We start from the raw sequence: 114,298 nt of genomic DNA on the forward strand, positions 1-114,298 counted from the left end.
TAAAACTGGCGAAGCTGCCACCAACCTCGATACCACTGGGGTCGGGTAAGTCTTCGGCGGTCAGCAGTTTCTCTTCCTGGGTCTCGGTTTCTGGAAGGGGGTCGAGCGCGGTCTGAGTTTCCGGCTCTGCCTCTGCAACGGCTTCCGCTTGAGGAGGAATTTCTTGCAGCGGTTCATCGACAGGGGGTTCACCTTCCTGTACTTGCTGCTTGCGTAGCGCCCAGCGGCTCAGGAATCCACTCTTTTCGGCCATCAGTGCCTCCGAATGTTGTCTTCGGCCAATTCCTTGCGGCGGTTAACATGTTTGCGTCTGTGGGCGGTGATTTCCACTTCACCGTGACGGGTTATGAAGGCTTCAATCCAGCAGGCGATTGCCTCCGGCATCGGCATGTTCAGCACTGGGGTATCTCCTTCGAGACAGCCGGCTGCGACATTTTGGTCGGCGGAGATGGCGGCCGGGATCCAGTTGCCCTCTACATCTTCGTCACAGACGATGTAAAGCATGGGATTGTCCATATCCAGGTTAAGGCGGTAACTGGCACGCTCATCACGAAACAACTCCAGTAGGACCAGCTTGGCTCCGGGCGGCGCCTCATGGGTAGCGGGCACGATTTGGTCCAGCTCCCAGCTGATGGATGTCCAACGACCGACCTGTTTCTCCACTTTTTTCAGTGAAACGTACATGGGCCATACGCTTTCGGAATGTTGCATACTGACTCTCCCTCCCGATGGGATTATTTTCGGGCATAAGTAAGATCTCTAAGTCTTTGCAATTTTAGTGCCAGTTGCCATTTGAGAAATAAGTTTGAACTTGATCATCTATTTAAGGCTAAAAATAGGACATTTTGTCCAATATGCAATCTGGTTTGGGACATTCATGACCTGAGTGCCGCCGGCGCTTGCTGCGGATCACGCATTTTGCAGCCTGAATCCTGTGACGGTATAAATATTGCTATGCTGTGGCCCATGCTCTCTGTGAAGGTTCGATAATGACAAGTGCCAAACCCCAATTGATCAAGACCAATACCCAGGTACCTTTGACCATTGCCGTAACTGCGGTCGATGAGAATGGTCAGTTGCAGGAAAAGTTTGTTGCCTGTGAAAGGCCGCTGACGGTTTACCTCAACTGGCGACCAATAGTCACCCTGATGACCCTGGGCGCAAGAGCCGAGGCCCTGGCACTGGGTTACCTAAAGAATCAAGGCTTTATCAATGATGTATCGCAACTGGAATCTGTGATTGTTGACTGGGATGTGGCTTCCGCGGCCGTGATCACCCGGGAGCAGACTGAGGATCTGGATGCCAAACTGGCCGACAAGACAGTCACCACAGGCTGTGGCCAGGGCACTGTCTTCGGCGGCTTTATGGAAGGATTGGACGATATAGTCCTGCCGCAACCAAAACTGAAACAGAGCATGCTTTACTCACTGTTGAAAAACATCAGTGAATATAATCAGACATACAAGAATGCCGGTGCTGTTCACGGCTGTGGTCTGTGTGAAGCGGATAAGATAAAGTCCTTTGTCGAAGATGTTGGTCGCCATAACGCAGTCGATACTCTGGCCGGTGAGATGTGGCTGGAGCAAGACAGGGGCGACAACAAGATTTTCTACACTACGGGGCGACTTACTTCCGAAATGGTTATCAAGGTCGCCAAGATGGGGATCCCTGTGCTTTTGTCCCGCAGTGGTGTTACCCAGATGGGTCTGGAATTGGCGCAGAAGCTGGGAATCACTATGGTCGCCCGCGCTAAAGGGCGCCATTTCCTGGTGTACAATGGCGCCGATAATATTGAGTTTGATGCCAGCAATCCACGCTGATACCCAAGATACCAAGGAGAAGTGATGACGGAGCCCAGTGAACTTGTCTATATGAGCGCCAAGCAGGTGGCCGAGTATCTGGACCTCAATGAAAAGAAGGTCTATGCCATGGCTAACGAACGTATGCTGCCGGCGACCAAAATCACAGGTAAGTGGCTGTTTCCAAAGATACTAATCGACCGTTGGATCATGGATTCCTGCCACAGTGGTATGTTGACCGATCGTTTGCTGATCACCGGCAGTGATGACCCCTTGTTATCGATGCAGGTGGCCAGGCTGATGGCTCAGGTTGGCAGTCGAGAACTTATTAGCTACAGCGCTACAGGTTCCCGCCTGGGGCTGGAGCTCTTGTCCAAGGGCTACGCCGATGTCTGTACCTTGCATTGGGGCAGTTTGGAGGAGCGTAATATCCGCCATACGGCGCTGCTGAAGGGGTATCCCAACCACCAGCAATGGATCATGGTTCACGGCTATAACCGCCAGCAGGGGTTGATAGTGCGGCCGGATATGCACCACAGGTGTCAGGAAGAGAGCAAGGTGTTGCAACTCTCCTGGCGCTGGGTCACCCGCCAGGGCGGTGCCGGCAGCCAGCAACATCTGGAACATTGGCTGTTGAAACAGGGTGCCAAGCTTGAGCAGCTCAACTCAGTACTCACCGCCTTCAGTGAGCGGGAGTTAGCCGGTTATATCGCCCGGGGGGATGCCGATATAGGCTTCGGTTGTCAGGCTGTCGCCATGGAGAGTGGCCTGAGCTTTGTGCCCTTGGTGACTGAGTCTTTCGACTTTGTTATGCCGCAAGGGATCTACTTCCGCCGCCAGTTGCAGCAGCTGTTCAAGATGCTCGGCGGCAGCCACACCCGGCAGATGGCTGCTCTACTCGGTGGTTACGATCTCACCGATTGCGGCCGGTTACTGTGGAGTCCGGAGTAGCTCGATTTCTCAATCCAATTTGAGGCCTGCCGTTGGTGGGCCTCAAGCCTTGAACTTCCACCACTGACATCTGGCGGCAGCATCGAAGAAACTCCAGGCCAACACCCGGGTTTGTTTATTGCCCTGTTGCATCTCCAATATCTTGACCTCTTTGGCGCCAAGTTGCTTTAACGCCTGCTGGCAGGGGTTGAGGTTGTCACCCTTGGACACCAAAGAAGAATACCACAGCACTTGTCCACCATATTCACGGCTTTCGTGAATCATACGCAGCAAGAAGCCCAACTCGCCACCATCGCACCAAAGCTCGGCCTGACAACCGCCGAAGTTGAGTTTGGGCTCCTGACTCTGATGTTGCTCGCCGCGACTTGCCGCCAGATTGCGCTGTTTGCGTTCGCTGCCACTGCGGGCATCGGCGGCCGAAGCATGAAAAGGAGGGTTACAGAGGCTGAAATCAAAACACTCCCTGCTCTGCAAAAGACCATGAAATATCTGCTCTGGCTTGGGCTGCAACCGCAGTTCTATGGCGCTGGCCAGCTTGGGATTGTGCAGTAATACGCCGGCGACATTATCCAGCGCCACAGGGTTGATATCGGCGCCGACAAACTGCCAGCCGTAGACACTTGAGCCCAGCAAGGGGTAGATGCCATTGGCTCCTGTGCCTATATCCAGGCCGCGAATACGCCGGCCTTGGGGGATTTTACTGCCTTCTGCCAGCAGATCGGCGATATGGTGCAAATAGTCCACTCGCCCGGGAATGGGGGGGCACAGATAGCCCTCGGGCAATTGCCAACCCTGGATATGGTAATGGTGCTGCAATAAGGCGGCATTAAGGGCCAAAACAGCTTGAGGCTCGGCAAAGGGAATCGAAACCTGGCCATAATCTGTGGTGATAAGATGAGGCGCGAGCGCTGGGTAACTGGCTGCCAGGGCGGCAAAGTCATAGCCCTGGCGGTGCAGGTTGCGCGGGTGCAAGCCCTTGTCTTTGGCTTTCCCGCCCGTTTTAACCGAGGTTTTGCCGGCCGTCGTCTTTGGCGGCGTTTTATTAACCTTTTTCTTTACCTCGGTCCTGGCCTTGCCTTTCGAGGTGTTGAGCCGACGCTTTTTTACCTCAGTCATACAGGTATTTGGTAAACAGCAGATTCACTACCAGCGCCCGACCGGTTTCCTGTTCCAGCAAACGATTGACTGTGTCGTAACATTCGCGACGGATCTCTTCCCTGCCGGTAAGCGACTTGACCCTGTCCTCGGGTTGGTTACCGAGAATCTCCACTATCGCGGCCCGCAGCAGGGGATCATGGTGTTGCAAGGCTACCAAGTCCTGAGGGTCTTTCACCATCAGTTCAACACTGATGCGCACAAACCCCAGCTTCTTACGATTGGAGATATAGTTGGTCACTATTTCAGGTTCAAAGCCATAGTAGGCATAGGTGTCTTCGGCGGGCTTTTCATCGGCCGCCATCACAGGCTGCAACATGCCGGCCAGCATAAAAAACAACAGTGTCAAAACGCGTTTCATATTGAGTATCAAGCTCCCGTAACTTGTGCAGACGCCCCTTGCGATCTATCTGCTTGTGGGCAAGCGTGATAGACTCCCGAGTTGTAATATTGTACCGGGTATCCGATGAGTGTGACCAGTTTAAGCTTTCCTTATGGTGAATCAATTCAGTGGTTTTCGCCAGAGCAATCACAACAACTTCCCGCAGCGCCATTGCACGATTGGCTGCTGGCGACCGGTAGTCTCACCAAGAGACTCAAGAGCTGCTGCAACCACTTTGAAGTCAAACTGCTCGGTGAAGCCATGCTGTCCACCGCCGCTCAGGAATGGCAGGGTAAGGAGCACAAAGCCATCTGGATCAGAGAGGTGTTACTCTGCCTGGATGGCACTCCCTGGGTCTTTGGCCGCACCCTGATCCCGGCAAAGCTGCTGGAGCAACAGCAGCGACTGGGCAAATTGGGTACCCGCCCCCTGGGAGAGCTGTTATTCGGTGATATCGGCTTTGAACCCGGTGCCATAGAAGTCGCCAGTTTCGATAACCATTCACGGGTCGCTTCCCTCGCAGATTCACTGTCGCAATCCACCACAGAGGCAATATGGGGCAGAAGACGTTATTTTCACTTTCAGGAGCAGCAACTGATTGTTGGTGAAATCTTCCTGCCGGCGGCGGTTGCCGCCATCAATCAAGGCCAACTTACGCCTTGAGCAAGGGCTTGTAATCCCTCTATTGAACGACCAAAAACACAAGGGACGCTTGAGCGTCCCTTATTTCTGTCAGTGCCTGCGCCGCCAGGCGATCAGCGCCAGCCCCAATAGGCTCAGGCCGCCGAGGCTACCGCCACCGCCGCCGGAACTGCTTTCAGTTGTATTGGGCACGACCGGATTGGAGACCACCAGAGTGCGACTATTGCTGCTCTGATTATTCTGTGAGTCGGTCACAACCAGGCGCACACTGTAACTGCCTGCCGCACTGTAGGTATGTGAGGGAGAAGCGATAGTGCTGCTCTGGCCGTCACCGAAGTGCCACTGATAACTGAGTTCACCGTTGCCACCGCGACTGAGGTTATTGAACTGCACGGTTAAACCTGTACCACTGATATCGAACAGTGCCGACAGAGGAATGCTAACCGTCAGCTGCAAGCTGGTCACGGTTTGCCGATTATTGGCGTCTGTCACAGTCAGTGTGACTGTGTAGTTGCCGGACTCACTGTAACTGTATTGAGGCGTCGCTTGGGTACTGCTGGCGCCGCCGACCCCAAAATCCCACAGGTAGGTGTAAGGCGCAGTACCGCCACTGAGATTAGCGCTGAAACTGACATTGCCTCCCTCCTGCTGCGCTGAAATGCTGGCACTGAGTTCTGTGCCGCTGCTGTCGCTGCGTTTACTCACCAACAGTAGCGCCTGGCTGCTGTCTTGCTCCTGGGTCAAAAGCTGCACCATAAGACCCAGCTGGGGCAACACCAGACCGGCCTGAGGCTTAAGCGGCGCGCTGTAGTCGTCGCTGTCATCAAACAGGCTATTGTTGCCAAGATGGGGGTCACCGAAAAACGCCGACTGTGGATAAATACTGAAGCTGGCATCACGAACCTGCACATCGGTATCACGGTTGCCGATCAGGTTTTGATCCGCATCCACCACCCCAATGAGGCCGTATCCCGGATGTTCAGCCACCTTGTTGTCGCTGTAGGCTAAGTTTTCATACCACACCAAGAGTCCCGGTTCATAGCTATCTTGTTGCAGTCCGCTATCAACACCCTGATAGTTACGCAGTTGCAGCAGGTAACGCCGTGTCGCTCCCGGGCGGGTATCGTCGGTGCGGACAAAACCGGAAAGTACCACAGTCTTGAGAGCTGTTTCGGCATTATCGCTGTAGATAAGCTTGCCATCACTCTCGAGACGTAAGTCATCGACGGCAAAGCCATAGCCACCGACCGCTTCATCGGTACGATATACCAGGCTTATCTGCTTGCTCATTCCGGCGTATGCGCTAAGGTCGAAATTCAATTCTTGCCAGCCCTGTTCCCCTTCACCACCGGATAAGGCCGCCGAGTCACCACTGATAATATTGGCGGCATTGTTGATACTGTTACTGCTCTTGGTATGGCTTCCAGCCAATGGCACCCCATCCACCAGCAGTTGCACATAGTCATAGTCCTGCTCTATCTGCCAATGGGCCTTCATCTTCAGTGTTAGCTTGGTACTCATGGGCAGTTGCAGCTCGAACGACATGGCGTTGTTGAGCTGATCGCCCTGATTCGAATAGTACTGGTATTGCCCCTGATAGGCCTGAGTAAAGGCGATGGAGTCGGACGGCAGCTTGATGGCCAGCTGGTTTACGCCATTGCTATTGGCATGCTCAAGCGACACTTGAGTGCCGTTGCTATCCAGTGCTTGATAATCCAGGGTTTGTTCGTTGACCCAGCGGCCCTTGTACCTGTCCTGTAGAAATGAGCGGGCGTAGGGGCTGAAACCACTTGGCTGGGAGCCTCTTGGGGAACCTGCCCAGCTGCCGCCGGACATCAGAGACCAGAGACCTACAGGCGAGCCATCGCTGGCTTCGGCACTGGTGTCATACTCATCCGGTAAACCGAGATCGTGACCAAATTCATGGGTACAAACACCTGTTCCGGCATCCAGCGGCTGAATGGTGTAACCGAACAGACGCATATTACTGCCGGGAATAGCCTGACCATATTGACCGGGCGCCGAGGGCACAAAGAATCTGTGTGACCAGATGGCATCATCGCCGAGCATACCGCCACCGGCCTCTTCGCCTATGCTGGAATGGAAGATCATCACATGATCCAAAATCCCATCGGCTTCATCCAGGTTGCCGTCAGCGTCGATATCATAAGGATCTTCAATATCATACTGCGCCAACTCAGCGGCGCTCATGCTGGCTACTGCAGCCGCGACCGCTTCTTCCACCAATTCAGTGGCGGCAGTGTCGTCATTGTTGTTATTTGGGTCGTTGGCACCATAGTAGGCGGCATTTTGGCTGGCTCTAAACCAGCCTTTCACATCGCCGCTGAAGAAAAAGCTCTGGCCGGAAACCGCTTGATAATATTGATAGGCAGAGGGCAGAGTTTGCCCCTGAGGTCCTGGGAAACCTGCCTCGGAAAACAACAAACCACGGTAATGGGCTACCGAGTAGTTGGCGTAATACATTTCGGTATCGCCGGGACTCAGGCGATTGTTGTTATAGGGCAAATCGGGAAAATCCACCAGCACGGCCAACACCTTGACCCGCTTGGTCACATCGGTATCGGCTACCCGCGACTGTGCCCGCATTAACTTGCTTTGACGCAGGCTGTTGCTTCGCGCCTGTTGCAGCAGTTGTTGTTCTCTGGCCTTAAGCACTTGTGCGGCCTTGCTGCCCGCTCCGGTAGATTTGGCGATGTAGGCTGCCAGCGCTTGTTGCCGCTCCTCTTCTGAGGCCTCGGCATCGAGTTCACCGCGTTTCTCCAGCCAGTAGAGGATCTGCTCTTTGTTGATCACTCCGGGATCCGCCGGAGCCGTGGCGGCCAGAGCATTGGATATACCAAAGAGACAAGCAGCCCCCAGGGCCAATACCGACTTCAAACTCATGACTTTGGCTCCTTGATACAGTTTTCAAACTTCTGATTGCGCTGCTGAATATACTCAGAGACCTTAGCTTCGGCCTCTTGTTCACTCATTTGCTGAGTGATGATGTTGCGCTCGATTAGACTGGCTTTAATTTTAGCCCGATTTACCACAGGTGCCCCACTGCCACAGGGCAACAAAGGTTTAACCGCGCGGTTTTTATCCGCAATGGCATCGATTTCGCCATCGTTCCCTGCCTGACAGGCACCCAGAAACAAGCAGATCGCAAGAGTTGAGGGCAGTCGCACAGGCAACACCTTGTTGTTAACAGAGATGGTACAGAAGATTAACAGCGGCTGTTAAGATTGCACAGCAGAAAATCGCGGCCAATTCGCCTCATTCAGCGATTATTCAGCCTCAGACAACAAACCTTCGCTATAAAGCAACAATAAGACCGAGGCCGACCAGCTGAAGTTGGTGCCATGCAGTCCTTCACCGCTGAGTGGATGGTAGTTTTCCCGTATCGGCAGATCCCGGCTATCGGCGGCGATGGCCTCCAGCAAGCGCCGCGACATTGCACTTGCCTGCTGCCGGTAACCGTAATGCTGCAATCCCTTGATGGCAAAGAAGGCCTGATCCAGCCATACCGGCCCGCGCCAGTATCTGTCGGGAGCAAACTCCGGGCTGTCGCGGCTCACGCTCGGAAACGGCACCTGGGTACCGAAGACTTCTGGCCTAAGTTGTTGCTTTACCACCGCATCTGCCTGCTCAGGCGAAGCGACACTGGCCCACAACGGGATCCAACCTTCAGTGCCCTTATTGCCGCGGAGCAATCGCCGCTTGCCCTCGGCATCGAAACGTACATCGTAGAAGAAACCGCTGGCAGGGTCGTAAAAGGCCTGCCGAATCGCTTGTCCCAACCGCTGGGCCTGTTGCCGCAGTTGCATCGCCTCGGCTTCCCGTCCCAGCAGACTGGCCATTTGTGCCAGATATTGCTTATCGGCATAGAGAAATGCATTGAGATCGACACTCTCCTGATTGAGAGAGTAGCCGAGTAAACGCCCTTTGGTGTCGCGGTTTTCCAGTACCTGCAGGCTGTTATCGGCATCGAATCTGGGCGCATTGTCCATCCCGGACTCCCAGGCTGCCGCCTGAATGATGGCATCACGATTAAGTGCCCCGGGCTCACCGTGCAACGGATGCAGATTGGCGCCATATTCTGCCAAACCATTGCCGTCATGATCCCGGTTGCGATACCACCAGGCATGCAGGGCCATCAGTCTTGGGTAGAGCTCGGCGACAAATGCCTTATCACCGTCCTGAAGGTAGATCTCCCATACGGCCCAGGCTGCCAGTGGCGGTTTGCCATTCCGCTCATTCCAGTTGCCGCCGTCACCGCCGCGGGCTGCATCTTGGTTGTAAAACACCGCATCCGGCATGCTGCCGGCATCCTGAGGTCTGACGGGATCTTGCTCATCAAATTGATAGTCAAACATCGCCCGCACATTGGACTTGGCAAGCCAGGGCTCGACACGCGCCAAGGCTACCGCCTGTTTCCAGCTATCCCATGCCCAGATACCATTGAACCATTGATAGGTGACCGAAGGCGTTATCCCGTGGTGACGCAGGGCACCGGCTGGGCTGCGCCAGTTATGTGTCAGGGTGCTGATGGCCCGGGCCGCCATGCGCTTTTGCCCCAAGTCACCATCGGCCAACTTGGCCAGACGCCAACCCCAGCGACTTTGGTTGCGCTCGGCGCTCTGCAACAACTTCGGCCACTGCAGCGGCTTTGCCTCTGCTGCGGTGTGAAAATACTGCTGGGCACTGAGAAAACTGCGCCGCTCTGAGGGAGCCAGGTTCAGCACTTCAGAACTGGCTCGGTAGCCCCGAGTGCCACGCACTTCCAGAAAGGTGGGTTCACGGAAGCTTAAGCGGAATTTGGCATCATCGAGCAGCAGCGACCAGGTTTTTCTCAGTGGCCGAAACTGCCACTCCAGTTGATTGGTCGCAAATTGTCTGTCGGCAATCCAGGGCTTGCCTACCGCCTTGTCGAAGGGCTCTCCCTGCCACTGCAACTGCCACTGACCGGCTTGGGAGCCGATATTTTCCAGAACAGTCTCAATCAGTGAGCTGCGCTCATCGGCAAAATAGAGCCTGGTGCTGAGGCTGAGATCTTGCCAGCGGTATTCCTGATACAGGCCATCCGGGCGACTGAACAGGCGTTTCTCCGCTTCGGCAAAATTCTTCGCCTGCCCTGTGCTCAACTCCAATATGCTGAGGTGCTGCAAGCTTGGCGCCAGATGCAGGCTGTATTCCTGGGCGATGATCATGGGGCCGGTGAAGCTGCCATAAAATGCAGGATTATCCGGTAGGTGATATCCATGCCAGGCCCCCATATCCATGTACACAGCGGGGATCTTCAGATTCCCGGCGGCGTCCCGCTCCAGCGCTTGCTGCGGCGTGCCTTGATAGGGCAAGAGATTGTCATAATCTCCGGCGCTCAGACTCAAAGCACAGATCAGGGCACAACTAAGCACTTTTACCTCGACTCAACAAAAGGATTAACAACTCAGGGATTCAAATATCGGGAGACACCATCGAGGAACATCTGCACCGAGATCATCACCAGCACCATGCCCATCAGACGCTCGACCGCCGTGAGCCCCTTGTCGCCCAACACCCTGGTAAATAACTTATAAAACATCAAGATAACCACGCTGGCGCCCCAGGCCGCCACCAGAGCTATGGTCCAGTCGCCCATACGGCTGCTATCCGTATGGGCCAGCAGTATCAGTGCCGCCAAAATCGAAGGACCGGCCATCAGCGGAATCGCCATCGGCACAATGAAGGGCTCTTCACCGGCAGCCAGGCCCACCACCCCACCGGGTTGGGGGAAGATCATCCTGATGGCTATCAGGAACAGAATAATGCCGCCGGCAATGCTGACCGATTCTGACTTGAGGTTGAGGAAACTCAGGATGGCTTCACCGGCATATAGAAATAACAGCATGATCAACAAGGCAAAAATAAGCTCACGGATCAACACTCGACGGCGTTTCTTGGGCTCGATATGACGCAATATAGAGGCAAAGATAGGCAAGTTGCCCAAGGGATCCATAATAAGAAACAGCATTACGGCAGCCGACAGAGTATCCATAAATATCCATTCACCAATACAACAACATAGAGTCGACTATTGTATAACTTTTTAGTCACCGGCTGTGGACTTTTATCTGTGGTCTCGGGGGGAAAATCCTTCAAGGTAAATTCCAGGTAACGGCACTGCTCATTTGCCCGGCTACTGGTATACTATGGCGTTCTCTAAACTTCAGCCGTGAAATACATGCTCTATCTTGTCGCCAGTTTTATCGCCCTGCTCCTGGGCCCGCTGTTTTACCGCTATTTCTCTTCAGGCAGCGGTTTGCAGAAGGGCTTGGACGGCTTTATTTTTGTTTCTCTTGGCGGCCTGGTATTGATCCATATCCTACCGGAACTGCTGGAGCATGGCGGCATACTGGCGATCATCTTCGTGATCCTCGGCCTTTGGGGACCCAGTGCCAGTGAGAAGTTGTTTCATCGCTACTCAGAGATCACCCATAACCTGACCCTCACGCTGGGGATCGGCGGCTTGTTGTTGCACACCATCACAGATGGCGGCGCCATGGTGCTGGCACAACAGGAAGGCAACTCCAGCCTGCTGGCGCTTGGGGTGATCATGCACAGGCTACCCGTGGGCCTGGCGATTTGGTGGTTGCTCAAACCCCAGGTTGGTACCCGTTGGGCCAGTCTGGTGTTGCTGGCCATGATGGCGCTGACATCTGTGGGCTACTTCGCCGGCGAGCAGCTGCTCAGCCATCTGAGCCTGGATAATACCGTGTACCTGCAAGCCTTTGTCACAGGCTCTATTTTGCATGTGGTGCTGCATCAGCCCCACGGCCATGGGCAGCAGACCCCAAGCAGCAAATATGAATATCAGGCCGGCATAGGCAGCCTGCTGGGGATAGGCCTGTTGGCATTGCTGCTGATGATGGATTCCGGCGGCCACCAACACGCTCACCATGACCACAGCACAGATCAACTGCTGCACTGGTTGCTGTTACTGGCTCCGGTATTGCTGGCGGCCTACGCCTTGGCCAGCATACGTTTTGCCGCAGGTTTGTCTCCTACTCAAGCTTCGCTACCGGGACGCTGGGTTCAACGTCTCGCCGGCCCTGAAGCCTTGTTGCTGACCTTGGTGTTGCTGGGCTGGCAGTTTGCCCTGCTGCAGACCCTCGCACTCGCCGCACTGGGACTGTTTTTGAGTTATGCCCGCATTGAATTGACCGATCCCCACCCCAAGGTGCCGCAGTCCGCCTGGCATTTTGGCTTCACTCATCTGGTGGATAGAAGCGCGCCCTGGATCTTGCTCAGTTTGATTCTCGCCAATCTGATAGGTCATCCGTCAGTGCCACTGTCGCACCCGGTGGCACAAGTGCTGGTGCTGGCCTTGCTGTTTCTGCCGTTGCGTTTCTGTAATCTGGGCGCCGCCGTACTGGCGATGTCACTGGCCTACAGCGGCTGGAGCCCCTTGGCAGTAGCCTTGACCCTGATAGCCGCACCTGTGCTTAACCTGTCACAACTCAAGTTGATGAACTGGAGTCAACGGCTCGGTATGTTGTTGCTGTTATCCATTCTGCTTAGCGGCATTGCCTGGTGGCAACCACAGTGGCGTGAGCTGGGCGATCTACCGAAAGAGATAAGCTACCCGGCACTGACGTTGCTGTGTCTGCTTTACTCCAGTAGCATACTGCGTCAGGGGCCACGTAAGTTTTTACGGGGTATGTGGCTGGTCAAAGGCCATAGCCATGACCACGGCTCGGGGCAGCACAACGACTCAGGCCACAACCATGGTTCACACAACCATGGTTCACATAGTCATGGTTCACACGGCCATGCTCACCATAATGGCCACGAGCATCAAGACAAAGGCTCTCACTGATTTAACCCTGTCAATTGGCGCCTTTGTTGGCTAACTTGTGGGATAAGCCCGCATTTAGACCCGGCATAAGGACAGCCCATGTGCATTCTGTTTCTGGCGCTGGATCAGCATCCGGATTATCCGCTGATCCTCTGCGCCAACCGCGATGAGTTTCATCACAGGCCCACAGCCCCGGCACATTTTTGGCCGCCACAGCAGCAACTGCTGGCGGGTAAGGATCTGCAGGCAGGTGGGACCTGGCTTGGCTGTAATCGTTTGGGAATGGTGGCCGGCCTCACCAATATCCGTCAGTCAATCTCTCAGCCGGATGGTATGCGCAGCCGCGGGGAACTGGTGCTCAAGGCGCTCAATAGCCAAACCCCAATAGAGCCGCAATGGCTCAGTGACCACAGCGACAACTACAATCCTTTCAATCTGGTTTTCGGCCAGGGCAAGCGCCTTTGGTGTTATCACAGCCCGGATAAGTCATTGCGGTGCTTGAACAGGGGTTTTCACGCCATCAGCAATGGCGCCTTGGATGAAATCTGGCCCAAGATGGCCCGCGGCGAGCAGGCGTTGGAGCGGTTGATTAGCCAATCGGCCAAGCCGGATATAGATAGGCTGCTGGCAATAATGCGTGATGAGACTCCAGCGCCGGACATCAGCCTGCCAAACACAGGAGTCAGCCTGGAATGGGAGCGACGTCTGTCATCCATCTATATTCGCCACCCGGAATACGGCACCCGGGCCACCAGCCTGATATTCATCTCCCGCGAAGGGACACTGAACTTTTACGAAGCCAGGTATGATGGCAAGGGGCGACAACTGGGGTTGGAGCAGTTCAGTTTTGCGCTGACAAACGCGGAGCCACTATGCTGATGGCGCCGCGGATCTGCCCAAGCTGATAACCTCTGGCGCTGTCATCCGGGTAGTGCTCATCCAATGCGGTTTTGACCTCGGGCGCCAATTGGCTGCCGTGACAGGTGAGGCAAAGCGGCGCTACGCCCTGGGCCTTCATAAAACGCAGCTGTGACTCGGTCTGGGCAACATGGCTCAAGGTTTGCGGATCTTCACCGGCTGCGGCCCGCTGATCGAATGACAACAATACCTGTCGCTGCCAGGCTTCTGGCTCGGCTGCCGGATTACGGGGTTTCAAGCTGACACGTTTTACCTGCCAACCGCTCTCGGCAGAGAGTTGGCGGGCGATTTCCGGCGCCTTATGGGAACAAACTTCGATAGCCGCCACCGGGCCACCTTCGGCCAGGGCTTGCTGCAGTTGCGGCTTGAGTGTTTGGGCAAAACGCTTGGCCAGCGCGGCCGCTTCGGTGTTGAAGTCTGCCGCTGTTGGCTCTGCCACGGCTTGATTCACCAGCGCAAAGGCCAGCAAGGCGGTCAGTGTGGGTTTTAACATAGGGTGCTCCATTAGATTTTTTTAATGGATTGATATTAGATAAATCTAATTCCCTATGCAAGTCAGGATGAATGATCGTGAGTGATTACCCAATGGTCGTCTTTCTTTTCCAACAGCAGGGTAAAGACTCCGGATGGGCTGTCCTTTTGTCTGAGCAAGACCCAGCGACCGGCCACCAAGGCAGAATAGTTACTCAACATCTGCACATCCTTGAGCTCCAGCTTGAGCTGGCCCATAGTCGCGTGATTCGGATAGCTACGTTTATAGGCGGCCAGCATCTTGTCCCAGCCATATTTGAACTCGCCTTTGGAGACAAACCTCAGCTTGGGATCGTGCCAGTAACCCAGCATATAGGCATCAATATTTCCCTGATTCCAGGCTTGTTGCTGACGATTGATCAGCTCGGTAATTTCATCTGTCGGTACCGCTTTAGCCGGAGCGATTGCAAGTAGCAGTACTGACAGGAGTCCAAAGATTAACTTTTTCATATTCCCTCCTTGCACTCTCCCGGAACCAGGCCAGGAAACCGTGCCGACATAGGCGTTGAGCTTCTATACAGATACTAACCTATTTGGCCCTGGATAAGGAAAGAACTGGGTAAACATTGTCTTAGTAGATTGTAAGCAAATCCACCGCGCGTTTTGAACAAACTTACGTCACGGCGATTTATAGCCAATGACGAGTCCTTGGCAAGATGTAGAACCCAGGCTTGCACAAAAGAGATAATACTGAAATTATATTTTCCCTCAGGCCTCTGCTTGGGGAAGTGCTGCCTATGTTCAGACTCCTAAGCTAATCAAGGTTGGACTGGCGGCCCACCCTAAACACTTTTGAACTATACCTTTAATCAACTCAAGGTTTGGCAACTCTCTATGTTTAAAAAAATCTGCCAATGGCTGCTGGCTCAGTTCGGCTGGCAAATTCGCGGACAACTGCCCGACTCCCCGCAATACCTGGTGATAGTGGCGCCCCATACCAGTAACTGGGACTTCATTATCGGCGTACTCGCCCGTGGAGCTCTGGCGGTGAAGATCCACTTTCTCGGTAAGCATCAACTCTTTATTCCGCCTTGGGGCTGGTTTTTCAGGGCCATAGGTGGCAGGCCGGTAGACAGGCGCAAGAACAATAATCTGGTCGATGCGGTCAGCGACTTGTATCGCCTGGATCGCAACTTTAAGCTGGCGCTGGCGCCGGAGGGCACCCGCAGCCCGGTGAAACGCTGGAAGACAGGTTTCTACCATATCGCATCCAAGGCGGGGGTGCCGATTGTGGCAGTGGGGCTGGACTTTGGTCAGAAGGCGGTGGTGATCAATCAACCCTTGATACCGAGTGCTGACATGCAGCAAGACATGGATCAGCTTATCGCCTTCTATCGCGGCATTCGCGGCCGCTTCCCCAAGGCGATCCCGGACTATTCAGCGGAAAAGTGAATCTTGTTCGGCAGGCGTCTCAGGACTATAGTGACGCTTAACCGAAAACTTTGTATACAAAATTATGGATCACCAGACCTTCCTGTTGTACCTGTTTGCGATCTTATTGATAGCCATTTCTCCCGGCCCGATCGCCATGTTGTCTATTTCTCACGGGATCCATTTTGGTAAACGCCGCAGTCTGGCAACGGCCTTGGGGAGTGTCAGTGCGGCACTGCTGTTGATGTTGGCCTCCATCGCCGGGCTGAGCGCCTTGCTGCATGCCAGCGAATACGGCTTTACCCTGCTCAAATGGTGCGGTGCCGCCTACCTTATGTATCTGGGAATTAAGCTGCTGCTCACCAAGCCCCATGCGGCCGAGCAGAGTGTTGGCCCCAAGGGACATGGTCATCCTCTCAGTCTGTTCCGGCAGGCGTTTCTGGTGGGGATCAGCAACCCCAAGGATCTGCTGTTTTTCGCCGCTCTGTTTCCACAATTTATCGATGTGACTGCGCCGCAGGGGCCACAACTGGCAGTATTGGCTTCCACCTGGGCCTTGGTAGACTTCAGCTTTGTGATGATTTACGCCTCTATGGCCAGTGTGTTGGCTTCATGGCTGAAGCGCAGTCAACGGTTGCATTGGCTGGATCGTGTCAGTGGCGGGGTGTTTGTCACCCTCGCCACTGTATTGGCCGTTAAAGATTAGGGGAGCGCTTTAGGGGAGGTGCGAATAAGCCTATGTAGGCTTATTTGCGCCGGCTCCATTATCTTTTAAGCTGCGGATATCATTGCCGGTAGGGCCCTGGAAGGCACGCAGATCGAACTGCGGCAAGATGGCAAAGATATGATCGAAGATATCCGACTGAATATCTTCATAATATGTCCAGCGGGTATCATTGGTGAAGATATACAGTTCGATCGGCAGCCCTTCAGTCGTAGGCGCCAATTGCCGCACCATCAGGGTCATCTCCTTGTGTACCTTGTCGTGGTGCTTGAGATACTCCAGCAGGTAGGCTCTGAAGGTCCCCACATTGGTCAGCCTGCGACCATTGACCGGCATTTCGATATCCGACACTTTCGCATTACATTCAGTGATCTCATGGATTTTCTTCGGCAGGTATTCTTTCAACAGGTTGATCTTCTCCAGCTTCTTCCTGTCTTCTTCGGTCAGGAAACGTATGCTGTTGATATCTATGTTGACTGAACGTTTGATTCGGCGACCGCCTGACTCGGACATGCCACGCCAGTTGCGGAAGGCATCGGATACCAGCGCATAGGCCGGGATCATGGTGATGGTCTTGTCCCAGTTGCGAACCTTGACTGTTGTCAGCGATACCTCTTCCACCGCGCCATCGGCGCCGTATTTATCCATCTGGATCCAGTCGCCTGTGCTGACCATACGGTTAGCCGCCAGCTGAATACCGGCAACAAACCCCAGAATGGTGTCCTTGAACACCAACATCACCAAACCTGTGGCGACACCCAAGCCGCTGAGGAAGTAGACAGGAGACTGGTTGGCGAGCACAGAGATGGAAATAATGATGGCGACAAAGAACAGGAACAGCTTGATCAGCTGCACAAAGCTCTTCACCGGTAGACGACGGCTAATCAGCTTAACGTCTGCCACCTCGTTGACCGCATCCAATGCCGAATAGGCGGCGCGGATCAGCAAGACGACCAGCCAGACACTGAGCAGCCTGTCGACCAGTCCGGCCAACAGTTTATGATCTGTCAGTGCTATGGGGATCAGCAGGTTGAGCACCAGCGCCGGCACCAGCATCGCCAGCTTTTCCAGCACTCTGTGGCGCATAAAGATATCGTCCCAGGTGACTTTGGAACGTTGAATCACCAGGTTCATCGCCCGCACTACACCGCGACGCACAATAAAATAAGCCAAACCTGCCAGCAGCAGGCAGGCGAGCACCATGAGCGAAGTGGACAAACCATCGGCTGGTTGGCTGTTGATCCCCAGCTGTGACAACCAGTGTGACAGTTCGAATCTTAAGTCTTTGTCCAAGTTATCCAAAATTAACCTCTCAGAGAAAAATCACTCATCCCGGCCCACAACCCAGGCCAGGTTGCAGAGTAACATACAGGTGTTAACTTTGGCTGAACAGTCGATCCCATCCTCGTTGGAAAGTGTGCGCTTAATCACCTTTCAAGGTGAGTACTATTTTGGTTCCCAGCGGCTGTTGGAAGTGCTCCAGGTGATCTATGGGAAGCCCGGAAATTGATAATTGTCTGTGATTGTACCAGTCGAGTTTCAACTCATCGTGGCGACCGGATACCACCAGCAGACCGGGGAAGCGGCGTCCCGAGTCCAGATCGGTCAAGCTTAAGTGGCTCTGCCAGTGCTTACGTCCATGCAGACTGCAGTTGGAAAAGCTGACGTCGGCCTGCCAATCTTTATTCGGTGACCAGCTGCTGAGCAGTATTGACTCTTGGCAATGCTCGCTATGGTCAGGTAGTTTGCCTACCCAACCTGCCACATGGAACAGACTCCATGAGGCCAGCAACAGGTAAAAGCATCCTCCGCCAAATTGCAGAGCCTTCGACAACCAGGCCTTGGTATTCGACGGCATACCCTCTCCAAACTATCAGATAGACTAAGAGCGGGATCATATAGTGGGGTATGTTGTAAGTAAACGCTGACCAATGAGTTACAAACTCGGTGATTGTTTCATTGAATGGTTTAATTCGCCACACAGCCGGCTGGATGTGTCATAGGACTCTTCACCGCAGCCAAAGTATAAGAGATGATAATGCCCTTTATCTTCCGGTATACCCAGCGCCAAAGTTGCCTGCAAGACAATTCTGACCCCTTTTACAGTCAAGGCTGACATATTAGCGGGCAATAACTTCACTTTCTTGCCAAGGACTTGGTCATTTGCTGCGAACTATGTCTTACATTCCAGTCTGTAAGCCGACGCAGAGCACACATGGGGCTTGTTCGCACCTTTCCTGGACAAAGGCACTTGAACATACTTCCCGTGGATTGCCGTATGCCAGGAAAGCAAGTTTATGTTTTTCGTCATTGCCAGCCCAGGTAAGCCCGGTTATTGTTGACGCCAGGATCCAGCCAAGCGCAAGCGAATTTTTTCATGTCGAAACAGAACCTTTTCAAACCCGGCTTCGCCGTCAGTGCTCTGGCGTTGCTATTGAGCTCAAGTTTTGCCGTTGCCGAACCGGCCCAGGTGGCCGAAGTCACTCTGGAAAATGGCGCCAGAGTCATACTCAAAGATGATTTTACCTGGGAATATGTGCTTACAGAGGCGGTGATCAGCGCCGCCGAACCCGAAACTGTGACTGAAGATGTGGTGGCCGAGATATCGAATACCGCAGCCAATACCGGCACCCATACTGTCGCAGTGGCGCCCAAGTCCGAGGTAAACCCAGCCGCCACGGCTGAGCAACTGACCCAGAGCGCCATGACCACTCCCGGACTGCTTGGCAAGACTGCCAGGGAAGGGGTCAGCGTTTCTCTGCTGCAGACGCAGTGGCAAGGTGACAAACTGGGCCTGACCTTCGAACTCGGCAGTAACAGCAGTGAAGATATGGTTGGCGTACTGATCAGTGTCAGCTTTTATAACGATCAGGGGCGCAAGATGAAAGAAGAGGAGCTACAGGTTTGGCGTGCCATCAAGCGTATGCCGGAAACCTATCTGCGCAAGGGCCAGCAGCGGCAATCCTCGGTGATCTGGATTGAAGGGGTAGATAAAAACCAGTGGCAGAAGCAGCTGTTGAATCTAAAGATCACAGAACTGGATGCCTGGTAACATCTGTCTCTCGGCATTGATTTATTAAAATAAATAAAGAGCGCCAGTTGGCGCTCTTTGTATTTCATATACGGACTTTTGTCCCTAAGGTGCCCAAGGGCCCTCAGACCCTTCCAGCGATTCCCGGCTCAGAGGCTGCTTGGCAGCAACTCCTTTGGCAGATAGGCGTTATAGCGCCCACTCGCCAGCAGCTCAGTGGCCTTGGTGATATCCGGACCGAAGTATCTGTCCTTGTCATAGAAGGTAACCCGCTCGCGCAGTTCAGCCTTGGCCTTGGCTACTGCCTGGCTTGGCTGCAGCGGCGCCCGGAAATCCAACCCTTGGGCCGCAGCCAGCAGTTCCACTGCCAGCACGCCGCGGGTGTTTTCCGCCATATCCTTGAGCCTGCGGGCGGCAAAGGTTGCCATGGAAACATGATCTTCCTGGTTGGCCGAGGTCGGCAAGCTGTCGACAGAGGCCGGATGAGCAAAGGTCTTGTTTTCACTGGCCAGCGCCGCGGCTGTCACCTGGGCAATCATAAAGCCCGAGTTAACCCCACCGTTTTCCACCAAGAATGGCGGCAGCTTGGAAAGATTGGAGTCGATCAGCAGCGCAATGCGGCGCTCACTGATGGCCCCCAGCTCGGCAATCGCCAGTGCCAGATTATCCGCCGCCATGGCCACAGGTTCGGCATGGAAGTTACCGCCTGAGATGATCTCGCCGGTATCTTCAAACACCAGTGGGTTATCTGTCACGCCGTTGGCTTCAATTTCCAGCACTTCGGCCGCCTGACGGATCTGCGTCAGGCAAGCGCCCATAACCTGTGGCTGACAGCGCAGAGAGTAGGGATCCTGCACCTTTTCACAATTGGCGTGTGACTCGGCAATCTCGGAGCCGCTCCCCAGCAGATGACGGAATACTGCCGCCGAGTCTATCTGGCCCTTTTGACCGCGCACCGCATGAATTCTCGGGTCGAACGGGCTGCGACTGCCCATGGCCGCCTCGACACTCATGGCGCCGACCACAGAACCGGCGGCAAACAGGTCCTCGGCATGGAACAAGCCTTCCAGTGCCAACGCCGTCGATGCCTGGGTGCCGTTGAGCAGGGCCAGGCCCTCTTTGGCAGCCAATTCAATCGGTTTCAGCCCGGCGATACTCAAGCCCTCAATGGCGGGCATGATACGCCCCTGATAACGCACTTCGCCCTCGCCGATGATCGGCAGACACATGTGCGACAGCGGCGCCAAGTCGCCCGAGGCTCCCACTGAGCCCTTCTCGGGTACGCAAGGGTAGACACCGGCATTGACCAGGGCGATCAGGAAGTTGATCACCTCGAGACGGATCCCGGAAAAACCTCGGGACAGAGAGTTGATCTTCAACACCATCATCAGCCGCACGGTTTCATCGCGCATCAATTGGCCGGTACCGGCGGCGTGGGACAACACGATAGAGCGCTGCAACAGTTCCAGATCCGCCGGGGCAATCTTGGTGTTGGCCAACAGGCCAAAGCCGGTGTTGATGCCGTAAACCGTGCGGCCCTCATCCAATACTTTTTGCACCACGGCGGCGCTGCTGTTGATAGCTGCCAGCGATTCCGGGTGCAATTGCAGCTGGGTTGGCGCGCGGCTGATGCTGCGCAGTTCAGACAGGGTCAGGCTTCCCGGTGTCAGAGTGATTTGAGTGGTCATCATCAGTCCTCCAACATAGGCAGATCCAGGCCCTGCTCTTTGGCACAGCGCTTGGCAATCTCATAGCCGGCATCGGCGTGACGCATCACGCCCGTGGCCGGATCGTTCCACAATACCCGGGATACCCGCTTGGCGGCGGCGTCGCTGCCGTCACAGAGGATCACTACCCCGGAGTGCTGACTGAAGCCCATGCCGACACCCCCACCATGGTGCAGCGACACCCAGGTGGCGCCACCGGCAGTATTGAGCAGTGCATTGAGCAGCGGCCAGTCGGAGACGGCATCCGAGCCGTCGAGCATGGATTCGGTTTCCCGGTTGGGACTGGCCACAGAGCCGGAATCCAGATGATCCCTGCCTATGACCACAGGCGCCGACAGCTCGCCGTTTTTCACCATTTCGTTGAAGGCCAGCGCCAGACGGGCGCGGTCTTTGAGGCCAACCCAGCAGATACGGGCCGGCAGCCCCTGGAAGGCGATACGTTCACGGGCCATATCCAGCCAGTTGTGCAGGTGTGGGTCGTCCGGAATAAGCTCTTTCACCTTCTGATCTGTCTTGTAGATATCCTCAGGGTCACCACTGAGTGCCGCCCAGCGGAACGGGCCAATGCCTTCACAGAACAGCGGCCTGATATAGGCGGGAACAAAACCGGGGAAATCGAAGGCGTTGGCCACTCCTTCGTCAAACGCCATCTGGCGGATGTTATTGCCATAGTCCAGGGTCGCGGCGCCGCGGCTTTGCAGCGCCAACATGGCCTGAACCTGCACCGCCATGGAGGCCTTGGCGGCCTTGACTACAGAAGCCTCGTCTTTGAGGCGCATCTCCTTGGCCTGCTCCAGCGTCCAGCCCTGAGGCAGATAGCCATTCAGCGGATCGTGCGCCGAAGTTTGGTCTGTCACTACATCCGGAGTAATGCCGCGCTCAACCAGCTCACTGAAGATATCGGCGGCATTGCCCAGCAAACCCACGGAAACCGGCTTGCCCTCGGCCTTGGCGGCTTCCAGCATCGCCAGAGCTTCGTCCAGGCTGTGGGCCTTCTTGTCCAGATAACGGGTACGCAGACGAAAATCGATACGGGTCTCGTCCACTTCACAGGCCAGTACAGAGAAACCGGCCATGGTACCGGCCAGAGGCTGGGCACCGCCCATGCCGCCCAGGCCACCGGTCAGGATCCAGCGGCCCTTGGCTTCACCATCGAAATGCTGCTTGGCCACGGCCACAAAGGTTTCGTAGGTGCCCTGGACTATGCCTTGGGTGCCTATATAGATCCAGGAGCCGGCGGTCATCTGGCCGTACATAGCCAGTCCTTGCTTGTCCAGCTCGTTGAAGTGTTCCCAATTGGCCCAGTGGGGTACCAGGTTGGAGTTGGCGATCAGCACCCTGGGGGCATCGCTGTGGGTCTTGAATACTCCCACCGGCTTGCCGGATTGCACCAGCAAGGTTTCATCCTCTTCCAGACGCTTGAGCACCTCGACGATTTTGTCGAAGCACTGCCAATCGCGGGCGGCGCGGCCTATGCCGCCGTAAACCACCAGATCCTCGGGGCGCTCGGCCACATCCGGATGCAGGTTGTTCATCAGCATTCTGAGCGGCGCTTCGGTCTGCCAGCTCTTGCAGTTCAGAGTGGTGCCGGTCGGCGCAATGATTTTGCGCGCCGGATCATGTCTCTTATCCATAAACTTCCATTCCTCTGTTGCTTGTCTTGTGGTTTATTTTGTTGTTTTTATTTAGCTTTATGTTCGCCTCTGAAGGTCAAATGCCCTCCGAGACGGAAGCGGCTGCCGGGATGGATCAGCCGGGCAAAACTCACCACGCCCTGGCGTGACCAGGTGCGGCGCAGTATCTGTAAACAGGGCTCGCTGGCGGGGATCGTCAAGCGGGCGCGTATCTGTTCATTGGCGACTATCGCCTCTATGGTGTGGCGTGCTTCGGTCAAAGGCGCCACCTGCGACAGATATTCATGAGGGGTCTGCAAATTGAAATCCTGCTGCAGATAGTCGGGGATTAACTGAGGGTTTACGAAGCGCTCCTCGAGCTGTAGCGGCAGCCCCTCTTCACAATGCACCAGCACCGAGTAAAACACCCGGCTGCCGGTCTCCAGCCCCAGGGCGATGGCGATAGGCGCCAGGGCCTCTATGGCGGTCAGCTCCAACACCTGCACGCTGTAACCATGGCCGCGGGCCTTGATCTCATCGGCGATATTGCGGATAGACAACATGGATGACTGCGACTTGAACTCGGCCACAAAGGTACCCAGCCCCTGACTGCGCTCCAGCACGCCGTTGTCCACCAGCTCGGTCAATGCCCGTCTGGCCGTCATCCGGCTACACTCAAATAGCTCTGCCAGTTGGTTTTCGGAAGGCACCCTGGAGTGCTCCACCCATTCACCCGACTCAATGCGGTCTGAGATGTACTGTTTAATGCGGGCGAACTTGGCTGTGCTCATCGAATCGACTCTGTGTTGGTTTCAATCTGCTGAAAAACTCGGCTATAATCCTAACTTGTATATACAAGTAAATACAAGTTAGCTCACAAAATCACAACAATTGCCATCATTAAGGCAAGCGTAAGGCAAACAACAAGGAGCAAGCATGTCCTGGGATCAGGTTTGGATAGATATCAATATTGCCACTATGGACCCTTCTGTATCAGAGGCTTATGGCGCCATCACCGACGCGGCCCTGGCAGTAAAAGAAGGCAAAATAGCCTGGATTGGCAAGCGCAGCGAACTGCCTGCCTTCGACGTGCTGGCAACTCCGGTTTACAAGGGCAAAGGCGGCTGGCTGACGCCCGGGTTGATAGATGCCCATACCCATCTGGTGTTTGCCGGTAACCGCGCCAACGAGTTCGAGCTGCGTCTCAAGGGTGCCAGCTATGAAGAAATCGCCCGTGCCGGTGGCGGCATTATCAGCACGGTTAAGGCCTGCCGTGAGGCCAGCGAGGCCGAACTGTTCGACGAGGCTCGCCGCCGCCTCAACGCCCTGGCCAAGGAAGGGGTTACTACGGTGGAGATAAAGTCGGGCTACGGGCTGGAAACCGCCACCGAACTCAAGTTGCTCAGGGTCGCCCGCGAGCTGGGCAAACACCACCATGTGGATGTGGTCACCACCTTCCTGGGCGCCCACGCCTTCCCGGCCGAATATCAAGGCCGGGAGCAGGAATATGTGCAACTGGTAATCGAGGAGATGCTGCCTCAGGTATTGGCGGAAGATCTCGCCGATGCCGTGGATGTGTTTTGTGAAAATATCGCCTTCGACCTGCAACAGACAGAAGCCATTCTCAGCGCCGCCAAGGCCAAAGGGCTGGATATCAAGTTGCACGCCGAGCAGCTCTCCAACATGGGCGGCTCAATACTGGCCGCCCGTCTGGGGGCCAAGTCTGTGGATCATATCGAGTATCTGGATGAAGCCGGGGTCAAGGCCCTGGCCGAGAGCGGCACCTGCGCCACCTTGTTGCCCGGCGCCTTTTACTTCCTGCGGGAAACCCAACTGCCACCGATAGCCTTGCTGCGCCAATATCAGGTGCCCATGGTGCTGGCCAGCGACTTCAACCCGGGGACTTCCCCCATCTGCTCAACCCTGTTGATGCTCAACCTGGGCTGCACCCTGTTCCGCCTGACGCCGGAAGAGGCCTTGGCCGGTGTCACCCGCAATGCCGCCCGCGCTCTGGGCCGCGAACAGCGCATAGGCATGCTGCGTCAGGGAATGGATGCCGACTTCTGCCTGTGGCGGATCTCAACTCCAGCGGAACTCGCCTACAGCTACGGCGTGAATCCGTTGGTGGATGTCATCAAGGGGGGCAAACTTATTCATCAATAAGTTTGGCAAGTGATTGGATGGCAGGTCACCGACCTGCTGTCGCTTGTGCGCCGACATCCCAGCGCCAGGGAATAGCTGCACAGCTTAGACTCATCAGTTTTAACTGGATTAGTCAGAATCCAGTCTGTCAGTTTCGTTTCCTTGACGTGACAATAGCTGACAGATTGGCCTAACCTGGTTCTGCCCCAAAATGAGTTATGCACGATATATGTAGTAATTTTACTAATCCAAAGTACCTCGAAGAAGTTACTTTCGCACGATGAAACTAATGAATGACTTTCTTTCTATCACCTGGTCTTGACAAAAAATAAAAATGAGCGACAACTTATCTTTAAAGTAGTATCTTAATCGTTGATAAAAATGATTTGTAATCGGACAGATTGAGAGATGATGAGATATGCCAATAACTGCCTATTCAAACACTTATAAACGAGAATTAGATGCAACTCAATTGGAGTCACTTTTTAATGAAAGTCCTCATTCTCTAGATGTTTCGTTTCAAAACTTTGTGAAAAATGACATAGAGTGCCCTTCATGCAATGTTACTGGTGGTTATATAGTTAGTGAGGGCATTTGTACAAGAACGGGTAGAACGGTATCTCAAGCTCACTTTGCATTTAGAAACGCTCAAGGAGTAGATGCACACTTACCATTTTGTGACTTCTATGATGGTGAAGACAAACAGAAATTGGTATCAAATGAGGGTAGAGTTGACTTCAGAAGGTCTCAGTCTGCTATAACAAGACAAATTGGAGTCATAGTTAGTATTGGGATAGAAAATAATATTTTCAGCCAAGGTGACATGAGGGATATGAGGCAATGGTTTCTTGATTTGAGGAAAAGTGGCCAAGAACTTTTTGATATCTCTCCACACATTGTCAATCTAGCCAGAAGCTCATACGTTAGATCTAAAAGAAATTTTGAAAAATTTGTCCCAGACGTGAGTGAAGCTTCAAAGGAAGGGTTTGATATCGATAGGGAAGTTTATGAATCTCTAAGCCATCAATATCCTCATTACAAATTGATTGAGTATTATAAGGAAAATCCATTCTATTTAGAAATAGCACAGAAGGCTGTAGTTAAAAAGGCTATTAAAATAATAAGAAACGACTCAAATTTCTTAAGTTTTGACCGAAGCGTACTCTTAGATAAGTATCAATTGACTCGTAAACTTTCCGATAAAATTGTTCAAAACGATGGTTTTCTATCACAAAATCTATCTCCTAGTGCAATTTTTAAATCTAATCCGTTAATGGCACTTTCAGCTTTACTACTATTTGTATCGAATTGGGATATTGATGAAGCATGGGGAAAGGTTGAAATAATTTATAAAATTCGGACAGTTAAAGATCATGATGCTGGCAACTTTATTGGCCTTAATCCATTTGCAAATTATAGTGCTTGGGTGATCATTAAAAAATTGATGGTCATAAAAGACACCCTTGAAGATAATCTAGACTATGACTATTTATTTAATGAAGAAAAATCACGATTAATGAAGTTATACGGTCTTAAAGGTTGAAGGAAACATACAGGACATCCTATAGGAAACATACAGGACATCCTAAACACTTTACGAGCTGCAAGGAAGCTCGTTGCAGGGGTCAGTCTCTGATAAATAAGAGGGTGTTCAAAATTCTGTGTCACGTTAAAAATCACAGACCGATGTGAGCATCCAGTCGTCCTTCAAAATGGATGGACAGCTGAGATAGCGTTAAATTCCAGTTTTGAATCGGGTGTGACCACCGCTCCTGAGCCTTCAATATACCGGCGTAGAGCAGTTTGAGTAAACTGTTCTCGTTGGCAAAAAAAACATACAGGACATCCATACCAAACATACAGGACATCCAAAACACTTTCTGAGCCGCAAGGAAGCACCTTGCAGGGGTCAGTCTCTGATAAATAACGACGGATTTTTGGAAGTAGGCTCTCTGAGATGAGTAATCTGCGAGATTCATGCAAAAACTGCGGTTGCCAAGCATGCCAACGGCAGGCTTAAGCCTGTTTCTGCAAAATCACCAACGATCTAAGGTTAATGGGGATGTATTGCTTGGCTTTGTTGCTTACCCCGGCACCATTTACCACCATATTTGGCCTTCATGGCACACATTGCATCCCATCGGCCACTCATACCACTGTACTGACGGCGAAACTCTTTGGCGGAAGTTATCCAGGCATCGTCGCTGATACCAAGCTCAAGCAGTAGTTTGGGTCTGGAACAGGCAATAAAGCCACGCTTGTCTTCCCGCACCGCCCGGCCAGTCCAATCAATTAACTCCAGATAGTCGGCAAAGTGAAATGGGATGCCGCTTTGTTCGGCGGCAGTGGCTGCACCATCAAATTGCAGCAGTGGCTTAATTGAAGCATTGGTGGTTGCAGGCTCAGCAACTTCTCCTATGCGCTCCTGAATGGATGTGTAATCAGAAGTTTGCAGCGAATCTGCAATACCGGCGCGAATGGGATTTAAATCCACGTACATCATGCAGGCCAGCAGCGCCTGTTCATCGAGCAGTGCCTGCGACTTAAAACGTCCTTCCCAGAATACGCCCTTGCAACCATCTTCTCGATTGGCCTTGCGGGCGATATCTTCGTTTAAACAGCGCATAAACCAACTGATACTGCCAAGGCGTTCCTGCCAATCGCTAATCAGCGTATCCAGCAGTATTTGTTCACCTTCTGAGAGACTATCGCCCTTGAGGAACTTTGCCGCCACAGGATTGCCACTAAAGAGCCCTGTCCAACGCTCAATGACTTCAAATGGCGACAACGATTGTTGCGCAGCAAGGTCGATTTTGAGCACCAAATGGTAGTGATTACTCATGACCGCATAAGCGCAAACGTCGATGCAGAATATTGACGACAACTGCCTGATTTTATCCACTATCCAGCCACGTCTATGCTCGTAACTGCGCCCCGAAAGTGCGTCTTCACCACACAAAAATGCCCTTCTCACGCAACGGTTAATCACGTGATAAAAGGGCGTACTTTCAGCATCTATCAACTGACGACGGGCTGTGGTCATAACCAACCTCGACTGAGCTTTGATGGGTATTTCAAAGCCTAGTCAAAGCTGTGCGAAACATCAAAAAGATATGGCTGTCCTGTCTTTTGTCTACGGGCGATATCTTCGTTTAAACAGCGCATAAACCAACTGATACTGCCAAGGCGTTCCTGCCAATCGCTAATCAGCGTATCCAACAATATTCGCTCACCTTCTGAGAGACTATCGCCCTTGAGGAACTTTGCCGCCACAGGATTGCCACTAAAGAGCAATGTCCAACGCTCAATGACTTCAAATGGCGACAACGATTGTTGCGTAGCAAGGTCGATTTTGAGCACCAAATGGTAGTGATTACTCATAACCGCATAAGCGCAAACGTCGATGCAGAATATTGACGACAACTGCCTGATTTTATCCACTATCCAGCCACGCCTATGTTCGTAACTGCGCCCCGACAGTGCGTCTTCACCACACAAAAATGCCCTTCTAACGCAACGGTTAATCACGTGGTAAAAGGGCGTGCTTTCAGCATCTATCAACTGACGACGGGCTGTGGTCATAACCAACCTCGACTGAGCTTTGATGGGTATTTCAAAGCCTAGTCAAGCCTGGGCGAAACATCAAAAAGATATGGCTGTCCTGTCTTTTCGTTTCAAAGCCTAGTCAAGCCTGGGCGAAACATCAAAAAGATATGGCTGTCCTGTCTTTTCTTGTTTCAAAGCCTAGTCAAGGCTGTGTGAAACATCAAAAAGATATGGCTGTCCTGTCTTGTCCAAATTAATAAGCCAGCGGGGATTTCGGCTACGTTGGGGTGTCCTTGAGGATACAAGGGACTTTGAATAAGCAAAGTCCCTTTTGAGTTACTCCGCCGTCGTTGGGTCGATTGAACGTTTCACCTCATTGACGGCATTGATAGGAAAACCGCCCCTTTCCGCATGTTCACGCACCAGTGTCTCATTGGGGGCTATGTAAACGCAGTAGATCTTATCTGGGGTCACAAAGCTCTCTACCCACTGGACCTTCGGCCCCATATCTTCCAACACGGCACAGGACTTTTGTGAGATTTCACGAAACTCTGCCGTGGATAAACCTCCGGCTCCGGGTAAGTCTCTTTCAATGATGAATTTAGGCATAACAACCTCCTTACGGGATCTTGCTGAGTATAGTTCCTGAAGGGAAGCTCTTCCGCTTGGCTAGAGCTCTGGTCGCTGTGATTCTTTGGCATGCCGGTTTAAATGAAAACATCTTAGCTCAGTTGATATATCTGCTTTATTGGCCGAGGAAAACTCAATGTTAACCACAGATTTTGCAAATAGCGGCGGCTTATTGCACATTAGGGGTTCTTCAATGGCATCTGAGTTGGAAAGTGCATGCAGCTGTGGCAGATATTGGCGACATTCCTGTTGTTGGGCGCCCTGAGTGGCTGTTCCGGTCGTCCCGATCCTGTTTCCGCTCCGGCTACAGTGGCTAAGCCCCAAGTGGGCACAGAGTCCGAAGCCAAGCGATATGAGCAAGTGCCCCTGTCACAGCAGCGGCTGCTGACGATGCAGCGAGAATGGCATGGGGTTCCCTATCGTTTGGGAGGCATGAGCAAGCGAGGTGTCGACTGTTCGGGCTTTGTCAGCCTGACTTACCGGCGATTGAGCGACATCATGCTGCCGCGCACAGTGGAGGAACAGCGCAAGCTGGGGTTCGCGGTCAAGAAAAGCCAGCTCAAGGTGGGCGATCTTCTGTTCTTCAAGACTGGCTGGAGTAGCCGCCATGTGGGGATCTATATAGGCAACAATGAGTTTATGCACGCCTCTACCAGTCAGGGGGTGATGATCTCATCGTTAGATAACAGCTACTGGAAGCAAAAGTATTGGCAGGCCAGGCGCCTGCTCTAGTGTCGGGAGAAGGGAGATGGATAGCCTGTTACTCGCCAAAATAGCTACCGCCATCATAGCCGTGGTGGGCCTGTCGCTGGTGGCTGAGCGGGTCAGCCCCAGAGTGGCGGGTATTTTGTCCGGCTATCCGCTTGGTACGGCTATCGCACTGTTTTTTATCGGCATTGAATTGGGTGAACCCTTTGCTGCCGCCAGTGCTACCGCGGCCTTGTCCGGTTTTATCGCTTCGTTGCTGCTGATTTGTGGTTATGCCCTGGGTATTCGTCTCGGCGGTGGGCGGCCACTGCCGTTAGTGGCACTGCTGGGGTCAGGCCTGGGATTGCTGGCCTTTGGCCTCAGTGGCTATCTTCTGAGTCTGTTGAATCTTAATCTCCTCGGCGGAAGCCTGGCGCTGCTGCTGGCGATTGTGCTTGTGGGTTTGGTGCTTGCCAAAATACCGGACGCCACTGTGGCCAAGCCCGTTCGACTCAGCCCACTGGTATTGCTGCTTAGGGCTGCGGCAGCCGCCATGATAGTGCTGTTGGTCACGGCGGCGGCCAAACTGCTGACGCCGGCTCAGGCCGGTATTCTGGCCGCTTTCCCCATTACGCTTTATCCGTTTTTGTTGATCATTCATCTGGCCTATGGTGCGCCGCAGGCACAAACCATTATCAAGCATTATCCCAGAGGCCTGGGGTCGCTCATGTGTTATGTGATTGCGGTGAGCTGGCTCTATCCGCTGCTCGGCATTGTCTGGGGAACTGTGCTGGCGTTTGTGGTGGCAACCCTGTATTTGCTGGCGTTGAGCGCCTGGCACCGCTTGAGAACCAAGCCTCTTGAGACTCCCGACCCCGAGACGACAAAATGCTCCCGCTGATGGGGGCAGCAAAGCCTAATTGTGGTATGTTAGGCGCCACTGCAACACAAGTATTTTTGCCAAGGGGAACAGCATGGCCAAAGCCAAAATCGGGATAGTAACCGTTAGTGACCGTGCCAGCGCCGGAGTCTATGAAGACATTTCCGGCAAGGCGATCATAGAGACTCTCAATGCTTATCTCACCAGTGAGTGGGAAAGTGTTTATGAAGTGATCCCGGACGAGAGGGCGGTGATTGAAGCCACCCTCAAGCGGATGGCCGATGAAGACGGCTGTTGTCTGGTGGTGACCACAGGGGGCACAGGGCCGGCCAAGCGCGATGTTACGCCCGAGGCGACCGAAGCCGTGTGCGATCGTATGATGCCTGGCTTTGGCGAGCTGATGCGCGCCGAGTCACTCAAGTTTGTTCCGACAGCGATTTTGTCACGGCAAACCGCCGGGTTGAGAGACGACACCCTGATAGTCAACTTACCGGGTAAGCCCAAGTCGATTCGTGAGTGCCTGGATGCGGTATTCCCGGCGATTCCTTACTGTATCGATTTGATGGAAGGCCCCTTCCTCGAATGCGACGAGACAGTGATCAAGCCGTTTCGTCCCAAGGCGAAATAAGCCAACCCGGTTTTTACCCGGCCGATACCCTTGGGTTTCGGGGGACGGGTTTCGGGGGTTCGGCAATCGAAAGGCAAGCCAATATTGAATCTCGGCTTGCCTTTTCTTTTGCGGCTTGGGAGGGAATCAGAGGCCGAACACCACCTTTTCGCTCTTGAGTGAGCGTTCCAGTCCCAGCACCAGGGCGGCGGCGATGGCCAACGTCAGCAAGCTGGATACCAATAGCTGCAGCAGCGGCAACTCCTTACCCTTGATAAAAGCCATCAGTGCCTGTTGCTGCCCCGAGACCGGCAACCACTGCAAGGTGTCCGGCGCTATGTCGTAGCTGGCGGTCATTGCCAGGGCCAAGGGCACGAACAGTACTATGGTCAGATAGGACTGGGCTTCCTTGAAGGTCTTGGCCAGGAAGGACACAAACAGCTGCATGCTGGCGGCCAGCAGGGCGACCGGCAAGCCTATCAACAGCATCAGGGCAATAAACTCGGCGCTGATGCTGATGCTGAAGCCGAGCTCCTGCCAAGGCACCATGGGATAGGCAAACTTGGAGATCAGCAAAATCAGGATCAAGCCCAGCATGGCAAACACAGTTACCGCCAGCAGTTTGGAGATCACCAATTGCCTCGGGGTGACAGGGTGACTCAGCAGCAGCGCCAATGAGTTGCGTTCACGTTCGCCGGCACTGGTATCTATCGCCAGATTCATCCCGGAAATAAATACCGAGTAGATCATGGTGAAAATGGCGATCCCGAGGATCATTCCGCCCTTGGAGTCGGGCGTGGCCTGATCCTGCAGTTGCACCTTAATCGGCTGCATTATCCTGGGATCTATACCGCGGGCCAGTAGGCGCAGGCTGCCCATTTCGGAGGAATAACCCTGCAGCGCCCGCTCCAGACGGCGAATCGATTTCTGCAGCTTTTCATCCGAGTTGTCGGCTATCAGGATCACCTCGGCCCTTTCGCCTTTGGCCATCTGCGCCCGATATTGCTCGCTTATCTGCAGTATCAGAGCGCCTGCCTGCTCGCCGCTGTCCTGATTTATCCCCTTCTGGCCGAGATAGCGCACCAGATCCGGCGCCTGTTCGGCGTTGTCTATGCGAATTTGCAGATCATCCGGGCTGGAGAGCTGACCAATCAGCACCACAAACAGACCGCACATGATCAACGGCGTGCCTATGGCATAGTAGAGACCTGCCATTACAGAACGCTTGTCGCGGGCGGCATCCAGCAGTTCCTTGCGAACCAGTGTCAAGAGTCGACTCATCATGCGGCTATCCCCTCATCCGTGCCTATCAGTTGTATAAAGGCATCTTCCAATGACTCCTTACCGGTTTGACGGCATAGATCGGCCGGGCTGCCAACGGCCACCACGCGTCCCTGGGTCATGACTATCACCTTGTCACAGAGGGCGGCGACCTCCTGCATCACATGGCTGGAGAACAACACACAGTGGCCCTGGCGTTTGAGATCCAACAGCAGCTCCCGCAGAACCCGGGTGCTCATCACATCCAGCCCGCGGGTGGGTTCGTCGAGAATAATATTGGTAGGTTGATGCACTATGGCCTGAGCCAGTGCCGTCTTCATCCGCTGCCCCTGGGAAAAGCCCTTGCAGTGGCGGTCGGCAATATCGTCCATCTTGAGTTTGCCGAGCACATCGGCAGTCGCCTGCTTGGCGGCCTTGCTCGGCATGCCGCTGAGTTCGGCGAAGAAACGAATATATTCCCTCGGACTCAGGCGTTCATAGAGGCCGAAGGGATCCGGAAACAACCCCAGTTGCTGCTTGGCCGCCAGCGGATTGCGACCGACATCTATGCCGTCGACTTCGGCTATGCCTTCGTCCGGTTTCAACAGGCCAAACACAGTGCGCAGGCAGGTAGTCTTGCCTGCGCCATTGGGGCCGAGCAGGCCGGTAATCATGCCATCTTCGGCGCTGAAACTCAGGCCATCCAGGGCTTGAACCTTGCCAATGCGCTTACTCAGATTGGTCACCTTGATCATTTTGTTCCTCCTGGAATGGCTTCCACTGTGCTGGCGTTGAGATAGAAACTGCGACGCACATCTTTGTTAAGACACTCGCCGTCCAACTTGTCCGGCGCCGTGCCCTTGACCAGCTCGGCGATCAGCTCATTGGCGCAGGACTGGGCGGCGACACCATGGGTGGCATAGGGGGAAATCAAGTGTCTGGCGTTGCTCAACTGGGCCATGGCCAGCTCGCCCCAGGATGGCGGCGTGGCGGGGTCCTTGGCTCCGGAAAGCAGCAGGGTGGGGATATCGCTGGTTATCGGCTCGGCAAAGGTGGCCGCCGCGGCAGGGACATTCCAGATAGGGCAGCTTCTGTCCAGGCTGCTGAGCATCTCTTTGCCTATGACGCTGGCCTCGGCCTGTTGACGCTCGGCGGCGGTCAATCTGGGCCAATCTTCACCGCAAACCACGGCGGCGTGCATGCCCATGGCGATACCTGTGCTATCGACACTGAGAGCCATCAGCCCCAGCAGGGGTTGGTATTCCTCCATTGCCGCTCGGTGGATGGCGTAGGGCAGCAAGGCTCTGACCGAGGGGCTGTAGAGCGCCATTCTCAGGCTGCCGAGCAGCTTGCTACGGGTCAGGGTCAGCATGGCGATATCGCCGGTTACCGGATGAGGCACCTTCTTCATCACCGCATGTTGCCCCAGGCGCTCGGCCAGTTGGTTCAGTTCCTGACGCAACTGTGGGTAGGTTTGAGCGCACAAAGCGTCCTGTTCACAATCGCTCAGCAGCAGATCCTGGGCCCGGCCAATGGCGGCGCCTATGGCCAGCACACTCTGCTGCATAGGTACGACGCCATCCAGGGTCACTGTTTTGAGTACCTCTGGATAGTGGCGCATATAGAGCTGGGCCATACGGCTGCCGTAGGAGATGCCATAAAGGTGCAGTTTCTGATAACCCAGATGCCGGCGAACCGCTTCGAAGTCGTGCAATGCTTGCTCGCTGCCGTATTGGCTGATATCGGCATCCAACTTGCTCAGGCAGTTACGGGTTTCCTGTTCGACATCCAGTGCTTCGTCGTTATAGGCCAGGGTTTGTTCCAAATCCAACGCTGCACATTCAAGGGCGTTGGACTGGCCGGTGCCGCGCTGATCTATCAGCAATATGTCCCGGTTTTGACGCACTTTGCTTAAGATCAGGTTGAAGGTGGCGGCATTTTCGATGGCCGACTGTCCCGGCCCACCTGAAATGGCCAATACGGCTTCATCGGGGGCGGTATTCTTGATGGCCGGCAAGACGGCATAGTGGATTGCCAACTGGCGGCCATCGGGTTTTTGCGGATCCTCCGCGACTCGAATTGTGCCGCAACGCAGACGCTCAGATAGACCGTCGATATAACAGCCCGTGCTTTCGGAAGCTGTCTGTGCCTGACTCAGCGGCGTCCAACAGAGCCCCAGTGCCAACAACAGCATGCTGGTTACGGCAGGCCAGTATTGTTGGCCAAAGTTCCTTTGCTTCATGCTTGTGTCCCTTTTTGGCATTCCTGCCGGATTGTGTTAGTTTAACTACTGTATCAATGTATTAATACAGTGTTTCAAGGCTAATGTTAGAACTATTGAATGTCAACCCCAGCAGCGGCGACCCCATCTACCGCCAATTGAGCGAGCAGATTATTCATCTGATCGTCGGCGGTCAGCTGCCCGAGGAAACCGTATTGCCCTCGGTGCGGCAGATGGCTGAGCATCTGGCTGTAAACCCCATGACAGTTTCCAGGGCGGTGCAGCAGTTGGTGGAGCAGGGATGGCTGGAGCGGCGACGCGGCCAGGCAACCCGGGTAGCCCTGCGTCAGGCTCATCAGAGTCTATCGGCCGAGGCCATAATAACGCCGCAGCTTGAAGACTTGTTGGTGACGGCGCAACAGTTGGGGTTGTCGCAGCAGGGGCTGCAGCAGCTGGTAGTCAAATATTGGCCCCAAACCAAGGAATAACAGGGAAAAAGTATGGAACAGCCAGCCGGGTCATTATTGTGTTTCACTAAGGTCGACAAGAGCTTCGACGGCAAATCTGTGTTAACCGCGGTAGATCTGCAGTTGGAGCCAGGGATGGTGGTAGGGCTGCTTGGTGCCAATGGCGCCGGTAAATCGACCCTGATGCGTATTGCGCTTGGGATAATTCCCTGTGACAGTGGCCTGGTGACGACTCTGGGACAGGCGCCGCAGCAGCTGGATTCAGGCCATAAGCAGCGTTTGGGCTATGTGCCGCAGCAGCCCTTCGGCTATGAGGGGTTCAGTGTCGAGCGGGCGCTGGCCATGCACAGCAGTTTCTATCCTCAGTGGGACATGGAGTTGCAGCAACAATGGTTGCAGCGTTTCGGTCTGGATCTCAAAGCTCAGGTGCAACGGCTTTCAGGGGGACAACGTCAGTCTCTGGCGCTCATTATGGCAATGGCCTATCGACCTCAGTTGCTGGTGTTGGATGAGCCTGTGGCCAGTCTGGATCCCGTTGCCAGACGTCGTTTTATGGCTGATCTGTTCGAGCTGGCGTTGGAATCAGGTTCCGCCGTACTGTTTTCATCACATATCACTTCAGATCTGGAACGGGTCGCCAGTCATCTGGCGTTGCTGAAAGCAGGGGAATTACTGCTGTTTAAGGAGATAGATGCGCTCAGGGAGGAGGTGCGTTTGCTGAAGTTCGCTGCAGACAGTGACATCCAGTTGCCTGAATCCATGCGGCTGTTGGCGACAACCCGTGCCGGCTGTGTGGTGGATGGTTATCGGGGGCAGGCCTTGCCCGGCATGATAGATGCCCGCCGCCTGAATCTGGAGCAGCTGTTTATGGAGCTGCATCCATGAGGCTGGCTTTTTTCCCTGCCTTATGGCTTAAAGATATCGGCAGTGTCAGCTTCCTGATAACGGCCGGACTGGGCTTGTTTTTGGCCCTGGTGATACAGTTGAGTGGGGATAGCGACAAGACCGGGATGTTCCAGGCAATGGCAATTCTTTCTGGATGTGCCGCCTTTGCCTGGCAATCCAATCGTCTGGCCGCCTGTGAATGGCTGGTATTGGTGCCGGGTTTTAAAAAGGCGCTACTGCTGCAGGCCACAGTGCTGGCGATACTGGTTCAGCTTATTTGTTTGGCGATTTCACCTGCGAATTTGGCTATTCAAGGTGTTGCCTGGAGTCTGGGGCTGGCGTTTGTACTGGCATGTTTGCGCTATCCCAAGTGTTTTTACTGGTCGGTACTGCTGTTCTTGGTCTTGCCAATCAGCGAGTCCATTGCCCGTCTTTTACCCGCCTGGAGCTGGTGGTTGGCAACGACAGTGTTATTGGTCATGCTCGCCAGACAGTTACGCTTGCTTTGCTGGCACCCACAGGCGCGTAGCATCTATCTCAATGGGCTGGAGGCGGGTTGGGTTTTAGGCCCAAGGCTGGGGATATGGCCGCCGCTGCTGAGGTTGGAAGCCTGGCTGCATCCGGTCAATTTTTTCATCGGCCCCACCTTGAGCTGGTTGCTGATCCTGCTGCCGGGCAGCAGTCTGCTGTTGATACTTGTTAATTTAGGTTGGCATAAACAATTGCCGGTGATTTATATCGCTGGCCAGTTAGCCATGCTCATCTGCTCCCTGGTGCACTGGAGTCGGCTGCAACGCTGGCGAGGGGCTGAGTTATTGCTGTTGCTGCCCGGGCATACTGGACTTGCTGGGTTGACGGCCGCATTTGCCCGCGGTCAAACCCGATTGCTGGCGTTGTTGGGGCTGATGTTAACCTTGATCCTGATGTTGGATTGGTTCGTCGGCGAAACCCAAGGCTTAGCTGGAGTGCACCAATTGCTGGCGGCTCTCTGGGGCTCGGCGCTGCTCCTGGCGCTGGGAAGTATCAGCCACCAGAAAGGCTATCTGGCTGGCGTCATGCTGCTGTTTATTGTCAATTCTACTTGGAGTTCCGGCCTGGCACGGGGGTTACAACAAGGTTCGGGCAGCGTTGTTTGGCTGAGCCTTGACCTGATTATGCTGGTATTGGCGCTAGTAGTGTTTCATCGTTGTAGCCGCAGATTATGGCGTACAGGAGTCGTTGAACCTTGATACCACAACTGGTCTGATCTCTATGGGGGAAGCGTGATACTGTACGAAACTAGAGCAAAAGCTCTTATGTTTACTTGAGCCTTGGGGTAGAATCGCAAAAAGCGGAACAGCTGTAAGCTAAAAAGGTAAACCGAGTTATGTCTCTAGAGCAGTACAGAATCACCCATCTCTTGCGTCAGCAGCTTGAAGCGCGTGCAGAGGATATCGCCCTGGAAGGCTTCGAAATAGCTGCGCCTTGGGATAAGGTCAGCTGGAACGAATTTGACCGCATCAGTGCGGCTATTGCCGGAATCCTGATTGCCAATGGCTTTGAGGTTCAGGATCGCGCCGTGATCCTGTCCCATAACTGCCCGCAGTGGACTTGCGCCGATGTCGGCGTCGTTCGTGCCCGTGGCGTTGTGGTGCCGGTTTACCCTACCTCCACCCTGAAGCAAGCTGCCTATATCATCAATGATGCCGGCGCAAAAGTTTTATTTGTGGCCAATAAGGCACAGTATCGACTGGCTTGTCAGTTAGAAGCAATGTGTCCGACATTGGAACTTGTGGTGGTGTTTGACAAACATGTTACTTTGGAAAAACTGCATCATCATCATCTGGATGTATTACTGAACCAAGTTGTATCCGAAGAAGCACGCACTGAGTTGGCTGTCCGTGAACAGAATGCCACTCTGGATGACCTGCTGACTCTGATCTACACCTCAGGCACCACCGGCGATCCCAAGGGGGTGATGCTGGATCAACGTAACTTTGCTTCGGCTATGCGCCAACATTTCCAATTGATCCCCTTTGAAGCGGATCAGGTTTCCTTGGTATTCCTGCCTCTGAGCCATGTTTATGAGCGCGGTTGGACCTTCTATGTACTCAGTCGTGGTGGCAGAAATGTCTACCTGGCTGACACTCATAGGGTAAAGGAAGCCATTGCCGCCGTGCGTCCTCACACCTTGTGTGTGGTGCCCAGATTCCTGGAGAAGGTTTACAGCGCAGTACAGGATAAAGTGACCCGGGCCGGGAATGGCAATCGCAAGTTGTTTGCTTGGGCACTGGCTGTGGGCGAGCGCCAGTTTGAAGTGATGCAGGGCCGGGCTCAACCCAGTAAAAAATTGTCATTGCAGTGGTATTTGGCTGACAAGTTGGTTTATCGCCGGCTCAGAGCGGCTCTTGGCGGTCGTCTGCGGTTGATGCCCTGTGGTGGTGCCGCCTTGGATGCTAAAGTGAGTGCATTCTTTGCTGCCATTAACCTGCCGGTACTTTGTGGTTACGGTATGACAGAAACCACGGCAACCGTCACCTGTAATACATTGGACAATAGGGTGACAGGTTCCAATGGTCGCTGTATGCCCGAAGTGGAAATTCGTCTCGGGGCCGAGAATGAGATTTTGGTTCGCGGCGATACCGTGATGCGCGGTTATTTTAACCGTCCCGAAGACACCGCCGAAGCCTTCGAGGATGGTTGGCTCAAGACTGGGGATGCCGGTTACCTGGATGAACAGGGTAATCTGTTTATCACCGACAGGATCAAAGAGCTGATGAAGACCTCCAATGGCAAGTATATTGCGCCACAGCGGGTCGAAGGCAAAGTAGGTTGCTGCCCCTTCATCGAACAGGTGGCGGTAGTCGCCGATGCCCGTAACTATGTGACGGCACTAATCGTTCCTGCCTTTGAAGCTCTGGAGGTTTGGGCCAGACAGAAGGGGATCCGTTATGAGTCGCCGCTGGAGTTGATACGTCACAGCCATGTGGTGGAGCATTTTGAAGAACGGCTCAAACACCTGCAACAGGAACTGGCGGGTTTTGAGCAGATTAAAAAGTTTACCCTGTTGCCTGAGGCCTTCTCTATGGAGGCGGGTTTAATCACCCCGACCCTCAAGCTCAGACGTAAGATGATCTATCACAAGTATTCCCGTGAAATTAACGCCATGTATGGCGGTTAAGTCCGAAGAAGGCTGCCTGGGTAGCCTTTTTAATATCCTGATTCCTTCAGGTTCAATCTTGGCTGTTGTAGTATTGGCGCCCAAGATTGACCTTGTTGCCAAGGCCATTTCTCAAGGAAGCAGTATATGGAAGGACTATTCCAACAGGGCTGGCTCACAGGCTTGTTTCTCCTGATGTTCTCATCATTTTCACTCGCCTCTGAACTGGCTTACACCCCCCGTGGACACCTCAAGTGGATGACGGCGACCGGCAAGATGGTTGAGCCAGGTGCCATGAATGGTAAGCTGAAGGCTGGCAAAGACAAGTGCGAGTTTTAATCAACAATAATAACAATAGGATACCCTATGGAAGCGTTAAGCCTGGATATTCAACCCAGATTCAATGAAACCGATGGCCTGGGCCATATCAATAACACTGTGCTGCCCGTGTGGTTTGAAGCCGCCAGAGAGCCTGTGTTCGAAATCTTCAACCCAGGTCTGGATCTGACCAACTGGAACCTGATAGTGGCCGGATTCACCATCGCCTTTAAGGCGCCCACCTATTACGGTAAGACAGTCAGAGTATTGACCTCGGTCAGCCGCATAGGCAACAGCTCGTTCGAAGTATTGCAGCAGAGTTGGCAGGGAGAGCTGCTGACCGCCGAAGCCAAGACCACCCTGGTGCACTACGACTACAGCTGTGAGCAGAGTCGACCTATTCCTGATGAGATCCGTCAGCGTCTGCAGCCTTTGCTGCGGGAGTGAGTCGGCGTTTTCCAAGTACAGATTAAGCCAGCGTCTTCTACGTTGGCCTATTCTGGCTACGGTATTGGTGAGGTGTCTGGTCAAAGAGACCTTTGAAGGCACAGATAAAGGCAGAATCGGACTGATAGCCCGCCTGAAATGCCACCTGTTGCACTGTTTCACCTTGCTCCAACTGCGTCAGCGAACTCAACAAACGTAGGTGCTGGCGCCAGAGTGGATAGCTGCAACCCAGTTCCCGGGCAAACAGCCGGGAAAGAGTGCGCTCGGATGCGCCCACCCGCTCGGCCCATTGGGCCAGAGTCATTTCCAATGCCGGCCTGGCAACTTGTTCATCAAAAATCCGCAGCAGACGTTTGTCTTTTGGCAGCAGTAACCCCAAACGATAGGGCGCCGCCTGGATCACCTCATCCTTGAGAACCGCCAATAACCTCAACCTTGCGTCTGAGGCTTGCGGGCTGGGTGCTTGTGTCAGATGCAGCAGCAATTCCCTTAGAAAGGGAGATACTGCCAAGGGTTTGGCCTGAGTGGGAAAGCCCTGGCTATATGCGGGATCCAGGTAGAGACCTATGAACTGGGTATCCACCAGGACTCTGGACTCATGCTCCTGGGTTGCCGGAATAAACAGGGCGCCGTTATGGGGCAGTATAAAGCGGGTATCCCTGACCTGAGTCTGTAACAGGCCGCTTGCCGGAAACACCAACTGATGCCAGTTGTGGCTGTGCCAGCTATCGACATGCCCTCTGGGCATCCACAGCACTTTGCTGAGCACCCGGGCGTCGGGATAAGCCGCTATCAGCCCGTTGGCATCGAACCGTGCTTCTGAAGCTAGGGTATCTGTTGGGGAAATAGCTTGGCGGTTTGGCAATGTTATCTGTCTTTATGTCGATATCTATCGGTCTGCTGTCAAGGCTAACATGACGGCCAACTGAACAACAAACGCGGGAGCGACAGGTGAAGGTACATTTTATTCAACATGAGTCTTTCGAAGGGCCGGGGGTTTTGGCGAACTGGTGTCGCGCGCGCGGCTATGAAGCCAGCTATACCCGCCTCTGGCTTGGTGAATCCTTGCCGCAGAGCCTCCAAGGCGTAGGTTTATTGGTTGTGCTCGGAGGCCCACAGTCACCGGCAACCGGCATTGCCGAGTGCCACTATTTTGATGCCCGGGCGGAACAGGCCTTGATAGCCAGAGCCATTGCCGGGCAGGTGGCTGTGTTGGGTATCTGTTTGGGAGCACAGCTGATTGGCGAGGCGCTCGGTGCTTCTTTCGAACCCAGCCCAGAGGTTGAGATAGGCTTCTTTCCCGTGACCTTAACCGCGGCCGGCAGGGTGCATCCAGGCCTGGAAAGCTTCGGCGACAGTGTCACTCTGGGGCATTGGCACCATGATATGCCTGGGCTGACGGCCGATAGCAAGGTGTTGGCATTCAGTGAGGTATGTCCGAGGCAGATAGTGGAATATGGTGCCAGAGTGTACGGCTTTCAGTGCCATCTGGAATTTGACGCCGAGGCGATAGAGGCGCTTATCAGTCACAGTACCGCCGAGTTTAGTCAGCCCCATCCTTGGGTGCAGCCACCTGATGTACTGCGCCAGGCCGAGACTCAGGAGATGAATGTCTTGCTATGGCAATTTCTGGACTGGCTGGTGCGCTGAAGCGGGCAGCATAGACAGCCTAAAAGGCGTGCCCCTGCTGCTAGGCGTCTATGTGGTCCATAGCCTATGTAGCCCGCCAAACCCCTTGCCTTACCCAAATCGGCGGCGGTTAGGCAAGCTCTGCCATGGCATCTCTGACCCGACGGGAGTCATCGTTGGCTAGCGCCGAGAGCAACTCGGCCGCGTCGGGATAGTCGCCTTCCAGGCAATCGATCAGCTCGATTTTCTCATTGACAGTCAACTGAGTAATAAGGGGCTTCAGCGTGCCGTTTCTCAGTTGAGCGACTAGCCAGTCACAGGGAGCCTCATATTCCCCCTTGCCTAGGCAAAAACGCAGCAGTTTCATCGGCTCAAGCCGCAGCGGCTCCAAGGTTTGCAGCAGCCAGCTCAGCGCGGCTTCCTGCAGCTCATCGCTGTCCTGGTATCTCCTGTCTATGTATCGCGTTGCTGGCCAGTCGCCGCGGCGCACCTTGTCGGCCATAAAGGCCCGCAATAGTTGCTTATCGAACAGTTCAAACCCTAATTGGTAGCCAAGCAGGAGCTGCAGCAGTCGCTGCCGGGTTGGGGTGGGAAGCAGCCACAGGCACTGCTTGAGGTCATAACGCTCGAAGGATGAGTAGATACTCAGCTCATCAATGGCGAACAGGCGTTGCAGGCAGGCTTGCATGGCTGCCAGCGGCAGTTCACCACTCAGGTATGCTTGCAGTCGAGCATTGACCAAGGCGACCCTGACATCGACCGAGTATAGGCCCTTGAATGCAGCCAAGATCTCCTCGGCGCTGACACTCTCGTCAAACAGCAGCACCTCGCCCGCAACACCTTGGGGCATGCCCTCCGGCGGTATCGCTTGGGTCAGCAATAATGCCTGCAACTCTTCACCCTGACGTCGAATCAGGCTGACATTGAGCCAGTTATATCTGTCATCTTGGGCCTGCTCGCAAACCACAAGTTGCGGTGCGGCAACCACAGGCTGCGTTATGCCCCGCTCCAGCAACTGGCAGCGATCATCAAAGTCTTGAGCCAGTACCCGCTGCCAACTCTTGAGGTTGTCGCGAATAAAATACTCGAGGCAGAGTGACAACTCCCGCAGCAGCTCAGGGTGTTGGATAAAGCCTTGCCCTGGGAATTGCAGCTCGAGCAGTTCGAAGGCATTGAGCTTCTCTCTATCCGGCAGTCGTCTCAGTGCCTGCAGCAGTGGATCTGCCTGGCTCGATGAGGCCTGGGCCAATGGGCTCAGCTGCGCTAGCGCGCGCAGTGTGTTATCGCCATCGCCGCTGCTCAGCGACAGTTGGAAGTCAAACACTGTCAGTAAGGCTTCACTGACGCCGAGTGATTGCATGCTGCTGACAAAGCCCAGGCGCTCGGTATCAGAGTCAAACTCAGGGTCGAAATTATCGTCACTGTAAGGCATGGCGGCATAATGCAAGAGCTTGAGTGGCGCTAGTTCCAGCAGCCATTGCCACAGGCGCCGGGCCAGTATGAGAGCCGGGGCTTGCGGCTCATTTGGCTGAGCCGAGGAGTGAGTGAAAGCCTGCTGCGAGGCCAGCAGGAAATAGCACAGCATGGCACCGCGGCGAAAACCGTCTTGTTTGTCGAACAATAGGTATTTGGGCTGGAAGTCACTGATGGGTTCCAGGGTCAATTGGCGGCCAACATCATCACGCCCTCTTCGATAGAGCTGGTCTTGTGCCAGTTGCAGCGCCTCAAGCTCACAAAGAGAGGGCTCGGGCCGACAGATAAACGCCTTGAGCGGCTTGGCATCGTCTGCGGCCTGCTTGAGCACTTGCCCGGCAAGCAGTTCCCAAGGGCTATTAGCGTTTAATCTCTCGCTCAGCGCCCGGCTGGTGGCGTCATGGCACCCGGCCAGACAGTCCTGTTGCCAAAGGAAGGCCAGCAACACATAGTGGCCGAGCTCCATTTGGCTCAGTGGCCAGTTATCCGGGGTGGCAAGCTGGCGGTGTTGCCGGAACAAGGCCAGGGTCTTGTTCAACAAGGGGCGGTTGTAGACCTGGCGCTTGTCGTTCCATTGCTGCAGCAGTTTAGCCAGTTGCGCCTCGAGCAGCGCCTGCTCACTGGTGTCACTGAGGTTGCCGTAGCGCTGCAGATATTGGACATCATCGAGCAGTCCTTCATCGTCGACCAGGTTTTCGCGGATCTCTTCCAGCTCGGGTTTACCAAGCCAAGCGAACCAGATATCCAGCAGGCGTAAATACTGCTGTTGCCTTTGCGGTAGAGTCTTTGATGGCAAAATATCGGCAAAGGCTTCGACATCTTCTTCATCACCATAGAGCAGTTCATAACGGCTATCGCTGAGAATACTGCTCAGCTCTTCGGCAATATGTCGATTGGATTCTGCCGTAACGCAGTAGTCGACTATATAGTGATAGAGCCCCAGGGCTTTGGCCTTACAGGCGGGAATTAATGCTATTGGTTGCTGAGCCGCCAGCGCCTGGGGTTGGCTGCCATCATGCAGATATTGCCACAATGCCGCGCCTTGGGGTTGCGCCAGTACCAATGGCTTTAACAGACGCAGCAGCCTGCCCGGCCGCTGATCGTCCTCATCCTGATAGCTGCCTTCTTGTTCATCTGCGTCGGTTTCAACACTCTCGGTTATGCCGCATCTGTAACAGGCCAGCGCGCCACTGGCCTGGCTCTCTATGGCGGCGCGCAGGTCGCTTATCTCCTCTTCGAGGCTGGCGCAGATAAACTGGCTTTCAAGCAGGGTATCCAGCCCCTCGCTCTGTTCAACTTCAAACCAGGCAAACTCAATCGGGTACATGCTGACAAAGAAATGCAGCACGGCATCGACTCTGCCGAGTGGGCGGTCTTCGGCGGCGAGCAGTTTCGGGCTATTGAGTAAACGCTCGCTCAACAGCTGTTTGAACAGAGGATATTGCTGTGAATTTTGCTTGAGGAAGTCGGCCAGAGGCTGATGACTCTGAATGCCGGTTTCGCCACTGTAGAAGAAGCCCTGGCGCAGATGGTCACTGTCGCACCAGACAAAGGCCCGCAGCATATCCGGGCTCCAGCCATTGAGCTCGAGCAGCCGTGCCATATATTGCTCATAGCCATTGCTGTAGACATTGTCCCAGGCGGGGATCAGGAAGCGTGCCAATAGCCAGGCCAGTTCGGGTGTGCGCCGGGCCAGCAGAAACAGGGCCTCGACCCCGAAAATGCGGCTGTCGTCCAGCCACATGCGCTGCAGATCATTGTGCCTGCGGGCGAAGTCTATCATGGCCTCGGCGGTGGCCAGCAGTTCGGGGGTCAGGTGCGGGTGTTGCATGGCAATGGCGAACAGCAAAGGTTCAGAGAGGTAAAGGTCACACTCGTCACTGATGAGTGGCGGCAGCATGAATACTTCGCCATCCGGGCCCAGGCTCAGGGCTTCCTGCAGCAGGCTGCGCAGTCCTGAATCTTGCAGATCATCGATCTGCAGGCGGCGGTTGCCGCTGTCTGTCTCGGCGACAAATTCGATATCGAACATCCCTTTACGCAGAATAGTGCTTTGCTGCAGTTGTTGCCGGTATTGAGCCAGTGCTTGGCTGATGGAGAGCGGATCCCGGGGATCCAGCGGGATAAGAGTGTGCTTTTTAAATGACTGCATCTTCCTGACTCAGTAACGGCTAAGGCCAAAGGCCTTTAAAAGGTGGCGGGATGATAACAAATACCGACATGGGGGCGACCGCGCAAAAGTAAAAATCTGCGCGGGGTCACCGGCGGTTTTGAATATTAACGGGCAGAGAGCAATGATTGACGCTCTGTTTGCTTTTGTTGTTTATAGTCCAGAGCTTCTTGGGGAACCTGACTGATTTTGCCGGTTTCCAGCCACTTCTTTAAGCGGTTGGCATCGGCCAGATGGCTTAGCTTGCCGAAGGCGTCCAGCACCACAAAGGCGACTTCCCGCTTGGCCATTTGGGTCAGCATCACCAGACAGCGGCCGGCGTCATCGGTATAACCCGTCTTGGAAAGCGAAATTTGCCAGTTTGGTTTATTCACCAGCCGATTAGTGTTGTAAAACGCCAGGTTATATCTGGGTTTACGAAAGGTGACGCTGCGATTGGGGGCCGAGCTCAGCTCGCCTATCAAGGGATACTTTTTAGTCTCTTGCAGCAGTTTGACTAAGTCCCTGGCACTGGAGACATTTTGTTCCGACAGCCCCGTTGGTTCAACAAAGTGACTGTCTGTCATCCCCAACTCTTCCGCCTTGGCATTCATCGCCTGGATAAAGGCCGGATAGCCGCCGGGATAGTGATGCGCCAGGGTCGCGGCAGCTCGATTTTCCGAAGACATCAATGCCAGCGCCAGTGCTTCTTTGCGTTTTAGCTCACTGCCGATACGGATACGAGATACCACATTTTGCATGACTTGGGTTTGGCTGACATCCACGGCAATCCGCTCGTTGAGCGGTAACTTGGCATCCAGCGTCACCAGCGCCGTCATCAATTTGGTGATGGAGGCGATGGGTTGTACCTGCTGCGGGTTGTCCTCATAGAGGATTTCACCGGTTTTCATGTCCACCAAGATAGCGCTGGCCGAGGCCAGTTGCTGTTCAGGAGAAGAAGTGGCTCCGGGTGCAGATTTGACCTGGAAGCACATAAAGCAAGTCATGAAGAGCAGCAGAAAGAGTCTCATTGAGGGGCTTTTCTCTTATTATTGTGTTTATTAATAGGAAAAAAGTGTAATAGAGACTCGCTCGAACACCAACTTTATTCTTGGTATTCCTTGAGAACTGCCAGCAATTCCTGCGGTAATTTGGCCTTGGTGCCTTTCTTGAAATCGTACATGACGGCGACAGAGCTACCTGTAGTGGTAATGGCTCGCTGTGCCTTACTGTACGCCTCGTAATGCATGGTAAACCTGTCTTCACCTATATCGCTGATTTTGACCCCTATCAGCAGGGTATCCGGGTAGGTAACCGGGCGCTTGTACCTGGCCTGGTTTTCGCTTATTACCGGCCCCATTCCCTGTTTGTACATCTCACCCAAGGGAAAATGGCGGTTGAAGAAGTCGATTCTGGCGCTCTCAAAGTAGCGGAAATAGACCACATTGTTGACGTGTTGCAGGGCATCCATTTCGCCCCAGGCCACCGGGATTTGTGAGTGTTGTGGGTAACGCTGAGTAAAATCTTCCATATTTAAACGACCGTTTTATTTTGGTTGGCTCAGGATAACAACAGCGCCTCTCTGTCTCAAGAGGGGAACAACATTCCGTACAGGTGTTGATTTTCCGGGATAAGGAATAGGTGTTGTAAACAATAAGGGGAGCCATTGGCTCCCCTTGATTCATCAGTTAACTTAGGCGGTTATCAGTCAATTTTTAGCTCGGCGAAGCTCTTTACCTGCCGGAAATCACCTGTGCGTTGCCCGGCTTCACGTACCATCTGACAGGTGATCAGCCCGGCAGCGGCAGCGGCCTTGAGTTCGTCCAACATGTCCGAGACAAACAGTATCTGCTTCGGGCTCAGACTTATGGTGTTAATAATGTTGCAGTAGGCTTGCTTGTCGAGTTTGCCGCCGGTGCGGGTATCAAAATGACCGTTGAACAGTTCGGTCAGATCGCCGCCATCACTGTGGCTGAATAGTAGCTTCTGGGCTTCCACTGAGCCGGAAGAGAAGCTGTATACTCTGAGTCCCTGAGCCTTGTATTCCTTGATGGCTTCAATGAAGTCAGGATAGATGTGACCGGTGAACTCGTTCTTGGCATAGCCCTGTTTCCAGATCAGACCCTGCAGTGTCTTCAACGGAGTGGCTTTGCGATCTTCGGCAACCCATTGTTGGAGTATTTCTATTACTCGCGGCAGATCGGCATCAGGTTCCAATGCCATCTCTTTGGTGTCGCTGATACAGTTTTCTACCAGAATATTATCTTGATAACGTTCTAAAAACTCCGGCAATGCCTCGGCCGAATAGGGGAAAAGCACATCCTGAATAAAGTTAAGATCTGTCGTAGTGCCGGCGGTGTCGACGACTATGGCTCTGATACCCATAAGGTGAATTACTCCAAAAAGTGCTGTTTTCTGTGCAGATCCTAAGCTTTATTGGCGCGCTTGACCAGCTTCTTTAACCCTTTGTTGCCCACCAATTTTACATTTTGGGCGGAATGACAAGTCCTAAGGCCGGATGCGAACCTAACAGGTGTTAAGTCTTTGAAGCTCCATATAGAAGTGGTTTGCAACAGGCAACAAAAAGCCCGGCATATCAGCCGGGCTTTGAGGCGACAGGCGAATTATTTGGCCTGTTTTCGCAGTTTGCGCTCTTCACGCTCACGCTTACTGAACATGCGCTCTACCACCACGAAGAAGAGTGGGATAAAGAAGATACCCAGGAAGGTTGAGCTGATCATACCACCCAGTACCCCGGTACCTATGGCATTCTGACTGCCTGAACCCACACCTGTACTGACGGCCAGAGGTACAACCCCGAGACCGAATGCCAGCGAGGTCATCAGAATTGGCCGCAAACGTACCCGCACTGCGTGCAGGGTGGCATCGACAAGTTTGGAGCCCTGCTCATAGTATTCTTTGGCGAACTCCACGATCAGAATGGCGTTCTTGGTCGCCAGACCCACAGTGGTCAACAGACCCACCTGGAAGAACACGTCGTTTGGCAGGCCACGGCCATTCATGGCGATTAGGGCACCGATAATACCCAGAGGCACCACCAGAATTACCGCGAAAGGCACGGACCAGCTTTCATACAGAGCCGCCAATACCAGGAATACCACCAGGATAGACAGCGCGTAGAGTGCAGGCGCCTGGTTGCCTGACAGACGTTCCTCGTAGGAGAGGCCGTTCCATTCGATACCAAAGCCTGGTGGAAGCTGGTTAACCATGTCTTCCATGATGTTCATCGCTTCACCGGTACTGAAGCCCGGAACCGTTGCCCCCTGGATGTTCATTGCCGGTAGACCGTTAAAGCGTTCCAGACGCGGTGAACCATACTCCCAGCTGCCGGTGGCAAAGGCTGAGAAGGGCACCATGTCTCCCTGGGTGTTACGCACATACCAGGAGTCCAGATCTTCAGGTTGCATCCGGTATTTGGCATCGGCCTGAACATAAACCTTCTTCACCCTACCACGGTCGATGAAGTCGTTGACATAGGAGCCACCCCAAGCGGCAGAAAGCACGTTGTTGACATCACCTATGTTGACACTCAGTGCCCGCAGCTTGGCATGATCTATATGCAGCTGATACATGGGCGCATCTTCCTGACCATTGGGGCGTACACCCACCAGGTTGGGATTTTGAGCCGCCATGCCCAGCAGTTGGTTACGGGCCTGAACCAGTTTTTCGTGTCCTTGACCATTCTTGTCCTGCAGGAAGAGGTCAAAACCGTTGGCCGTACCCAGCTCAATTACTGCAGGTGGTACGAAGGCAAACACGAAGGCTTCTTTCATCTGGCTGAACACCGCCATGGCGCGGCCGGCAACCGCCTGAACATCACTGCCTGGAGCCGTACGTTCAGACCAGTCTTTCAGCCCGACGAAGGCGATACCCATGTTCTGCCCCTGACCGGCGAAACTGAAGCCCGCCACACTCAGAACCGATTTGACGTTTTCGTCTGCCAGGAATTGATCCGAGACCTTTTCCAGTACCTTCATGGTACTTTCTTGAGTGGCGTTGGTTGGCAGTATGGTCTGGGTAAACAGCATGCCCTGATCTTCGTCCGGCAAGAAGGCGGTTGGCATGCGGATAAAGATCCAGCCTACGGCCACAACCAGTGCCAGATAGACGGCGCTCATACGTACTGAACGTTTGATGATGCTAGCAACAGTACTTTCGTACTTGCCAGTCATGCGATCGAAGTTACGGTTAAACCAGCCGAAGAAGCCGGTTTCGGCATGGGTATGCCCCTTCTTCAGTGGCTTAAGCATAGTGGCACAAAGTGCCGGAGTCAGAATGATGGCCACCAATACCGACAAGGCCATCGCCGATACGATAGTGATGGAGAACTGACGGTAAATAACCCCGGTAGAGCCGGACATGAAGGCCATAGGTACAAACACTGCTGACAGTGTCAGACCGATACCTACCAGTGCACCGGTGATCTGGCCCATGGATTTCTTGGTTGCTTCCTTGGGGCTGAGCCCCTCTTCGGACATCACCCGCTCAACGTTTTCCACCACCACGATGGCATCATCCACCAAGAGGCCGATGGCCAGTACCATGGCGAACATGGTCAGGGTGTTAATCGAAAATCCGGTGAATGACAGGATGGCGAAGGTACCCAGCAATACTACCGGTACCGCAATCGTTGGGATCAAGGTGGCACGGAAGTTTTGCAGGAACAGATACATGATGACGAACACCAGTACCACGGCTTCCAGCAGAGTATGAACCACACCTTCGATGGAGTTCTTTACGAAGGGTGTCGTGTCATAGGGATACACCACCTGCATGCTGGCCGGGAAGAAGGGACGCATCTCTTCTACCTTGGCGCGCACGGCTTCGGCGGTATCCAGTGCGTTGGCACCAGTGGCCAGCTTGATCGCCAGACCTGTGGCAGGGCGTCCATTGTAGAGTGATTCGATGGAATAACTCTCAGAACCCAGTTCAACCTTGGCGACATCACTCAGATAGACATTGGCTCCCGAGGGGTTCGACTTGAGGATAATGTTGCGGAATTCCTCAGGCGTTTGCAGACGGCTCTGAGCCGAGATAGTCGCATTCAACTCCTGGCCTTGGACCGCAGGGGCACCACCCAACTGACCGGCAGAAACCTGAGCATTCTGTTCTTTAATCGCAGCGATTACATCCAGAGTGGTTAGGTTGTAGTTAGTCAGCTTCAGTGGGTCGACCCAGATACGCATTGAGTACTGGGCGCCGAACAGGGTGGTTTCACCCACACCGGGTACACGACTCATGGGATCCTGAACGTTGGAACCCACGTAGTCGGCGAGGTCGGCCTTGGTCATGGAGCCGTCATCTGAAATAAAGGCGACTACCATCAGGAAGCCGGAGCTGGATTTGTTAACCCTTACACCTTGAGCCGTTACTTCTTGAGGCAGCAAAGCCATGGCGGCCTGCAGCTTGTTCTGTACCTGAACCTGGGCGATGTCGGGATCCGCCTCGGCGTTAAAGGTCAGAGTGATTTCGGCGTTACCGAAGCTGTCACTGGTGGACTTGATATAGCGCAGATGGTCGAGACCTGTCATACGCTGTTCAATCACCTGGGTCACAGAATCTTCAACAGTTTTGGCCGACGCACCTGGATAGTTGGCAGCGACCACAATGGTTGGTGGCGCAATATCCGGGTACTGGGAAACCGGCAGGGCCTTAATGGCCAGGACACCCGCCAGCATGATAATAATCGCGATCACCCATGCGAAGATGGGGCGATCGATAAAGAAACGTGCCATAACTTCCGCCCTGTTATTGCTGGTTTGCTGTCATGGGTTTAGCCGTCACAGGCATGCCGGGACGGATTTTTTGCAGCCCTTCGACAATCAGTTTGTCACCTGGCTTGAGTCCTTCTGTTACCCGCCACTGGTGATTGATGACATCGGCAGTCTTGATCACCCGAGCTTCTACCTTGTTTTCGCCATTCACCAACATGGCTACAGCCTCACCCTTGGGACTACGGGTAATGGCTTTTTGCGGTACCAGAATCGCTTGAGGATCGACACCTGTGTTGAGGATGGCGCGCACATACATACCAGGCAGCAGCGTATGTTCCGGGTTAGGGAACTCGGCTCTCAGCGTCACAGAACCTGTGCTCTGATCGACACTGACTTCGGCAAATTGTAAGCGACCCTTGTGATCATAAGTAGAGCCATCTTCCAGTAGCAGAGTCACTTCGGCATCATCGGAAGCCTGCAGTTTACCGGCCTTCAACATGCTCTTGAGACGCAGCATCTGGGTACTGGACTGCACTATATCCACATTAATGGGATCCAGTTGTTGGATGGTCGCCAGTGGCTGAGGCTGGTTGGCGGTCACCAGAGCACCGGCCGTGACGCTGGATTTACCGATACGACCTGAGATAGGCGCCTGTACTTCGGTATAGTTGACGTTAATGGTCGCGGTATTGATGGCCGCCTTGGCCACTTCCACCGCTGCCAGTGCTTCTTTATAGGAAGCATCTGCCTTATCGTACTCTTCTTTACTTATGTATTTGGTTTTGACCAGTTCCTGATAACGGGCCTGAGTTGCCTTGGCCGATGCCAGAGACGCTTCGGCGCGGGCCAGATCCGCCTTGGCGCTCTGTAGAGATGCCTTATAGGTGGAAGGGTCAATTTGATACAGTGACTCACCCTGTTTCACATCGCCGCCTTCGGTAAAGCTGCGTTTCAGAATGATGCCGTTGACCTGAGGCCGAACTTCGGCTTCAAGGAAAGCTATGCTGCGCCCAGGCAGTTGCACTTGCAGTGCCTGCGGAGCCGACTTGACTTCCAGGACACTGACTTCCATAGCGGGGGCCGCCTGATTGCTTGTGGCTTTTTCAGCTTCCGACCCACAGGCCGTCACCCATAACGCCATACTTACAACTGAGGCAACTTTTAATACATGCCGCATGATAACTCCTAATCAGTATCTGCTTGCCGGGAAGGGAAAATGTCTCGTACGACAGGCTTCCTGGCGCAGTTCGCCAGCAAAATTTTCGAACCCATATTTATCGCACAAGCATCCTGTATCAACAAGCTACAGGATAAGCGAAAAGTGTAAATGAATGAAAATTTTTTAATCAATAAACGACACTATTGCCATTTATTTACATTTAGTTGTGAGATTTATGAATTCAACAACTTATGTATCCAAATCTCGTTTTTGCCTGTATGGGAGATATTCTGTTTTGTCTTGGAGGCAAAGACAGCTTTCCCAACTGCTGCAAGCGTTTTATGGTTGGGTGACCCAAGGCTAAACTGCAGAAATTTCTCTGCACCATGCTGGATCCTCCACCGCGAGGCGAGTATTCTACTACTGTCACGATAATTTGATTAGTCATATAGAAATAAACCCACTGTCCCACAGGTGCAACAATAAATGGATCTAAACAGGGTACAAATATTTGCTCAAGTTGTTGAACAAGGCAGCTTTACCGGCGCGGCCAAGGCGTTGGGGCTAACCAAGACTACCGTCAGTCGCAAAGTCGCAGAGTTGGAAAAGGCGACCGGTGTTCAGCTACTGTTCAGAACCACCAGGGCATTGAGGTTAACCGAGGCCGGCGCTGAGTATTACAACAAGATCACCAAGATTTTGGTGGATCTGGAAAATGCCGAGGCGCAGCTCAGTGCCAATCAACAGCGGGTCAAGGGCAATCTGAGAGTAGTCTGCCCGATTGAGATGGGGCAGTTATTCCTCGGCCCGGTATTTGCTCGTTTTCTTGAAGCATACCCGGATATTACCATAGAAGCTGAGCTGACTAATCGCAAGGTGGATATGGTTGAAGAAGGGATAGACATACTGTTTCACCTGTGCGGCATCGAAGACTCACGTCTGCAGCATTATCAACTGGTGAAGACCAGCACCACCTTGATGGCAAGCCCTGATTACCTTAAGCGTCATGGTACTCCTCAGTCCCCGGATGATCTTTGGCACCACAAGGGCATAGAGCAGGGCGGGATCCAGCTTATCAATGACGGTTGCTGGAAGATTTTTGATGGTAATGAATGGCAGGTGATCACCCCTGAGGTGCAGCTTAAGGTCAATAATATCACTTTAGCCCGGGAAGCGGCCATTGCCGGCTTGGGGATCACTTGTCTGCCGCCGATGATTGCCGATGAGGCCTTGCAAAAGGGAGAGTTGGTGGCTGTGCTGGAAGACTTTCCCATGGAACACAACACCTTGTTGCTGTCTTATCCAAAACGGGCCTACTTGCCTCGTAAATACATAATTTTTATAGATTTTATCTATCAGGCCTTGTTCGGTTACTGGGGTAACATGTTGCTGGAGATCCCCGAGTATGTGAAGCGTCCAGAAGGCTTCGAGTAAGTCGCCATGACTGCGGCTCCGTCGCAGTCATTCATAATTGTTCACATTTATTCCTTCACGGTTCATTAACCTAGATAACCCTGTTCATAACTTCTTCTTACTATCCGGGCTAACAATAATCATGCTCTGGTGGATAAAGATGAACCCAACTCATAAGCTGTTTTTATCAAGTTTGCTGCTGTGCAGCAGTTCAATGGTGCTGGCAGACGAAGCTCCCCGTTTCGCCGGTGGCAGTTTTGCCGGCAATCTGACCTTTGCCTCTGACTATGTGTTCCGTGGCGAATCGGAAACCCTGGATGGCGATGTGCCTGTAGTCCAGGGCACATTCAGCTGGAACCATGATGCCGGTTGGTACGCCGGGGTATTTGCCTCGAACATCAAGTTTGCCGACCCCAATCTTGAGATAGTCACTGCGCCTTTCATCGGCAAGAGTGGTGAGTTGGGTGATTCAGGTTTCACCTATGATGTCATGTTGTTCTCTTATCTCTATCCAGGCGCGTCCTACTCCAACTACACAGAGCTGTGGCTGAAACTCGGCAAGTCTTTCGGTCGGGCCCATCTGCAACTGGAAGTGACGCCGACTGTGGATGACTGGTTCGGTGTCGATGGTTGGCACGGAGTCAACTATGCGCTGCACCCAAGTTATAGTTTCGAGAATGGTATCAAGGTTTCCGGTTCTGTCGGTTATCAAGACCTGAGCGGCAATGGTGCCGAAGGATGGGGACATTGGAATCTGGGGGTCAGTAAGGAGTTCTATGGTTTCAACCTGGATCTGCGCTACCACGGCAGTACGGTTGAATCAGATCACAAGGTTTATGGTACCCAGACTGAGATCTTCGATGACAGGTTAGTGATAGGTATCAGCAAAGCGTTTTAAGAACTGCTTCCCTGCAGTCTTTGTGAGTACGCCATTTGGCGTGCTCTTTTTTTAGGTAAGGTGCGAACAAGCCCCATCTATGTTCTGCGTCGGCTAACAGGCTTGGAGGCAAGGCGTGGTTTGCAGCAAATGGCCCAAGTCCTTTGCAAGACTTCCTTAGAACATGCTCTTTTCAAGATAGAGACGGTTGTCGGCAATATGTCCAGGCTCGGCGCGGAAGTCCACCACCTGATACTTATGGCTGATCAGCATATTCAGCATAGAACGGAACTGATTGCGGGTCTTGACCTGGATCTGCTTGTAACCGGCTTGAGTGGCCCAACGCTCCTGCGCTTCCAGCATGCTGCGCGCCAGCCCCAGGCTGCGATAATCAGGTAATACTCCGCCTAACCAACTGTAAAAACACTGCTCGTCCAGAGCATAACCCAGCTTGAATCCCGCCAATTCACCTTCCACAAAGGCCAACAACAACAAACAGGCATTGCCTGTCAGCCGACGTTCGAACTCTTGCTGTTGGTAGCTGGAATCAAACTCGGGGATCTGAGCACTCAAGGCCATGATCTCGTCGATCTGTTGCTGGTCTATTTCAGTAATAGCTTTGATTTCAATGGAGTACATCATTATTCTCTCAACGGGCCGCAACGTGTCACAGATTGCGGGATAAAAACTGGCCAAAATTATAACAGGTCTGGCCAGTTGAATGCATCAGGAGAATTGCTGCTGGTTTTCTGTCTGCAAGATCTTGTCCTGTAGTACCCGCAGCAGCACACCATAAGCGGGCAGGAACAGCCCCAGACTAACCAACAGTTTAAAGCTGTAATCCACGGCGGCAATTTCCGGCCAGTTGGCGGCCATAAAGGGGTCGCTGGAGGCGAAGAAGGCGATACTGAAGAACACCAGAGTATCCACCAGGTTGCCTACCAGGGTTGAGGCTGCCGGAGCGACCCACCAGGCACACTGGCGGCGAATTCGGGCAAATACTGCGATATCCATCAGCTGGCCCACCAGATAGGCGGCGAAACTGGCAAAGGCGATACGGAATATAAAGGTATTGAAGTCCGACAGGGCACTTAGCCCCTGAAAGTTACCTTGATGAAACAATACGCCCATGGCATAGGAGATTAACAAGGCCGGCAGCATGGCCTTGAAGATGATCTGCCGGGCGGCAGCTTGGCCGAATATCCGTACCGTTAGATCGGTTGCCAGATAGACAAAAGGAAAGCTGAAGGCGCCCCAGGTTGTATGGAAGCCGAATAGCTGAAACGGAAGCTGTACCAGATAGTTACTGGCACTGATAATCAGGATGTGAAAACTGACCAAGAGGATCAGTGCGCGTTTGAGCTGCGCGCTGGTTAACATTAACATATTGTGACCTTTTTAGTTGGCTGGGCGGGGTGAGGGAACCCGCATCTTCGGTTCGACCGAAAGGGCGCACATTATAGAGCCCATAATCCGGCTGACAAGAGGGAAGTGTAAAAAATGTCCAACCTATCTAAGGAAGTTTCTGTATTTGGGCGTTTAAGTCTATGCAGGGCAGGCATGGGGCTTGCTCGCACCTTCCTTAAAGCTACTCTACACTGAAAGGGAAGACAGGAGAGTTAAATGAATCGAATCTGCTGCCTGCTGCTGGCCTTATTGACGTTTGTCTGGCCGGCCATTGCCGAACCGACCAAGATCCAGATAGCTACCGCCAGTTGGGGCGGTTATACCGAAACCAATGGTGAAGGCTATTATTTTGAACTGTTACGAAGGGTCTTTCCCAAGCCGGAATGGCAACTGGAAATCCAGTTTGTTCCCTTTCCCCGCTCCCTCTACATGCTGGAGCGTGAACAGGTGGACATGGTGTTGGGACTTTATTTGGGGGATATCTCCAAGGGGATTTTCAGTGCTCACAAAGTAGAAACCGAGGTGATAGATGCCGCAGTAACCCCTGAGTTGGCCAGTGTATGGCAGGGCATGGTGTCTTTGGCCCATAGAAAGGTTCAGGCTTTGATCGCCTATCGCTTTTTTACCCTGACCCAGGTACCCATGCTCTATCAGGAAAACAGCAGCCTGCTGGAGATGCTGCGTAAGGTGAATGAAGGCAAAATCGACGCCGTGCTCGATTATAAACCCGACATGCAGCCACTGTTGGCGCAGTTAGAACAGCCAAGAAGACTGGTTCTTATCGAAGATGTGCTGCGGGCAGATGTTTATTTTGCCTTCGCCAATAATCCTAAAGGGCTCGAGTTGAAGGCCTTGTTCGACCAAGGCTTTGAGCAGTTGGAACGTTCCGGGGAATTGGCGGAGATAAAACAGCAGAGCCTGGAGCAGCTGCAACTGAAGATACAGGAGCCGCCATCACCCTAAAAATCCAGCAAAATCGACATTATGGTGGCGAGTTTGTTTTCCAGCTCCTGCCACTCGGCTGCCGGATCAGAGCCGGCAACTATGCCGGCACCGGCAAACAGGTTGATACAGCCGGGTTCCAGTAGGGCGCAGCGGATGGCTACCGCAAATTCACTCTCATATTTATTCAGATAACCACAGGCTCCGGCATACCAACCGCGCATATAGCCTTCCCGCTGGCGCAGAAAACTGATGGCAGATTCCCGCGGTAAACCACCGACGGCCGGGGTTGGGTGCAAGGCCTGCAGCAGTTGAAAATCTTTTACTCCGTGACGCAGTTCGGCGCGAATCGATCTGTGCAGATGTTGAATATGGTTGAGTTTGAAGATGGTGGGTGTCTCATCGGCACCGACATAGCGGCTCAGCGGGGTCAACGCCTTGACAATATGCTCTCTGACCAGCTGATTTTCATGACTATTCTTGTTGTCATCCAATAGCTGCTGCGCCAGGCGTTCATCTTCTTCTGGGCTCAGGCCGCGAACTGTAGTGCCTGCCAGCGCTTCGGTATACAGCTCCTGTTGTTGACGGCGATAGAGGCGTTCGGGTGAGCAGGAGATAAAGCTGCGCTCGGGACTGAATTCGAAACCGAACTGAAAACTGTTGGGGTTACGTCCCTGCCAACTGGCCAATACTTGCCAGGGATCCGGCGTGTCTTTCACTTGCAGCTGAGTCAGGCGCGACAGCACTACTTTGGGCGTGTCCTGATTGAACCTGGGGGCGGTAACCTGTTCCACCAAGGCTTTCCAGCGCGGATAATCGGGCCTGTCATTGCGTGACAGCTGTTCGGTCTTGGTCGGCGGCGTCATGGGCCGGGCCGGCACAAGCGCATCCAGTGCGGCTTGTGCTTGAGCTATCTCTTGCTGCTGGTCTGCTTGACCCAGGTTCAGATTAACCAAGAGACGGAAATGATCTGAACTGCGTCTCAACTCAATTCGGGGTAGCAGGAATCTGGCGCGGCCAAACTCGGGCCAGGAGGCGATTTCGCGATCGAAGGCGACCCCGCCGTAGTAACGGATCTCCTGATTACTGGAGTAGGCCCGCTGTGTCTCATAGACTTCGGCCAGAGCCTCGTCTGTGACTTCATCTTCGAAGCGGAAATCCAGGCAACTGCCAATGGCGGCTACCTCCTCGAGTCGGTCCCTTCCTTGCCAATAAATTCTTGGGTAACTGGGCTGGGAAGCCAGCCAGGAGATCAGTGGGATCGCCTGTACCTCGGCGGCCAGTTGGACAATAGGTTCTGCTGGTGTCGGCTTGGTCAATTGACACAGCTTGTCTTGGAGTGACGAAATGGCCTGAGACAGGGTAAGTGCAGACAAGGGGAGCTCCGAACATCCGAACAAAGGGATCCGGAAGCAGAAAGCGTCCGGCTATCAGTATCTTTAACACAAACTAAAGTTCCACACCTCTAGTGTCAAGCCATCGAAGGGGCCGGTGTGACGTATAGCATGATCCCATTAATCAGCTTAGGTTAATGTGATGTAAGTGGACATTTTTGCTCGGCAAATTGTCTTGCTGGGACAATCTGTCCGTAGTCGACTCTGTTATCTACTCCCTTTGTATTAATTTGTCGATCTGTATTGGTTTTTACCGTCACTGAGCTTGTAGCTTTTTTGGGCGGCGCCAGAATAGCCCGGATAATCCCTATCAGAAACGACAGAAGAGCCTTATGTCCCATATTCCGGTAAAACTCTCTGCCCTCGCACTGGCGCTGGGCTGTGCCATGCAGGCCAATGCGACCTCTATTGAACGTGACCCTCTGGTCAATAACGCGATGGACGTGATTGTAGTGCACGGTGAGCGTGCCAACGCCACCGAAGTTGCCACCACCAACTGGAGCATTTCTGAAGAAGAAATCAAAGCTCTGGGGGCCCAGAGCCTGGATGAGGTGCTGAAGAATGTTCCCGGCGTTTACGTGCGTTACGGCGGTGATGGTACGCCTAGGGTGGATATCCGTGGTTTCAAGACCCGCCATGTCACTCTGTTGATCAATGGTGTACCGGCCAATAGTGCCGATGATGGTCAGTTTGATCCCAGCGTGATCCCAACCAGCCAGATTGCCAGAGTTGAAGTCTCCGTTGGTCCAACCTCGGTTCTCTATGGCCCAGGCGGCGCTGGCGGTGTTATCAACATCATCACTAAGCGTGGCGACAGCGCTCCGGCAGTATCCGGCAACCTGGAATTGGCCAAGGATGACACCTTCAAGGGCGATATCAGTGCCGCCGGTTCTGGCGATAACTGGCAGGGACTCATCAGTGCCAGTTATCAGCACACAGATGGTTTCCCTATGTCTTCTGACTATCAAACCACTGAGTATCAAGATAAATATCAGCGCAACAATGCAGACAAAGAACTGTCCAATCTGTATGCCCAAGGCAGCTATTGGCTCAGCGACAACACTCAACTCATTGCCAATATGGCGCTGCGTTCCGGTGAGTGGGGCAAGCCCCCAAGAGATGGCAGTGGCAGTGGCCGGGTGAAGTTTGAGCGGGTCGATGACTATGATTCACAGACTTTCCAGTTGGGTCTGGCACATAAGTTCAATGATACTTTCACTTTCCGTGGCTTTGGTTATCACAACCAGAGTGATACCTATGAAACCGTGTACGGCGATCACAGCTACGCCGAGCTGACTCAAGCTCAGGATGGCACTTCCAAAGTGCAGGGCGCAAATCTGCAGTTGATCTCCGACTTCGACACCGCGGGTATTCTGACCACCTCAGTGATTGCTGAAAAACAGAGCTGGGAAGCGGTAGCTGAAAGCTTTGGCTCCTCCAAGAAGTCCGGCAGCAGCAAGATTGCAGCAACCAAGGGCTCAGGCGGCGGCAGTGGAACTGGTGGTGGCAGTGGTTCCGGCGGTGGCAGTGGAACTGGTGGTGGCAGTGGTTCCGGCGGTGGCAGTGGAACTGGTGGTGGTAGTGGTTCCGGCGGCGGTACTGGCTCAGGTGGTGGCAGCGGTTCCGGTGGCGGTAATGGCTCAGGTGGTGGCAGCGGTGAGTCTTTCGATGATTCGGCCTGGGTTTATACCGCAGCGGCTGAGTATCAGTTCCAGTCCGACGGTGATTGGGGCTTTACTCTGGGTGGTGCATACCACGACATGGACAAGACCGAAGGCAACGAGAACGATTACTCGGCGCTGGCCTCAGGTTTCTGGCAAGCGGCCGATGAGACCCGTTTGAGCCTGAGTGCGGCTCGTAAGGTACGCTTCCCCTCAATGCGTAACCTGTACTCCCTGTCTTCAGGCAATCAGGAACTGGAAACGGAAATCTCCAAGCATGTTGAGTTGGGGTTGGAGCAGGGGCTGGGTATGAATACCGAGCTGCAGTTATACCTCTATCACACTGATGCTGATGATTATATTGCCAAAGATGCCAGTGGTATGTATCAGAACATAGGCAACTATCGCTTCCAGGGTTTGGATACCGTGCTGTCCAACAACAGCATAGAGAATCTGGATCTGAGCTTGAGCTACAGCTATCTGCACGCCGAAGACAGAGACAGCAGCACAGGTTTTGATGGTCTGGACTATCGTCCCAAGCATCAACTGCGCTTCCAGTTGGGCTACAAGCTGCCGACCGAGACTCGTATCCACCTGAACGTAGAACGCATTATGGATCAGAACTACTACGATCAGGAGAAGATCGGCGGTCAAAAGGTTTGGCAGGAGAAGTCCTTGGATGATTACACCCTGGTGGACATCAATCTGGTACAACCTTTGCTTAAAGATAATCTAGAGCTCTATTTACGAGCCACCAACCTGCTGGACGAGAACTACTATCAGAGTGATTCTCTGCCTCAGGCCGGTAGACAAGTCTTTGTTGGGATTAACTGGCAGATCTGATAATGCGCTTACTCGAACTTGAAGGGATCAATTTCAATCATGGTTGTTTGCAGCCTTTGATATTGAGGGATCTGGATCTGAAAATAGAATCCGGATCCTGCCACTGCATCAGTGGCCCCACGGGTTCGGGTAAATCCAGTTTGCTGGCTTTGCTTGCCGGGCTGCAACGGCGTCCCTGTGAAGGCGGTATTTTCCGTCGTCAGGGGTTGTTGGTGGGCCTGGTGATGCAAGATCCCCAAGTGCAAATATTGCGTCAAACAGTCGGTGCCGAGGTGGCCTTTGCCTTGGAAAACCTCGGTGTGCCCAGCGGCCAGATGATCTCCAGAGTGCAGCATGCATTGCGCCGGGTGGGCTTGTTTGTCTCGCTGGAAACCCAAGTCAGCAAGTTGTCTCTCGGACAGAAATATCGCTTGATGATTGCCGCCCAGTTGGTGAGTGAACCGGCGGTTCTGCTGTTGGATGAACCTTGGGCGCAACTGGATGATGCCGGTGTCGATGAATTGCTGGCAGTGATCCGTAATCTGCGGGCTGAAGGTATGGCCGTCGTGCTGGTGGAGCATAATCCCCTGGCTTTTGCTTCGGTTGTTGAGCACTTCTGGTACTTGCACCAAGGGCGGCTATTACCAGGTTGTTACCGGGCTGAATCCGGTAGTCATATGCAGCGACTGGAGCCGGACCGAAGCCGGGAGCTGGTCAGTGCCACTTCATTTGAATTTCGTTACCAGGGGCATTCGCCCCTGTTTGTGTGTCAGCAGGGCCTGTCTTTGGGCGCTGGAGAATTGGTCACACTGGTGGGGAATAATGGTTCGGGCAAGAGTAGCCTGCTGAAGGCGATAGCCGGAATTCAACCCGCGGTGGCGTCATTGCCGCTAAGGGTCTTTGGCCGTAAACCCAAGCCAGGGATCTACGGCCCCATGCTGGGCCTTCTGATGCAGCGTCCCAACCGTCAGTTATTTGAGGCCACAGTGATTGAGGAGATGCAGTTCAGCCTGCGTCGCTTCGACTTGCCGTTGTCCCGGGCGGAGAGTTTGCTTGAGCAACTCGATTTGTTGCATCTGGCCCACAGTTCTCCACACACACTTTCCTATGGTCAGCAGCACTTGATTGCCCTGGCTTCTATCGCTTGTTTGACTCCCAGCTTGATGCTGCTGGATGACCCCTTGGCAGGGTTGGATGGCAAACATTTGGGGCAGCTTTGGCAGATACTCAATTATCTGCGTGAACAGGGAGGCAGTATAGTGATAGCCAGCCACAGACCCTTGCAAAATTTACCTTGTAGTCAGTTGTGGCAGTTGCAGCAAGGTCAACTGGAAATAGCGTTTTCCCCAGAGGAGGTTGCCTGTGTGGGTTAAGGGGCAGCGCCACGGCCGTACTTCTCCGAAGGGGCTGGATTTAGGTTTGTGGGGCAGTGCCGCGGCTTTACTGCTGGTGCTGAGTCTGTCGTCGGCGGCCTTTATTTTGCCTCAGGCGCAGCTTCCCTGGTTGGCGGCTATCAATCTGATATTGGTGGCTCATGGCATGCTGCAGCGCGGCGCCATAGGTGGGGTGATACGCTTTGTCTTGTTGCAGCTCGGTTTTACTTTGGGGCTGTATGCATTGATGCACGGCGGCGAGCAGTTGGGACAAGGTACTTTGGCTGTGGCCCGCATTACTCTGGCTTTGCTGCCGGGATGGTGGCTGTCGGTGACAGTGCGCCCGGAGCGTATCGGTGAGGTGTTATGCTTGGTCATGCCGAGCAAATGGGCCTTTGTGGTGGCAGCTTCTATTGGGTTGTTGCCCTTTATGACCCAGGAGATCGCCGAGATCTATCAACTGCAGCGGCTGCGGGGGGCGCGCATTGCTCCCAAGCAACTGCTCAATCCGCGCAATTGGCCGGAACTGGCTTACTGTGTGCTGTTTCCCCTCTTGATCCAACTGCTTAAGTTGGCCAAACAGATGGCGCTTGCCGCCAAGAGCCGCCACTTTGGTCACACTTCCAAGCCGACCCATTGGCGGGACAACCGGAGCGAACATGGCAACAAATAACGTCAAAGGATTTCAACTGCAGGATGCGCTCTTTATCGGCTTTTGTGCCACCTTATTGGTGGCGGTCAAGAGCATGCTCAGATTGAAACTTGGCTTGTCGGGACATTCTATGCTGCTGATGAGCTTCTTCTATCTCACCTGTTACGGCATTGTCGGACGTATGGGGGCGATGACCGCTTGCGGCGCCTTGGCCGGAGTGGTCGCCATGACCTTGGGCGTTGGCAAAGGCGGCCCGCTTATTCTGCTCAAATTCCTGATCCCGGCGGTGTCCATGGATCTGGCGCTTCTACTGTTGGCCAATGCGTTTAATTTGCGCTGGCGTTTCATCGCCCTGGCATTGGTGGGTTGTATCGCCTGGGCCGCAAAAGGTCTGGTAGAGGATCTGCTGGTGGGCATGAGTGAGCAGGTGGCCTTGGTACGTTTTGGTCTCAAGTGTTTACAAGGTGGTGCCTTTGCCATAGTCGGGGCGCTGCTGGTGCCCCCTGTCTTGAGACGCCTCAAGGCCCACGATCTTCTCCACAAAGATATTCAGACAGATTGATTAAGGTTTATTGATGAAAGATTGGCTGATTTGTATAGATGATACCGATGATATTGGCACCAAAGGCACCGGCGAGATAGCTGCCGAGATAGCTGAATTGTTGACCCAGCAAGGCGGGCAAACCTCCCTGGTGACCCGGCATCAGCTCTATGTGCATCCGGATATTCCTTACACTTCCCACAATAGTGCCATGTGCTTTGGTTATCGCGGTGAGCTTACCTTAGAGGCGATCCGTGAGTTGGCTATAGCTCATTTGCTCAGGGAGTCTGCCAGCGCGGCCGACCCTGGGTTGGCGCTCTTGTCTCTGGCCGATTTCAGCGGTCAGGACGTGCTGATGGCTTTTGGCCGTGAGGCCAAGCAAGAGGTCAAGACCAAGGAACAAGCCTACGGCTTGGCTAAACACTTGGGTATCAGTCTCAGCGAGCACGGCGGCACAGGGCAGGGCGTTATCGGCGCTCTGGCGGGCCTTGGGCTCAGGCTTACAGGTAATGATGGCCGGGTGAAAGGCCAACTGAAATTGGGTCAGACAGATGAAGCCGCGCCTTTTGGCGTTGCCGACATACTAAAGCGCTCTGAGCTGGATGGCGTATTGACTACCACAGGTGAATGGTTGCAGGAAACCGACTCTGTCTGGCTTAGCGGCAAGGTTAAAGCCGTGTGGGCCGAACACAAGTTTGCCCTCCTGGTCAGCAAACGTGGCGCCGAGTGGCACAATGCCGGTAAACAGGAACTGAAGGAGTTCTGAATGCAGCAATGGTTTGAACTCAAGCAGGGTAAACGTTTGTTTCTCGGTGGCAACAGCAATCTGCAGGCTGCCCGCGAGGTAGCCATCCAATGTGCTTGTTTTGCCGAAGACGACGAAGACGAGCAGATAGACGATATAACCCGCTCCTGTTACAACTGTCAGTATCGCCGTTGGTTGAGTGAAGGTTTTCAGTGTCTTGGCCCTATACCTGAGTGAGATTGGCATCATAAAGGCAAACTTTACCCCCTTAGGTGCATAGGCATTTCCGGATTTGGCTTCTAGAATACGGCAAAGCCGAGTGACATTTGTTGGAGAGTCGTTAACCCCTGACAAACGTTGTTCGGATGAGGACAGAAGCATTTGCCGGAGTGAAAGAATGACTGATGCGGTTCCGACAGCAGCCCTGTTGAAGTTGCCCGTTACCCGATTGGGGATAGGCATGTATGTGTCGGCCATTGAGAACAATGGCCGGTTAGCTGTCGCCAATGCCGGCCAGATCAGGAGCCGTCAGGCGATCACTCAACTCAGCAACAGCGGCATCCGTTTTGTCTGGGTTGATGTTGAGCGTTCCAGCGACAACTGCGGCCTGAAAAAACAGCGCCCCGTTTGCGATAACCATACTCGTAAAACCTCGGTTAATCCTGAATTGGCAAGAGGTCAGGCCAAACAGCTACTGACAGAAGCCAAGGGCTTGGTGCGTAAAGTCCTCAGTGAAACCTTCGAAGGCAAGGCGATAGAAGTCGAGCCGTTTGCGGCATTGGCAGACAATATGATCGAGTCGGTGATGCTCGACTCTGATGCGATGAAGTGCATATCGGCGCTGAGATCCAAAGATGCCTACTTACTGGAACATTCGGTCAATGTTGCCTTCCTGCTGATCACCTTTGGTAAATATCTCAAGCTGGATCGCGAGATGCTCAGGCAGCTGGCGATCGGCGGTATTCTCCACGATATCGGCAAGATCAAGGTGGATAACAAGATACTGCACAAGCCGGGCAAGCTGACGCCGGAAGAGTTTGAGCACATGAAGCTGCACCAAGTCTACGCCATCGAGATCATGGAACAGGCCAAGGGCTTGTCTCAAGTGAGCAAGGATGTGTGCCTGATGCACCATGAAAAACTCGATGGTCGTGGTTACCCACGGGGCCTGACTGGAGATGCATTGCCGCTGCATGGGCGTATGAGCTGTATCGTGGATATCTATGATGCCCTTACCGCCACCCGCTGCTATAAAGAGGCGATGAGCCCGGCAGCTGCCTTTAAAATTCTGCTCAGTCTGACGCCCTTTCATCTGGATGAGAGCCTGGTGTATGAGTTTATTCGTTGTATCGGTGTCTACCCGGTCGGTTCATTGGTGCAACTGTCCGATGGCCGGGTGGGCATAGTCTGGGAATCCAAAGACAGGGATGTGTTGCACCCCATAGTCAAATGCTTCTATTCATTGAAGTTTAAGCGATATACCGATGTGACCATGGTGGATCTGCAAAAGTCGGATCTCAACATAGACAGAGGTGTATCGCCCAGCTCTTTGGATGTCGACCCCAAGCCCTTCTATTGATCTGGCGGTAAACTGGGTAAACTGATGGGCCCGCCGAGTGGTGGGCCTTTTTGTTGAGTTTGTGGAGTGACCCCGATGCGCCGAATTTTACCTATCATGACCCTATTATTGTCGCTGGCCTTGCTGATCCCCGGGGTGACTCAACCTATTTTGACTGTCAGCGGCACGGTAGAAAAGGCCGAGCTGACCGAAGCCGGGTTGGACATGATTGCCGAAGCCGTCAGTGATGGTTCCGGGCGCGACAGTGCCAGGGGAATGCTGGCGATGATTAGCGGTATGTTGGGGCTTAACAACCTTCAAGGTGAAATGGAGGTGTTCAACAAGACCCGCAGTATCTGGGGCACAGTGACCGAGCTGCATCAACACGGCAATACCCTGGTGGCGGCGCTGGTGATGCTGTTTTCCGTGATAGTGCCGGCCTGCAAGCTGGGGCTGATGCTGCTGGCTCAGGCGCCGCTGTCCAGTAAGGTGCGGCAGATCATCGACAGTATTACCGCTGCCATCGCCAAATGGTCCATGGCCGACGTATTTGTGGTGGCACTTATTATCACTTATATGGCCGGCAACGCCTCGGCCGGCATGGGCGATTTGGTTCACACCCACGCCAGCCTGGAGTCGGGCTTTTGGTTGTTCCTCGGTTATTGCCTGTTGGCTATTGCCGGCCAGTATTGGCTTAAATCCCGTCAGTCCTGACCCAGCACGCCGTCTGTCGCTATCGGTACTATCCAATAGCGGCAGGGGTTGTGGCGGCAGACCTCCGCCAGGGTTTGCAGCAGCGCCTGCTGTGACTCTTGCGGGTGCATCACCTCAAACTTGTAGAATTCCCGATAACCTTCCACCTGTTCCTTGAGATTGAAGTGGCTGTGCTCGCGGCTGAAGCCACAGATATTGATCAGGCTGAAGCCGGAGAGGTAGTCCAGCGACATCAGGGTGTCGACCACATCGTCTTTTAGATTGTGCTGCACTATCAGCACCAAGAGTTGTTTCATTGGCGTTTCTCCAGGGTTTGATACAGCAGCGGCAACAAATAGAGGGTGGTGATAGTGGAGGTGATCAGCCCGCCTATGACCACGATTGCCAGCGGCCTTTGAATTTCGGCGCCGGGCCCGGTGGCAAAGGCCAGCGGGATCAGGCCGAACATGGCGGTGGTGGCCGTCATCAGAATCGGCCGCAGTCGGCGGGCGGCACCTTGTTCGACCCGCTCACAGAGGCTGGCAAACAGATGCCGCGACTGTTCATAGTAACTGACCATCACCACGCCGTTGAGCACGGCTACCCCCAGCAGGGCGATAAAGCCCACTGAGGCCGGCACCGACAGGTATTCGCCCGAGATAAACAGGCTGAAGATACCGCCCATCATGGCAAAGGGGACGTTGGCCAGGATCAGCAAGGCTTTGGAGATATTGCCGAAGGTGGTGAACAGGATCAGGTTGATCAGCATCAGCGCCACGGGCACCACCAACAGCAGGTTACGGGTCGCCCGTTGCTGGTTCTCGAATTCGCCGCCGAAATTCAGGCTGTAACCGCTGGGCAGAGACAGCTCAGCGGCCAGCTTGCCCTGTAGTTCTTCAACAAAGCCGACGATATCGCGGCCGCTGACATTGGTGGTGACCACGGCAAAGCGGTTGCCTTGCTCGCGTTCAATCAGTATCGGCCCTTCGCGATAGCTTATTTGCGCCAGTTCACCAAGGGGCCTGAGGCTGGCATCCGGCATCACCAATAGCCTTTGCTCCAGTTGCGGCAGGCTGTTGATACCATCTGCTGCCTGGGCGATCAGCACGGGAGTTCGCTTCTTGCCCTGGATTATCTCGGTTATGGCCAGGCCTTCCAGTTGGCTCTTGAGATATCGACCAAATTCATCGGCACTCATGTTGTAACTGCGGGCCAAACCCTCCTTGAGACGGAGGTTGATAAAGGGGCTGCCTTCGGTCATGGCGGTTTTGACATCCTGGCTGCCGCGAGTGGCGCTGGTCAGGTGTGCTGTCTCGCTGGCCAATCTTGAAAGCGTCTCAAGATCTTCACCGAAAATTTTAATCGCCACATCGCCTATGCTGCCGGTAAGCATCTCGGAGACCCGCATCTGGATAGGTTGGGTGAAGTTGAAATTGATCCCCGGAAACTTGAGCACTTCGGTGCGTATGGCATCAATAAGCTCCTCCTTGCTGGCAAAGCGCCACTCCTCCACGGGTTTAAGTTCCATGAATACATCTGTTTCATTCAGCCCCATGGGATCCAGCCCCAGCTCATCGGCGCCGGTGCGGGCGACCAACTGGCGTATCTCGGGTACAGTGGTCAGCAGGTGCTGCTCTATCTGAGTATCCAGTGCCAGCGAGGCCTGCAGCGAAATCGACGGGGACTTCTCCAACTGCAGAATAATGTCACCCTCATCCAGGGTCGGCATAAAGGTTTTACCCACCTGAGTAAACAGCCCCAGGCTCAGTACCAGTGCCACCAGTGCCGTGGCGCAAAAAGCCTTACCGTGCAGTAACACCCACTGCAGACTGAGCAGGTAGCGCGCCTTGAGCCAGCCAATGGCCTTGGGTTCGTTGGCCGCTTTTTCATTGACCAGATAGGAGGCCAGCACGGGGATCACCGTCAGCGACAGTGCCAGTGCCGACAGCATGGCAAACACTATGGTGATAGCCACTGGGGTGAACAGCTTGCCTTCGAGGCCGCTGAGAGTCAGTAGCGGTGAGAAGACTATGATCACTATCAGGGTGCCGGACACCACAGGCACGGCCACATCTTTGGTGGCGCGGTAGATGAGGTGCAGCCTGGGCAGGCGTTTGCCGCCGGCAATTTGGTTGACCATGTTCTCCACCACCACCACGGAGGAGTCCACCAACATGCCGATGGCGATCACCAGGCCGCCGAGACTCATCAGGTTGGCCGACAGATTGAAGTAACGCATCAGCATAAAGGTGGCCAGCGCCGCCAGCGGCAGCGACAGTGATACCACCAATGCAGCGCGCAAATTGCCGAGAAATAGTGCCAGCAACAGAATAACCAATACCACGGCCTGAAACAGGGCATCTGAAATGGTGCCTATGGCTGTATCTATCAGGTTGGCCCTGTCGTAGAACACATTCAGCTGGCTGCCGGATGGCAGAGTTTTTTCTATCTGGGCCAGCTTTTCCCGTACCAGTTTGATGACCTGATCGGTATTGGCATCCTTGAGGCCGACGATCAAGGCCTCTGTGGTTTCTTCACCATTACGGGTCACGGCGCCGTAGCGGCTGAGATGACCTATTTCGACTTTTGCAAGGTCTTGCAGGCGATAGCTGCCACCCTGATTGGTGGCAATCACCAGTTGTTGCAGGGCCTCCAGCGAGTCGATGCGCCCTTCGGTGCGAACCGTCAGGTTATCTGTCCCGAGCGTGATGCGTCCGGCACCCGTGTTGCTGTTGTTGCTCTCAATACGGGCTATCAACTCTTCCTGGCTGATACCGGCCTGAGCCAGAGCGACGGGATCCGGGGTGATCTGCAGTGTCTTGGCAAAACCGCCGAGAATGTTGACATCGGCGACTCCGGGCACGGTACGCAGCAGCGGCCTGACTTCCCATTCCAGCAACTGACGGCGCTCCAGTAGCGACAGCGAGGGATTCTCCAGCGAGAACATAAAGATTTCACTGAGCGGGGTGCTCATGGGGGCAACGCCGCCTTCAAGATCGGCGGGCAACTTGTCCCATACCGCCGCCAAGCGTTCACTCACCTGTTGTCTGGCCCAGTAAATATCTGTGCCTTCGTTGAAGTCCAGGGTGATATCGGTAATTGCATACTTGCTGGTGGAACGCAGTATCGCCTGCTTGGGGATCCCCAGTAGCTCAGTCTCAACCGGTACTGTCACCTGGGCTTCTATCTCTTCGGCTGTCATGCCGGGAGCCTTGAGGATGATTTTCACCTGGGTCGGCGAGATATCCGGGAAGGCGTCCAGCGGCAGCCCCAACCAGGAATAGGCGCCGGCACCACAGAGTAGCAGCGCTGTTATCAGGGTAAACAGCCTTTGAGTCAGGGAGAAACGGATAATGGCACTGAGCATGCTATTCGCCCCCCAAACCCAGGAGTATGCCTTTGACGGCCGCCACTGAGTCGCTCAGCACCTCGGCACCGACCAGAGTTTCATTGGGTGCCAGGAAGTAGCTGTCGGCGCTGGCACCTATAACCTGCACGTCGGTTGGTCGCAGTTTATTTTGGCTGTGACTCAGCACCTGGCTGCCAGTGCCCCAGGAATAGAGACTCTGCTTGGGCACCACCAGGGCATTGATGGCCTGCAGCGGAATAACCTGCAACTGCTGCCCGGGTTGCAGGCCGCAGCTTGGGGGAACGGCCTGGCTCCAGGCATCGACAAAGCCCTGTTTGGCCAACTGGTCCTTGCGGCTTATCTGCAGTTGGCACTCTCCGGCCATCACGGCATTGACACTGTCTTTCTGGGCCAGGGGTAAACGCAGCTTAAGCCTGAGTTCGTCGGCGGGTAGTATCCCCAGCAGTGGGGCGCCGCTCATCAGCGGTTCACTGCTATCGCCATATTGCAGCAGTCCGGCCATGGGCGCGTGCAATATCAGAGTCTCGGGATTGTCCCCCGGCTTAAGCAATTCACTGAAATGCTGCAGGTGTTCATATTGCAGCAAAGCGTCGAAATACTGGCGGCTTATCTGCGACCAGGTTTCGGCACCTATGGCGCCGTTGGCCCGCAGCTTTTGGTTGCGATCATAGCGTTGCTTGGCGAGCTTGAATGCCGCTTCGGCGGCGGCAAATTGCAGTTGAAAGTGGGCAATTTCGGCGCCCTTAAGTTGCACCAGTGCTTGACCTTCATCGACCCATTCTCCTTCGGCCACCAACCAGCGTCGCTGTTGGATGGTTTCCGGTGCCGTGAGATAGAAGCTGCTGCCGGGCTGAGCCGCCAATATTGCCGGTACAGGGGCGGCCTCTATCTGTTGTACTTGGTTCACTGAGGTGAAGCTGAGTGTCAGCTTGCCGAGGTCAGCAACCGAAATTTCCTGTGCCCACAGCGGGGAGAAGAACAGGGTCGACACCAGTGTGCCAACCAGGGTTTTAGGGGTCATAGGGTAACTCCGAGCGCTTGCAGTTGTTGGGAATGCAGCTGGGCTTGTGCCAGCTGGTTGAGCGACAGCCTGGCTTGGGTATCCAGGGCCTCAAGGTGGCGCCGCAGCCAGGATTCATACTGGGCTGGGCCTTGTTCGGCCGTGGTCAGCAGGGTTTGGCTGAGCTGTTTGCTCAGCTGCACGGCTTGTTCCAGCCCTTGCTGCTGTTGTTGTAGTTGGGCTTGGCGCTGTTTGAGTTGTTGCAACTGCAGTTGGCTCTGCAGTAGCTGCTGTTGTTGCTGTTGCTCCAGTTGCAGTCTTTGTTGCTGCAACTCGCCAAGCTGTTGCTGGTTCAGGCCGTTGCCAACAGGCAAGGGGATCTCCAGTGCCAGACCCAGAGACTGTTCATCTTGTCCCAGAGTTGCAGTGTTTTTGGCCGTGACTGAAACCAACCAAGGAGTGTCATCTCCTTCGAGTTGGGTGTTTGTGGTGAGCTGTTGACGTTGCTGCTGCAGCGCCAGCAATTGCCACATGGGATGCCCGGCACCGGCATCATTCGGCAGTGGGGTGTCACTTTCATCCAGCGATGGCAGCTGTTGCAGCCCGGTCAGGCGCTTGAGTGCCTCATTGGCCTCTTGTCGCTGCTGCTCCAGTGGGAGCTTTGCGAGCGACAACTCCAGCAGTTCACGTTTTAATAGCAGTACCGCAGTTGCCGGCATTTCACCACTTCGGCTCAGGGCTTGTTGCCGCTGCAACAGTTGCTGCAGTACTTGTTGCTTGTGGCGCAGTTGCGCCAGTTCCTGCTCGGCTTGTGCCTGTTGCCACCAATACTGACGCAATAGTCCAGAGAGATAGAGGCGCTGCAATTGGCTCTGCAATTCCAGCATGCGTTCGTTAATGGGCTTGAGTTTGGCGTTCTGGCGCTGCATGGCCGGCGACTGAAAAGGCAGGTTGAGCGAGAGCTCCTGCTCATAGTTGTTGTGGCTTTCCAGGCTGCCAAGATGGCTCAAACTGATGCTTGGCAGCCCTGCCAGCCAGTCCGAGCTGTGATATATTGGAGCCAATTGTGCCGAAGAGGTGTGCAGCCTGTTTTGACTTAGGGACAAAAGGGCGTCTCTGTCTGTTTCCGGGGCCGCTCTCAGCTGAAACACCATTAACAGCAGGCTACAGCCCAGGTAGAGGGGGCGGATTTTCATGGGAGTTTCTCTTGGGGAAATATCTGCCGCCAGCCTGGCACTGATTTGGCTTGTCGTCTTCGGCAACATGTATCATATTTGGGCTTATGGGACATATGTACCATAATTTAACTGTATGTTTTTGAAGGTTATTAGTCGGGAGTTGTGCCAATGAAGGATCTGGTGATGATAGGGCTGCTCAGTGTGATCATGACGCTGAATTTGCTGGATGTGTTGTCAGATATGCAGCTCGGAGTGCCGACTTATCATATAGTGCAGGAGAGCATTCTGGTGGCTCTTTCTGCCTGTGGTGCCTTGTATATCAGTTTTGATCTGATCCGCCGTAGCCGCGAGATGCAGCTACTCAAGTCAAAGTTGGCCAATGCCGACGCCAGGATCTGCAACATCTCCAGCCGAATGCAAGCCGCCCGCCAGGAATACACTCAGGCGGTACAGCAACAATTTGAACTCTGGTCGCTGACCCGCAGTGAGCAGGAAGTGGCTTTATTACTGTTGAAAGGCTTGAGTTTCAAGGAGATTGCCAGTGTTCGCAGTACCAAGGAGAAGACGGTGCGACAGCAGGCCTCGGCAATTTACGCCAAGGCGGATGTCGATGGCCGCCATACCTTCTGTGCCTGGTTTATGGAAGATTTTATTCAGCCCGTTGCTAGCACCGATGCTTCACAGGCGGCCTAAGACACAATTGGCATCTGTCGTTTTGAAAGCGGTTTTATCCGCGTTTATTGAAGCCAATCCAGTGGCTGCTGAGCGAGTAGGATTAGGCATTTCCCCGGCAACTTTTCTTATTGCTACCAGACTATCGCTGTCACAGAGAGCAGGTCTTCTGCCATAAAAAGGTATAAAAAATTTTTTCTTAGTGCTTTGGGTTCTTTATTATCGAGAATCGATATTGGCACCCAGGCTCCACAGACACCAATAATAGCGGCATTATTTAACTGTGGAGGTGGCGGTGAAGCCTGGCTATATCTTGCTGTTTCTCTTACTGGTGGTACTGGCATCGACCCAGACCCAAGGCTTGTTGCGGGCCCTGATTGAACTCAGCGCCTTCGCAGGCTTTTGTTACCTGTTTTCAACCCTGCCAGAGAATATAACCAAGAGACGAACTGCCGATAAACAGCCAGAGGATCACGCCGAGAAGTAAGGGCTTACTACCACTTTGCTGTAGTTTCCTGAAGGTGATACCGCAGCCAATCAGGAACAAACACACCACCAGGGCACGCTTTGCCAGCGCAAATAGCTCCTGATAGATAAATTGGCCTTGCGGCAACAAACTGGTGATGGCGATAGCCAGGCAGTAAAACAGAATAAATCCGGGAATATTGAGTTTACCCTTGCCACCAAATAACAAGGCGCTGATAGCCGCCAGAGGCACTATCCACAAGGCACGTGCCAGTTTGATGGTGGTTGCTGTCTTAAGTGCTTCTTCACCATAGGCGGACGCGGCGCCCACCACGGAAGAGGTGTCATGAATGGCGATGGCGCTCCAAACCCCGAAGTCATGTTGACTTAATTGCAGCAGATGACCTATCACGGGAAAAACGAACAGCGCAACCGAGTTGAGTACAAAGACGCAGGCCAGTGCAATGGCGGTTTGTTCGTTGCGGGCATTGATAGCCGGTGCCACAGCTGCGATGGCGCTGCCACCACAGATGGCGGTGCCACTGGCAATCAAGTGACCGACTCGCCTATCCAACCCCAAAACCCGAGTCAACGCCGTGCCCGCCAGCAGGGTCAGCAATATTGATCCCAGGATTAACGGCAAATTGCCTACAGAGGCGTCGATCGCCTGTTGCAGCGGAATGCCAAAACCCAGGCCGACAATGGAGATGGCCAGCAGTTTTTTGGTCAGTTTCCCCAGATCCCAGTCCGATGGCAACCAGCCGAGATTAGCCAGCACAAATCCCACCAAGAGTGCCAGAGGTGAGGAGATGGCGGGGTGTAGGCAGGCGAGGGCAAGCAGGCAAAACAGCCACTTTTTCTGCAGTTGGCTCATGGATAAGAGATAGTAAAATTCCGGGAGCGTTAGTATAAGTGAGGCAAAATGCTAGGAAAACTAAAATTAACTTAATATCCAGCGTAAGTTTTGCTGAATCTCTGACTAAAACAACAGGACCAGGGAAGCCAGTTCCCCGATCCTGAGTCGATGTTATTTCTGGCACAAGTTTCGGGCCAAGTGCCTATGACGCTCTGTTGCGATTAGACCCGTGAAGACAACTGATATTCATGGCCATCTTTAGTGGTAAAGCGCTTGCAGCACTTATTGCTGCGTGGCTGACCGCCATCATTGTGCAACAGGCTAATCCACTCACGTTTGAGCCTGTTGTCCTGACAGCGGCCATCGATGAGACAGCGTTCCAGCTGAATGTCTTCAATGGCGGCGCAGTCGCGGCTGCCGACACAGCCTTGGCGGTCGAAACTTAGCTCCAGGTGACAGTCGCGATCATCCTTGAGCAATATGGCTTCTGGTTCGCTGCGGTGGCCGCTTAGGGCAACAAACTGTTGTGGCTGTTTGAGGCCACACTGGCTGCCATCGGCAAAGCAGGCCAAGAGATGCTGATAGTAGACCACATAGCAAACCACCTCGGCATGTGAGCCGTTTGCCAGTGGGAATAGCCGGTCAAGCAGTTGCTTGGCATTGGCCATCTTGTCGGCGATATGGCGTTCACCGAGTGCTTCCACGGCAAAGACGGCTTCGGCGATGAAAGGGTTGTGCTCTTGATTGATTTTTTGTTGCATAGTGGAGATGTTCATCGTCTCGCCCTCGTGTTTTGCTTTCCTTGACCAGATGGCACCTTTGCCTCATGGCCGGACAATTCCTGTGAATTGCTTAATTTGTAGGCTAGCGGTTTTTTGATTACAATTTCACAATAAAAATTTTACAGTGTGAATTTTACAAAATGCGCCAAGACCAAAGCCTGATCCGTAAGTCACATTTTCTGGGAACTAAAATAAGAAACCTCAGAAAACGCAATCACTTAACTATGGAAGACTTGTCGGCACGCTGTGTCAGGGTCGATCCTGAGTCGGCGCCGTCTGTGTCATACCTGTCGATGATCGAAAGGGGCAAGCGTGTTCCCAGTGCAGGTATGCTGGCGGTCATAGCTGCAGTTTTTCAAAAAGAGGTGAGTTGGTTTCTGGACGATGCGCCGGAGGAGCAAGCTATCACCCCGGACAAGGGGCGACGCGGTGGTGTCAGTGGTATGCCGCTGGAGCCCGGCTTCCTGTTTTCCAATGATATTCTGCAGATAGCCATTCCCGAGATGCTGTCACAGACGGGGATCAGCGGCCGCCAGTTTGCCCACTTATTGATCCGCGCCCATCAGGAACACCATCAAAACCATTTCCCCGATCTGGAACGGGCCGCCGAAGAGGTGGGTAAGAAGCGTCTGCCCTTGTCGGTAGAAGAGATGCTGGATCTCGCCGCGGCGCAGGGACTGAAGATCCAATGGTTCGCCCGGCCGGCAAAACAGCTGACGGATGCCCAGGGGATATGTACCGGAGAGTTGGTGACCTCTTACATGGAGCCGCCGGGAACGCTATTTCTCAACGAGATCCTCAAGTCTCAACCAACCAGGCTCAAGTACGATTTGGCGGTGCATATAGGTCACTGTGTGCTGCATAACCGCGATGGGCTGAGCAATGTGTTGACCGTGGGCCGCAGTGGTTTCAGTGAAACCGATCCCCAGATCCAGAGTTCGTCTCTTAATGCCCAGGATATACTCCAGGCCTGGCGTGGCTTTGAGGCCAGTTTCTTTGCCGGGGCCTTGCTCTGCCCCAAGGTGGCATTCAGACAACTGCTGGACAGATACGGCTACGAGATAGATGCTCACCGATTGGCGGGGGTTTCTCCCTCGGTAGCGATGCGGCGTATGACCGGGGTTTCACCTTATCCTCACTGGCACTACTTCGACGCCTATGCTCCGGGCAAGCTAAAAGCAGTGTATCGCGGCAATGGTATCCCGCTACCCTGGGGTAATATGCGGGCGGTGGCCGATCCTTGTCAGCACTGGGCGGTATTTCGGATGATCACCGAGCCCAAGGAAGGCAGTTCGGCGCAGATATCCATTCTGGATGTGGAGCAACAACCCAGGATCTATTGTTGTGAATCGGTCAAGGTCAAAGACTTGGCCGGCAATCATCATGTGCTTTGTGCCGGGATAGATCTCAATCCTGCCATTGAGGCCCAAGGGGAAGATGCCTTGTCACTGGCGCAAGATCTTAAACAGGCTTGTGTCGAGCAGGGCGGAGAAGGCGCCATTCCCAGAAAGATAAAACAGCAACTGCTGACGGTTGCGCGGATCCTCAATATCAATTGGGTCGAGCGTGGGATTACCGGCGATGCCAGATTGATCTGCTCCAGAGGTGCGGTTTGCCCAAGACGCCCAACCTGTTATGGCGAACAGTCTGAGGTGAGCTTTCCCTGGCCCAAACAATAACCTTGGAACACTAGCAGAACTTTGGGTTGATAAAACAGACCATAGATAACTTATATTCACCTATTGTCTGTTTTGAGTGACGCAGTTACTAACGGGTTTAGCTCACTCGAATATAGCCATTACAAAGCCAATAGTGAGTAAAATAGCCATAATAAGCCTAAGGATGCTCTGTTGTTTCTGATAACGAATAATCACAGGATCCTGGCTGTTGGCCAGAGTGCCAGACTCCAGCGATTGTTTGACTCTTATCGCTATATTTGATGAATTTTTTTCATCTGTTTGAGCCAGTTCAGGATACTGAACCCGTATATGTTTCAATAGCTGCTGCCAACGCCAAAGCTGCAAGACAAAGAAGAGTCCTGCCAGAATAAACATCAGCCAGGCGATATGTGACAGCGCCCATTCTATCTGTGGTTCCATGAATACTCTTTTATTAGCCGAAAGATAGTTGCGGCTATGTTATACCAATCAGCAGCAAGATTCAGGAGTTGCATGTGTACTCAAGGTTTTGCGGGAATGAGGTTCAGTATTCCCAACGGCAGTTGCAAGGCTGCCGTTGGGGAACCTGAGGCTAAACCTTGAAGCGGGCGACTAAGGTATCCAACCTGTAGGCCAGATTATTGAGCGCGTCACTGGCCGCGGCGGCAGCTTCGGCGGTCTGGGCTGTGCGCTGGGTTATGTCATTGATCTCACTGACGTTACGATTAATATCTTCCACTACAGTGGATTGCTCCTCTGTGGCTGCCGCCACTTGGATATTCATATCGCTTATCTGGGCAATTTGCCCCGAGATACCGCTGAGCGCCTGGCTGGCTTCATCCACGGCCTGAACGCCTTCATGGGATCGATTGCGACTCAGCTCCATGGCACTGACGGCTCTGGCGGCTTCGGCCTGCAGCTTATCTATCATTACCTGCACCTCATCGGTTGAGGCGGCAGTGCGGGAAGCCAGGTTTCGGACTTCATCGGCCACAACTGCAAAACCACGGCCGGCTTCGCCGGCCCGAGCCGCCTCAATGGCGGCATTCAGTGCCAGCAGGTTGGTTTGCTCTGAGATGGCACGGATCACATCCAGAATGCTGCCTATCGACTTGGTATGGGTTGCCAGTGATTCGATCACCTCGCCGACCTGAGCCACATCCTGCGACAACTGGTTAATGGTATTGCGGGCACGGGTCACCACCTGTTGGCCGGTGGCCGATTCGCCGTCGGCATCTTTGGCTGTTACCGCCGCCTGGGCCGCATTGGCGGCAATTTCGTTAACGGTTGCCCCCATTTCGTTGATGGCGGTTACCACCATCATGGTGCGGTCTTTCTGATCCTGGCTGTCGCTCATGGTCTGTTTGGCTTGCGCCGAGACGTCCTTGGCGGATAGCCCCAACTGTTCGCTGGTGGCGGCCACTTCGACCACAGAGTCCTGTATTTTGGAGATAAAGCTGTTGAAGCCCTTGGCCAGTTGGGCTATTTCATCCTCACCCTCTACCGGCAGACGTTGGCGCAAGTCGCCTTCGCCTTCGCCTATGTCGCGGAACATTTCTGCCACCTTGCTGATGGGACGGCTAACCGAGCCAGCCACTATCACCGCCAGGAAGATGAAGCCAGCGGCAATCAACACTGTCCATAATAAAATTTGATAGGCTGCCTCTTGCAACAGGGCAAAGATTTCCCCCTGAGGAACCTGAGCTACCAGATACCAATCCATTGATGGAATATAGCTACTGGCAACCAGCATGTCGGTACCATTAACTTTGGTTTCGAGCAGCTGGAAGTCGCTTTTATCAAGCAGCTTGCTAAGATTGCCTGGGTAGAGATCCTGCAGGCTGCGCTTGCCTGTCAGGCTCTTGTCCGGATGCAGTTGGATCTTGCCCTGATTGTCGGTGAGGAACACATAGCCGCTTTGCTCTATCTTGAAGGAGTTGAGCAGGCGCACCATATCGTCGAGTGACTTGGCCAGCCCCACCAGGCCGCGACCGTTGGGCTGTTGATAGTTAATGAAGAGTTTGACCTCGCCGTTGGCTTCGGTGAACACATTCAACATGCGTTCCTGGCGGCTGTCTCTGTAGTTGAAAAACCAGCTGTCCTGCTGTTGATTGAGGATCCGCAAAAAGCCGTCCTGGGTGTAATAGGCCGCTGTTTCCCGATCGGCATAGGAAGCTTGCGCCAAGTGATACTGGCGAGTCATGTCCTTGAGTTGTGAGATGACCAAAGGGAGTTCGGCTTCGGGGCGTCCCTGTTCCAACCAGTGCCTGAGCATTTGACTGTGGGCCAGTTGCTCGGCGCCATTCATCAGCGTGCTGATTTCCAGATCTAATTTATTGCGGATCTGTAGCATTAAGCTGGGCAGTTCGGAGTCGAGCATACGTTGTTCAACGACCTTACGGGCACTGCGTTGACTGAGAACACCGACTAAAATCGTCGACATCAGTACCGCCAGAGTCACTGTCAGTAGAATCTTTTGTTTGATGGTGAGTTTGAGTTTCATAGCGACCGCCTATCCATATCCTTATAGTGTGGACAACAGCATTAACTGATTTAACGTTAATTACACTTGAGCATAGTAATTAACGCATTGGCAGGGATTTCCCCGTAAGTCTTTGTAGAGTATAGGCAGGCCAGCTGTTTTATGGGGCTGGATCTTATTGTAGAACCGGGATTATGACCAAAAAGCCTTAATGTATCAATAGGTGCTAATATTGCTTTTGCGTAAATAAAAAACGCGTCTTAAAAGACGCGTTCTTATGGCTTACAGTCACTAATTACATATTGGGATAGTTAGGGCCACCACCCCCTTCGGGGGTCACCCAGGTGATGTTCTGGCTGGGGTCCTTGATGTCACAGGTCTTGCAGTGAATGCAGTTCTGGCTGTTGATCACAAACTTGGGTTGCCCCTCGTCTTCAACCACCTCATAGACACCCGCAGGGCAATAGCGCTGCGCCGGTTCATCGTATTTCACCAGGTTGACCGCAATAGGGACATTGGCATCTTTCAAGCGCAAATGGCAGGGTTGGTCTTCCTCGTGGAAGGTATTGGACAGATAAACTGAAGAGAGCTTGTCGAAGCTAAGCTTGCCGTCCGGCTTGGGGTAGTTAATCTTGCTGTAGGCACTGGCTTCAGCCATCTGGGCATAGTCGGGATGCTCGTCTCTCAGGGTCACAGGGAACTTGCCGCCAAACCAGTTTTGATCGATGTAGTTAAAGGCGCCCCCCAGGAAGGTGCCGAACTTGTGCATGGCCGGGCCGAAGTTACGGGAACGGTAAAGCTCATCAAAGAGCCAGCTCTGTTCCAGCCGCTCCTGGAAGCAGTCGAGATCTTTTCCGCCTTCAACTCCGGCGATAAGGCCTTCTGCCAGGGTCTCGGCCGCCAGCATACCGCTCTTGATGGCGGTGTGAGTGCCCTTGATCTTGGCGAAGTTGAGTGTCCCGGCATCACAACCTATTACCAGACCACCGGGGAAGCTCATCTTGGGCAGAGAGTTTAGTCCCCCTTTGGTGATGGCGCGGGCACCATAGCTCAAACGCTCGCCGCCGCTTAAGGTCTTGGCGATGACAGGGTGGGTCTTGTAACGCTGAAATTCATCAAAGGGGCTCAGATGCGGGTTCTTGTAGTTGAGGTCGATGATCAGCCCCACGGCAACCTGGTTGTCTTCCATATGGTAGAGGAAACCGCCGCCGCTGGCGCCTTCCTGTAGCGGCCAGCCGCCACTGTGAACCACTTTACCTTGTTGGTGTTGTTCGGCCGGGATCTTCCAAATCTCTTTGAAGCCTATGCCGTAATGTTGTGGTGTCTTGCCGTTATCCAGGTGGAATTTTTCTATCAGCTGCTTGCCCAGATGGCCACGGCAGCCTTCGGCAAACACAGTATATTTGGCGTGTAGCTCCATACCCGGCATATAGCTGTCTTTGGGCTGGCCATCGGCGCCTATGCCCATGTCGCCGATCAATATTCCCTTGACGCTGCCGTCTTCATTGAGCAGCAATTCGCTGGCAGCAAAACCGGGGAATATCTCCACTCCCAGGCCTTCGGCTTGCTCGGCCATCCAGCGGCAGAGATTACCGACGCTGATAATATAGTTGCCATGATTGTGCATGGTCTTGGGTACCAGGCTGTTGGGCAGATGTTTGCCATCTTCGGCCGACTTGAGCAGATAGATTTCATCTTCTGTAACCTGGGTATGCAGGGGGGCTCCCAGTTCTTTCCAGTCACCGAAGAGTTCTTCCAATACGCTGGGTTCAAAGACGGCACCGGAGAGAATATGCGCGCCGACTTCAGAGCCTTTTTCGACCACACAGACACTGATCTCTTTGCCGCTGTCTTTGGAGATCTGCATCAAACGGCAAGCCGTAGCCAGTCCGGCGGGGCCTGCACCAACGATAACAACATCGAATTCCATTGATTCGCGTTCCATCATGTCACCTCTATCCTTCAAAGTCCCCCGATGTAAACGGGTGTTTTATTTTTATCCAGCTCCAACCTTACCTGAAAATCTATTCAGGGCACAGTATTTGATCGGAAAGCAGCCGTTAGTTTTGATGAAATTTATGAGTGAAGCTTGTCACAAAAAGTCCACGCAGATTTGAACCAGATCGGGAAATCCATTTTTAGGGGTATGGTTCACCCCCCTTTTCGTCCTATAATTGGCGCAGACGGTTCTCCGAGCTTTTGGTCCTACGTCAGTGAAGATATGGTCCTTTAGCCGTGGCAATTTTGCCACCGGGGTGAGTAAAGAAATGCTCTCACCTCCCTGACTTGGAAAGGTGATCATGTCCCAATTACAAGACAATTTTGGTCGAAGATTTCACTATTTGCGGATGTCAGTTACTGACGTCTGTAACTTCAAATGCAGTTACTGCCTGCCGGATGGTTATCGCCCGGAGGGCAAGCCCTCTTTTCTGACGCTCAGCGAGATTGAGAATCTGGTTGCTGCCTTTGCCAAAGTAGGTACCCGCAAGGTACGGATCACAGGTGGCGAGCCTACGCTGCGCAAAGACTTTACCGATATCATTCGCGCAGTTGCCGACAACAGCGAAATTCACACTATCGCCACTACCACCAATGGTTATAGGCTCGAGAAGCACGCCAAAGAGTGGTACGACGCCGGACTGAGGCGGATCAACGTGTCTGTGGACAGCCTGGACCCCAGGATGTTTTATCAGATCACCGGCGAGAACAAGTTCGATGAGGTCATGCGCGGTATAGATACGGCGCTGGAAGCCGGCTTTGAGCGGGTCAAGATCAACGCTGTGCTGCTCAAGGATCTCAACGACAAGGACCTGCCACGTTTCCTGCATTGGATCAAACATACCCCCATAGATCTGCGTTTCATCGAGCTGATGGAAACCGGTTTGGGTCACGACTACTTCAAGGCGCATCACCTGGCTGGAGCCGATATCAAGGCCAGACTCGAGGCCGAAGGTTGGCAGTATGATCAGCCCGCGGCCGAAGATGGCCCGGCGCAAAACTTCAGCCACCCTGATTATCGTGGCCGTATTGGGCTGATCATGCCTTATGCCAAAAACTTCTGCGCCAGCTGTAACAGGTTGCGGGTTTCTGCCAAGGGTAAGCTGCACCTGTGTCTGTTCACCGAACATGGTGTCGATCTTCGGGATCTGCTTCAGAGTCCTGAACAGCAGGATGAGTTGATTGCCCGTTTGCATCAGCAGTTGCAACAGAAGAAAGAGACTCACTATCTGCACCAAGGCATTACCGGTGTAACCCAACATCTGGCCTCTATCGGCGGTTGAGGGTGGCGCTCGTTTGGGCGCCAGATACTTATCATCGCCATCTCGGTAGCATTCAGCAGCAGGAACTGACATGGGACATTGCATTCATACCCATTTTGAGCCCTTGAATATCGCCATTCTTACCCTTTCAGACAGCCGGGAGCTGCAAACAGATACCTCCGGGCGTTTTCTGGTACAGGCACTGCAGGAGGCTGGGCATAACTTGGTCGAGCGTAAGCTATGCCTGGATGATAAATACCAGATGCGCGCTATCGTCAGCCAATGGATAGCCGCGGCCAATGTCCAGGTGATCATCACCACCGGCGGCACCGGCTTTAGCGGCAGAGACAACACCCCAGAAGCGCTGCGGCCGTTGTTTGATGCTGAAATAGAAGGCTTTGGTGAACTCTTTCGCCACATCACTTACACTGAGCTGGGCACTTCTACTGTGCAGTCGCGGGCATTGGCCGGTATCGCCAATCAAACGGCGTTGTTTTGTTTGCCCGGTTCCACCGGCGCATGTCGTACGGCCTGGAACAAGATCCTCAAAGAGCAGCTGGATGCCCGGCACCGGCCCTGTAACTTCGTATCCCATTTGAAAAAGGTTGCTATAGATGACTAATGCCTTTACCCATATCAATGCCGACGGCAACGCCCATATGGTGGATGTGACCGAAAAGTCGATCACTGAACGCGAAGCCCGTGCCGAGGCTTATATTGAGATGTCAGCCGAGACGCTGCAGATGATCATGAGTGGCAGCCACCATAAGGGCGATGTGTTTGCCACTGCCAGAATCGCCGGCATTATGGCCGCGAAGAAAACCTCAGAGCTGATCCCTCTGTGCCATCCCTTGATGTTGACCAAGGTCGAGGTGGATCTGCAGGCCGAGCCGGAGCAAAACCGGGTCAGGATCACCAGCCTGTGTAAGCTGGCTGGCAAAACCGGGGTTGAAATGGAAGCCCTGACGGCGGCCTCGGTTGCGGCGCTGACTATCTACGATATGTGTAAAGCGGTGCAGAAAGATATGGTGATTACCCAGGTAAGACTGCTGGAGAAACGCGGCGGTAAATCCGGTCATTTTAAGGTGTAACGATATGATTAAAGTGCTGTTTTTTGCTCAAGTACGCGAATTATTGGGAACGGCTGCCATTGAAGTCGAGAGCCAGCCGGGTTTGACGGCCGAGGCGCTGCGTGCCCAACTGGCGGCCACAGACGACAAGTGGGCCAGAGTGATGGCGTCCGACAAGCTGTTGGTAGCCGTCAACCAAACTCTCAGCCCTTGGCATACAGAGATCAAAGCGGGTGATGAGGTGGCCTTCTTCCCACCGGTAACCGGAGGTTGAGATGCAAAGCGATCGTATTTTGGTACAAACCGCCGACTTTGATGTCCCGGCCGAATATGCCCGCATCGCCGCCGATAACAGCGATGGCGCCGTGGTGACCTTTGTCGGCAAGGTACGCGACTTCAACGATGGCAGTGCGGTTACCGACCTGACGCTGGAACACTATCCCGGGATGACAGAAGCCGTTTTGGGGCAAATCGCCACTCAAGCCCGTGAGCGCTGGCCGCTGAATCAGCTGACCATCATTCACCGGGTTGGCACTATGCATCTTGGCGAGCAGATAGTGTTTATCGGTGTCAGCAGTGCCCACCGCAAGGCGGCGTTTGCGGCTTGTGAGTTTCTCATCGATTTCCTCAAGACCAAGGCACCATTCTGGAAGCTGGAGGCCGGTGACAGTGGCCAACACTGGGTTGAGGCCCGCGATGCCGATGAGCAGGCCGCCAAGGCCTGGGAAAAGTAACCGGAGCGTTTGATGGTGCTATTGGAGCGATTGCTGAATTCGACGAACAAGGCCGTGCTGACCGCACTGGCGCTGCTCGGTCTGTGTCTGCCGGCTGCGGCGGCGCAAAGCGTTCATGTGGCTGCGGCGGCCAATATCAAGTTTGCCCTGGATGATATCGCCGAGCGCTATCAGCAACAGACAGGACGCCAACTCAAGATCTCCTACGGTTCTTCCGGTAACTTTGTAGCGCAGATAAAGCATGGTGCGCCGTTCGAGCTGTTTCTCTCGGCCGACGAGCGTTATGTCGAGGCGCTGGCTGACGCCGGCATCACCCGTGACAAGGGTGTGGTCTACGCTTACGGGCGCTTGGCACTGGTGGCTCCCAAGAATTCGCCACTGAAACTGGATCAAGAATTACTGGGGCTGCAACAAGCACTGGCCGCCGGGCAGATCAAGCGCTTTGCCATCGCCAACCCGGATCATGCTCCCTATGGCGAGCGCGCCCGTGCGTTGCTCAAGCAAAAGGGTTTGTGGCAGGAGTTGCAGGCCAACCTCATCTATGGCGAAAACGTTTCCCAGGCGGCGCAGTTTGCCTTGAGTGGCTCGACTCAAGGCGGCATAGTTGCCTTGTCGCTGGCGGTAGCACCGCAGTTTCAGGCGAGAGGTCGCTATCTGGCGTTGCCGGTAGATTCCCATGCCCCGCTGACCCAGCGGATGGTGCTGCTTGAGAAAGCCGGCGACGATGCCAAAGCCTTTTACGACTATCTGCAGGGGCCGGAAGCGCGACAAGTGTTCAGCGCCTATGGCTTTGCCCTGCCCGAGGGAAGCTGAATGGATTGGCAGTCGCTATGGCTCTCGGTCAAACTGGCTGCCATCAGTGTCTTGGTGCTCTTGCCGCTTGCCATCTTGTTGAGCCGCTTGCTGGCCTACCGTGAGTTTCGCGGTAAGTCCTGGATAGAAGCGCTGATCATGGTGCCCCTGGTGTTGCCACCTACGGTGATCGGTTATTACCTCTTGGTAGGGCTTGGCAGTGAAAGCTGGCTGGGCCTATGGCTACAGCAAACCTTGGGGGTGCAGCTGGTATTTCATTTCTCCGGCCTGGTGGTCGCCTCGGTACTGGTCAATATTCCCTTTGCGGTGCAGCCTATTCAAAGGGCTTTTGAAGCTATTCCACAGGATGTGCGTGATGCCTGCGCCTGTTGTGGCATGAGTCGCACCAAGCAGCTATTCAAGGTGGAGTTGCCCTTGGTATGGCCGGGGATCCTGACGGCCCTGGTGCTGTGTTTCTCCCATGTACTCGGCGAGTTTGGTGTCGTCCTGATGATGGGGGGCTCCATCGCGGGAGAGACCAAGACGATTTCCATCGCCATCTATGACAGTGTCCAGGCATTTGACTTCGCCTCGGCCGGTACTATGTCGCTGGTACTCTTGCTGTTTGCCATCACCACATTGGCATTGACCACAGGGTTGTCGCGGCGGCTCGGGAGATTGAAATGACCCCGACAGATCTGCATGTCAGCGTCCATCAAACCAAGGGGATCCCACTGCAGGCAGACTTTGTTTGCCGAGCCGGTGAAGTCCTGGCCGTGGTGGGGCCCTCCGGTGGCGGCAAGACCACGCTGCTGAGGATGATTGCCGGTCTCAATAAGCCGCAATCCGGCAGCATCCGCTATGGTGATAAACCCTGGTTTTCCGAGACGGTGAACCTGAGCCCACAGCAGCGCCATCTGGGGTTTGTGCCGCAACACTTTGGCCTGTTTCCCAATCTGAGTGCGGTCGACAATGTTATCGCCGGGCTTGACCATCTGCCCAAGGCCGAACGCCGGGCCAGGGCGCTGGATTGGCTGGAGCGGGTTAATCTGCAAGGTTTGCCGGATCGTTTGCCTGAGCAGTTGTCCGGTGGTCAGAGACAGAGAGTGGCACTGGCCAGAGCGCTGGCGCGTGAGCCTTCGGTATTGCTGCTGGATGAGCCTTTTTCCGCGGTCGATCGCGAAACCCGTGAGCGCCTGTATCTGGAGCTGGCACGACTTAAATCGCAGCTGCATATTCCGGTGATCATGGTGACCCATGATCTCAACGAAGCCTTGTTGCTGGCCGACCGCATGGTGCTTATCAGCCAAGGGCAGTTGCTGCAACAGGGTGTGCCCCATGAAGTGTTGGCTAAACCCCGTAACGAGGCGGTTGCCCGGCAGATGGGCCTGAGAAACTTGTTTGACTCAGAAGTGGTGGCCCTGGAACAGGAGCGGCAACTCACCTGGCTCAAGTTTGGCGAGCAACTGATTGCCTGTGACTATGATGCGCGCCTGAATCCGGGAGATAAGGTGCGTTGGGTAGTGCCTAATCAAGGCGTCAGATTCAACTCCATCAGCCGTGGCCGCCTGTGCCGCAGCTTCAATAAACTCAATGTCAGGCTCGAATCCCTACTGGTGATGGGCGAGTCTGTGCGCTTGCTGGCAGTAATCGAAGGCGTGGATCAGACTCTCAGCGCCGAAGTGCCGTTACATCTGGCACGTAAGCTGGAGTTGGTTGCCGGTATGCAGACTGAAGTAGCCCTCAAATCCGAACAAATTCATATTCTCGAACACTGATAAAGACGGTCTTTATGCCTGTTGTCGGTTAGATGATCAAAACTTAATTTAGCTTCAATCCTGAGTTCAAGCGCTGAAATCTATACTGCAGCCATTGAAACAACCTCAGGAGAGAAACAAGATGCAAAAGTTGGCATATTTACTGGTATTATCCTCACTCGGCAGTGGTGCTGCTCTTGCGGCCTATACCGGGCCGGGAGTCGAAAATCGGGTCATTACAGCGTCTCAGGTCGAGCAGGCCAAGGACGATACCCTGGTTGAGCTGACAGGTTACCTGGTGAAGAGTCTGGGCGACGAAACTTATCTGTTCCGTGATGATTCCGGCGAGGTTAAAGTCGAAATCGACCATAAGCTGTGGCGCAATATCAATGCCGATGTGAAAGAAAGCACTCTGGTGAAACTGACCGGCGAGGTTGACAAGGAGTGGAACGGCAATGAAGTTGAAATTGAAAGTATCACTTTGATTGGTGACACTGCGAAATGAATCTTGGCTTGTATGAGTAGCTGGCCTTCGGTGCCAGCGCTCGGATGGAGGCAAAATGAGACGTTTATTGGCGGGGCTGGTGCTGTTTTCTTCGGTGGCAGTCGCGGCTCCCTCGCTGCTGGAATTGTTGAATGATAATGACCGTATTCAACCTATAGAGCTGATGCAGCGTATTGAGTCCCAGTTTCCCGGGGTGATCGTCGAGTTTGAAACCGATGTGGATAATGGGGTCCTGGTCTATGAAATTGACTTAATAAACCCGGATGATCACACTACCACTGAGCTGGATATACTCGCCGGTAGCGGCGAGATCCTCAAACGCAAAGTCGATCGTCTGGAGGCTGACGATATGGCCGAGTTGGCCGCGGTCAAACTCTTGGTGCAGAAAAAGCTCAGTTTTTCCCAACTGGTGGCAATGGCGATGCAAAACAGTAAGGCTCATCTGCTGGAGGCTCAGTTGGACAAAGATCTGGGGATTGCTTACCTGGAGCTGAAAGTAATGGATGAACGAGGCAAGCATAAGCTGGCGTTTGATATTGAAAAACAGCGGCCATTGCCTCTACTGAAATGGGACTGACAATGAAGATATTACTGGTCGAAGATGACGTAACCACTCAGGATTATATCGTCAAGGGCTTTCTGGAGCAGGGACACAACATTGAAACTGCGGCCGATGGCCATCAGGGGTTGCTGCTGGCGACCAGTAGTCAATACGACTTGGTGATCCTTGATCGCATGTTACCCGGGCTCGATGGTCTCAAGGTTTTGGCGGCACTTCGGGCCACCGGTAATCAAACCCCGGTGTTGATCCTCTCGGCACTCAGTCACGTTGACGAGAGGGTCAAGGGACTGCGAGCCGGTGGTGACGACTATATGACCAAGCCGTTCGCCTTCTCCGAGCTGCTGGTACGGGCTGAGAAACTGATGTTGCGTGGCCAGTCACTGCCGGCTAAAACAGAGCTCAAGGTGGGTTTATTGGAGATGGAGTTACTGACCCGTAAAGTGACCCTGGACGGCACTGAACTAATGCTGCAGCCCAAGGAGTTCCAGCTGCTCAAGTACCTGATGGAACATGCCAATCAGGTGATCAGCCGCACCCTGCTGTTTGAAGCCGTATGGGACTACCACTTTGACCCCAGAACCAATGTTATTGATGTGCATATCGCCAAGCTGAGACGTAAGTTCGAAGAGTTGGGGCATGGCGAGCTGATTGAAACCATAAGAGGGGCTGGTTATCGTCTCCGCCAAAGCCATTAAGCCGTATCAGAGCAGCGTATGGCGTATCACCATCTTCTTCTCTGTGCTGGTGACTCTGATCATCGGCGCGTTACTGTTTGCCCTCTATCAACAGCTGGTAACCGAACAACAGTCTCAGGTTGAGAAGCATCTGGCATCGGAGGCGCAGCGTTACCAGCAACTGGCCTTGAGCGTAGATAAGCGCAGCTTTGCGGCGCAAATTCATGCCGCTGATCCGCAAACGGCACTGATTGCCTGGCAGGGTAGCCCGGATATGGTCGGGGCGTTGACCTTTATGCCGGATAATATGCCGCTGCTGCCGAAAACCCGCGATTTCCCCATCCTTACCGGTGGCCCGGATAAGCTGCATATTCTCACCGGCGGCGTGGTAATGACACGTTATGGCCCTGTGCTGATCGCCACCCGTACCGACCACTTGGCGACCTTGATCGAAAAGTTTCTCAGCGCGGCAGCCACCGCTGTGATGCTGACAGTGGTACTGACGCTGGCTATGGGGTATCTGTTTTCCAAGGCGCTGCTCAGGCGTCTGGTGCAATACAACCGCTTGAGTGAACGCATAGAGCGAGGTTACTACAACACCCGCTTGCCTGTGAGTCGCAACAGTGATGAATTCGATATGCTGGCGCGCCAATTCAACCGAGTGTTGGATACCCTGGAACGCAACCTTGCCGCCGTGCGCGGGGTGACAGACAATATCGCCCATGACCTGCGAACTCCTCTTTCGCACCTGAGGATAGGGTTGGAGCAGTTGCCGCAGTATCCGGCAGAGGAACTCCCTGAACGCAGCGCCATCTTGATCGAAAAGCTGGATCACTGCTTGGCGACCTTCAACGCCATGTTGTCGCTGACCCGTATTGAAGAAGGGCAACAACAACTGGAGCTGGAGCGCTTTAGCTTGCAGCAGATGTGTCACGATCTTCTGGATATGGCCGATGTATTGGCCGAGGCACAAGAGCAACAACTCAAGCTGGAAACCAGTGAGGATTGCCCTATCACAGGCGACAAACACCTCTTGTTCCAGGCGCTGTTCAATCTGGTCGACAACGCCATTCGCTATGCAGGCGAGGGAGCCTGTATCACCATTTCGCAGCAAGCCAATCAAGTCATCATCAGCGACAATGGCCCCGGGATCCCGGAAGCGGAGCGTGAGCGGGTCTTCGAGCGGCTGGTGCGGCTGGATCCGAGCCGTCATAAGCAAGGCACCGGCTTGGGGCTTTCTATGGTCAAGGCGATTCTTTCGCGGCACAACGCCAGTATTTCGCTGCAGGATAACCACCCCGGCCTTAGGGTCATAGTCACATTTCAGGTTTAACCCATGTATTCAGTGATAGCCACAGAGCCCGACTTTATCCTGCTGGACAAGCGGCCCGAGGTTCATTTTCACAGCCAGCACGGTGAGGCAGGTTTAGTGGCCAGTGCCGAGCGAGAATTGGGCTATAAGCTCTATCCCGTACATAGACTCGATACCTTGACCTCCGGCCTATTGCTGCTGGCCCGTTCATCCGAGGCGGCAGCTGAATTTACCCGCATGTTCAGTGAACACAAGGTGCAGAAATATTATTTGGCGTTGGCCAAGGGTAAACCGGGCAAAAAACAGGGTTGGATCATAGGTGATATGGCCAAGTCCCGCCGTAGCCAGTATAAACTGCTGCGTTCCACCGATAACCCGGCTGTTACCCAGTTCTTTTCCTGGTCGGTCGCCGAGGGGCTGCGCCTGTACCTGCTCAAGCCTCACAGCGGCAAGACCCATCAGCTGAGGGTAGCGCTTTCCAGTCTGGGGGTGCCGATTCTGGGGGATACTCTCTATGGCGGCAGCGCTGTTGATGCCGACCGTGGCTACCTGCACGCTTATGCGCTGGAGTTTGAATGGCACGGGCAAGTGCTCAGATACCTGAGTTTACCATCGCAGGGCGAGGCTTTTATGCAGTCGGGCGTTTTGAGTCAGTTGCAAAAGCTTAAGCAACCCTGGGATTTGCACTGGCCCAAGCGCAAATAAATACTGGTAGTTGACATTTAGGTTCACTCTCGGGGAAAGAGAAAAGGTTGCAAGCTGGGCATCATGCTGCCAAGTTAAACGGGTTGTCCCTTTAATTCCTCGCCAGGAGTCATACCATGGATACCAATAAACTCTTGCTCGTCATCATCGCCATTTTATTGCCGCCGGTGGCGGTATTTCTCAAAGCCGGTGCCGGTAAAGACCTGCTGATCAATATCATTCTCTGTCTGTTCTTCTGGTTCCCCGGATTGCTGCATGCACTCTGGGTGGTAACCAAGGACTGAGAACAAACGCTGAGACAGCGGCATTGGCTGGTCTTTGTTCGCGGCCAATCCGGGCTTTAGCTTCTTAAATGCAGTGGTTTGATTGCTAAATTTTTAGGGCCAGCTCCGTCAGTGAGGCGCTGGCCGCTTTGATGGAAGCCCGATGGCGCTCGTCGGCAAACTCCTGATATTCGCTGCGCACTTCATAAAACTGCTCCACCCCCAGATAGTGGCTCAGGGTCTTGATATGAGGACTCAGGTGATTCATTCCAGCGCGGATCCCCTCTTCGCCAAAGCCAAACTCGCCGCAGGAGTAAACCAAAACCAGTTTTTTGCCGCTGAGTATCGGCCGCAGCGGAAAATCGCCGCGCTTTAAGTCGAAGCTGAATGTGCGGTTGATGCGGATGACCTGATCAAACCAGGCCTTGAGTGCCGCCGGCATGCCATAGTTGTACATGGGGGTTGAGATCAGAATGATATCGGCCCGCTGCAGCTCGTCGATAAGGCAGTCCGACAGTGCCAGCAGCCGTTGCTGCTCTGTACTTTGGTGTTCCTCCGGAGTGAATACGGCGGCAATCCAATCTTGGGTGATGGCCGGCGGTACTTGGTCACCCAGATCACGATAGATGAATTCGGATAGATTATTTTGGGCTTGCCAGTGATCGCAAAATAGCTGCGCCAACGACTTGGAAATCGAATTATAGCTGGGCTTGTCATTGTCGGTTCTTCTCGCGCTGGCATCTATTCTTAAAAGGGTTTTCATCACTTTCTCCGTTTGTTTGCTCAGGGCATAACTATCTGGAATACCGCTCGAGTTGACAAAGGGTCATTTCTCACTTATAGATGAGTAAAATTCACTTATTTGATCGCAATGTTTGCCCATTTACCCACACTGAATAACTTGAGAGTGTTCGAAGCCGCCGCCAGGCATCTGAGCTTCAAGCTGGCTGCGGAGGAGTTGAGCCTGACTCCGACTGCCGTTTCCCATCAGATAAGAAATCTCGAGACTCAGCTGGACACCCGCTTGTTTATCCGCCAGACCCGGGCGGTATCACTGACACCGGCCGGAGCCGAGTTGGCAGAATCCTGTCGCCAGGCCTTGCTCGGCATAGCCCAGGGGATTGAACGTTTGGGCGTGACACCAAACCAGCTGAGAGTTTCCACTACCCATGGCTTTGCCGCCCTATGGCTGGCGCAGCGCTTGCCGGACTTTCAGCAGCGTTTCCCCGATATTCGGGTGTCGGTCAGCAGCAATGAGGGGCTGCAGCCTAGCGACCCTCTGGGTGAGACAGATCTCTGCATACGCTACGGCAAAGCGGCAGAAGGCGAAGAGGTGTTATTTAGCGAGACCTTCGGCATTTACGCCAGTCCCGGTTATCTCAAGAGCAAGCAACCTCAGGTGACGCTGTTGCAGACCCGTTGGCAGAATCCGGCTCTCGACGGGCTCGATTGGCTGCAATGGCAACAGACCTATCACGAGTTCAAGGGTGCCAGATTGCTGGAGTTTACCCAGGAGGATCACCTGGTGCAGGCCGCTCTGGCCGGTGAAGGCCTGGCGCTTGCCAGTTCTGTGCTGGTGGCCTCTTTGGTGGAGCGGGGTTGGTTGAAACCTTGCTTGCCGGGCAAGGTGTTGCCTGGACTCAGTTATCGGCTGCTGCCGGCTCCCGGCCGCGAGCAGAGCCACAGAGTCAGGGTGTTTCTCGAATGGCTCAGGCAGCAGGCACTCAGCGGGGAGCCAGATAGGTCACAGGATTGAGATAAAACGCCTTCTTGTATCCCTGGGGCGCGTCATCCATCAACCAAGGCATGGGCATCAGGCTGACTATGCTGTAGTGCAGATGGGGCGGCTTGCCTTTGGCATTGCCCGAGTCGCCGACTGTGCCCAGTTTGCTGCCCTGAGGTAGATATAGACCGTTCGGCTCCAAGCTGTCCAGATGGGCGAAATAATGCAACTTCCAGCCTGGCCCCAAGGCCAGCACCACCTTGCCGCCGAGACGCCACTCCCCTTGATAGAGGCGCAGCATGGGCGTCGGGGCCTGCACTTGAGTGCCGCGGGCGGCGAAGATGTCTATGCCCTTGTGTACCCCTGAGGTGCCCCAGGGATAATACCAGAAACTGTCTTTATGCCAGTCTTTGGCGCTGGCTTGGTGAACCGGCACCTGTGGGGTTTCCGGGATCAGGGCACCGGCAAAGATCAGCAGTAGCAGCAGGATAAAGCCATAACGTTTCTTCATTGCCGACACCTTCCTTAGCTTCAAAATTGAAAGCAGATCGTTATTCGCGCTATCGAGCTTTGGTTCATCACGAACCGAACAAGATAGCGCTTAGATGTAAAACCTATCCTGGTTCTGGAGCTTTACACTTGGCTTGCGTCCGGGAATTCTATCACCGTTCAGAGAGCAAAAAAGCCATAGACAGCAGCAACAGCAAGAGTAAACGCATGGGTTAATTTCTTCTTCCCAGAATGCTCAGGATCCGCAGGAACAGGTTGATGATATCCATATAAAGCGCGGCGGCGCTGTCGATGGCGTTGTCGACCGTCTTTTCCTTGGCGTTGGCTCGGCCCCAGTCATAGCCAATGTAGCCGCAGAAGATCAATACCACTATCCAGTCGGTAATGCCGTGATGGCTCTTGAAGATAAATAGTTCCACCAGTTCGACAATGATCACCAACAGCAGGGCTATGGCCAGGGCGCCGGCTATGCGGGCAAAAAAGGCGGGAAATAGGGTGCCCAATATCATCATTGCCAGAGTCACGATAGTCGTTATCCGCAGTGCCTCCAACACCAGAGTTGGGTCATAGCTGCTGACCACCAGGTTAATTATCAGGCCGAAGGGAACAACGACCAGGTTGTAGCCGAGAAAGCTGACGGCAGGCATCTTTGACGTTTCAAACAGATAGACGCCTGCCATACAGCAGACGAAGTAGCCGATAAAGAACAACCAGATTGGAATCGTGGCGATGATTTCGGGATCGATATTCAACACCATCAGGTAGTTGATCACAAAACCCCAGATCAGGGTCAGACCAACGACCAGGTTATATTTACCGGCACTGATCTGGCCCTTGTCGGTGCCATAGTTGCGTCGCAGGCTATTGTCCATAGCGGGAAATTTCCTAGTTGTAGATTTCAGGCAAAATGAAAGCGCCACACGATATAGAAAAATATCAGGCTCAACAAGCCGCTATCACCCAAAACTCTGTACGACATTTTCCAACCATCAAGCACTTGCTGCAATAGTGACTTATGTTGCCAATATGTTTGTTTTGGCGTTATTTTGTAACTTAATGATTTTGAAATAAAAGTATTTATTTTGCTTCATCTGTCCTTGTTTAAATTCAGACTTTCTTACTAGCCTTAACTGGAGAGATTTAATGCGTTACTCAATTGGAGCACTGGTTCTGGGCGCCGTGCTTGGCCTGACCGGGTGTAACTCAGACAGCGACAGTGGCACTCAAGCCGCAGCCGAGAGTTATACTCTGGTGGTCATGCCCGATACCCAGAAGTACTCCCGCTATAATCCCGAGCGCTACAATGCTCAAACTCAGTGGATTGCCGATAACTATAAGCAACAAAATATCGTTTTTACGGCGCATCTGGGGGATGTGGTTGACCTGCCTGACTCAGAGCAGGAATGGCTCAATGCCCGCGCGGCCATGAGCATTTTGGAGGCCAATCCAGCCACCCCATACAGCATATTGGCGGGTAACCATGATGTGCTGGCTTACCGTCAGTCCGGGGTTGATATCAACAGCAACCTCGACAGCGACAGAAGCCTGGCGGCAGAGCCTTTCCTCAAGCATTTCCCGGCGTCTTTGCAGCAAAATAACTTTGCCAGTTTCCAGGGGGCGGATGCCACCGGCTTCAACAGTTATCACCTCTTCAAGGGCGGTGAGCGCGAGTATCTGTTGCTGGCGCTCGATTGGCGTACCTCGGCGGCCAGTATCGCCTGGGCACAGTCGGTATTGGATGCTCACCCGGAAACACCAACCATACTCACTACCCATCAGTTATTAAATGTGGCCGATGATGGCAATAGCGCCATATTTACCGACAATGGCGCCATGCTGTGGGACAAGTTGATCAAAGACAATGACCAGATCTTCCTCACCTTTAACGGCCATCACCATGGTGAGGCCAAGATGGTGGCCAAGAACCGCTATGGCCGCGATGTGGTCATGATCTTGGTGGACTATCAATCGGGATTCTGGGGTGGCAACGGTATGCTGCAACTGGTGAGTTTCGATGAAGCCAACAAGCGGTTGCAGTTCCGTTCATTCTCACCTTGGGTAGCCGCCATTCCGGATGCAGAGAGGCAGCCGCAGGATGTGCTGCAACGCTGGGAGTTTGAACAGCCGCTGGACTTTGAAAAACGTTTTGCCAAGCTGAATCAGGAAGTGGAAACCGAAGGCCCGGGTAAGCTTGAAGGAACACTCGCTTACTGGATATTCGATGCTGAGCACAAGTTAACCAGCACAGATCCGACCAAGGTGCAGTTTATGGATCTATCCGGGCGCGGCAATACCTTGAGCCTCAAGGCCAAGGGGAGCAGCAGTGGCACTCAGGAGCAATTGTTTGAACTGCTCGATGAAGCTCCTGGCTTTGGCCACGCCACTGGGGCGGCTCGTTTCAAGGGCGGCAATACCCAGGGCGGCTATTATCTCTCCAGCCAGGCACCGACGCTGGTTTCTGCCGATGGTCAGGCGGGTGTTCTGCCGCAGTACACCATAGAGATGATAGTGCGCCTGGCACCAGAATGGCAGGCATCGGAAAATGCCTGGGGCGCAGTCTTTGCTCATAAACCCAGCCAGAGCCAGGTGTGTGAACACCATAAGCTGGATTGTGGCGGCGGCGATCCTTCGCTGGCGTTGACTGCTTCCAGTCTCAAGGAGTTTCAGTGGATCTCCACCTCCAGCAATGGCGTGGGGCCCAGCAATTGGTCATGGGAAGTGGACAGGGATTATTGGTATCACGTGGCTATAGTCAATGACGGCCAATACGCCACCATGTATGTGGATAACTCCAGGGTAATGCGTACCGCCGAAGCCGAGCAGCATGGGCTGGTGAGTATTCCCGGCGGTGAATGGATGGTGGGGGCCTCCAGTTGGGACGGTGAGGTGGCCGATCTGTTCCGCGGTGATATTGCCGAGATCCGGATTGTCGACAGGGTATTGCCTGAGTCTGACTGGCTTAACGCCAAGTAAAAATACTGAAAATTAAAGAGGCTGCCCAGGCAGCCTCTTGTTATATCTGTTCAACCGCAGACGGGACAGTTGGAGATCTGCGGCAGCTTCATCTCGCGAAACTCCATGGTCATGGCATCGAACATCAGCAAACGACCATAGAGTGGTTTGCCAATACCACTGATCACCTTGATGGCTTCTACTGCTTGCAGGCAGCCCATCATACCAACTACCGGCGCTAAAATGCCCGACTCGACACAGCTGAGCTGCTGCTCGCCGAACAGGCTGCTGAAACAGTGATAACAAGGCATTTGTTGCTGATAGCCGAAGACGGAGATCACCCCTTCCATACGGATGGCAGCGGCAGACACTAAGGGCACCTTATGCCGAAAACAGCTGCGATTGAGCTGTTCGCGCACCGCAACATTGTCGGTGCAGTCCAGCACCAGATGGTGCTCGACAACCAGTTGATCCAATTCGGGATCATCCAACACCCCATTGATGGCATTTATCTGCACATGGGGATTGAGCGCACTCAGGCTCTCTTTGGCCGATTCCACCTTGGGCTGGCCTATATTGCCATCCTGGTGCAGTACCTGGCGCTGCAGATTGGACAGTTCGACAGTATCGAAGTCCACCAGGGTCAACTTGCCGACCCCGGCTACAGTCAGATACTGACCGGCAGCGCAGCCTAGGCCACCGGCACCTATCATTAGCACCTTCGCCTGTTTGAGCTTCTCCTGCCCTTCAATGTCCATTGCCTTGATGGAGATCTGCCGGCTGTAGCGCAACATCTCGGCATCTGTGAGTATCTCGTCGCTCATATCGGCCTCAGCACAGCACGCTGTTAAAGGGTTCAACCGTGACTCTGGTACCAGCAGGTGTGTCGCCCTGCATCTGCTCCAGAATAATAAAACAGTTAGCCAGGCTCATGGAGGTCAGCATGCCTGAACCCTGTGAGCCGGTGACCGCCACTTCCAGTTCTCCATCCTGGTTGCGGCTCAGAATACCGCGCTGGTATTCCACCCGTCCTGGCTGTTTACGTATAGGGGCGGTCAATTTAGCATCCAGTAGTAGCGGGGTTGGTTGTGGCAGCCCCTGCAGTTTATGCAGTAAAGGCCACACCAGCTTGTAGAAAGTCACCATGGATGAAACCGGGTTGCCCGGCAGACCGCAGAACACTGCCTTGCCTATGTGGCCGAGGGCAAAGGGTTTGCCCGGCTTGATCGCCAGTTTCCAGAAGCTTATTTTGCCTTCCTCATCGAGGATCTGCTTGGTGAAGTCGGCCTCACCGACCGAGACACCACCTGAGGTGATCACCATATCGGCGCTGGCTGAGGCGTTGCGAAACGCCTGACGGATAGCCTCAGGATCATCCGCAATCACCCCAAGATCCTGCCACTCGACACCGGCGCGGCTGAGCAGGCCCTGAATCGAGTAGCGGTTGGAGTCGTAGATCTGCCCGGGCGCCAACTCTGAACCCACTGGGCGCAATTCATCACCTGTGGAGAAGAAAGCGATTTTAACCTTGCGGATCACTCTAAGGCTGCTGATCCCTATGGTGGCCATCACCCCCATTTCGGCGGCACCTATCAGAGTGCCAGCCCTGAGGACCTTGGTGCCGGCCAGCAGCTCTTCGCCGCGGCCACGCACATTGTCTCCGGCCTGCTTGCAAGGTTCTATGGTGATCTGCTCGCCATTGGCCTCGGTTTTTTCCTGCATCTGCACTGTATCAAAGCCAGCAGGCACTGGAGCGCCAGTCATGATGCGAACACAGCCGCCGGGTTGATACTGGCCTTCAAAAGGGTGGCCGGCAAAGGAGCTACCCAGTAATTTCAGGCTGGCCTTCTCGGGCAGGTCGGCATAACGATAGGCGTAGCCGTCCATCGCCGAGTTATCGAACGGGGGCAAGTCTATGCTGCTGGCCAAGTCTTCTGCCAGTACCCGTCCCAGAGAATCCGACAGTTGCACGGTTTCGGTATCTTCCAACGGGGTGACCTGCTCGAGTAGCAGGGGCAGAGCGAGATCCGGGTGCATCAGCCCTGGATGGGCACAGACGTCTTGCGGCTTGGACATAGAGCAACCTTATTTGAGCTATTACTGAACCTGGTTGGCTATTATGCCACGCTGAAAGTGGATGACTATGATCTGCATGCCAGTTTTCGTGCACTGGGCGTAGACTTTTCCTTTTACAGTCAGCGGATTGCGGCAAATAGCAAATGATAATTCAAGTTAAATGAAAAGTGTTTTCATTATAAATCATTGCGTTAGGTAAAGATTCTTGCATTTGTTGTGTCCCTTGATAACAATAGCGCCCATGAAACAGATACCCGAAATGAGAGGCAAGGATATGTTGGCACAAGCCATGATTGATAAGTTGAACGAGCAGATCAATATGGAGTTTTTTTCCTCCAACCTGTATCTGCAGATGAGCGCTTGGTGTGAAGACAAGGGCTTTGAAGGCGCGGCCAAGTTCCTGCGGGATCATGCTGATGAAGAGATGCAGCATATGCGTCGCCTGTTCACCTATGTCAGTGAAACCGGTGGCATGCCTCTGCTGGGAGCCATTGAAGCGCCCAAAGCCGACTTTGAATCCCTGCTGTCCCTGTTCGAGTACACTTACGAGCACGAACAGCTGATCACCAGCAAGATCAATGCATTGGCTCATACCGCCTTCACGACTCAAGACTATTCCACCTTCAATTTCCTGCAATGGTATGTGGCCGAGCAGCACGAAGAAGAGAAGCTGTTCAAGTCGATAGTCGATAAGATCCGTCTGGTGGGCGAGGATGGCAAGGCGCTGTTCCTGGTGGACAAGGATCTGATGCAATTGGCGAGCGAAGGTGGCGAGACAGTAATGAATGCACAGATGGCTTAAGGCTATCCAGCGATGACAAGAGCAGCCTCAAGGCTGCTTTTTTATGCCAGAAGTTGACGGATGAAAGTTTCACCCTGAGCTAGGATTGGCGTCAGGCTCTTGGCCGGCAGTGGTCTTGAAAGTAGATAGCCCTGGCCAAAATCACAGCCCATGGACTTGAGCAAGATCCATTGCGCGCGGGTCTCTATGCCCTCTGCCACCAGTTGCAAGTCCAGGCTCTTGCCCATCATGACTATTGCCCGCACCAGGCTGGCATCTGCCTCATTCACCAAGGCATTATCGACAAAACTCTTGTCGATTTTGATCACAGAGATAGGGAACTTGCGCAGATAGCTCAACGAGGAGAAGCCGGTTCCAAAATCATCCATATGAATCGTCACCCCGAGTTGGCGAATGCTGTTGAGCACTTCCAGACAATGGGGACTGTCATCCAGCAACATGGATTCGGTGATCTCTATATGCAGTCTCTCCGGCGCTATGGCGTGACGTTTGATGGCGTCAGTCAGCAAGGAGTCGAAGCGTACCCCACTGACATTGATACATTGGCGGCTGGAGACATTGATTGCCATATCCAGCTCAATTCCCTTGGCATGCCATTGGCTTAGGTCTTTCAGTGCTTGTTCCAGTACCCATTCGCCTATAGGTTCTATCAGGCCGCTGTTCTCTGCGATAGGAATGAATTTCTCCGGCGAAACCCAGCCATATTCGGGGTCATTCCAACGTATCAAAGCTTCGACAGAAGTGATTTGGCCGGTTTCCATTGAGACTATGGGCTGATAATGCAAGCAAAACGCTTGATGTAACACGGCGCTTCTGAGACGTTGCTCCAACTGCAAGCGCTCCAGCATGCTGGCGTTCATGCTGGGAGTGAAATACTGGTAGTTGTCGCGGCCGTTGTCTTTGGCGCTGTACATGGCGGTTTCTGTGTTGCGGGTCAGGGCATCTATATCATCGCCGTCCTCGGGATAGACACCTATACCAAAGCTGACCGAGATCAAGGTGTCCTGACCATCGATATCGAAGCTATTGCTGAATAGGGCTTTTACTCTGTCGGCTACGGCTGTCAGGGCGGCATCATTCTTATAGTGCGGCAGGATCACGGCAAATTCATCGCCCCCTAGGCGGGCGACAAATTTTTGTTCATCCGGGAGTGATTCCAATCTTCTTGCCACCTGTTGTAACAGTAGATCACCGCGTTTGTGGCCCAGTACATCATTGATATATTTGAATCTGTCGAGATCGATCAATAGAATCGCCAGCTTGTGACCATGGATACGGGCCTGTAACAGCTCGTGGTGTAGTCGCTCGTTGAACATCTTACGATTGGGCAGCTTGGTCAGAATATCGAAATGGGCCTGATACCAGATGTCTTGTTCATACTTTTTCCGATGGCTGATATCGACAAACAAACCTATGTGTTTGAGTATGTTATTGTTATCGTCTCGCACCAAGGTGATAGCCAGATACTCAGGATAAATTTCACCGTCTTTGCGCTTATTCCAGATCTCACCTTCCCATTTGTTATTGGTCAGCAGGCTGTCCCACATCTCCCTGAAGAAGGCATCATCGTGGCGACAGGAGTTGAGTATTGAAGGATTCTTGCCCTTGACCTCTTCCAGGCTGTAACCGGTAATACGGCTGAATGCCGGGTTGACCAATTCAATACGGTTATTGGCATCCGTGATGACAATCCCTTCGCCTGAGTAGTCGAATACCGCCGCGGCCTGTTTCAACTGTTGATAGGATTTTTGCCTTTCATTAAGCATTTGACCCAGTGCCTTGGCCATATCGGCCAATTCATCCTTGCCCTCGACCTTGATATCCAGATCCAGGTTGGGATCTTTACTCATCAAGCGCATGTTGTCGGCTATGGCGTAGATGCGCCTGAGTAGGTTGTGACTCAGGGCCCTGCCCAGGAGCAATAGCAGGCCGATAGTGATGGCGGCTGAAAGGAGATAGAGGGCGATAAGGCGCAGCGACTGGGCGCGCTGAGCGTTGGAAAGATTGAGAATATCATCGGAAACACTGTCGGCTATGGCATCCATTTGGCGGATCCTTTCACTGGCCAACTGCCACCAGACTTCGGGAGTCACAGGGGGCTTGGGTTGGGTCAGGGCCTTCAGAGCATTGAGCATTTGCTCGTCGGAAATCTGTACCAGGGAGTCTATCTCTTTCACCTTGGCCCCCCGGCTTTGCATGGATGCTATCAGCTGCATCTTGTGGCGATATTCGTTGAGTTTGTCCCTGATTTGGGCAATCGCCTGTTGTTGTGTACTAGAGAGCACCCAGTTTGAGCTTAGTTTATTGAGGATCTGTTCCAGGGACTCAAGTTTGATATAGAAGTCTTGTTGGTATCTGCTTTCTCCCCGAAGAAGAAAGTTTTTAAATTCATGCAATAGGCCGCCATAACCCAGCTGGGAGCTGAACTTGTGCGCCTGACGCGTTATGGCATCTTGTTGGCGCAGTTGTTCCCTGACGTTATTCAATGCCTGGCTCTTATTGTCCTGCAGCATAGCTTCCAGGCGTTGTTTGTGTTCCGCTATGGCACTGGCGCGGAACAGATCTATGCTCTGATCTTGCTCTGTTATTAATGCCAACAGCTGTTCATAACTGTCGGTATCAAACTGACGTTTCAGCAGCATGCCGTTGATTAGGCCGCGCTCACGCACCGCCAACTCCTGAATCCGCAACAGTGCAGCCAGATCGGCATAGGCTCTGGCCTGTTGCACATTGCTCGACAGGGATTGCAGATTGGCAATACCCAACAGGAGTTCGTAGTTGAAGTCGGAATAGAAATTCAGTGCGTCGCTTTCATTGCGACTTAAGAGTTCGCGCCGGTTATTTTCCAGCGCCTGCTTGCCGAGCCGCAGAGCTTCCAGCTTGGTTTGTAGTAGGTGCTGGGCTGCAGAAGACAGTTGTTCAGTAAGTTGCAATAAGTGGGGAGAGTTTTGCAGGGCGGTTATCTGTGCCGATACTCGCTGCTGCTGCATCTGGAGACTATCGGCAAAGCACTTACCATCGCAGGCGATATAAGCGGCGCTGAGACCCCGTTCCTGCTGCAATTCATAGATGAGATCGGCCAGACGACGTCCTACCTCGACGGCATGATAACTTTGGTTGGCCAAACGATAGTTATGCAGCAGTTCAAATAAACGTACACAACCCAGTAGGCTGAGAACCAAAACAGGCACTAAGGCAAACAAGAGTAATTTGCGCTTTAGGCTCAGTTGGCTTAACACCTATGGCTCTCCTCGAAATCCTAACTGATAAAGACCTGCCTGTAAGCTATTGGGATACAGGCAATAACTCTCGATAAGTAACACATTGCCTATCAGGGGGCGACCCGTTATTCAAGGATTTCTAATCTAGGTCACGAAAATAAACCTTAAAAAGAGGAGGGTTAATGTAAGCCTTGTTGTAACCTAGTTTGCCGGTTTGTTTAAAACAAAAGCGGCTATGTAGCCGCTTTTGATCAAATAGTTAGGGAGTGCTGGTTTATTAGCCTGCGTTGGCCAGCAGAGATTCGCGATAACTGACAATATCCTCGATGGAGAGAACCGGCAGGTTGTGTTGGGCGCCAAAAGCAATGATTTGTGGCAGTCTGGCCATGGTGCCATCCGGGTTGGTTACTTCGCACAGCACTCCGGCGGGTTTTAGGCCAGCCAGTTGCATCAAGTCCACAGTGCCCTCGGTGTGACCGCGGCGGGTCATCACACCACCGGGTTGAGCCCGCAGCGGATAGACGTGCCCAGGGCGGGCCAGGTCTTCCGGTTTGGCGTTGTCGGCAATGGCGGTCTTGATAGTGGTCACCCGGTCGGCAGCGGAAACCCCGGTCGTGACTCCGACTTTGGCCTCAATGCTTACGGTAAAGGCGGTGCCGAATTGGCTGGAGTTGTTTTCCACCATGGGCGGCAACTGCAGGGCCTTGATTTTCTCGTCGGTAAGGCAGAGACAGACAATGCCGCTGCATTCGCGGATCAGCATCGCCATCTGGGCGTTGGTCAAGCTCTCGGCGGCAAAGATTAGATCGCCTTCGTTTTCTCTGTCTTCATCGTCGACCACCAAAACACCGCGGCCTTGACGCAATGCTTCGAGGGCGGTTTCGACTCTTTTAATTGGGGTGCCAAAAGGCGCTAATAATGACTGATTCATGGTAAAAATCCTTAAATTACGGCTTGGGTTTTCCAGAATCAGGGCAAAGAAAGGAATAGCGGTGTCTCTGCCATTGGCAGAGACATATCACTAAGCGGATCGCCTGGCGGCAATCTGATTCTCTTTCATCCGGACTGAGCCATCTAAATGGCAACACCGTCGGCTCTGGATTAGTCACGCTAGGATGTGATGACACCAGATCTGCTGACCCCGCCAAAATCTGGCGGGCGCTCGCGGGCTTTCATGTCGCTGACACGATTTACCGCCGGTGGGGAATTTCACCCCGCCCTGAGAATTTACCCGTCATTTGTATATAACAGGCGGTAACAGCATGCGCTTGTAATATACAAATGACAAGCGGACAGGGTCACATTTTCTGCCGGCAACTTTGATATCAAGGCTTAGGTGACAGGGCTTGCCGTTGGCGCCGGTCGGCGTCACTATATGCAGGCGGCCTGTAGTCGAGGGAGTAGGCCGCAGATATTAACGCTTTAAGGAAGAGTGATGAGTCGAGCAGGATCCCTGATGTTGGTTTTAGGCACAGCCTTGTGGCTGTGCGGATGCAGTGGAATGAATTCAGAAAATAAGCTGGTGGCACCGGTTGCCGAAAAACGTCCCCACACCATGAGCCTTCACGGTGTGACCAGGACAGACGACTATTATTGGCTGCGTGACGATGAGCGCAAGGCCCCGGACGTTATCGACTATCTGGAACGGGAAAACGCCTATACCGCCGCACGTCTTAAGCCTTGGGAGCCACTGAAACAGAAACTGTTTAAAGAGCTGATCTCCAGGCTGGAGCAGGATGAGAGCAGTGTGCCATATCGCTGGCATAACCATTGGTATTACCGCCGTTTCGAGGCCGGGCTGGAGTATCCGGTGATCGCCAGAAGCCGTGAGCTCAATGGTGAAGAGCAGTTGCTGCTTGATGTTAACCTGCGTGCCGAGGGACAGGAGTTTTACGCCCTGGGCGGAGTGTCTGTCAGTCCGGATGAGCAGATACTGGCCTTCGCCGAGGATACCCTCAGCCGCCGTATTTACAGCGTCTATTTTAAAGATCTTGCCACCGGGGAACTGCTTGCCGACAAGCTGACGGGCGTTGATGGACGGGTGGTCTGGAGCAATGACAACCGTTATGTGTTCTATATCGCCAAAGACCCACAGACCCTGCTGGGATACCAGGTTTTCCGGCACAAGCTGGGAAGCCCCCAGAGCGAGGATTTGCTGGTTTATGAAGAGCAGGACGATACCTTCTATATCTCCCTCGGCAAGAGTCTGGATGAATCCCTGATTGTATTGCACCACGAGAGCACCACGACCAGTGAAGTTTCCCTGCTCGATGCCAACGCCCCGCTCGGCGAGTTCCGGGCGTTTCTGCCACGGGAAGAGGGCCACGAATACAGCATCGCCAAGCGTGGAGATGAATTCTTCATCCTCAGCAACTGGCAGGCGACCAATTTCAGGCTGATGAAAACCACGGCTGCCGATGCCGGCGATAAGCGCAAGTGGCAGCAGGTGCTGGCCCATGATCCCGAGGTGCGCCTCGAAGATCTGTTATTGCTGGACGATTATCTGATAGTACAGAGCCGCAGCCAGGGGCTGAGCCATATCAAGGTCTATCCCCATACAGATCTCAGCCGCGGCTATGAATTGGCCTTTGATGACCCGGCCTATGTGGTTGGTCTGGATATCAATCCCAGCCAGCACAGTCGCGAACTGAGGTTATATTACTCGAGCCCGACTACCCCCGAGAGTATTTACAGTTATCAACTGGATAAGCCGGGTGAGCGTAAACTGCTCAAACAGGAAAAGGTATTGGGGGATTTCGAGCCCGGCAACTATCAGGCCGAGCGCTTGTTGATCCCGGCACGTGATGGTGCCCAGGTGCCCGTGACTTTGGTGTATCGCAAGGACAAGTTCCGTAAAGACGGTAGTAACCCACTGTATCAATACGGTTATGGTGCTTACGGTCATATCATAGAGCCGGATTTCGATGCCTCTGTTCTCAGCCTGCTGGATCGCGGCGTGGTTTATGCCATTGCCCATGTCCGGGGTGGAGAGATGCTCGGCAGGCCTTGGTACGATGATGGCAGGCTGTTTAATAAACGAAACAGTTTCAATGACTTTGAGGACACTACCCGAGCACTTTTGGACCTGGGTTATGCCGCACCCGGCAAAGTGGTTGCCGCCGGAGGCAGTGCCGGTGGTTTATTGATGGGTGCCGTGGTCAATCAGGCTCCGGATCTTTACCTGGCGGTGGCCGCCCATGTGCCCTTTGTGGATATAGTCACCACCATGCTCGATGAGTCGATTCCACTGACGACCAATGAATATGATGAGTGGGGCAACCCCAATGACAAGCCCTACTTTGACTACATGCTGAGCTACTCGCCTTATGACAACATTCGCCATCAGGCCTACCCGCATCTGTTGGTGACCACAGGGCTGCACGATTCTCAGGTGCAGTATTTTGAGCCAGCCAAGTGGGTGGCCAAACTCAGGGATTATAAGACGGACGACAATCTGCTGCTGTTACAGACGGATATGGAGGCCGGCCATGGCGGCAAGAGCGGACGTTTCCGGCAATTTGAAGATACCGCGCTGGAATATGCCTTCTTCCTCGGCCTGTTGGGACTGGAATGAGTGGTGATAACTGGCAGCTGTATATCCTGCGCTGCGCCGGGGGCGAGCTGTACACAGGGATCACCAAGGATGTGACCCGGCGCCTGCAGGAGCATCAGAGTGGCGGCCCCAAAGCCGCCAAATATCTGCGTGGTCGCGGGCCTTTGCAACTCGTTTATCGTGAAGAGATTAGTGGCCACGGTGATGCCCTGCGGCGGGAGATGGCGGTAAAAAAGCTGAGTAAGCGCGCCAAACTGAGTTTGATTGCCAAGTCCGCAGTTATGCCGGGGTGAGTGACCTTAAAAAAGAAAAAGGAGCAGGAGCGCCAATGGCCGGGCCATTACAGCGGGCGCTTCCTGCGGTCGGGAAGAGGGTCCCCAAGGAGGGGGTGATGGCTCATCGGCGATGGCCCATCAGCAAGATAGTGACAAAGAGCCGCGGCCGGCGAGTTCCACAACGCCAGTCGACGGCTGTTTCGCTACTCAGCTAGATAAAGCAGAAAACATGCCAAAGCAATAACACATTGTTTATATTTGTTATTCTTGCGCCCACCTTGCAGTAAGTGTCCGCACTAGTGTCCTCTTTTCTTAAAAAGTGACCGATTTGGCTATTCAGGTGTCCGCTGGACACTCAAACCGGCTCTTAAAGTGGTCCATTTAAAGGTGGGTTATTGAGGCAAACAGGAAACCAGGCGCATGCTTGATGTCACACTCTCAAACAGATAGAAAACTCGGTAGGTTATTGTTTCCGAGCGGACGAATTGATTTTCGAGCCTTTTTGGGAAAAGTATTGGTCTTGGATTTGGTTCTTGGCATCAAGGCGCTTAACTGTGCTTTTTGGTTAACTGACACAAAGAGTCCGCCTTTCTCTTGGTTTCGCCCTGTGTATCCTTGATAACAAAGTTGATTAAGAATACAATCTATGGCCGATTTTTGTGCCCTGAGCCGGAGAATTCTCGTCAGGGGCGAGTTCGAAAGCGGGCTGGCGCTGAATTAAGCCTTAAACTTACTCAGCTGTCCCTAGGCTCAGGTCGTAATGAGTAACGGAATTAACCGATGACAACAAATACTGAAAACCAGGGCAACTCTCTGGATATCGTAAAGTGGGTAGTAGCTATACTACTGGTGGCTGCAGCGATTGTTGGCAACCAGATGTACAACGACAGTGAAATCTTCACTCTGCCAATCCGCGCAGCGGGTGTGGTTGTCGTATTTGCTATTGCAGGTTTTATAGCCCTGCAAACGATTAAGGGTAAGCAAGCCTTGGCCTTTGCCCGTGAGTCACAAATCGAAGTGCGCAAAGTTGTATGGCCTACTCGCCAAGAGGCGTTGAATACCACCTTTATCGTACTGGCTGCGACAGGTATCCTGGCCTTGATCCTTTGGGGATTGGATGCGGTATTGCTGCGCATTGTCAACTTTATTACTGGCGTATAGGCACTAGAATGACTGAAGCTAAAGAAGCTAAGAAAAGATGGTATGTGGTTCAGGCTTTTTCCGGTTATGAAGGCCGTGTATGTAAGTCTTTGCTTGAACACATCAAGATGCATGGTATGGAAGAGTTCTTCGGCGAAGTACTGGTTCCTACCGAAGAAGTCGTGGAAATGCGTGCCGGCCAACGCCGCAAGAGTGAGCGTAAGTTTTTCCCCGGTTATGTGCTGGTACAGATGGAAATGAACGATCAAAGCTGGCACTTGGTGAAGAGTATTCCTCGAGTGATGGGCTTTATTGGTGGCACATCTGATCGCCCAGCACCTATTTCTGATAAGGAAGCCGAGGCTATCCTGCGTCGCTTGCAGGAGACGACTGATTCTCCGACTCATCGCGTTATGTTCGAACCCGGCGAAGTGGTTCGGGTTACCGATGGTCCATTTGCCGACTTCAACGGTACTGTTGAGGAAGTGGATTATGACAAGAACCGCGTTAAGGTGTCTGTGATGATCTTCGGCCGCTCAACTCCGGTTGAGTTGGACTTTAATCAGGTTGAAAAATCCTGATTAAATAAAATACAAAATCCGTTTGGCAACGGGTGCGGATTTCTATATAATCCGCACCCGTTGTTTTCGGGGAGCTCAAGGCATGTTGCCTGAGCGTTTGAACCCAAACTGAGGAAATGTCAGATGGCAAAGAAAATTGAAGCTTACATCAAGCTGCAAGTAGCAGCCGGTGCTGCAAACCCGTCTCCACCAGTTGGTCCAGCTCTGGGTCAGAAAGGTGTGAACATCATGGAATTCTGTAAAGCATTCAACGCTCGTACTGAAAAGTTCGAAAAAGGTATGCCAATTCCAGTAGTGATCACTGTTTACAATGATCGCTCATTCACTTTCGAAACCAAGACTCCACCTGCAGCCTTCTTGCTGAAGAAAGCCGCTGGCCTGAAGTCAGGTTCTGCCCGTCCTAACACTGAGAAAGTGGGTACTATCAAGCGTAGCCAGGTTCAGGAAATTGCTGAAACCAAGGCAACCGATATGACTGGTGCTGACATTGAAGCGATGATTCGCTCAATCGAAGGTACTGCGCGTTCCATGGGTTTGGTAGTAGAGGACTAATATAATGGCAAAGCTGACTAAGCGCATGCGCACCATCCGCGAGAAAGTGGACGTAACCAAAGCATACGACATCAACGAAGCTGTAGCTCTGCTGAAAGAACTGGCTACTGCCAAGTTCGTTGAGAGCGTAGACGTTGCCGTTAACCTGGGTGTTGATCCTCGTAAATCAGACCAAAACGTTCGTGGTGCCACTGTGCTGCCACACGGTACCGGTCGTGAAGTACGTGTTGCTGTATTCACTCAAGGTGCCAATGCCGAAGCTGCGAAAGAAGCTGGTGCTGAACTGGTAGGTATGGAAGATCTGGCTGAGCAGGTGAAAGCCGGCGAAATGAACTTCGACGTAGTTATCGCATCTCCTGATGCTATGCGCGTTGTTGGTATGCTGGGTCAAATCCTGGGCCCACGCGGCCTGATGCCTAACCCTAAAACCGGTACTGTAACTCCTAACGTTGCCGAAGCTGTTAAGAACGCCAAGGCAGGTCAGGTTCGTTACCGTAACGACAAGAACGGCATCATCCACACTACTATCGGTAAAGTGGACTTCGAAACTGTTCAACTGAAAGAAAACCTGGAAGCACTGCTGTCTGCACTGAGAAAGGCTAAGCCTGCTGCAGCCAAAGGTCAGTATGTGAAGAAGGTAAGCATCTCCACCACTATGGGTGCAGGTGTAGCTGTCGACCAGAACACTCTGGACGCTGCTAGCTAATTTTACAAAATGCGCGTGTTAGCCTATAATGCGCGCACTTTTGTGGGTTGGAACCTATGACGGGTGTTTTCACTCTGATGGGTTTCCGTCCAAGACCGCAGGTGTTGACCGTCTGGAATACTTAATTTCCTGCGTAGACGGTGTCAGGCCCCAGATAGATTTATTTCTGCTGGATTATCTGCACCGTAAGTAACTGAGTACGTTTGTATTCAGTATGGTAAACACTGGGGGAACCCCCAGGTAGAATCCAGGAGTAAAGCCAATGGCATTAAGACTCGAAGACAAAAAAGCGATTGTTGCTGAAGTCAACGAAGCTGCCAAAGGTGCGCTTTCTGCAGTTGTCGCCGATTCACGCGGTGTAACTGTAGGTGCTATGACAGTTCTGCGTAAGACTGCTCGCGCAAACGGTGTGTATGTACGTGTAGTACGTAACACTCTGGCTCGCCGCGCAGTAGAAGGCACTGCTTTTGAGTGTCTGACAGAGGTGTTCTCTGGCCCAACTTTGATTGCTTTCTCTAACGAGCACCCAGGTGCTGCAGCTCGTCTGTTAAAAGACTTTGCTAAAGAGCAAGCCGCTTTCGAAGTTAAAGGTGCAGCTTTTGAAGGGGAATTCATCCCTGCAGCTGACATTGATCGTTTGGCAAAACTGCCAACTTACGAAGAAGCACTGGCACAGCTGATGATGACTATGAAAGAAGCATCTGCTGGCAAGTTCGTTCGTACTCTGGCCGCTCTGCGCGATCAAAAACAAGAAGCCGCTTAATCTCAAGCTGGCTGCTTAACAGAATTGAATTCAGAACAATAGGAAACATTTGTTATGTCTATCACTAAAGACCAAATCCTTGAAGCCTTTGCAGCTATGTCTGTAATGGAAGTTGTTGAACTGATCGAAGCTATGGAAGAGAAGTTCGGCGTATCTGCTGCTGCTGCAGTAGTTGCTGGCGGCGCTGGTGAAGCTGCTGCTGCTGAAGAGAAAACCGAGTTCGACGTAGTTATGACTTCTCACGGTGACAACAAAGTTGCTGTGATCAAGGCTGTACGTGGTGCCACAGGTCTGGGTCTGAAAGAAGCCAAAGCTATGGCTGAATCTGCTCCAGTAGCTGTTAAAGAAGGCGTCTCTAAAGAAGAAGCTGAAGCTCTGAAGAAAGATCTTGAAGAAGCTGGTGCTCAAGTAGAGATCAAGTAAGTCATACTGACTTACAATCACCCAAGCCAATTGGGTGGAGGCTGGCGGTTTTTTGACCGTCGGCCTTTTTTGCGCTGTAAGCGTTGGCGATTTTTTTCACCGTTTGTCGCCAGATTTTGCAGTCCCTAGCAGTGATTATTGGTTAGGTTCTTGCCATCAACGGTGATGGGCAAACGTGCTGGATTAACTGTGTTGATTCAGTCTTGGTCACATCTCGCAAGCAGAGGAAACCCATGGTTTACTCCTATTCTGAAAAGAAGCGTATTCGCAAAGACTTCGGTAAGCGTCCACAGGTATTGGACATCCCTTACTTGTTGTCTATTCAGTTAGACTCTTTTAAGAAGTTCACCGATCAAGATCCTACCGGTGAGCGTGGCCTAGAGGCCGCCTTCCGTAGCGTTTTTCCCATCAAGAGCTTTTCTGGTAATTCAGAACTGCAGTACGTCAGCTATAAGCTGGGCGAGCCTGTTTTTGATGTGAAAGAGTGTCAAATCCGCGGTGTGACATACTCCGCTCCACTGCGCGTTAAGCTGCGCATGGTGCTGTATGATCGTGAAGCTGCCGCCGGCACTGTAAAAGATATAAAAGAACAAGAAGTCTACATGGGGGATATCCCTCTGATGACTGAAAACGGTACCTTTGTCATCAATGGTACTGAGCGTGTTATCGTATCTCAGTTGCACCGTAGCCCAGGTGTGTTCTTCGACCACGACCGTGGTAAGACACACTCCTCAGGTAAAGTGCTGTATAACGCGCGTATTATTCCTTACCGCGGTTCATGGCTCGACTTCGAGTTCGACCCTAAAGATGCGTTGTTTGTACGTATTGACCGTCGCCGTAAGCTGCCTGCCAGCATCATTCTGCGTGCCCTGGAATATTCTACTCAGGATATCCTCGACATCTTCTTCGAGCGTATTGACTTCAAGATCAAGAAAGATTCTCTGGTCATGACACTGGTTCCTGAGCGTCTGCGTGGTGAAACTGCCAGCTATGACATCAAGGACTCTGAAGGCACTGTGCTGGTAGAGAAGGGCCGTCGTATCACTGCCCGTCATATCCGCCAACTGGAAAAAACCAACACCACTGAACTGGAAGTACCGGTTGAGTATATTGTTGGTAAAGTGGCGGCTCAGGACTATATCGATCCTGACACAGGTGAAGTACTGGTTACCGCCAACAACGAGATCAGCCTGGAAGACCTGGCCAATCTGTCACTGGCCGGTATCAAAGAGGTCAGCACCCTGTACGTCAACGAACTGGATCACGGTGCTTACATCTCTGACACCCTGCGTATTGACTCAACCACCAACCGTTTGGAAGCGCTGGTTGAAATCTATCGCATGATGCGTCCTGGCGAGCCACCAACCAAGGATGCCGCCGAAGCTCTGTTCCAGAATCTGTTCTTCAGCGAAGAGCGCTATGATCTGTCTAAAGTGGGCCGGATGAAGTTCAACCGTCGTCTTGAAATCGACGAGAACGAAGGTACCGGTGTACTGACCAAAGAAGACATAGTTGCCGTAATGAAGAAGATCATCGAAATCCGTAACGGTTTTGATGAAGTCGATGATATCGACCACCTGGGTAACCGTCGTATCCGTAGCGTTGGCGAAATGGCCGAGAACCAGTTCCGTGTCGGTCTGGTACGTGTTGAGCGCGCAGTACGTGAACGTCTGTCTCTGGGCGATCTGAACGAGCTGATGCCTCAGGATCTGATCAACGCCAAGCCAATCTCTGCAGCAGTGAAAGAGTTCTTCGGTTCTTCTCAGCTGTCGCAGTTTATGGATCAGAACAACCCGCTGTCAGAAGTGACTCACAAGCGCCGTATTTCGGCTCTTGGTCCTGGCGGTCTGACCCGTGAGCGTGCCGGCTTCGAAGTTCGAGACGTGCACCCAACTCACTATGGTCGTCTGTGTCCAATTGAGACCCCTGAAGGTCCAAACATTGGTCTGATCAACTCACTGTCTACCTTTGCCCGTACCAACTCATACGGCTTCCTGGAAACACCTTACCGCAAGGTGATCGACAGTGTGGTTACTGATGAAGTGGAATATCTGTCAGCCATCGAAGAAGGCCGCTATGTGATTGCACAGGCCAACATCGAGCTCGACAACGAAGGTCGCATTGTGGAAGAGCAGGTTGCCTGTCGCCACAAGGGTGAATCCACCTTTATGCGCGCTTCCGATATCCAGTATATGGACGTATCTCCACAGCAGATCATCTCTGTGGCGGCATCTTTGATCCCATTCCTTGAGCACGACGACGCTAACCGTGCATTGATGGGTGCAAACATGCAACGTCAGGCAGTACCAACACTCAAGTCAGAGAAGCCTCTGGTGGGTACAGGTATTGAACGTACACTGGCTGTTGACTCAGGCGTGGTTGTGGCTGCCAAGCGTGGCGGTGTGATCGACTATGTTGATGCCAGCCGCATCGTGGTTAAGGTTAACGAAGATGAGCTGCGCCCAGGCGAAGCCGGTATCGATATCTACAACCTGACCAAGTACACCCGCTCCAACCAGAACACCTGCATCAACCAGCGTCCATGCTGTAGCGTAGGTGAGCCTGTGGTGCGTGGTGACGTGCTGGCCGATGGTCCGTCAACCGACTTGGGCGACCTGGCTCTGGGTCAGAACATGCGCGTGGCGTTCATGCCATGGAACGGTTACAACTTTGAGGATTCCATCCTTATTTCCGAGCGCGTAGCGCAGGAAGACCGTTTCACGACTATCCACATTCAGGAACTGTCCTGTATCGCTCGTGACACCAAGCTGGGTAGCGAAGAGATCACTGCCGATATCCCTAACGTAGGTGAGTCTGCACTGAGCAAGCTGGATGAATCCGGTATCGTTTACATCGGCGCCGAAGTTAAAGGCGGTGACATTCTGGTTGGTAAGGTAACGCCTAAGGGTGAAACTCAGCTGACTCCGGAAGAGAAACTGCTGCGGGCTATTTTCGGTGAGAAAGCGTCTGACGTTAAAGACAGCTCTCTGCGTGTACCTAACTCAGTGAAGGGTACCGTTATCGACGTGCAAGTCTTCACCCGTGATGGTGTTGAAAAAGACAAGCGCGCCATCGAAATCGAAGAGATGCACATTGCTCAAGCCCGTAAGGACTTGACAGAAGAGTTCAAGATCCTTGAAGAAGGTGTTCTGAGCCGTGCCCGTAACTTGCTGCTGAGCGCTGGTTTCAGTGAAGCCAAACTGGCTGAACTGCCACGCAAAGACGTATTGGTTCAGGTTATCGACGATGAAGCCAAGCAAACCGAATTGGAACAGCTGGCTGAACAGCACGAAGAGCTGAAAGCCGACTTTGACAAGAAGTTCGAAATCAAGCGTCGCAAGATCACCCAAGGTGATGATCTGGCTCCAGGCGTACTGAAGATCGTTAAGGTTTACCTGGCAGTTAAGCGTACCATCCAGCCTGGTGACAAGATGGCGGGTCGTCACGGTAACAAGGGTGTGATCTCCAAGATCTGTCCTATCGAAGATATGCCATACGACGAGCAGGGTAACCCTGTCGACATCGTACTAAACCCTCTGGGTGTACCTTCGCGGATGAACATAGGTCAGGTACTGGAAGTTCACTTGGGTGCTGCGGCTAAAGGTATTGGTAATCGCATCAATGCCATGCTGGAAGAACAGCGTGAGCTGGCCGAACTGCGTGGCTACATCAAACAGGTCTATGAACTGGGCGATGAAGTGAAGCAGCGCGTGGATATCGATTCATTTACCGATGATGAAGTTCTGCGTCTGGCCAAACACCTGAAGGATGGTCTGCCAACGGCAACCCCAGCCTTCGACGGTGCCAAAGAGAAAGAGATCAAGCAGATGCTTGAGCTTGCAGGTCTGCCGACTTCTGGTCAGCTGAATCTGTTTGATGGTCGTACCGGTAACCAGTTCGAGCGTCCTGTGACCGTAGGTTACATGTACATGCTCAAACTGAACCACTTGGTTGATGACAAGATGCACGCCCGTTCTACCGGTTCGTACAGCTTGGTTACTCAGCAGCCTCTGGGCGGTAAAGCTCAGTTCGGTGGTCAGCGTTTCGGTGAGATGGAAGTGTGGGCCCTGGAGGCATACGGTGCTGCGTATACTCTGCAGGAAATGCTCACAGTGAAATCGGATGACGTTAACGGTCGTACTCAGATGTACAAGAACATCGTTGACGGTAACCATCAGATGCAGCCAGGAATGCCAGAGTCCTTCAACGTATTGCTGAAGGAGATCCGTTCTCTCGGTATCAACATCGAGTTGGATCAAGAGTAAGACGCGGTTTAAAGCCTGCGTTTGGCAACGAATTGGTGCTCCGCGAGAGCGGGGCACCGGGTTTAACTCCTTCAGGAGAGAAACGTGAAAGACTTATTAAAGTTTCTGAAACAGCAAAGCAAGACTGAAGAATTTGAAGGCATCAAGATCGGCCTGGCGTCGCCTGATCTGATCCGTTCTTGGTCATTTGGTGAAGTTAAGAAGCCTGAAACCATCAACTACCGTACATTCAAGCCTGAGCGTGAAGGCCTGTTCTGTGCCCGTATCTTTGGCCCGGTCAAAGACTACGAGTGTCTGTGCGGTAAGTACAAGCGTCTCAAGCACCGCGGTGTGATCTGTGAGAAGTGTGGCGTTGAAGTGACCCAGACCAAAGTACGTCGTGAGCGTATGGGCCACATCGAACTGGCCAGCCCAGTTGCCCACATCTGGTTCCTCAAGTCACTGCCATCCCGTATCGGTCTGATGCTGGACATGACTCTGCGTGATATTGAGCGGGTACTCTACTTCGAATCTTATGTGGTTATCG

At 53.4% G+C, this 114,298-nt stretch carries 106 protein-coding genes, 2 pseudogenes and 2 riboswitches (2 of these 110 only partly in view); of the genes and pseudogenes, 60 read left to right on the forward strand and 48 right to left on the reverse strand.

All coding sequences use genetic code 11. From position 1 onward, the window contains the following. Both SIL79_RS07545 and SIL79_RS07550 read right to left on the reverse strand, forming a co-directional pair. Positions 1-253, reverse strand: the beginning of a protein-coding gene (locus tag SIL79_RS07545) for a DUF3306 domain-containing protein (RefSeq protein WP_319619104.1). 374 nt of this gene lie to the left of the window's left edge; the window shows 253 of its 627 coding nt (coding positions 1-253); its start codon is at positions 251-253; its stop codon lies beyond the left edge, outside the window. Further along, the gene (locus tag SIL79_RS07550; RefSeq protein WP_025010609.1) at positions 253-711 is read right to left on the reverse strand and encodes a DUF3305 domain-containing protein; all 459 of its coding nucleotides are present in this window, start codon (positions 709-711) and stop codon (positions 253-255) included. Before SIL79_RS07550 ends, SIL79_RS07545 begins: the two co-directional genes overlap by 1 nt. Before the next feature lie 278 nt (positions 712-989). Between SIL79_RS07550 and SIL79_RS07555 the strand changes: the two genes are divergently transcribed. Both SIL79_RS07555 and SIL79_RS07560 read left to right on the forward strand, forming a co-directional pair. Next, entirely contained in the window at positions 990-1,820 is an 831-nt protein-coding gene (locus SIL79_RS07555) for a formate dehydrogenase accessory sulfurtransferase FdhD (protein ID WP_039035142.1), read from the forward strand. 24 nt (positions 1,821-1,844) lie between these two features. Beyond that, complete coding sequence (locus SIL79_RS07560; RefSeq protein ID WP_039035141.1) at positions 1,845-2,750, forward strand: helix-turn-helix transcriptional regulator; 906 nt, start codon at positions 1,845-1,847, stop codon at positions 2,748-2,750. A 42-nt stretch (positions 2,751-2,792) separates the two neighbouring features. Here SIL79_RS07560 and rlmF read toward each other — a convergent pair whose 3' ends face one another. Beyond that, positions 2,793-3,866: a 23S rRNA (adenine(1618)-N(6))-methyltransferase RlmF gene (gene rlmF, locus SIL79_RS07565; RefSeq protein WP_234500984.1), complete on the reverse strand. Its 1,074-nt coding sequence runs from the start codon at positions 3,864-3,866 to the stop codon at positions 2,793-2,795. Then, on the reverse strand, positions 3,859-4,266 hold the full coding sequence (locus SIL79_RS07570; protein ID WP_025010605.1) for a flagellar basal body-associated protein FliL: 408 nt from the start codon (positions 4,264-4,266) through the stop codon (positions 3,859-3,861). The genes rlmF and SIL79_RS07570 overlap by 8 nt, the downstream gene beginning before the upstream one ends. Before the next feature lie 105 nt (positions 4,267-4,371). Between SIL79_RS07570 and SIL79_RS07575 the strand changes: the two genes are divergently transcribed. After that, positions 4,372-4,950: a chorismate--pyruvate lyase family protein gene (locus SIL79_RS07575; protein ID WP_039035139.1), complete on the forward strand. Its 579-nt coding sequence runs from the start codon at positions 4,372-4,374 to the stop codon at positions 4,948-4,950. A 69-nt stretch (positions 4,951-5,019) separates the two neighbouring features. On the opposite strand, the gene SIL79_RS07580 is transcribed toward SIL79_RS07575, so the two are convergent. The 4 genes from SIL79_RS07580 to SIL79_RS07595 all read right to left on the reverse strand — a co-directional run bounded on the left by SIL79_RS07580 (position 5,020) and on the right by SIL79_RS07595 (position 10,966). Continuing rightward, positions 5,020-7,833, reverse strand: coding sequence for an immune inhibitor A domain-containing protein (locus SIL79_RS07580; RefSeq protein ID WP_319619107.1), 2,814 nt, complete (start codon positions 7,831-7,833; stop codon positions 5,020-5,022). Beyond that, on the reverse strand, positions 7,830-8,117 hold the full coding sequence (locus SIL79_RS07585; protein WP_039035137.1) for a hypothetical protein: 288 nt from the start codon (positions 8,115-8,117) through the stop codon (positions 7,830-7,832). Before SIL79_RS07585 ends, SIL79_RS07580 begins: the two co-directional genes overlap by 4 nt. Positions 8,118-8,216: 99 nt before the next feature. Further along, entirely contained in the window at positions 8,217-10,346 is a 2,130-nt protein-coding gene (locus tag SIL79_RS07590) for an MGH1-like glycoside hydrolase domain-containing protein (RefSeq protein WP_319619108.1), read from the reverse strand. A gap of 32 nt (positions 10,347-10,378) precedes the next feature. Next, the gene (locus SIL79_RS07595; RefSeq protein ID WP_039035135.1) at positions 10,379-10,966 is read right to left on the reverse strand and encodes a YhgN family NAAT transporter; all 588 of its coding nucleotides are present in this window, start codon (positions 10,964-10,966) and stop codon (positions 10,379-10,381) included. A 186-nt stretch (positions 10,967-11,152) separates the two neighbouring features. Here SIL79_RS07595 and SIL79_RS07600 point away from each other — a divergent pair, with 186 nt between their 5' ends. Both SIL79_RS07600 and SIL79_RS07605 read left to right on the forward strand, forming a co-directional pair. Then, a complete protein-coding gene (locus tag SIL79_RS07600; RefSeq protein WP_319619963.1) occupies positions 11,153-12,787 on the forward strand; it encodes a ZIP family metal transporter in 1,635 nt (544 codons plus the stop codon). Positions 12,788-12,865: 78 nt separating this feature from the next. Further along, positions 12,866-13,645 carry an NRDE family protein gene (locus SIL79_RS07605; RefSeq protein WP_071477102.1) on the forward strand — a complete coding sequence of 260 codons (780 nt, stop codon included), beginning with the start codon at positions 12,866-12,868 and terminating at the stop codon, positions 13,643-13,645. Here SIL79_RS07605 and SIL79_RS07610 read toward each other — a convergent pair. Next, a complete protein-coding gene (locus SIL79_RS07610; RefSeq protein WP_039035132.1) occupies positions 13,608-14,177 on the reverse strand; it encodes a Tll0287-like domain-containing protein in 570 nt (189 codons plus the stop codon). The two genes, SIL79_RS07605 and SIL79_RS07610, sit on opposite strands and share 38 nt — an antisense overlap. 62 nt (positions 14,178-14,239) lie before the next feature. After that, the gene (locus SIL79_RS07615; protein ID WP_319619109.1) at positions 14,240-14,665 is read right to left on the reverse strand and encodes a YybH family protein; all 426 of its coding nucleotides are present in this window, start codon (positions 14,663-14,665) and stop codon (positions 14,240-14,242) included. A gap of 384 nt (positions 14,666-15,049) precedes the next feature. Between SIL79_RS07615 and SIL79_RS07620 the strand changes: the two genes are divergently transcribed. Both SIL79_RS07620 and SIL79_RS07625 read left to right on the forward strand, forming a co-directional pair. Beyond that, positions 15,050-15,607, forward strand: coding sequence for a lysophospholipid acyltransferase family protein (locus tag SIL79_RS07620; RefSeq protein WP_071477117.1), 558 nt, complete (start codon positions 15,050-15,052; stop codon positions 15,605-15,607). 64 nt (positions 15,608-15,671) lie between these two features. Next, on the forward strand, positions 15,672-16,292 hold the full coding sequence (locus SIL79_RS07625; RefSeq protein WP_071477100.1) for a LysE family translocator: 621 nt from the start codon (positions 15,672-15,674) through the stop codon (positions 16,290-16,292). Between the two features lie 30 nt (positions 16,293-16,322). Here SIL79_RS07625 and SIL79_RS07630 read toward each other — a convergent pair whose 3' ends face one another. Then, a complete protein-coding gene (locus tag SIL79_RS07630; protein ID WP_039035189.1) occupies positions 16,323-17,603 on the reverse strand; it encodes a mechanosensitive ion channel family protein in 1,281 nt (426 codons plus the stop codon). A gap of 130 nt (positions 17,604-17,733) precedes the next feature. Continuing rightward, a complete protein-coding gene (locus SIL79_RS07635) occupies positions 17,734-18,168 on the reverse strand; it encodes a hypothetical protein (RefSeq protein ID WP_039035129.1) in 435 nt (144 codons plus the stop codon). 519 nt (positions 18,169-18,687) lie between these two features. Here SIL79_RS07635 and SIL79_RS07640 point away from each other — a divergent pair. Further along, the gene (locus SIL79_RS07640; RefSeq protein WP_101094675.1) at positions 18,688-19,362 is read left to right on the forward strand and encodes a DUF3157 family protein; all 675 of its coding nucleotides are present in this window, start codon (positions 18,688-18,690) and stop codon (positions 19,360-19,362) included. Positions 19,363-19,490: 128 nt separating this feature from the next. On the opposite strand, the gene hutH is transcribed toward SIL79_RS07640, so the two are convergent. Genes hutH through hutC form a run of 3 tightly spaced genes read right to left on the reverse strand, consistent with a single transcriptional unit; the run spans position 19,491 to position 23,472 of the window. Then, complete coding sequence (gene hutH / locus SIL79_RS07645) at positions 19,491-21,032, reverse strand: histidine ammonia-lyase (RefSeq protein WP_071477099.1); 1,542 nt, start codon at positions 21,030-21,032, stop codon at positions 19,491-19,493. Then, on the reverse strand, positions 21,032-22,702 hold the full coding sequence (hutU, locus tag SIL79_RS07650; RefSeq protein ID WP_162207098.1) for a urocanate hydratase: 1,671 nt from the start codon (positions 22,700-22,702) through the stop codon (positions 21,032-21,034). Before hutU ends, hutH begins: the two co-directional genes overlap by 1 nt. 47 nt (positions 22,703-22,749) lie before the next feature. After that, on the reverse strand, positions 22,750-23,472 hold the full coding sequence (gene hutC, locus SIL79_RS07655; protein WP_039035126.1) for a histidine utilization repressor: 723 nt from the start codon (positions 23,470-23,472) through the stop codon (positions 22,750-22,752). A 145-nt stretch (positions 23,473-23,617) separates the two neighbouring features. On the opposite strand from hutC, the gene hutI reads away from it, so the two are divergent. Beyond that, positions 23,618-24,844, forward strand: coding sequence for an imidazolonepropionase (gene hutI, locus SIL79_RS07660; RefSeq protein WP_039035125.1), 1,227 nt, complete (start codon positions 23,618-23,620; stop codon positions 24,842-24,844). Between the two features lie 397 nt (positions 24,845-25,241). Further along, the gene (locus tag SIL79_RS07665; RefSeq protein WP_039035124.1) at positions 25,242-26,366 is read left to right on the forward strand and encodes a hypothetical protein; all 1,125 of its coding nucleotides are present in this window, start codon (positions 25,242-25,244) and stop codon (positions 26,364-26,366) included. A 133-nt stretch (positions 26,367-26,499) separates the two neighbouring features. Here SIL79_RS07665 and SIL79_RS07670 read toward each other — a convergent pair. From SIL79_RS07670 to SIL79_RS07685, 4 genes and pseudogenes are all read right to left on the reverse strand, one after another. After that, positions 26,500-26,652 (reverse strand): annotated as a pseudogene (locus tag SIL79_RS07670) (IS256 family transposase); the annotation flags it as partial. A gap of 224 nt (positions 26,653-26,876) precedes the next feature. Further along, complete coding sequence (locus SIL79_RS07675; protein ID WP_233962817.1) at positions 26,877-27,866, reverse strand: transposase; 990 nt, start codon at positions 27,864-27,866, stop codon at positions 26,877-26,879. An 89-nt stretch (positions 27,867-27,955) separates the two neighbouring features. Continuing rightward, positions 27,956-28,405 (reverse strand): annotated as a pseudogene (locus SIL79_RS07680) (alpha-amylase family glycosyl hydrolase); the annotation flags it as partial. A 300-nt stretch (positions 28,406-28,705) separates the two neighbouring features. Next, positions 28,706-28,978, reverse strand: a complete 273-nt coding sequence (locus SIL79_RS07685; RefSeq protein ID WP_071476313.1) for a DUF4242 domain-containing protein — start codon at positions 28,976-28,978, stop codon at positions 28,706-28,708. A gap of 237 nt (positions 28,979-29,215) precedes the next feature. Between SIL79_RS07685 and SIL79_RS07690 the strand changes: the two genes are divergently transcribed. From SIL79_RS07690 to mog, 3 genes are all read left to right on the forward strand, one after another. Further along, the gene (locus SIL79_RS07690; protein ID WP_052248131.1) at positions 29,216-29,731 is read left to right on the forward strand and encodes an NlpC/P60 family protein; all 516 of its coding nucleotides are present in this window, start codon (positions 29,216-29,218) and stop codon (positions 29,729-29,731) included. Between the two features lie 16 nt (positions 29,732-29,747). Beyond that, positions 29,748-30,587 (forward strand): hypothetical protein, encoded by an 840-nt coding sequence (locus SIL79_RS07695; protein WP_251767290.1) that lies wholly within the window; start codon positions 29,748-29,750, stop codon positions 30,585-30,587. Positions 30,588-30,660: 73 nt separating this feature from the next. After that, positions 30,661-31,194 carry a molybdopterin adenylyltransferase gene (gene mog, locus SIL79_RS07700; protein ID WP_025009110.1) on the forward strand — a complete coding sequence of 178 codons (534 nt, stop codon included), beginning with the start codon at positions 30,661-30,663 and terminating at the stop codon, positions 31,192-31,194. A gap of 126 nt (positions 31,195-31,320) precedes the next feature. Here mog and SIL79_RS07705 read toward each other — a convergent pair whose 3' ends face one another. From SIL79_RS07705 to SIL79_RS07715, 3 genes are read right to left on the reverse strand one after another with little or no spacing between them, the layout of a single operon-like run. Next, the gene (locus SIL79_RS07705; RefSeq protein ID WP_371872533.1) at positions 31,321-32,457 is read right to left on the reverse strand and encodes an ABC transporter permease; all 1,137 of its coding nucleotides are present in this window, start codon (positions 32,455-32,457) and stop codon (positions 31,321-31,323) included. Beyond that, the gene (locus SIL79_RS07710) at positions 32,454-33,188 is read right to left on the reverse strand and encodes an ABC transporter ATP-binding protein (protein ID WP_028780402.1); all 735 of its coding nucleotides are present in this window, start codon (positions 33,186-33,188) and stop codon (positions 32,454-32,456) included. Before SIL79_RS07710 ends, SIL79_RS07705 begins: the two co-directional genes overlap by 4 nt. Continuing rightward, entirely contained in the window at positions 33,185-34,627 is a 1,443-nt protein-coding gene (locus tag SIL79_RS07715; protein ID WP_234501244.1) for an alpha/beta hydrolase, read from the reverse strand. The genes SIL79_RS07710 and SIL79_RS07715 overlap by 4 nt, the downstream gene beginning before the upstream one ends. Positions 34,628-34,758: 131 nt before the next feature. Here SIL79_RS07715 and SIL79_RS07720 point away from each other — a divergent pair, with 131 nt between their 5' ends. From SIL79_RS07720 to SIL79_RS07745, 6 genes are all read left to right on the forward strand, one after another. Further along, positions 34,759-35,142 (forward strand): GntR family transcriptional regulator, encoded by a 384-nt coding sequence (locus SIL79_RS07720; protein WP_039034579.1) that lies wholly within the window; start codon positions 34,759-34,761, stop codon positions 35,140-35,142. A 12-nt stretch (positions 35,143-35,154) separates the two neighbouring features. Next, positions 35,155-36,006: an ABC transporter ATP-binding protein gene (locus SIL79_RS07725; RefSeq protein WP_039034580.1), complete on the forward strand. Its 852-nt coding sequence runs from the start codon at positions 35,155-35,157 to the stop codon at positions 36,004-36,006. After that, entirely contained in the window at positions 36,003-37,235 is a 1,233-nt protein-coding gene (locus SIL79_RS07730) for a hypothetical protein (protein WP_039034581.1), read from the forward strand. The genes SIL79_RS07725 and SIL79_RS07730 overlap by 4 nt, the downstream gene beginning before the upstream one ends. Positions 37,236-37,372: 137 nt before the next feature. After that, positions 37,373-39,166, forward strand: coding sequence for an AMP-dependent synthetase/ligase (locus SIL79_RS07735; RefSeq protein WP_039034582.1), 1,794 nt, complete (start codon positions 37,373-37,375; stop codon positions 39,164-39,166). 126 nt (positions 39,167-39,292) lie between these two features. Further along, the gene (locus SIL79_RS07740) at positions 39,293-39,484 is read left to right on the forward strand and encodes a hypothetical protein (protein ID WP_319619112.1); all 192 of its coding nucleotides are present in this window, start codon (positions 39,293-39,295) and stop codon (positions 39,482-39,484) included. Between the two features lie 27 nt (positions 39,485-39,511). Further along, positions 39,512-39,910 (forward strand): acyl-CoA thioesterase, encoded by a 399-nt coding sequence (locus SIL79_RS07745; RefSeq protein WP_025009115.1) that lies wholly within the window; start codon positions 39,512-39,514, stop codon positions 39,908-39,910. A gap of 37 nt (positions 39,911-39,947) precedes the next feature. Here SIL79_RS07745 and SIL79_RS07750 read toward each other — a convergent pair whose 3' ends face one another. Next, a complete protein-coding gene (locus tag SIL79_RS07750; protein ID WP_232786054.1) occupies positions 39,948-40,775 on the reverse strand; it encodes an AraC family transcriptional regulator in 828 nt (275 codons plus the stop codon). 86 nt (positions 40,776-40,861) lie between these two features. Between SIL79_RS07750 and SIL79_RS07755 the strand changes: the two genes are divergently transcribed. Further along, positions 40,862-41,560 carry a glutamine amidotransferase-related protein gene (locus SIL79_RS07755; RefSeq protein WP_039034585.1) on the forward strand — a complete coding sequence of 233 codons (699 nt, stop codon included), beginning with the start codon at positions 40,862-40,864 and terminating at the stop codon, positions 41,558-41,560. Between the two features lie 109 nt (positions 41,561-41,669). Here SIL79_RS07755 and SIL79_RS07760 read toward each other — a convergent pair whose 3' ends face one another. The 6 genes from SIL79_RS07760 to SIL79_RS07785 all read right to left on the reverse strand — a co-directional run bounded on the left by SIL79_RS07760 (position 41,670) and on the right by SIL79_RS07785 (position 52,073). Then, on the reverse strand, positions 41,670-45,164 hold the full coding sequence (locus tag SIL79_RS07760) for a hypothetical protein (protein WP_319619113.1): 3,495 nt from the start codon (positions 45,162-45,164) through the stop codon (positions 41,670-41,672). Between the two features lie 125 nt (positions 45,165-45,289). Continuing rightward, positions 45,290-46,192, reverse strand: coding sequence for a D-alanyl-D-alanine endopeptidase (gene pbpG / locus SIL79_RS07765; protein WP_082014298.1), 903 nt, complete (start codon positions 46,190-46,192; stop codon positions 45,290-45,292). 74 nt (positions 46,193-46,266) lie between these two features. Then, positions 46,267-46,692, reverse strand: coding sequence for an acyl-CoA thioesterase (locus tag SIL79_RS07770; RefSeq protein WP_039034587.1), 426 nt, complete (start codon positions 46,690-46,692; stop codon positions 46,267-46,269). Positions 46,693-46,865: 173 nt separating this feature from the next. Further along, complete coding sequence (gene mtnC, locus SIL79_RS07775) at positions 46,866-47,546, reverse strand: acireductone synthase (protein WP_039034588.1); 681 nt, start codon at positions 47,544-47,546, stop codon at positions 46,866-46,868. A gap of 239 nt (positions 47,547-47,785) precedes the next feature. Then, the gene (locus tag SIL79_RS07780; RefSeq protein WP_039034589.1) at positions 47,786-50,917 is read right to left on the reverse strand and encodes an efflux RND transporter permease subunit; all 3,132 of its coding nucleotides are present in this window, start codon (positions 50,915-50,917) and stop codon (positions 47,786-47,788) included. Positions 50,918-50,930: 13 nt separating this feature from the next. Further along, the gene (locus tag SIL79_RS07785) at positions 50,931-52,073 is read right to left on the reverse strand and encodes an efflux RND transporter periplasmic adaptor subunit (RefSeq protein WP_039034590.1); all 1,143 of its coding nucleotides are present in this window, start codon (positions 52,071-52,073) and stop codon (positions 50,931-50,933) included. Between the two features lie 468 nt (positions 52,074-52,541). Here SIL79_RS07785 and SIL79_RS07790 point away from each other — a divergent pair, with 468 nt between their 5' ends. Both SIL79_RS07790 and SIL79_RS07795 read left to right on the forward strand, forming a co-directional pair. Beyond that, positions 52,542-53,489, forward strand: a complete 948-nt coding sequence (locus SIL79_RS07790; RefSeq protein WP_039034591.1) for a LysR family transcriptional regulator — start codon at positions 52,542-52,544, stop codon at positions 53,487-53,489. 139 nt (positions 53,490-53,628) lie between these two features. Further along, positions 53,629-54,366: a TorF family putative porin gene (locus SIL79_RS07795; protein WP_039034592.1), complete on the forward strand. Its 738-nt coding sequence runs from the start codon at positions 53,629-53,631 to the stop codon at positions 54,364-54,366. A gap of 156 nt (positions 54,367-54,522) precedes the next feature. On the opposite strand, the gene SIL79_RS07800 is transcribed toward SIL79_RS07795, so the two are convergent. Both SIL79_RS07800 and SIL79_RS07805 read right to left on the reverse strand, forming a co-directional pair. Then, positions 54,523-54,987, reverse strand: a complete 465-nt coding sequence (locus SIL79_RS07800) for a GNAT family N-acetyltransferase (RefSeq protein ID WP_308428155.1) — start codon at positions 54,985-54,987, stop codon at positions 54,523-54,525. 84 nt (positions 54,988-55,071) lie between these two features. Then, the gene (locus SIL79_RS07805) at positions 55,072-55,731 is read right to left on the reverse strand and encodes a 7-cyano-7-deazaguanine/7-aminomethyl-7-deazaguanine transporter (RefSeq protein ID WP_039034594.1); all 660 of its coding nucleotides are present in this window, start codon (positions 55,729-55,731) and stop codon (positions 55,072-55,074) included. A gap of 237 nt (positions 55,732-55,968) precedes the next feature. Here SIL79_RS07805 and SIL79_RS07810 point away from each other — a divergent pair, with 237 nt between their 5' ends. Then, a complete protein-coding gene (locus SIL79_RS07810) occupies positions 55,969-56,715 on the forward strand; it encodes a substrate-binding periplasmic protein (RefSeq protein ID WP_039034595.1) in 747 nt (248 codons plus the stop codon). Here SIL79_RS07810 and SIL79_RS07815 read toward each other — a convergent pair. Beyond that, a complete protein-coding gene (locus SIL79_RS07815) occupies positions 56,712-58,070 on the reverse strand; it encodes an isochorismate synthase (protein ID WP_039034596.1) in 1,359 nt (452 codons plus the stop codon). The genes SIL79_RS07810 and SIL79_RS07815 overlap by 4 nt on opposite strands. A gap of 350 nt (positions 58,071-58,420) precedes the next feature. Between SIL79_RS07815 and SIL79_RS07820 the strand changes: the two genes are divergently transcribed. The 8 genes from SIL79_RS07820 (at position 58,421) to SIL79_RS07855 (ending at position 66,154) form a co-directional block, all read left to right on the forward strand. Further along, on the forward strand, positions 58,421-60,592 hold the full coding sequence (locus SIL79_RS07820; RefSeq protein WP_039034597.1) for a TonB-dependent receptor plug domain-containing protein: 2,172 nt from the start codon (positions 58,421-58,423) through the stop codon (positions 60,590-60,592). Positions 60,593-60,594: 2 nt separating this feature from the next. Further along, the gene (locus SIL79_RS07825) at positions 60,595-61,944 is read left to right on the forward strand and encodes an ATP-binding cassette domain-containing protein (RefSeq protein WP_071476323.1); all 1,350 of its coding nucleotides are present in this window, start codon (positions 60,595-60,597) and stop codon (positions 61,942-61,944) included. Beyond that, on the forward strand, positions 61,934-62,617 hold the full coding sequence (locus SIL79_RS07830; RefSeq protein ID WP_143078389.1) for an energy-coupling factor transporter transmembrane component T: 684 nt from the start codon (positions 61,934-61,936) through the stop codon (positions 62,615-62,617). Before SIL79_RS07825 ends, SIL79_RS07830 begins: the two co-directional genes overlap by 11 nt. Further along, positions 62,604-63,158 carry a hypothetical protein gene (locus SIL79_RS07835; protein WP_039034599.1) on the forward strand — a complete coding sequence of 185 codons (555 nt, stop codon included), beginning with the start codon at positions 62,604-62,606 and terminating at the stop codon, positions 63,156-63,158. Before SIL79_RS07830 ends, SIL79_RS07835 begins: the two co-directional genes overlap by 14 nt. Before the next feature lie 13 nt (positions 63,159-63,171). Next, positions 63,172-63,903, forward strand: a complete 732-nt coding sequence (locus tag SIL79_RS07840) for a DNA-binding protein (protein ID WP_039034600.1) — start codon at positions 63,172-63,174, stop codon at positions 63,901-63,903. Next, the gene (locus SIL79_RS07845) at positions 63,904-64,119 is read left to right on the forward strand and encodes a hypothetical protein (RefSeq protein ID WP_039034601.1); all 216 of its coding nucleotides are present in this window, start codon (positions 63,904-63,906) and stop codon (positions 64,117-64,119) included. A gap of 160 nt (positions 64,120-64,279) precedes the next feature. Next, positions 64,280-65,461, forward strand: a complete 1,182-nt coding sequence (locus SIL79_RS07850) for an HD-GYP domain-containing protein (RefSeq protein WP_144362036.1) — start codon at positions 64,280-64,282, stop codon at positions 65,459-65,461. 75 nt (positions 65,462-65,536) lie between these two features. After that, complete coding sequence (locus tag SIL79_RS07855) at positions 65,537-66,154, forward strand: paraquat-inducible protein A (protein WP_162206939.1); 618 nt, start codon at positions 65,537-65,539, stop codon at positions 66,152-66,154. Here the strand turns inward: SIL79_RS07855 and SIL79_RS07860 are convergent. The 4 genes from SIL79_RS07860 to SIL79_RS07875 are packed head-to-tail and all read right to left on the reverse strand — an operon-like array spanning position 66,145 to position 71,699. Next, complete coding sequence (locus SIL79_RS07860; protein ID WP_025009174.1) at positions 66,145-66,450, reverse strand: DUF3240 family protein; 306 nt, start codon at positions 66,448-66,450, stop codon at positions 66,145-66,147. The genes SIL79_RS07855 and SIL79_RS07860 overlap by 10 nt on opposite strands. Beyond that, complete coding sequence (locus tag SIL79_RS07865) at positions 66,447-69,500, reverse strand: efflux RND transporter permease subunit (RefSeq protein ID WP_071476327.1); 3,054 nt, start codon at positions 69,498-69,500, stop codon at positions 66,447-66,449. The genes SIL79_RS07860 and SIL79_RS07865 overlap by 4 nt, the downstream gene beginning before the upstream one ends. A gap of 1 nt (position 69,501) precedes the next feature. Then, positions 69,502-70,524, reverse strand: coding sequence for an efflux RND transporter periplasmic adaptor subunit (locus SIL79_RS07870; protein WP_039034605.1), 1,023 nt, complete (start codon positions 70,522-70,524; stop codon positions 69,502-69,504). Continuing rightward, positions 70,521-71,699, reverse strand: a complete 1,179-nt coding sequence (locus SIL79_RS07875) for a TolC family protein (RefSeq protein WP_071476328.1) — start codon at positions 71,697-71,699, stop codon at positions 70,521-70,523. Before SIL79_RS07875 ends, SIL79_RS07870 begins: the two co-directional genes overlap by 4 nt. A gap of 150 nt (positions 71,700-71,849) precedes the next feature. On the opposite strand from SIL79_RS07875, the gene SIL79_RS07880 reads away from it, so the two are divergent. Next, positions 71,850-72,374 carry a helix-turn-helix transcriptional regulator gene (locus SIL79_RS07880; protein WP_039034606.1) on the forward strand — a complete coding sequence of 175 codons (525 nt, stop codon included), beginning with the start codon at positions 71,850-71,852 and terminating at the stop codon, positions 72,372-72,374. 394 nt (positions 72,375-72,768) lie between these two features. On the opposite strand, the gene SIL79_RS07885 is transcribed toward SIL79_RS07880, so the two are convergent. Both SIL79_RS07885 and SIL79_RS07890 read right to left on the reverse strand, forming a co-directional pair. Next, entirely contained in the window at positions 72,769-73,692 is a 924-nt protein-coding gene (locus SIL79_RS07885; RefSeq protein WP_071476329.1) for a YeiH family protein, read from the reverse strand. 203 nt (positions 73,693-73,895) lie between these two features. Next, entirely contained in the window at positions 73,896-74,450 is a 555-nt protein-coding gene (locus tag SIL79_RS07890) for an aldolase/citrate lyase/malate synthase family protein (RefSeq protein ID WP_071476330.1), read from the reverse strand. A gap of 146 nt (positions 74,451-74,596) precedes the next feature. On the opposite strand from SIL79_RS07890, the gene SIL79_RS07895 reads away from it, so the two are divergent. Beyond that, the gene (locus tag SIL79_RS07895) at positions 74,597-76,135 is read left to right on the forward strand and encodes a DUF3612 domain-containing protein (RefSeq protein WP_319619114.1); all 1,539 of its coding nucleotides are present in this window, start codon (positions 74,597-74,599) and stop codon (positions 76,133-76,135) included. 102 nt (positions 76,136-76,237) lie between these two features. On the opposite strand, the gene SIL79_RS07900 is transcribed toward SIL79_RS07895, so the two are convergent. The 3 genes from SIL79_RS07900 to SIL79_RS07910 form a co-directional block, all read right to left on the reverse strand. After that, a complete protein-coding gene (locus SIL79_RS07900; RefSeq protein WP_319619115.1) occupies positions 76,238-76,555 on the reverse strand; it encodes a hypothetical protein in 318 nt (105 codons plus the stop codon). 151 nt (positions 76,556-76,706) lie between these two features. Further along, entirely contained in the window at positions 76,707-78,617 is a 1,911-nt protein-coding gene (locus SIL79_RS07905; RefSeq protein WP_144362041.1) for a methyl-accepting chemotaxis protein, read from the reverse strand. Positions 78,618-78,891: 274 nt separating this feature from the next. Then, the gene (locus tag SIL79_RS07910) at positions 78,892-80,541 is read right to left on the reverse strand and encodes an electron transfer flavoprotein-ubiquinone oxidoreductase (protein ID WP_039034647.1); all 1,650 of its coding nucleotides are present in this window, start codon (positions 80,539-80,541) and stop codon (positions 78,892-78,894) included. 232 nt (positions 80,542-80,773) lie between these two features. Then, positions 80,774-80,909: riboswitch (molybdenum cofactor riboswitch) on the forward strand. On the opposite strand from SIL79_RS07910, the gene moaA reads away from it, so the two are divergent. The 14 genes from moaA (at position 80,897) to SIL79_RS07980 (ending at position 90,251) form a co-directional block, all read left to right on the forward strand. Next, on the forward strand, positions 80,897-81,877 hold the full coding sequence (gene moaA, locus SIL79_RS07915) for a GTP 3',8-cyclase MoaA (RefSeq protein WP_039034610.1): 981 nt from the start codon (positions 80,897-80,899) through the stop codon (positions 81,875-81,877). Its footprint overlaps the riboswitch before it by 13 nt. A 70-nt stretch (positions 81,878-81,947) precedes the next feature. Beyond that, positions 81,948-82,478, forward strand: a complete 531-nt coding sequence (gene moaB / locus SIL79_RS07920) for a molybdenum cofactor biosynthesis protein B (RefSeq protein WP_319619116.1) — start codon at positions 81,948-81,950, stop codon at positions 82,476-82,478. Beyond that, complete coding sequence (moaC, locus tag SIL79_RS07925; RefSeq protein ID WP_025889198.1) at positions 82,471-82,947, forward strand: cyclic pyranopterin monophosphate synthase MoaC; 477 nt, start codon at positions 82,471-82,473, stop codon at positions 82,945-82,947. Before moaB ends, moaC begins: the two co-directional genes overlap by 8 nt. Positions 82,948-82,951: 4 nt before the next feature. After that, positions 82,952-83,200 (forward strand): molybdopterin synthase sulfur carrier subunit, encoded by a 249-nt coding sequence (gene moaD, locus SIL79_RS07930; RefSeq protein ID WP_025889200.1) that lies wholly within the window; start codon positions 82,952-82,954, stop codon positions 83,198-83,200. 1 nt (position 83,201) lies between these two features. Beyond that, positions 83,202-83,660: a molybdopterin synthase catalytic subunit MoaE gene (gene moaE, locus SIL79_RS07935; RefSeq protein WP_039034613.1), complete on the forward strand. Its 459-nt coding sequence runs from the start codon at positions 83,202-83,204 to the stop codon at positions 83,658-83,660. Between the two features lie 12 nt (positions 83,661-83,672). Further along, positions 83,673-84,473 carry a molybdate ABC transporter substrate-binding protein gene (gene modA, locus SIL79_RS07940; RefSeq protein ID WP_071476335.1) on the forward strand — a complete coding sequence of 267 codons (801 nt, stop codon included), beginning with the start codon at positions 83,673-83,675 and terminating at the stop codon, positions 84,471-84,473. Further along, positions 84,474-85,139: a molybdate ABC transporter permease subunit gene (gene modB, locus SIL79_RS07945; RefSeq protein ID WP_039034615.1), complete on the forward strand. Its 666-nt coding sequence runs from the start codon at positions 84,474-84,476 to the stop codon at positions 85,137-85,139. Next, positions 85,136-86,230, forward strand: a complete 1,095-nt coding sequence (locus SIL79_RS07950; RefSeq protein WP_052248137.1) for an ABC transporter ATP-binding protein — start codon at positions 85,136-85,138, stop codon at positions 86,228-86,230. Before modB ends, SIL79_RS07950 begins: the two co-directional genes overlap by 4 nt. A 121-nt stretch (positions 86,231-86,351) precedes the next feature. Continuing rightward, positions 86,352-86,714: a YgiW/YdeI family stress tolerance OB fold protein gene (locus SIL79_RS07955; protein ID WP_233962825.1), complete on the forward strand. Its 363-nt coding sequence runs from the start codon at positions 86,352-86,354 to the stop codon at positions 86,712-86,714. Positions 86,715-86,769: 55 nt separating this feature from the next. Further along, on the forward strand, positions 86,770-87,291 hold the full coding sequence (locus SIL79_RS07960) for a PepSY domain-containing protein (protein ID WP_039034617.1): 522 nt from the start codon (positions 86,770-86,772) through the stop codon (positions 87,289-87,291). 2 nt (positions 87,292-87,293) lie between these two features. Next, a complete protein-coding gene (locus SIL79_RS07965; RefSeq protein WP_039034618.1) occupies positions 87,294-87,971 on the forward strand; it encodes a response regulator transcription factor in 678 nt (225 codons plus the stop codon). 49 nt (positions 87,972-88,020) lie between these two features. Then, the gene (locus SIL79_RS07970; protein ID WP_226685132.1) at positions 88,021-89,283 is read left to right on the forward strand and encodes a sensor histidine kinase; all 1,263 of its coding nucleotides are present in this window, start codon (positions 88,021-88,023) and stop codon (positions 89,281-89,283) included. A 3-nt stretch (positions 89,284-89,286) separates the two neighbouring features. After that, positions 89,287-89,967, forward strand: a complete 681-nt coding sequence (locus SIL79_RS07975; RefSeq protein ID WP_233962826.1) for a TIGR01621 family pseudouridine synthase — start codon at positions 89,287-89,289, stop codon at positions 89,965-89,967. A 116-nt stretch (positions 89,968-90,083) separates the two neighbouring features. Continuing rightward, positions 90,084-90,251, forward strand: a complete 168-nt coding sequence (locus SIL79_RS07980; protein WP_039034620.1) for a YqaE/Pmp3 family membrane protein — start codon at positions 90,084-90,086, stop codon at positions 90,249-90,251. Positions 90,252-90,336: 85 nt separating this feature from the next. On the opposite strand, the gene SIL79_RS07985 is transcribed toward SIL79_RS07980, so the two are convergent. Continuing rightward, positions 90,337-90,993: an FMN-dependent NADH-azoreductase gene (locus tag SIL79_RS07985; protein ID WP_039034621.1), complete on the reverse strand. Its 657-nt coding sequence runs from the start codon at positions 90,991-90,993 to the stop codon at positions 90,337-90,339. Between the two features lie 108 nt (positions 90,994-91,101). Here SIL79_RS07985 and SIL79_RS07990 point away from each other — a divergent pair, with 108 nt between their 5' ends. Continuing rightward, entirely contained in the window at positions 91,102-91,986 is an 885-nt protein-coding gene (locus tag SIL79_RS07990; RefSeq protein WP_144362042.1) for a LysR substrate-binding domain-containing protein, read from the forward strand. On the opposite strand, the gene SIL79_RS07995 is transcribed toward SIL79_RS07990, so the two are convergent. Both SIL79_RS07995 and SIL79_RS08000 read right to left on the reverse strand, forming a co-directional pair. After that, positions 91,955-92,464 carry a M23 family metallopeptidase gene (locus SIL79_RS07995; protein ID WP_233962827.1) on the reverse strand — a complete coding sequence of 170 codons (510 nt, stop codon included), beginning with the start codon at positions 92,462-92,464 and terminating at the stop codon, positions 91,955-91,957. The two genes, SIL79_RS07990 and SIL79_RS07995, sit on opposite strands and share 32 nt — an antisense overlap. A 211-nt stretch (positions 92,465-92,675) precedes the next feature. Beyond that, positions 92,676-93,335: a Bax inhibitor-1 family protein gene (locus SIL79_RS08000; RefSeq protein WP_162206937.1), complete on the reverse strand. Its 660-nt coding sequence runs from the start codon at positions 93,333-93,335 to the stop codon at positions 92,676-92,678. A 271-nt stretch (positions 93,336-93,606) separates the two neighbouring features. Here SIL79_RS08000 and SIL79_RS08005 point away from each other — a divergent pair, with 271 nt between their 5' ends. Continuing rightward, on the forward strand, positions 93,607-95,436 hold the full coding sequence (locus SIL79_RS08005) for a LamG-like jellyroll fold domain-containing protein (RefSeq protein ID WP_319619117.1): 1,830 nt from the start codon (positions 93,607-93,609) through the stop codon (positions 95,434-95,436). 50 nt (positions 95,437-95,486) lie between these two features. On the opposite strand, the gene moeB is transcribed toward SIL79_RS08005, so the two are convergent. Further along, positions 95,487-96,239, reverse strand: coding sequence for a molybdopterin-synthase adenylyltransferase MoeB (gene moeB, locus SIL79_RS08010; RefSeq protein WP_215773729.1), 753 nt, complete (start codon positions 96,237-96,239; stop codon positions 95,487-95,489). A 7-nt stretch (positions 96,240-96,246) separates the two neighbouring features. Continuing rightward, positions 96,247-97,491, reverse strand: a complete 1,245-nt coding sequence (gene moeA / locus SIL79_RS08015; RefSeq protein WP_039034625.1) for a molybdopterin molybdotransferase MoeA — start codon at positions 97,489-97,491, stop codon at positions 96,247-96,249. Positions 97,492-97,765: 274 nt separating this feature from the next. On the opposite strand from moeA, the gene ftnA reads away from it, so the two are divergent. After that, on the forward strand, positions 97,766-98,293 hold the full coding sequence (ftnA, locus tag SIL79_RS08020) for a non-heme ferritin (RefSeq protein ID WP_039034651.1): 528 nt from the start codon (positions 97,766-97,768) through the stop codon (positions 98,291-98,293). 41 nt (positions 98,294-98,334) lie between these two features. Here ftnA and SIL79_RS08025 read toward each other — a convergent pair whose 3' ends face one another. After that, positions 98,335-101,532 (reverse strand): EAL domain-containing protein, encoded by a 3,198-nt coding sequence (locus tag SIL79_RS08025; protein ID WP_233962831.1) that lies wholly within the window; start codon positions 101,530-101,532, stop codon positions 98,335-98,337. A gap of 259 nt (positions 101,533-101,791) precedes the next feature. Further along, positions 101,792-102,445 (reverse strand): 3,4-dihydroxy-2-butanone-4-phosphate synthase, encoded by a 654-nt coding sequence (gene ribB, locus SIL79_RS08030; RefSeq protein WP_039034627.1) that lies wholly within the window; start codon positions 102,443-102,445, stop codon positions 101,792-101,794. A 113-nt stretch (positions 102,446-102,558) separates the two neighbouring features. Then, positions 102,559-102,745, reverse strand: a riboswitch (FMN riboswitch). Between the two features lie 204 nt (positions 102,746-102,949). Between ribB and SIL79_RS08035 the strand changes: the two genes are divergently transcribed. The 10 genes from SIL79_RS08035 to rpoC all read left to right on the forward strand — a co-directional run. Then, positions 102,950-105,088, forward strand: coding sequence for a S9 family peptidase (locus SIL79_RS08035; protein ID WP_071476343.1), 2,139 nt, complete (start codon positions 102,950-102,952; stop codon positions 105,086-105,088). After that, positions 105,085-105,360, forward strand: a complete 276-nt coding sequence (locus tag SIL79_RS08040) for a GIY-YIG nuclease family protein (RefSeq protein ID WP_144362047.1) — start codon at positions 105,085-105,087, stop codon at positions 105,358-105,360. The genes SIL79_RS08035 and SIL79_RS08040 overlap by 4 nt, the downstream gene beginning before the upstream one ends. 762 nt (positions 105,361-106,122) lie before the next feature. Then, positions 106,123-106,503, forward strand: coding sequence for a preprotein translocase subunit SecE (secE, locus tag SIL79_RS08045; protein WP_039034630.1), 381 nt, complete (start codon positions 106,123-106,125; stop codon positions 106,501-106,503). A gap of 8 nt (positions 106,504-106,511) precedes the next feature. Then, positions 106,512-107,063 carry a transcription termination/antitermination protein NusG gene (gene nusG, locus SIL79_RS08050; protein ID WP_025012047.1) on the forward strand — a complete coding sequence of 184 codons (552 nt, stop codon included), beginning with the start codon at positions 106,512-106,514 and terminating at the stop codon, positions 107,061-107,063. Between the two features lie 123 nt (positions 107,064-107,186). Next, entirely contained in the window at positions 107,187-107,615 is a 429-nt protein-coding gene (gene rplK / locus SIL79_RS08055) for a 50S ribosomal protein L11 (RefSeq protein ID WP_039034631.1), read from the forward strand. Between the two features lie 4 nt (positions 107,616-107,619). Next, on the forward strand, positions 107,620-108,321 hold the full coding sequence (rplA, locus tag SIL79_RS08060; RefSeq protein WP_039034632.1) for a 50S ribosomal protein L1: 702 nt from the start codon (positions 107,620-107,622) through the stop codon (positions 108,319-108,321). 262 nt (positions 108,322-108,583) lie between these two features. Continuing rightward, positions 108,584-109,084 (forward strand): 50S ribosomal protein L10, encoded by a 501-nt coding sequence (rplJ, locus tag SIL79_RS08065; protein ID WP_039034633.1) that lies wholly within the window; start codon positions 108,584-108,586, stop codon positions 109,082-109,084. Between the two features lie 54 nt (positions 109,085-109,138). Further along, positions 109,139-109,507: a 50S ribosomal protein L7/L12 gene (rplL, locus tag SIL79_RS08070; RefSeq protein ID WP_039034634.1), complete on the forward strand. Its 369-nt coding sequence runs from the start codon at positions 109,139-109,141 to the stop codon at positions 109,505-109,507. Between the two features lie 233 nt (positions 109,508-109,740). Further along, positions 109,741-113,772: a DNA-directed RNA polymerase subunit beta gene (gene rpoB / locus SIL79_RS08075; RefSeq protein ID WP_162206933.1), complete on the forward strand. Its 4,032-nt coding sequence runs from the start codon at positions 109,741-109,743 to the stop codon at positions 113,770-113,772. 84 nt (positions 113,773-113,856) lie between these two features. Continuing rightward, positions 113,857-114,298, forward strand: the 5' end (the start) of a protein-coding gene (rpoC, locus tag SIL79_RS08080; RefSeq protein ID WP_039034636.1) for a DNA-directed RNA polymerase subunit beta'. 3,770 nt of this gene lie beyond the right edge of the window; the window shows 442 of its 4,212 coding nt (coding positions 1-442); its start codon is at positions 113,857-113,859; its stop codon lies beyond the right edge, outside the window.

Origin of the sequence: Shewanella indica, from assembly GCF_033842865.1 — a bacterium.
GTDB classification, from domain to species: Bacteria; Pseudomonadota; Gammaproteobacteria; order Enterobacterales; family Shewanellaceae; genus Shewanella; species Shewanella indica.

Excerpts from the sequence above, each read along its gene's own strand:
- SIL79_RS07550 (WP_025010609.1), bottom strand. The coding sequence starts at position 711 with ATGCAACATTCCGAAAGCGTATGGCCCATGTACGTTTCACTGAAAAAA.
- SIL79_RS07555 (WP_039035142.1), top strand. The coding sequence starts at position 990 with ATGACAAGTGCCAAACCCCAATTGATCAAGACCAATACCCAGGTACCT.
- SIL79_RS07560 (WP_039035141.1), top strand. The coding sequence starts at position 1,845 with ATGACGGAGCCCAGTGAACTTGTCTATATGAGCGCCAAGCAGGTGGCC.
- rlmF (WP_234500984.1), bottom strand. The coding sequence starts at position 3,866 with ATGACTGAGGTAAAAAAGCGTCGGCTCAACACCTCGAAAGGCAAGGCC.
- SIL79_RS07570 (WP_025010605.1), bottom strand. The coding sequence starts at position 4,266 with ATGAAACGCGTTTTGACACTGTTGTTTTTTATGCTGGCCGGCATGTTG.
- SIL79_RS07575 (WP_039035139.1), top strand. The coding sequence starts at position 4,372 with ATGAGTGTGACCAGTTTAAGCTTTCCTTATGGTGAATCAATTCAGTGG.
- SIL79_RS07580 (WP_319619107.1), bottom strand. The coding sequence starts at position 7,833 with ATGAGTTTGAAGTCGGTATTGGCCCTGGGGGCTGCTTGTCTCTTTGGT.
- SIL79_RS07595 (WP_039035135.1), bottom strand. The coding sequence starts at position 10,966 with ATGGATACTCTGTCGGCTGCCGTAATGCTGTTTCTTATTATGGATCCC.
- SIL79_RS07600 (WP_319619963.1), top strand. The coding sequence starts at position 11,153 with ATGCTCTATCTTGTCGCCAGTTTTATCGCCCTGCTCCTGGGCCCGCTG.
- SIL79_RS07605 (WP_071477102.1), top strand. The coding sequence starts at position 12,866 with ATGTGCATTCTGTTTCTGGCGCTGGATCAGCATCCGGATTATCCGCTG.
- SIL79_RS07610 (WP_039035132.1), bottom strand. The coding sequence starts at position 14,177 with ATGTTAAAACCCACACTGACCGCCTTGCTGGCCTTTGCGCTGGTGAAT.
- SIL79_RS07615 (WP_319619109.1), bottom strand. The coding sequence starts at position 14,665 with ATGAAAAAGTTAATCTTTGGACTCCTGTCAGTACTGCTACTTGCAATC.
- SIL79_RS07620 (WP_071477117.1), top strand. The coding sequence starts at position 15,050 with ATGTTTAAAAAAATCTGCCAATGGCTGCTGGCTCAGTTCGGCTGGCAA.
- SIL79_RS07625 (WP_071477100.1), top strand. The coding sequence starts at position 15,672 with ATGGATCACCAGACCTTCCTGTTGTACCTGTTTGCGATCTTATTGATA.
- SIL79_RS07635 (WP_039035129.1), bottom strand. The coding sequence starts at position 18,168 with ATGCCGTCGAATACCAAGGCCTGGTTGTCGAAGGCTCTGCAATTTGGC.
- SIL79_RS07640 (WP_101094675.1), top strand. The coding sequence starts at position 18,688 with ATGTCGAAACAGAACCTTTTCAAACCCGGCTTCGCCGTCAGTGCTCTG.
- hutH (WP_071477099.1), bottom strand. The coding sequence starts at position 21,032 with ATGATGACCACTCAAATCACTCTGACACCGGGAAGCCTGACCCTGTCT.
- hutU (WP_162207098.1), bottom strand. The coding sequence starts at position 22,702 with ATGGATAAGAGACATGATCCGGCGCGCAAAATCATTGCGCCGACCGGC.
- hutC (WP_039035126.1), bottom strand. The coding sequence starts at position 23,472 with ATGAGCACAGCCAAGTTCGCCCGCATTAAACAGTACATCTCAGACCGC.
- hutI (WP_039035125.1), top strand. The coding sequence starts at position 23,618 with ATGTCCTGGGATCAGGTTTGGATAGATATCAATATTGCCACTATGGAC.
- SIL79_RS07665 (WP_039035124.1), top strand. The coding sequence starts at position 25,242 with ATGCCAATAACTGCCTATTCAAACACTTATAAACGAGAATTAGATGCA.
- SIL79_RS07675 (WP_233962817.1), bottom strand. The coding sequence starts at position 27,866 with ATGACCACAGCCCGTCGTCAGTTGATAGATGCTGAAAGTACGCCCTTT.
- SIL79_RS07685 (WP_071476313.1), bottom strand. The coding sequence starts at position 28,978 with ATGCCTAAATTCATCATTGAAAGAGACTTACCCGGAGCCGGAGGTTTA.
- SIL79_RS07690 (WP_052248131.1), top strand. The coding sequence starts at position 29,216 with ATGCAGCTGTGGCAGATATTGGCGACATTCCTGTTGTTGGGCGCCCTG.
- SIL79_RS07695 (WP_251767290.1), top strand. The coding sequence starts at position 29,748 with ATGGATAGCCTGTTACTCGCCAAAATAGCTACCGCCATCATAGCCGTG.
- mog (WP_025009110.1), top strand. The coding sequence starts at position 30,661 with ATGGCCAAAGCCAAAATCGGGATAGTAACCGTTAGTGACCGTGCCAGC.
- SIL79_RS07705 (WP_371872533.1), bottom strand. The coding sequence starts at position 32,457 with ATGATGAGTCGACTCTTGACACTGGTTCGCAAGGAACTGCTGGATGCC.
- SIL79_RS07710 (WP_028780402.1), bottom strand. The coding sequence starts at position 33,188 with ATGATCAAGGTGACCAATCTGAGTAAGCGCATTGGCAAGGTTCAAGCC.
- SIL79_RS07715 (WP_234501244.1), bottom strand. The coding sequence starts at position 34,627 with ATGCTGTTGTTGGCACTGGGGCTCTGTTGGACGCCGCTGAGTCAGGCA.
- SIL79_RS07720 (WP_039034579.1), top strand. The coding sequence starts at position 34,759 with ATGTTAGAACTATTGAATGTCAACCCCAGCAGCGGCGACCCCATCTAC.
- SIL79_RS07725 (WP_039034580.1), top strand. The coding sequence starts at position 35,155 with ATGGAACAGCCAGCCGGGTCATTATTGTGTTTCACTAAGGTCGACAAG.
- SIL79_RS07730 (WP_039034581.1), top strand. The coding sequence starts at position 36,003 with ATGAGGCTGGCTTTTTTCCCTGCCTTATGGCTTAAAGATATCGGCAGT.
- SIL79_RS07735 (WP_039034582.1), top strand. The coding sequence starts at position 37,373 with ATGTCTCTAGAGCAGTACAGAATCACCCATCTCTTGCGTCAGCAGCTT.
- SIL79_RS07740 (WP_319619112.1), top strand. The coding sequence starts at position 39,293 with ATGGAAGGACTATTCCAACAGGGCTGGCTCACAGGCTTGTTTCTCCTG.
- SIL79_RS07745 (WP_025009115.1), top strand. The coding sequence starts at position 39,512 with ATGGAAGCGTTAAGCCTGGATATTCAACCCAGATTCAATGAAACCGAT.
- SIL79_RS07760 (WP_319619113.1), bottom strand. The coding sequence starts at position 45,164 with ATGCAGTCATTTAAAAAGCACACTCTTATCCCGCTGGATCCCCGGGAT.
- pbpG (WP_082014298.1), bottom strand. The coding sequence starts at position 46,192 with ATGAGACTCTTTCTGCTGCTCTTCATGACTTGCTTTATGTGCTTCCAG.
- SIL79_RS07770 (WP_039034587.1), bottom strand. The coding sequence starts at position 46,692 with ATGGAAGATTTTACTCAGCGTTACCCACAACACTCACAAATCCCGGTG.
- mtnC (WP_039034588.1), bottom strand. The coding sequence starts at position 47,546 with ATGGGTATCAGAGCCATAGTCGTCGACACCGCCGGCACTACGACAGAT.
- SIL79_RS07780 (WP_039034589.1), bottom strand. The coding sequence starts at position 50,917 with ATGGCACGTTTCTTTATCGATCGCCCCATCTTCGCATGGGTGATCGCG.
- SIL79_RS07785 (WP_039034590.1), bottom strand. The coding sequence starts at position 52,073 with ATGCGGCATGTATTAAAAGTTGCCTCAGTTGTAAGTATGGCGTTATGG.
- SIL79_RS07790 (WP_039034591.1), top strand. The coding sequence starts at position 52,542 with ATGGATCTAAACAGGGTACAAATATTTGCTCAAGTTGTTGAACAAGGC.
- SIL79_RS07795 (WP_039034592.1), top strand. The coding sequence starts at position 53,629 with ATGAACCCAACTCATAAGCTGTTTTTATCAAGTTTGCTGCTGTGCAGC.
- SIL79_RS07800 (WP_308428155.1), bottom strand. The coding sequence starts at position 54,987 with ATGATGTACTCCATTGAAATCAAAGCTATTACTGAAATAGACCAGCAA.
- SIL79_RS07805 (WP_039034594.1), bottom strand. The coding sequence starts at position 55,731 with ATGTTAATGTTAACCAGCGCGCAGCTCAAACGCGCACTGATCCTCTTG.
- SIL79_RS07810 (WP_039034595.1), top strand. The coding sequence starts at position 55,969 with ATGAATCGAATCTGCTGCCTGCTGCTGGCCTTATTGACGTTTGTCTGG.
- SIL79_RS07820 (WP_039034597.1), top strand. The coding sequence starts at position 58,421 with ATGTCCCATATTCCGGTAAAACTCTCTGCCCTCGCACTGGCGCTGGGC.
- SIL79_RS07825 (WP_071476323.1), top strand. The coding sequence starts at position 60,595 with ATGCGCTTACTCGAACTTGAAGGGATCAATTTCAATCATGGTTGTTTG.
- SIL79_RS07835 (WP_039034599.1), top strand. The coding sequence starts at position 62,604 with ATGGCAACAAATAACGTCAAAGGATTTCAACTGCAGGATGCGCTCTTT.
- SIL79_RS07840 (WP_039034600.1), top strand. The coding sequence starts at position 63,172 with ATGAAAGATTGGCTGATTTGTATAGATGATACCGATGATATTGGCACC.
- SIL79_RS07845 (WP_039034601.1), top strand. The coding sequence starts at position 63,904 with ATGCAGCAATGGTTTGAACTCAAGCAGGGTAAACGTTTGTTTCTCGGT.
- SIL79_RS07850 (WP_144362036.1), top strand. The coding sequence starts at position 64,280 with ATGACTGATGCGGTTCCGACAGCAGCCCTGTTGAAGTTGCCCGTTACC.
- SIL79_RS07855 (WP_162206939.1), top strand. The coding sequence starts at position 65,537 with ATGCGCCGAATTTTACCTATCATGACCCTATTATTGTCGCTGGCCTTG.
- SIL79_RS07860 (WP_025009174.1), bottom strand. The coding sequence starts at position 66,450 with ATGAAACAACTCTTGGTGCTGATAGTGCAGCACAATCTAAAAGACGAT.
- SIL79_RS07865 (WP_071476327.1), bottom strand. The coding sequence starts at position 69,500 with ATGCTCAGTGCCATTATCCGTTTCTCCCTGACTCAAAGGCTGTTTACC.
- SIL79_RS07870 (WP_039034605.1), bottom strand. The coding sequence starts at position 70,524 with ATGACCCCTAAAACCCTGGTTGGCACACTGGTGTCGACCCTGTTCTTC.
- SIL79_RS07875 (WP_071476328.1), bottom strand. The coding sequence starts at position 71,699 with ATGAAAATCCGCCCCCTCTACCTGGGCTGTAGCCTGCTGTTAATGGTG.
- SIL79_RS07880 (WP_039034606.1), top strand. The coding sequence starts at position 71,850 with ATGAAGGATCTGGTGATGATAGGGCTGCTCAGTGTGATCATGACGCTG.
- SIL79_RS07885 (WP_071476329.1), bottom strand. The coding sequence starts at position 73,692 with ATGAGCCAACTGCAGAAAAAGTGGCTGTTTTGCCTGCTTGCCCTCGCC.
- SIL79_RS07890 (WP_071476330.1), bottom strand. The coding sequence starts at position 74,450 with ATGAACATCTCCACTATGCAACAAAAAATCAATCAAGAGCACAACCCT.
- SIL79_RS07895 (WP_319619114.1), top strand. The coding sequence starts at position 74,597 with ATGCGCCAAGACCAAAGCCTGATCCGTAAGTCACATTTTCTGGGAACT.
- SIL79_RS07900 (WP_319619115.1), bottom strand. The coding sequence starts at position 76,555 with ATGGAACCACAGATAGAATGGGCGCTGTCACATATCGCCTGGCTGATG.
- SIL79_RS07905 (WP_144362041.1), bottom strand. The coding sequence starts at position 78,617 with ATGAAACTCAAACTCACCATCAAACAAAAGATTCTACTGACAGTGACT.
- SIL79_RS07910 (WP_039034647.1), bottom strand. The coding sequence starts at position 80,541 with ATGGAACGCGAATCAATGGAATTCGATGTTGTTATCGTTGGTGCAGGC.
- moaA (WP_039034610.1), top strand. The coding sequence starts at position 80,897 with ATGTCCCAATTACAAGACAATTTTGGTCGAAGATTTCACTATTTGCGG.
- moaB (WP_319619116.1), top strand. The coding sequence starts at position 81,948 with ATGGGACATTGCATTCATACCCATTTTGAGCCCTTGAATATCGCCATT.
- moaC (WP_025889198.1), top strand. The coding sequence starts at position 82,471 with ATGACTAATGCCTTTACCCATATCAATGCCGACGGCAACGCCCATATG.
- moaD (WP_025889200.1), top strand. The coding sequence starts at position 82,952 with ATGATTAAAGTGCTGTTTTTTGCTCAAGTACGCGAATTATTGGGAACG.
- moaE (WP_039034613.1), top strand. The coding sequence starts at position 83,202 with ATGCAAAGCGATCGTATTTTGGTACAAACCGCCGACTTTGATGTCCCG.
- modA (WP_071476335.1), top strand. The coding sequence starts at position 83,673 with ATGGTGCTATTGGAGCGATTGCTGAATTCGACGAACAAGGCCGTGCTG.
- modB (WP_039034615.1), top strand. The coding sequence starts at position 84,474 with ATGGATTGGCAGTCGCTATGGCTCTCGGTCAAACTGGCTGCCATCAGT.
- SIL79_RS07950 (WP_052248137.1), top strand. The coding sequence starts at position 85,136 with ATGACCCCGACAGATCTGCATGTCAGCGTCCATCAAACCAAGGGGATC.
- SIL79_RS07955 (WP_233962825.1), top strand. The coding sequence starts at position 86,352 with ATGCAAAAGTTGGCATATTTACTGGTATTATCCTCACTCGGCAGTGGT.
- SIL79_RS07960 (WP_039034617.1), top strand. The coding sequence starts at position 86,770 with ATGAGACGTTTATTGGCGGGGCTGGTGCTGTTTTCTTCGGTGGCAGTC.
- SIL79_RS07965 (WP_039034618.1), top strand. The coding sequence starts at position 87,294 with ATGAAGATATTACTGGTCGAAGATGACGTAACCACTCAGGATTATATC.
- SIL79_RS07975 (WP_233962826.1), top strand. The coding sequence starts at position 89,287 with ATGTATTCAGTGATAGCCACAGAGCCCGACTTTATCCTGCTGGACAAG.
- SIL79_RS07980 (WP_039034620.1), top strand. The coding sequence starts at position 90,084 with ATGGATACCAATAAACTCTTGCTCGTCATCATCGCCATTTTATTGCCG.
- SIL79_RS07985 (WP_039034621.1), bottom strand. The coding sequence starts at position 90,993 with ATGAAAACCCTTTTAAGAATAGATGCCAGCGCGAGAAGAACCGACAAT.
- SIL79_RS07990 (WP_144362042.1), top strand. The coding sequence starts at position 91,102 with ATGTTTGCCCATTTACCCACACTGAATAACTTGAGAGTGTTCGAAGCC.
- SIL79_RS07995 (WP_233962827.1), bottom strand. The coding sequence starts at position 92,464 with ATGAAGAAACGTTATGGCTTTATCCTGCTGCTACTGCTGATCTTTGCC.
- SIL79_RS08000 (WP_162206937.1), bottom strand. The coding sequence starts at position 93,335 with ATGGACAATAGCCTGCGACGCAACTATGGCACCGACAAGGGCCAGATC.
- SIL79_RS08005 (WP_319619117.1), top strand. The coding sequence starts at position 93,607 with ATGCGTTACTCAATTGGAGCACTGGTTCTGGGCGCCGTGCTTGGCCTG.
- moeB (WP_215773729.1), bottom strand. The coding sequence starts at position 96,239 with ATGAGCGACGAGATACTCACAGATGCCGAGATGTTGCGCTACAGCCGG.
- moeA (WP_039034625.1), bottom strand. The coding sequence starts at position 97,491 with ATGTCCAAGCCGCAAGACGTCTGTGCCCATCCAGGGCTGATGCACCCG.
- ftnA (WP_039034651.1), top strand. The coding sequence starts at position 97,766 with ATGTTGGCACAAGCCATGATTGATAAGTTGAACGAGCAGATCAATATG.
- ribB (WP_039034627.1), bottom strand. The coding sequence starts at position 102,445 with ATGAATCAGTCATTATTAGCGCCTTTTGGCACCCCAATTAAAAGAGTC.
- SIL79_RS08035 (WP_071476343.1), top strand. The coding sequence starts at position 102,950 with ATGAGTCGAGCAGGATCCCTGATGTTGGTTTTAGGCACAGCCTTGTGG.
- SIL79_RS08040 (WP_144362047.1), top strand. The coding sequence starts at position 105,085 with ATGAGTGGTGATAACTGGCAGCTGTATATCCTGCGCTGCGCCGGGGGC.
- secE (WP_039034630.1), top strand. The coding sequence starts at position 106,123 with ATGACAACAAATACTGAAAACCAGGGCAACTCTCTGGATATCGTAAAG.
- nusG (WP_025012047.1), top strand. The coding sequence starts at position 106,512 with ATGACTGAAGCTAAAGAAGCTAAGAAAAGATGGTATGTGGTTCAGGCT.
- rplK (WP_039034631.1), top strand. The coding sequence starts at position 107,187 with ATGGCAAAGAAAATTGAAGCTTACATCAAGCTGCAAGTAGCAGCCGGT.
- rplA (WP_039034632.1), top strand. The coding sequence starts at position 107,620 with ATGGCAAAGCTGACTAAGCGCATGCGCACCATCCGCGAGAAAGTGGAC.
- rplJ (WP_039034633.1), top strand. The coding sequence starts at position 108,584 with ATGGCATTAAGACTCGAAGACAAAAAAGCGATTGTTGCTGAAGTCAAC.
- rplL (WP_039034634.1), top strand. The coding sequence starts at position 109,139 with ATGTCTATCACTAAAGACCAAATCCTTGAAGCCTTTGCAGCTATGTCT.
- rpoB (WP_162206933.1), top strand. The coding sequence starts at position 109,741 with ATGGTTTACTCCTATTCTGAAAAGAAGCGTATTCGCAAAGACTTCGGT.